Here is a 115,343-nt window from a genome sequence, read left to right as displayed (position 1 = left end):
TATTTGTTTTTTTTCATAGTATAGAGGTTGAATGCGAAAAAGTAAAATTAAATTTTATCATTAAAATTATTATTGAATTTTTATTTCATAGCTCATATAATGAATTCAATCAACAAATTTGGAAGGATTCAATACGATTGATGTTATTTAAATTAACGTCAACGTTGCATTTAACAAGATTAGACTTTGACGAGCGAACAGGTCGATCTTCGAGGGGGTGCAAGTCACGGGTTTCGTGCTTAACTGAATCATTAGAGAGAGTTATTTTTGAGGAATCGCTATGAGAGGCATGGAAAGAAGACGACACGCAAAGGAGATGAAGGGTATGAAGAGGAAGGGTCTTGTTTTGGCAATGGTGTTAATGATGGTTTGGATCACAGCTTGCGGTAACAAAGGCGGGGCCGCAACGAATGATCCTGATGCCAATGACACAGTAACGGTGTGGACATACCCGGTTCATGGAACATACGAGGATGATCTGAAGGACTTGATCGCCGACTTCAACAAGGAACACCCCAATATTACTGTGAAAACGGAAATGCTCTCCTGGGCTGAAGGCCCCAAAAAATTCGATGTCGCTTTGAACGCGGGTAATCCACCCGATCTCTACTTCCATAGTGTGGACGGTACCTATGTGAATACAGGGCTGGCACTGGAGCTGGACAGTTATCTGACCCCTGAGATCAAGGATGACTACATGCCTGGCACGCTGGAGCTTGGACAGATTCAAGGCAAACAGTACGGTCTGCCTCTCTATCAGTTCCAATGGGCCTGGGGCGGTAACAAACGTATTCTTGAGGAAGCGGGCATCGACTGGCAGGCGATTCAGAAAAATGGCTGGACCTGGTCTGAATTTAATGAAGCAGCTGCCAAGCTGACCAAAACGCTGGATAACGGAAGTAAACAGTATGCACTGGTGACAGACGGTACTTCCCTGGATTTTATTGAAATGTTATCCCGTAACAATGGCATGATTGATGTGCTGGACGATAGTGGAAAGTTCCAGTGGAATGATGGACGCATTCTGGACACGCTCTCTTTTATCAAAAACCTGATGGATCAAGGTTACATGCCGAAGGAAACGGCGGCTCTTGCACCAGCCAAACGTACAGACATGTTCTACGCAGGTGAAACGGCAATCATTTCGAAGGCCATTCCTTATTACGATGTCATGATTCAGAACCGCAACAAAGATATCGATGCAGGCAAGGTGCAGGGAGAGAAGATTGATTTTGTACTGCTGCCTGTGCCGCACAATGACAATCAGCCTGCGGCAACCACGATGGGCGGCGAAGGTTATGTAGCCTTCAAGCAGAAGAAGGATAAGGGCGAGCAGCATGCCAAAAATACGTTTCTCGTCATGGAGGCGCTGAGCGGAGCCAAAGCGGGTAACTCGGCTAACGAGCTGGCACTTCCTTTTGTAAGACAATCGCAAGCCGATCTGTTCAAAGGCAAGGAGCTGGGGCAACAGTTCAATCTGGATGCAGCCAAAGAGATGGCGAAGCACATTGCCATGCCGGTGGTGCTCAAGCTGGACATCGACAAGGCTTCACAGCAGAAGCAGTTCAAGGAGCAAGTGGTGAAACCTAACATTCAGGCACTGTTCTCAGGTGAGAAGACACCGGAGCAGATTGCAGAAGACTTCAAAAGCAAAGGTCAGCAAATGTTTGGGCAATAATTAACTTCGCAGTGACACATCGATTCGGAGAGGAGGATTCGCCATGCAGACCGCCCTTGCGCCGGAGCCTGCACCCCGGCATTCCCGGGTTGTCCGGTTCTGGCGAGATTACGGGTGGGCGTATTTGTTTATTTTGGCGCCTGTCCTGCTGTTTCTCATTTTTACACTGTATCCCGTATTGACGGCTCTGGTTATGAGCTTTCAGAAATACAACATTATGAATTCCACCTGGGTGGGACTCGATAACTACCAACGACTGGTGAAGGACGAAACCTTCTGGAAGTCGATCAAAAATACAGTCATTTTCACGGTTGGAACGGTACCTGTCAACATCCTGATTACATTTGTGCTCTCGTATTTCATCTTCCAGATGAAAAGCAAGTGGCAAACGTTCTTCAAAGCCACCCTGTATCTGCCCGCGGTAGCGTCGGGTGTAACCATCTCCATCGTATGGCTCGCGATCTTTGATCCTACGGATTCGGGCCTGCTTAACCGTTTCCTCGGTTTCTTCGGACTTGATCCGGTGATCTGGCTAGGTCAGTCGGGTACTGCCCTCTTTTCACTCATTCTGATGAACTGGCTTGGATCGCACGGTGCGGGCATTATTCTGTATCTTGCTGCGATGGGAGGCATACCGAAGTCGCTGTATGAGGCCGCGGATATCGACCATGCAAGCGGATGGACACAGTTCAGCAAAATTACGTGGCCTCTTCTGAAGCCAACTACACTCTATTTGCTTGTAACCGGAGTGATTACGTCCTTTCAGGTGTTTATCTCCGTATATCTGATGACCCAGGGCGGGCCGAACTTTGCAACGACAACCATTGCGTATCTGATCTATGAGACAGCCTTCAAGTTCTATGAATTCGGACTGGCTTCGGCACAATCCTTTGTGCTCGCGGTCATTATTATTGTCATCTCCGTTATTCAATTCAAGTATTTCTCCAGTGATATCGAGTATTAAAGATGAAGTAAAAAGTATTACCTGTTAAATATGGCTTTCATTAGGCATCCGGGGGTGAATTCAACGTATGAAATCAACACGAAAAACGATGCTGCTCGTGATTGCATCCGTTCTGCTGGCCATTTGGGCACTGATCACCATTATTCCGATGTACTGGATGCTGGTCGGGTCCGTTCAGGACACAACGATGTCGGCTTCGTTTAAACCACAGATGATTCCAGAGCAGCTCTCCATGTCGCCATATGAACGTTTTTTTGCCAAAACGGATGCATGGCGCTGGCTCTATAACTCACTGCTGATCTCGGTTATTTTGACAGTGACCAATGTATTCTTTGCTTCGCTGGCAGGATATGCATTCGCCAAATTGAAATTTCCGGGCAGTCAGGCCGTATTCTGGGTGCTGCTGGGTACGATGATGATTCCTGCACAGGTCACGCTGATTCCGTTATACATTCTGATGGTCAACGTATTTGACCTTGGCGACACGTATATTGCGATTATTTTGCCGGCAGCGGTCAGTGTAGGCAATATCTTTCTGATGAAACAGTTCATGTCCACCCTGCCGACTTCGCTCATTCACGCGGCCCGAATCGATGCGTGCAGTGAGTTCGGCATCTTCTGGAAAGTGATTCTGCCGATGGCGAAGCCAGGCATTGCGGTGCTGGCGATTTTCACTTTTGTCGCCTCGTGGAACGAATTTTTCTGGCCTTTCCTGATTACCAATTCAAATGAGATGCGCACGGTGCAGGTTGGTCTGGCCTCGTTTGTCTTTGCCGAATCCACCGACTTCGGTGCGATGATGGCAGGAGCAACGATCGGCGCGCTGCCGATGATTATTCTGTTTTTCTCACTTCAGCGTTACTTCCTGCAAGGGATTACGATTGGTGCGGTAAAGGGGTAATTGGATATGCGAATGTGGAACGTGGAAAAAGGCCTGCCGATCGTACATTAGACGTACATCTATATCCGTTGAACTATTCATTTACACGTGAACGGAGAGGACAGAAAAAACCTGAAAAAGCGGAGCGGTCGCCTTTATCACCGGATTTTTCCCTTTGGAAAGGGGAATCCAAAAAATCTGGGATAACAGCGATTGGAAGGTTGTTCTGTCATCGGAGTGGATGGTGTAAAATCTTTAGTTTAACTTTATAGCGCAGGCTGTTCAGGGACATTGACAATGTAAAAGGGGGATCAACCTATGGCACGCGTGGAGTTTCGCCAAGTGCGCAAAGAGTTCAAAGACGACCATAAAGGAACGTTCACGGCAGTCGCCGGTTCGGACTTCGTTATAGAGGACAAGGAATTTGTTGTGTTTGTCGGCCCTTCGGGCTGTGGTAAAACGACCTCACTGCGCATGATCGCAGGGCTTGAAAAGCAAACCAGTGGTGATATCGTCATCGGGGATCGCATTGTGAATGATCTGCATCCCAAGGATCGGGATATCGCCATGGTCTTTCAGGATTATGCGTTGTATCCGCATATGACCATTCGGGAAAATCTGTCCTTTGGACTGAAAAATCTGAAGAAACCGAAGTCGTATATTGATGAGCAGGTAAGAAATGCGGCATCGATTCTGGGTCTGGAGGCCATGCTGGAACGCAAGCCGCGTGAATTATCCGGGGGGCAGCGCCAGCGTGTCGCTGTAGGCCGGGCCATTGTTCGTGATCCGCAGGTATTCCTGTTCGACGAGCCGCTCTCGAACCTCGATGCCAAGCTGCGTGTACAGATGCGGGTAGAGCTGGGCGAACTGCATAAGAGGCTGGGCGCAACGATTGTGTATGTTACACATGATCAGGTCGAGGCGATGACGCTCGGGGAGCGGATTGTGGTGATGAATCATGGGGACATTCAGCAGGTTGCATCACCAAAGGAGCTGTATGCCAGCCCGCGTAATATGTTTGTAGCCGGATTCATCGGCTCGCCTGCCATGAACTTTATTGATGCACATATTGAAGGAGCCCAAGTCAAGGTTGAGGGTGCATCCTTCACGCTGTCAGAGGATGTCTTGCAGCGGTTAAGCGCATATCAGGGCAAACGGGTTATTCTCGGACTGCGTCCTGAACATATTTTCGGCGATGATGTAGCACCTAATATTCCGCAGAACCATATGCTTCAGGCACGAGTGCAGGTCGTGGAGCATCTTGGGTCAGAGAATCTGATTTACTTCCATCTGGGAAGCCGGACGGTAACAGCGAAGGTTCACCCGGAGACACATGCTTACGTGGGCATGGACAAAACGTTTGTGCTGGATATGCGCAAAGCCCACTTTTTTGACCCGGAGACCGAGATGGCGATTGGACGAGAGGAGAATACCCATGCGCAAACTGAGTGAAGTGCTGGTCAAATCGGGGGTGGAGATCTATCGAGATATTATTCCGGTGGCATTGTACAGCGTGGGCAGCTCCGTGCTGCTTGTTCCCATTCTTATGTTTGCTCCGATTCCGGTGGCTGTGCTGCTGCTGGCTGTCATCTACATGCCGCTCCTGTTTGGTGTCTGTTATGCGGTGCATCATCGGCTGGAGCGGAAAGAGCGCCGGAACGGACTGCGCGATATGTGGGAAGGTACGCTCAAGGGGCTGCTGCCTGGTGGTGTGACGGGTCTTCTGTTTGCACTGCTTGGTTTCATCCTCTGGTCAACCTGGTGGTACTACGGCGGGCGAGGCAGCATGGCGGGCATAGCCGTAGTCATGTTCCAGACGTTCTTTGTCATTCTTGCGTTGATCTCACAGTTCTATACCTGGCAGCTTGTTCTGCAAAAAGGGATGGGCACTCTTCAGGCTATGGGAGAAAGTGTGAAGCTGTTCTTTCGGTATCCGGGGTATACAATTGCAGCCTGCTTCCAGGCAGCGTGCCTTACGGCACTGCTTATGCTGACGGTAGTGGGGTTCGGAGCTTTATTTGCCGGCATGTTTGCCATCTATCAGCATAAGGTCACCCTCAATCTGATTGAGCCGGAGGAGGAGCCCGTTTCCTCCAGAGGTAACGATCATCAGCAAGCAGGCTGGTTAAATGAAGGTCATGTTTCATGAGGGTGAAAACAGGCGTAGATGTGCTTGCTGAGGGAGGCGCGCATCCCTGGCTATCCGGTGGTGCCCGAATCGGCCTGGTGACCAATCCGACAGGCATCACGGCCAATTTTATCTCTACAGTGGATGTATGTGCAGGACTTGCGGATGCCAGACTGACGGCCTTGTTTGCATGTGAGCATGGGCTGGCCGGAGAGCTGCAGGCAGGTGTACCTTTTGCAGATTCAGAGCACCCGCGTTATGGTATTCCGGTCTACAGCCTGTACGGTACACACAAAAAGCCGCTACCCTTCATGCTGGCCGATGTAGATACCGTTTTATTTGATATCCAGGATGTGGGTGTGCGGTATTATACGTATGCCTCAACGTTATTTCAGATGATGGAGGCGTGCAGCGAGGCGGGGAAACGATTGCTGGTGCTGGATCGCCCCAATCCGCTTGGCGGAATAGAGGTGGAAGGCGGTGTACTGGAGCAGGGATATGAATCCTTCGTAGGTGCATGGACAACTTCCATACGTACCGGCATGACGATTGGTGAACTGGCTTTGCTTGTCAATGCCGAGCATCCTGAGCCATGCTCGTTACAGGTTCTGGCTATGGAGGGGTGGCGGCGCAGGATGACTTTTGCAGAAACGGGTCTGCCCTGGATGATGCCTTCACCCAATATGCCCACGGTAGATACGGTGCGTGCGTATGCCGGAACATGTCTGTTCGAAGGCACCAACGTATCGGAAGGCCGGGGTACGACAAGGCCCTTTGAATGGATTGGTGCTCCGTGGATCAACGGTGAGCAGCTGGCAGAAGCGATGCAGTCCCATGGATTGCAGGGTGTTCATTTTCACCCGATGTATATGACTCCGGCTTTCTCCAAGCATGCAGGAAAGCTGTGCGGGGGTGTGCGAATATTTGTTACGGATGAGAAGCAATTTCGTTCAGTCGAGACGGGTCTGCTGCTTTTACACGAGATAGCAGCGGGTTATGCTGAGCAATTTGAATGGCTTGAACCCCCGCGTAAGGGCTCCAGATATTTTATTGATTTGCTTACCGGGAGTGCAGAGGTTCGGGAGGTCATTGGTGATCCTGACCGCTTATCCCGTTTGATGAAAGTATGGCGTGAGCAGGAGCAGATATGGCGGGAACGCCGGAGGCCTTTTTTGATATACGATTAGAGGGGCAGGGGTAGGTATGGATCAGTAAAGAAGGGGATAGGGAAGCACAGGAGAGTATATACAGGTGGAGCAGATCGTGTAGATGGACAGATAGATAGGAAAGGTATAACCCGCTTGGGGTGAAGGATTGATGTTGATGTTCATGGGAGGAGGGCATGTATGCGCAGCTTGAAAGATACGGTGAAGCAGAGACTTGGGCAGATGAGCCTGCGTGACAAGATTGGACAGATGCTGTTATGCGGATTTCACGGAACAGAGCCGGAGGGCGAGGTAGAAGAGCTGCTTCGGGGTTATCCGATTGGAGGCATCGTTTATTTTGCAAGGAATGTCGTTTCACCTGAGCAGGTCGAGCGGCTATCAAGCGGGCTCCAAGATATTGCACAGGCCAGTGGCAATGTGCCGCTATGGATAGCCATTGATCAGGAGGGCGGCATGGTGGCCCGGATTACACAGGGCATCGCATTGATGCCGGGACAAATGGCGATTGCTGCTGCCGGATCAACGCAGGATGCCTATGAGGCGGCGCGTATCAGTGGAATGGAACTGAAATCCATGGGCATTAACATGAATTTTGCACCTGTGCTTGATGTGAATAATAACGCGAACAACCCGGTCATCGGTGTGCGTTCCTTCGGAGAGTCGCCGGAAGCTGTTGCGGAATTCGGTGCAGCGACAATTGCGGGCTTTCAGAATGCGGGCATGGCTGCTACAGCGAAGCATTTTCCAGGCCATGGTGATACGGATACAGACTCCCATCTTGATCTTCCCGTCATTACTCATGACAAGGCGCGGGTTAATCGGGTGGAGCTTGCACCGTTTCGTGCAGCAATCGTCGAAGGTGTAGATGCAATGATGTCTGCTCATATTTATTTTCCGGCACTGGAGCCAGAGCGTCTGCCCGTTACGTTGTCCCATTCGGTACTAACCGGGCTGCTGCGGAAGGAGCTTGGTTATGAAGGTATGATTGTGACCGATTGTATGGAGATGAATGCGATTGCGGTTCACTATGGCACAGTCGATGCAGCGGTACTGGCGGTTGAAGCGGGCGCAGATATGGTGCTGATCAGTCATACGGCACAGCTGCAGATGGAGGCTTTTGCCGCTTTGGAGAATGCAGTGAGCAGCGGGAGAATCAGTGAGCGCAGAATCAATGAGTCGGTGAAACGACTGCTGACATATAAAGCGAAGCGCGGGCTTCTGGAGATGGAAAGCAGCACAGCGATAGAGGCATTCATGGCTAAGACTAACAATGTGAGCGGGAAGCAGGAACCAGAAGAGCAGCAACGGATGAACGGGGAGAGCGTTATGACTTCAATCACTGCTCCGGGCGATATGCCTATTAATCAGTCGATGAATGGAATGGAGCCAACGATCGATGACGAGCCATTATCTGATATGGAGCAAGTAACCGATATGAAGCAAGTGACTGATATGGAGCTAAAATCCGCTATGAAGCCTCAGAGTGCTTTGGCATCATCTCATGCATCGTTACGACGTAATGATCCACTGCATCATAAGGTAGCCCGGCGAATTAGTGAAAAGAGTATCACACGTGTCAGGGACACCCAGCATATGCTGCCGCTGCAAAAAGAGCGCACACTGGTGATCACCGTAGCGGCAGAGGTGACAAGTATTGCCGACGAACAGCTGGATGAAGCGGCAACCCTTGGAGCGGCGTTGTCTGCTCAAGGTCTGGATGTGGTGGACCTGATGGTGGCAGCGGATGAAATTGCGATCTCCTCGGCTCGGCTGCTTCAGGCCGCAGAAGCGGAGGATGTCAAGCAGATTGTGGTTGGCACGTATAATGCAGGCAGCCCTTCCGGGGACCCGCAATGTCGATTGATTGGTTGGATTGGCCAGCTTGGCAAACCACTGGCTGTGGTAGCGCTCCGCAGTCCGTACGATCTGCAGAAGCTTCCTGATGTGCAGACGTATATCGCGGCGTACGAGAGCCGCCCGCTTGCCATGAGCAGTGCAGCCAAAGCGATGATGGGACAGATTCCTTTTGAGGGGAGACTTCCCGTGTCTCTAGATTAACCAAGCCCTGCTCGTTCGATGCTGGCAGCTGACAAGTGAGCGAACAAGGGCATCGAAGAATGCAGACTGTACAGTAGGGCATAAGAGTAGAGTAGGGCGTGAAGAGCACAGAGTAGGGTGTGGAAAAACCATAGAGTAGGGTGTGGGAGCACATAGTAGGCAGTGGAGGAGTATATGGCAGGGAGCGCAGGAGCATATAGTCGGGTTATGTATCTCCATGATCTCGATTGTGCCTCATGTATACATCTGGAAAAAAAGTAACAAAGGGACGAGGCTCATTATGCCTCGTCCCTTTGCGTTGATGTATACTTGCAACGGTTATGCATGCTTCAATTCTAACGATTCCTAGAAACGCTATTCGGGTCATATCACAGACTTTTACTTTCTAACGATTCGAGGAAAGCCTATTTCGGGTGATCGAAGTGAAAATGGACGTTAATCCTGTGTTTTTAGCGAAATAAGGTTGCTGGGAATCGTTAAAGTTTCAGAAAGGGCAATATGGCTCAAATAAGCTCATCTGGATTCGTTAGAGCAAAAAAGTGTGAAAGGAAAGTTTGGGTTGAAGGTGTTAAAGCGACTGACCTTTCTCCCATTTTTGCACTGCGTGACTGCTCCCAGTACGCAGTGCCCTGCTTCATGACAAGGATGATCAGCCACAATCAACATGGGGAGCATAATTAAGCTCCAGTCCAATCCGTATTGAGAAGATGAGCCGAATCCTTCATGTAACGCAGGTTTTTTTCATGACAAGGTAGTCAGCCACATTTGCTATCAAGTATTCGGCAAGTCCTGAGCACTACAAGTCACGAACGAGCACCACAAGCACTGATCACTACAAGTCACGAGCATCAAAAGCTCTGAGTACTGCAAGCTAGGCGGGCATGACACAATCGGAACGTCCAATATCAGATCATTTCAGCTGCAAAGCCTTGGCGGTACGCACCTCTACTTCGTCCAGAAGGGAGGTCATATCCATGCCCGCATGATTGCCAAGCAGAATGATGGTGATATCGTCAGACAGATTCCGTGAAAATGCTGTGGAGAAACCGCCGCCGCTTCCATTGTGGAAGACGGTGCGTTTGGGTCCATTTTCCTTGAGAATCCAGGCGTAGCCGTAATTTTTATCGGAATAGGGCTGGTACATCGTTTCAATTGTATCCTGACTCAGAATCTCGTCAGTGTACAAGGCGCGATCCCATTGGAGCAGATCATCTACAGTGGAATATATGGTTCCCGATCCCGACTGGGATACATAATAGGGCGCGGTAACCCAGGCATTATCCTGCTGAACAAAACCGCTGTTCGTATGCACCTTGCGGGAGGCTTCACCCGAATTTTTCATGCCAAGCGGGCTGAAAATAGTCTTCTGCACATAATCGGCATAGCTCATGCCAGATACCTGTTCCACAACGTACGCTAGTAAAACGTATCCACTGTTGCTGTATAAATACGCACTGCCAGGTTCGAACTTCAACGTTTTGTGACGAATTTCCTCCACGGTCTCCTCAAGCGTAACATCCTCACCACGGCCAAATGCAGACGGCAGCCCTGAAGTCTGCGATAGCAGCATATGCAATGTAATCTGATCACCCTTAGGAATGCCTGAAATATAGGTGGAGATTGGATCTTGTACATCCAGTTTTCCTGCTTCAGCCAAGCTCAGGATGGAAGCCGCAGTGAATGATTTACTCAAAGAGGCAATACGGGTTTTCTGATCCGGGCGATTCAGCGTTTGCGCATCAGCAAGCCCGTAGCCTTGTTTGAGCAGTATTTCCCCGTTTTGTGCAATCAGAGCCATACCAGGATAGTTGATCTCGCGTAGATACGTGTCCACGCTGACAACGTCTGGCTGGAGCTGGCTGACTTGATCCGTCACAATATTAACGCTCATCTGACCAGATGCAATCCGCTGGACCTTGATATCCGCCTTGAGCGCGTTTGCCATAGCACGTACCGGGACCATCAACGTACCGTTAACGTTACGCACACTGACCGGAGCAGTAAGGGAAACCTGGTTTACGTGAATGGACGTGCTGCCGGTCTGAAGTACAAGCTTGTCCCTTCCGACCATTATTGTTGCTGTTTGAGTATGTGAATCCCACTTCAGCGTACCATTGACCGATTGAACGACATCCCGTAAAGGAACGAACGTTGTACCCTGAATGATAAGAGGTGCATTTCTCCAAAATTGCTGTTCGCCATTCACTTCAATGTGCACGGCTTGTGTACTCTGTGCTGCGGATGCCGTACCTCCAGCCTGCCCGAGCACCGGAGCAGCGCATAGAATAAGTGCGAATAATACACGAATCATAGATGAATAGATGCCGGATACCGATTGCTGTGTGTGTAACTTGCGTAAAATGTAAATCCTCTCCTTCCAAGTGTTTCATGTAAAACCAGCATATGTGCATTGTAAACGATCTCTACAAGGGGGTCAAAACGAGGTGTTTTCATAAAGAAGAGCAAATGTTAAAAATGTGAATATTTATTTTTGATACATAATGTTTCGAGATGTACTTTCCGATAAAGAGAGTTGAACATAAACATGGAGGATTAGTAGAAATGAAGAATAGGTTTAAAACACAATTCGCGAAGAAGAAAAAGCTTCGAACATGGTTCACATTAACAGTAAAGAAACGACTGATCACCGTATTGCTGTTGTTCCTGATTGTGCCCAGTCTAAGCGTGGGCTGGCTGGCATATATGAAGGCTGCAGATCAGGTCAAGATGGAGATTGTTCGATCTGCACAGGCCAAGACAGAAATGCTGAGTCTGCAGATCGATCAGATGTTAAGTATGCAGAAGGATAATGCGATGCAGATCGCATCAGGCATTACTTCGGAGGACGTTATTAATAAATCACCTGCACTTCAAGCGCAGATGGACCGAATGTCGGAGAACCATAAAGAACTCGGTGTGCTTACAGCCGGAGCAGAGGATGGGAGCTGGATGAAATCTCCTGATCCCGGAAGTCAAATTTATGATCCTCGTGAACGCACATGGTACAAAATGGCGATGTCACAATCTGAACCAGTTATTTCTGATACCTTCCAGTCTGTAACGACAGGGGAATGGGTAGTGACGGCGGCAGCCAAGCTGGCAGATGGCAAGGGTGTATTTGGCGCTAATGTAAGTCTGAATCATCTGAAGGAGACGGTTGACCAGATTCATATCGGCAAAGCCGGGAAGCTGTATATGCTCGATAACGGAGGGAAGTTCTTATTCCATTACAAAATTGAATCTGGCACGCAGTCTGATCAAAGCTACATTAACGAGATGTATACCAAGGATCGGGGAACCGTGAAATATACATATGACGGTCAAGCGATGGAAGCTGTATTTTACACCAATCCTGAAACGGGGTGGAAAATTGTTGGCGAGATGATTCCCTCTGAAGCAGCAGAGGCAGTGCAGCCCATCTTGATCCGTACAATTACCTTGGTGGGATCGGCGGTTATTGTGGGCCTCATACTGCTTATCTTCATTATCCGCAGCATTCACCGTCCGTTACAGCAGATAACACAAGCTGCAGCTCAGGTAAGTGCGGGTGATTTGACAGTGCGGATAGGTTTGCGGCGCAAGGATGAATTTGGGCAGCTTGGCGAGAGTTTTGATAAAATGACAACCTCCCTGCGCAATGTGCTTGGCGAGGTGCATGATACCTCAAGTCAGCTGGCGGCATCCTCGGAAGAGCTGATGGCAAGCTCGGAGCAGACCTCCAAAGCTACCGAGCAGGTAGCCGAGTTGATGCAGGATGCAGCCGCAGGAACGACAATGCAGAATGAAAGTCTCGCTGCCACCGAGCAGCTGGTTGGCGAGATGTCCCTGGGAGTTAAGGAGATCGCAGCAAAATCAGAACAAACCGAGCGCATAGCGGCAGAGACCTCCACTAAATCGGAAACGGGCATGGTAACTGTACAGGAGGCCATCTCTCATATGGAGCAGGTTAACGATGAGAGCAAAGCGATGGAGGCTGTCATTCACGATCTGCGGGCGAAAAATGATGAAATACTTGAGATTGTGGCCGAGATTACGGCAATTGCCAAGCAGACAAACATTCTGGCACTGAATGCTTCCATTGAAGCTTCGAGAGCCGGGGAGCATGGACGCGGCTTCGCCGTGGTGGCAAACGAGGTGAAATTGCTGGCGAACAGTTCGGGTGCTTCCGCAGAGCGGATTAATGAGCTTATGCGGGAGATGTATGAGAAAACAAATGCTGTTCAAGCCGCTTTTGAGCGTACAGGAGAAGGCATGGTGAAGAGCTCGCAGATGATTGAGGATGCAGGAGAGGCTTTCCGGACAATTCGTGATGCGGTGCAGGTGGTAGCGGTACAGGCCGAAGAGGCGGCAGCGGCTTCTCGTCAGATCGATCAAGGCATGGGGCATGTGAACAAAGCTGTACACGATACGATGGTTCTGTCGAACCGAATCGCTGGGGGAACCGAGGATGGCTCGGCAGCAGCTCAGGAGCAGCTTGCTACGATGGAAGAGGTTGCCGCATCGTCAGCGGCTTTGTCACGTATGGCAGAGGATCTGCAAAGTGTAATTGATCGGTTCAAGCTGTAGCAGCAGTTCCCTTGAGACAGAATGGCATTGTAGTTGTGTAAAATAATAAAAGGAAAGACAGCGATCTGTCTTTCCGTGCACCTAAAGACTGCCGGGATTCGTACCTCGAACCCGCAGTCTTTTTTTTTTGCCGAGAGATATGGGTACTTGTGATTAGTCGCCAAGTCAGCTTGTGTTTGACAATAAACAAACAAAATAATAATATATCTATAAATGAGCAAACGATAGAATGAAAAAGTAAGAGAATGAGGGGCGAATGATGAAATCATCCGATTCCAGATTGCAGACAGCTTCGTTAGAGGAGATTAAACGCGGTTATGTGGAGGAAGCTGAGGTCTATACATGTGTTTGCTGCGGGTACGAGACGGAGGCTGGAATTATTTATCCCGAAGAGGGTGTGCTTTATGAAGCAGAGCGGTACATGCGTGTTCATATTGAAAAGGCTCACGGGTCGGTATTCGAATATTTGCTGGCGCTGGATAAGAGCGTAACAGGACTGTCCGATGTACAGCGGGGCCTGCTGGCTCAGTTTTATGAAGGGAAAAAAGATGCAGAGGTGCAGCAGGCACTGGGCATCGGGAGTGCATCTACGATTCGGAATCATCGGTTTGTTCTGAAGGAGAAGGAGAGACAGGCCAAGATTTTGCTGGCGTTGATGGAGCTGCTCAAAAATAAGGATCTTCATGCACCGGCAGCATGGGTATCCCCTGTCATGAAACAAGGGCATATGATCGATCAGCAGGCATTTGATATATCAGAAGCTGAACGGGAAAAGGTGCTGCAGAGTTATTTCCCGGAGGGCACAAAAGGTCCTTTAACGACGTTTCAGATGAAGCAGAAGCATAAGTATATCGTGCTTTTGGAAATAGCCAAGCGATTCGAACCACAGCGCACCTATACGGAAAAGCAGGTCAATGCACTTTTGCAGCAAGTTCATGATGATGTTGTAGAGATTCGAAGGTATCTGGTGGATTACGGACTGCTAGAGCGGGAGCCGGATGGCAGTCAGTATTGGCTGGGCAGTGCTGCGGAGCAGCAAGGCGAAGGCCAGAGACCAGCGACATGAGCGGAAGAAGCAGAGGCCAGGAATACCGAGCAGCAGGCGAAAAGGCATGACTCGGAAATGAAAGCAGGTAAAGGAGAGAAGGATATGAATCGGCGCAAGGAGCTACAGGAGCAGGCCAAAGAGGTCAAAACAGAAGCAGGAGTGTATCAGATCCGAAATGAACGAAATGGTAAGGTGTATATCGACAGCACCCTTAATCTGAAAACGGTGAATGGGCAGCGGTTTATGCTTCAGATGGGAAGCCATCTGAACCGTCGTTTGCAGGCAGAATGGAATGAATATGGCGAGAGTGCTTTCGTTATTGAGGTGCTGGAGGTGTTGAAAAAAGATGATAACCCCTTCGCCGATCCGAAGGATGCGCTCGCTAAATGTCTGAATAGCTGGTTGGAGAAGCTTGAACCCTATGGAGAACGCGGCTATCATGGTGATCCCAAACCATCCGCTGAATAGAGCATAAAGGAAGAGTTGGCATTCAGGCTGAAGAAACGTTTGATGAAGAATGTTACCTGGAGAAACGTTTATACGAAGATACGAAACTTTCCCTAACGGAGCCCCCCCAATATAAAAGCCCCTTTGCCGACGCTACGGCAAAGGGGCTTTGTACTGATGTGCCCGGCAGGGGCATGTCCATATGAGCTGGACGTCAGCTAGAGCTTGAACTGTTCAACCAGCTTCTGAAGCTTGTGAGCCAGATGGGCAAGTGAATCGGCAGAGGAGGATATTTCCTGCATGGAGGCTACTTGCTCCTCCGTAGCGGCCGAAATATTTTCCGTCCCGTCTGCATTGGTTTCCGATATGTTATGAATCTGATCAATGGACTGTACTACTTCTGCTGTGCTGGCAGACATCTGTTCCGAAGCTGCCGCGATGTTCTCCAGCTGCTGGTTAACCGTTCCAACTGCTTCACTGATGCGAACAAAAGCTTCATCGGCAAATTGCACTGCCTGTATGCCGCTATCAACGTCTTTTAACCCCAGCTGCACATTTTCATTGGCTCTGGAGATTTCCTGCTGGATGGACGCGACCATGCCGACAATTTTCTGACCGGATAGACTGGATTGCTCCGCCAGCTTGCGGACCTCGCTAGCAACAACGGCGAAGCCGCGTCCATGCTCGCCTGCACGGGCTGCTTCAATAGAAGCATTAAGTGCGAGCAGGTTGGTCTGGGCTGCGATATCGGTAATAACCGATACCATCTCACCGATTGAACTGGAGTGCTGATCCAGTCGTGTTGCTGTTTCGGCGACACCCTGGACAAAATGCTGGATGGAGTCCATCTCGGACACAACCGTTTTGATCGTTGCATTACCTTGCTGTGCGAGTTCACTAGCCTGCAGTGCGGCCTCGGATACTTGCTGTGTACTGTTCGTAACTTGGCCAACCCCTCCAGCAAGCTCGTTCATCTGCTGGGCGGTATGCTTCAGGCTGCTGGCTTGCTTCTCAATTCCAGCTGCGGACTGCTCTGTGATCAGGGCCACCTGCTCTGTAGCTTTGGTTGTCTCGGATGAATTGATGGCGAGCTGTGCGGAAGAGGTGCTCAGTTCGTCTGCGGTGTGGCGCACATCCTGAATAACTGCCCGTAGAGATTGACTCATTTTGTTAAAGCTGTTGCTGAGTTTACCGAACTCATCCTGTCCTTGGACGGCTACTTCGATGGTCAGATTACCGTCACTGATTTCATTCGAGGCATTCACAAGCCGGTTGAGCGGACGGGTAATGGATTGTACAATCCAGAAAATAATGATGGAGCTGATCACAATAGCCCCAGCGATAACGACAAGTGTAGTGTACAGAATAGGACGAACGGTTTCTGTCACTTCGTCATTATCAATAACGCCGACAACGGTCCAGCCTGTTGTTTCATTAGTGGCAAAGAAGGCATGCTCGTTTTTGCCGTTCTGTGTGTATTGAAGCTCGCCGTTTTTCTGTTCAAAAATTTGTTTGTATGGCTCCATCGTACCCTCTGTACCCGGCTTTTCAGTCGGATGTACGATGATTTTATTCGCATTATCAATAATGTAGATGTATCCTCTTTTCCCGATCTTCGTTGAATTAACCGTCTTGGAAAGAGCTTCAAGGGATAGACTGACCGAAACGACACCGTGACCATCTTTGGTCGTCTGGGCAACCGAGGCGACAACGTTACCCGTATTGCTAGAGATGTAAGGTGTGATTACAGTGGGGTTATCTTTGTTCTGTGTAGCAGCCTGGTACCAGGGACGTTCGCGCGGATCATATCCTGGTTTGTTCACAGCAGTCACCGGGGAATTGATGTACACGCCTTTATCTGTGCCGACAGAGGCAAGCTCCACATCAGAGTGGGTATCTTTGTATGCATCAAGTAAAGTGCGTATCGTCTTGGTTTCATCCCCCTGAACAGGGCCGACATTGCCCGCATCAAGCTGACTTGCCAGAAAATCGACATTTTTACGAGTGGCACCAATAATCTGGTCAATAGTCTGGTTGAGTACACTAACGCTGCTGCTCGCATTTTCAAACATTTTTTCCTCAACCTTGGCATCCGCTGTCCGGAATGAAATAATACCCAAACTGATGGTCGGGATCAGCAGCACGATGGCAAAAGACAGCATCAGCTTCTCTCTCATCTGCATCGTTCGCTTTCCTTTTGACTGCTTCATTTTCTTCATACCCATTCTCCCCTGTCTCTCCCAAACTTACATAATATGTGGTATATTTCTAAGTTAATGCGATACGATTCTGAATCCTAAGATTCTGTATTCCTAATCAGAAATCTTTGAATTTGAACGGTATGTATCGTTATATATCGGCTGGTCTTGATTGAAATTAGAGAGGAGTTGCCCCGAAATTGAATCAAAATGCGTTAACTTCATCTGGACATAAACCTCATGTCGAAACCCAGGATGATGCAACATTTATGCAGGGAGTAAGGGACTGTGTCCCTACACTGCTCGGATATTTAAGTATTGGCTTCGCAGCTGGAGTTATCGAGATGACGGCCGGTTTGAGTTTTGCGGAAACGGCACTGTTAAGTCTTGTGTTATATGCAGGGTCGGCCCAGTTTATTGCAGCAGGCATGCTTGCTTCGAATGGGTCTGCGGTAGCGATCATCTTCACGATCTTTTTTGTAAATCTTCGTCATCTGCTGCTCAGTGCAGCTGTGTCTCCTTATTTCAGGCATCTGACACCGCTTAAAAATATGTGGATCGGCTCGCTGCTTACAGATGAGTCCTTCGGCGTAGCCATGACACGTGCAATTGGCAGAAAGACGCTTAGTGAACGCTGGATGCATGGATTGAACATTACGGCATACTTGAACTGGTTTGCTGCCAATATGGCAGGTGCTTATTTTGGACGCTGGATAACGGACCCGGACAGGCTTGGTCTGGATTATGCGCTGCCAGCTATGTTTATAGGTTTGATTGTGCTTCAACTGGTTCACCGCAAAAGTAAAAAAATACATATCAATGTAGCGATCATTGCGGTGGTTTCTGTCATCCTGGCAAGCATGGCCTCGCTTGGCAGCATGAGTATTATACTGGCAGCAGTTGTTGCAGCAACGATGGGAGTGTTCATGGAACGATGGAAGTAAGATGGGATGTATTCTGGATTATTATGGGCTCGGCCTTGTTGACGTTTATTCCGCGGGTATTGCCGCTTATGCTGTTTAGCAAAATACAGATTCCGGTGTGGCTGTTGCGCTGGCTCGAATATGTGCCCGTAGCGGTTATGGCATCACTCATTGGTCAGGAGCTGTTTATGAACGGGAGCGAATTGGTTCCCATTACTGAAAATGCTGCTTTGTGGGCAGCACTGCCCACCGTCGCCGTTGCCATCTGGACTCGAAGCTTGCTAGGAACGGTTCTGGTTGGCATTGTTTGCATGATGATTCTGCGTTACTGGATGGGCTAGGTATTTTATATGAAAACGCTATTTTCTAATGTGACTGAAAGGGATAAGATGGAGACAGCAGTGTGGAAAGTTCATTTTACATACGAAGGGAACGATGGCCAAGATGCAGTCAAGTCCATCTACGATTTTGTTTCAAGGCGATTCCATTACAGACGGAGGAAGGTCACGCAATGAGGATCTGAATCATGTTCTGGGCCACGGGTATGCGTATCTCATCTCAAGCAGGCTGGGAATGGATCTGGCAAACAGACACAAAACGTTCTACAACAGAGGCATCAGCGGAGATCGGGCTTCCGATCTGTATGCGCGCTGGAATGAAGATGCTATCAGTCTTGAGCCGGACCTGATCAGCATTCTGATTGGGGTTAACGATGCCTGGCGTTCAATGAATGGTGAAGCTAAAGGGTATACGGACCGTTTTGGCCGAGCTTACCGTCATCTGCTGGAGGAAACACGGGAAGTGATGCCAGATACCGGGCTTGTGCTGATGGAACCCTTTATTCTGAAGACGGGAGCAACCGTTGATCAATGGCCGCCTTGGCAGGAGCGGATCAGCGAATACCAGGAGCAGGTTCAACAGCTGGCATCACAATATGGGGCGGTCTATGTTCCGCTGCAGCAAACGTTTAATGAAGCTTTGCAGCAGGCGGATGCGTCTTACTGGTTATGGGACGGTGTTCACCCGACGGCGGCTGGACATGAGTTAATTGCTCGCCAGTGGTTGTCTGTGGTTCAGGATTCTCCATTAGCCGTTGTGTAACGGGGAGGAAGCAAGTTCCAGCACATGTTGTCAGAGTTCTGTATTACATTCCATAAGTAAGCGTGGTGAATGCTGTGCAAGGCTCCAATCACGAAATCAAAAATGAACAGGAATACAGGCATGTCGATACAAGCTGTGCCGGGAATGGAGCCGAAGTGAACGGCTGGCCCGATAAAGAGAGGCTTCAGCAGATAATACATCCGAAGCGAAATTACCGTCAGAAGAATCGCATTTTGATGGCGGACCGTATCGGAGAAAGGCTGCGACAGCCTGAGCTGGTTAAAGTGTTCACCGACCTGAAGACCTATGGAGAGCTGGCGCTAAACGAACCACTGCCGCCGCTGACGTTTGCACTGTTTCGGCAGTTCAGCCAGACAGGAGAGCGCAAAGCTTACGAGAACGCATATTTTGATCGGCGCGGCAGATTAGCTGCTGTGGCGATGCTTGCTCTCGTTTCGGATGAACCTCGTGTGCTGCAGACCCTTGAAGAGATGTTGTGGGCGGTATGTGATGAGTATACATGGTGTCTTACAGCACATCTCGGAAACGGTGAAGCGAGGCAGGTTGAAGGCAACATCGATCTTTTTGCCGCAGAGACCGTTCATATGCTCGCCGAGATAGCGGTTATTCACGGCAGACATCTGAACCCTCTGGTGCTTGAGCGAATCCGTGTCGAGGCTGAACGTAGAATTTTCACCCCGCTGTACAGAGAAAAACGCGAGTATCACTGGCAGACGGCAGAGCACAACTGGTCAGCAGTCTGTGGAGGGTGCTGCGGGATGGCTGCTATGCTGCTGCTTGAGGATGAGGTGATGGTGCGAGAGTCCATCCGGCAGACGCTCGGCTGTATGAAGGCATTCCTGAGCGGCTATGGCGAGGATGGCGGCTGTGCGGAAGGCATCGGATACTGGGTCTACGGCTTCGGTTATTTTGTCTATTATGCCGAGATGTTACAGGACTACAGCGATGGAGCGTTGAATCTGCTGACAGGCTTGAAGATCGCCGCAATTGCGGCTTTTCCACTACGCATTCATCTGTCGGAAGGTATATTTGTCAATTATTCGGATAGTGCGGAGCGCGAAGAGATTCCAGCGGGGCTCCTGTCACTCCTGGTCGCAAAATTTGAGCTGCCAGCGAATCTGCCCCTGTTCATCCCGCGGCTGACAGATGATCCTTGCCGCCGCTGGGCTCATCTGCTGCGGAACGTGATGTGGAGTGATCCGGCAGTGTATGCAGGTGTACAAGAAGGAGCCGGTGCGCATGCTCAGGCGAACGAAGGGTTTATTTTACATCAGCTGGGGTGGATGGTTGCCAAGAGTGTACTTCCTGTACCAAAGGTATCCCATGAAGCTGACAAGCTGCACGCAGAAGAAAAGCAGGTTCAAGCGGCATGTTCCTTCAAGGGCGGGCATAATGACGAGCCGCACAATCATAATGATCTGGGACAATTCATTATTCATTGTGGCGGCGAAAATATAATATGTGACCCGGGAGCAGGATTGTATACTCAGGCATACTTTGCCCCCGGACGTGAGCAGCTGTTTCATATCTCTTCCTCCGGGCATAATGTGCCGCTTATTGATGGATGCGAGCAAAGCTCTGGAAGGCAGGCTGAAGCTTATATGCTGGGGTTCAGGCTTGAGCCGGATGGAAGTGAACTTGAGGCAGCGCTGGACCTGACACTCGCTTATCCAGAGGCAGCGTCGCTCCAGCGATATACACGGGAACTGTGCTGGAGGATTGAGAAGCACGACGACTGGATTGGCGATATTACCCGAAATGCCAGCAGAAGCAGTCGGGATGGGAACATGGACGAGCACATCGAGGTGGCGGTTTTACGGCTAACAGACACATTTCAATGGAAAGCGGGCACAGTGTTGGATGATGCACAATATTCGGTTGATGAGTGCTCCCCCCGTCCTTCCCGAGTAGTTGAGCGCTGGATCAGCCGCATAAATCCTGTTCTTGAAGAAGAGGGCCAGCTTCTATGGCAAGCGGCGCAAGCTAATGTATATATGGTCTATGATGCAGCCCGGTGGCATGTTGATACCGAACCTGTATATACCTTGGATCACGATCATAACCCGGTTACATTTTATCGTACATCGCTGGTATGCAAAGGGACAGCAGAAGCAGCAGGGGGAACCGGGAGAGTTACGGATCAGAGAAACAAGATGCAGGTTATGGTTGCCATGGAGAACAGAGAGCCGACAGAACCTATGAAATCTTTTGGTTTCTTTGAAGCTGTAGAGACTCCAGCCAAAGAGGAAAGCAAAGAAACAGGTGAAGGAGCTGGAGAAGCTGCCAATATAATAGATACAGATACAGATACAGGTGCAGGTGATATAGCTGATATAGCTTCGCTGGAGATTGTTTGTCAGGTGCATTTTGTCATTGAGCCGCATAAGGCAGAAACCGAGGTGAGTGAAGGTGAGTAATTATACAGCTGCATCAGCTTATCCGTGGAAAACAGCATTAAAGCAGTACCGTATGTTGGCAGCTGAAGCGGGCCCTGCACCTGCTGATGGCTGGAATCGGGAACGCAAGCTGGCCCTTGTACAACAAATTGTGCACGCTTACAAAAAAGTTCAAGATCATGATGGAGCTATTATTGATCCGTACTCGGGAGCAGAGAGGTACTATTCTACGCCTGCCTATGCGATGGCAGCAGCAGTTCTGGTGGATGCGGGGCAGCTCGAACTACTTGATTCCGCAGCGGCAGCTCTGTCACATAGCATTGATGCGGTGGTGAAAGGCAGTGCGCCCGACCATCACCCGGATTTCTATCCCGTGCTGATGATGCGGGCGTATATGCTGCTCAAGTCTCATCGGCCTGAGCAGGCGGCCATCTGGGCTGAGGCTCTGAGGACGATTGATCCCGAAGAAGATTATGTATTTACGATGACCAAAATGAACAATGCCAATCGCATGATTAACTGGAATGCGATTATGATCTCGGGAGAATATTTAAGGTGGCGTGAACAGCTTGCGAGTGTCAATACAGCCTGGATGGATCGTTATCTGGAGGCCTATCACCTGCCGCGGTTTACTGCGCTCGGTTTGTATCAGGATGGTCCACTGGATCGACCCAATAGTCCTTTTTCCTATGATATCGCTACCCGCTATCACCTTGGAGTAATGCTCGATGCCGGATATGAAGGAGCTGTTGCAGATGCCTTGCGAGATCGGCTGCGTGACGGTGCGTTCAGCTCCCTGCTCATGCTGTCTCCGCTTGGAGAGATTCCGCCGCGGGGACGCAGCTCGCAGCATCAATGGAATGAAGCGGCTGCAGCCTATGTCTGCTCGCTGCATGCTGCCCTGGCGAGTGAAGCTGGCGATTCAGTTATGGCAGGAGCGTTTGCCCGGGCGGCCAATCGCTGTTTTGAAGCGGTTGAGCGCTGGCTCATGCCGGACGGGCGCCTGAAAATCGTACGCAATGAATATGCGCCAGAGCAGCGACACGGATACGAGATTTATACGAATCATACCTGCTACAACCTGTGGACGGCGGCGGCACTGGCTCATGCTTGTCTGCGTGATCCGGGTGAAAGCATTATTCCCGCGTATCTTCCTTCCGAGATCGGGGACAGGGTACTGCAGACGGATGGCTGGTTTGAAACCGTGCTGGCTTCCGTGCCCGGGCAGCAGATCGTATTGCATACCGCTCTGAATGATCCGTATACCATCCCTGGAATGGTACGAATACAACAGGCAGGTTTACCCGGGTTAATCGGTCCGTCAGCAGCCGGTCATGCACAGGCAGGGTTTACGGAGTTTGCCGAGGGTGTTGTTCAGCCTTTGAGCTACTGCCCTGCATGGATGACACCCGATGGGGTCTGGCATAGCCTGGCCCAAGGCATACCGTCCGGCAGCGACTATGACCGCGATGCAGGAATAGATCCTGCCTGCGGCGGCGGTTCAATTGTATATGAGGCGGAAGCTCCAATCGCAGCAGCGGAGAATGAATCCGGGAACAAGCTGAATAAAGCAATGGCGGGAAGCGGTGTGAAGGCAGTGGAGAGCGCCGGGCAGAACGCTTTTCAGATCACCTGGAAGGGGCATTTCTCTGGAATAAGCGCTGTACGTGGCCGCTATGTCCAGCGAGCGGATGAGCTGATCGTGACGTATGAGTTTGAAGGCAGGATTGAAGCGGCAGGAGCGCTCATTCCGCTAATGTACAGCGATGGGCAGGAGCAGGCTGTCGTCACGCACACCGAGCGAAGCGTACGTACTGCGTACCGCGGCGCATACGTTGAATCTGAAGCGTGTAATCCGGGAGTGAACGTCAAGCTCGACCCGCAGGCCGTTGCTTCACGCAACGGGCTGTTGAAACAGGCGCGGATGGAGGCTTATGGTGCGCAGCAGCTGACTTTTACTGTTCGATTGGGAAGTATGTAAGACATGAAGAGTTTGCCGAGATACAGAGTGCGGGGAAAGTGACAAAAAGGCGACATGTCACTGATAGCGCTTGATATGAAGCGGAGCACTGCGTGCTGGAGGTTGTTCTATGTAAACTTTAAAGGAGCAGGCAGAAGAAAACAGGGAACATGGGGTCCAAAGCTTTCTGGAAGAAGGCTGGGGATAACAGCAACTGGAAGTGTGAATTGGTCATACTCAGAAGCGGGAGGGGCAGTAATATGGACACATCAACATCGGAATCATGGGTAGAAGCAGCATGGAGACAGGCAGCTGACAAAACGATTCGCAACGCCAAGCGAATTCAGGATACGTTTCCCCATACTTCACTGCAGGGGATGTACGATCAGAATGATCCTGATTGGTGGACAGCCGGTTTCTGGCCCGGCTTGTTATGGCTGGTGTACAGGGATGCTCCGCAGCATGAGTCGGCTACAGAGCTGCGGCGCATTACCGAGAGCTGTGAGCAGCAGCTCGAAGGCTGTCTGCGTGATCCTGACCTGGTGGATCACGATCTGGGTTTTATCTGGCTGCTTAGCGGCGTAGCCAGCTATCGCGAGACAGGCAGTGCGGAGGGGCGACGCCGCGGCTTGCTTGCCGCGAATTTGCTCGCCGCCCGTTTTCATGTGCGCGGTGAGTTCATCCGCGCCTGGAACTTCAGCTCGTCAACGATGGATACGCGCGGCGTAGCCATCATTGACAGCATGATGAACCTGCCGCTGCTCTACTGGGCCTCCGAGCAGAGCGGCGATCCTCGCTTCCGATGGCTGGCGGAAGCGCATGCGGACACCGTCGCGCGTGAATTCGTGCGCGCCGACGGGTCCATCTGCCACGTGGTGGAGTTTGATCCACACACGGGGCAGAAGCTGCGGGAGCATGGCGGCCAAGGCCATGCTCCCGGGTCGGCCTGGGCGCGGGGCACCGCCTGGGCGCTGCACGGGTTTGCGCTGTCTTTCCGGTATACGGGCGAAGCCCGATATCTGGAGACAGCGGAGCGAGCGGCCGATTTCTTCCTCGCCATGCTTGGCGAAGACATCGTGCCGGTGTGGGATTTCCGCGCGCCAGCGGAGCACCGGGCGGCGTGGGATTCGTCCGCAGCGGCTATTGCCGCGAGCGGACTGCTTGAGCTCGCGAAGCTGTCGCCGCGCGGGCAAACCTACGCTGCCGCGGGAGAACGCATCGTCCGCGGCTTGTATGAGCACCATAGCTCCGCCGAATTGGCGGCGGAGGAAGGGCTGATCCTCCGGGGTACGGTGCATTACCCCGAAGGACGGGGCATCAATGTGCCGATTATTTACGGCGATTATTTCTATATGGAGGCGCTGGCGAAGCTGCGTGGAGACAAGGGTTTATTTTAAGGGGAATGATATAGTTAGATGTTCATCTTTCATCTTGAATGTGTGATTAACCGCCCTTGGCAGGGCGGTTATATTTTTGCCGTATTTTTTGGCTGAAATCACTTCTTCGCACATGTCCGTTTCAGAATGACAAAGTCTGCCGAGGACTGCTGGGGATAGCGCTGACGTATAATCTCATGCACCTTGAACTCGGGATAATCAAACAGATAATGGAACAGGTTACGGTCCTGAATCGTTCGTACTCCTGAATCACCCTGTTCCCTCAGTCTCGTATAGAGTACAACCCAGCGGGTAGAGGCATGGAGCACATCATGCAGCGTATGGCGAAAATCTGTCTCATCCGTAATGTGATAGAGCACATCCAGACAAACGGTGAGATCCGCTTGCAGAAAACCACGGTTGACCCATAGACCTGGTCTATATACCATGAAGCTCTTCGAAGGATCATCAGCGTACATGGAGGCACAGTGCTCTACCGAGGCTGAAGCCACATCCATACCGAGATATTCGCCATAGTCCATATATTTCAATTGGTTCCCATCACCGCAGCCAAACTCGATAATGCGACGAATGCCCTCACGCTGGATTAATGCATTGACAACCTCGGCTTTGAACTCAGCCAGCACTCCGTATGAACCTCTGCCGGATGTTTCACCTTTGCGATAAGTCCGCTCCCAATAGTCGATGTAATCAAAGGATTGATTCAATCGGTATCCTCCTTTTCTATAAAAATGTACTCCAGTCGCTCTAAACTCAGATTATGCCTTGAGGATACGGTGGTGAATGAAACCGGTGCAATGCTGCATATATTCGCTCTGATTGCAGCTTCCCTTATGCATGGTTAGATGATCGAGTAACATGAATTCCCATATAATTACCTGAAAATTTCCTGAAAGTCTAAACATCTGGAAAGCCTTTGCCGACATTATATAGTAGGAATAAAATGACGAATATCGGAGGGAAATGATGTTAAAGCCAAGATTGACCAAGTATATGGTAATGATGCTGGTGTTGATGCTCACTATTTCCAACGTAGGCTTGGCCGCTGCGGCAGAGAAGGAACTGTCCAAAATTGTAGTTTCCAAAAATGAAATGTCGCTCGAAGTCGGCGATTCCGGTTCGGTGACGGTAACGGGGGTATATTCGGATAATACCTCAGCGAACGTTACGATCAGCTCATCCTGGACGAGCAGTGATACTTCGGTAGCAACTGCATATAATGGCTCGATTACAGCCAAAAAAGAAGGCACAGCAACAATTACAGTGGCGTATCAGGGCCAAACTCAGCCTGTTCAAATTAAAGTAACGAAGAAGGTTAAAGCCCTTTCGAAAAGCGTGCAAAATCTTGAGCTCCGCACAGGGGAAAGCAAAGACATCGTCTTGACTGCGACGTACAGCGATAATACAACGAACAGTGATGCAGCGAGCAGTGCAGAATGGTCGACAAGTGACGAGAAGGTTGCCACCGTTGTTAACGGCAAGGTTACTGGGCAAAGCGCGGGAACAGCTGTCATTACTGCCAAACTGGGAAGCCAGAGCGTAACCTTGGACGTCAGCGTAGAAGTGGTTAAACGTGTAGACGTAGACAAGAAGCAGGTGAATCTGCTGCTCAACAAAAGCGAAGTTGTGAAATTGACGGCTACTTATCCAGACGGGACAACGAAAGATGTAACCGACCTGGCGGAATGGACGTCGAGTAATGAGAAGGTTGCAGATGTGCTGAAGGGCAATATTACAGGTTACTCGGCAGGCTCTGCTGTTATTACAGGGAAATATGGTACCAAGTCCGTATCAGTAGATGTGGATGTAGATCAGACGAGCAAGCTGAGCGTAGAGAAACAGAGTATTTTCTTCCGCTTGAGCGAGAGCAATAAAACAGCCAATGTTGTTGTGACGGCTTCATATCCAAACAGCAGTGATGTGAATGTAACCGATCAGGCGACATGGACATCCAGCAACGAGAAGGTTGCGACGGTGTTCAAAGGTCAAATTACGGCAGTGAGCGCCGGATCAACGACGATCAAGGCAACCTATAGCGGTAAAACGGTGGAAGTCGCCGTGGATGTGGATACCGCGAGATATCTGGATATCAAAGATGTGAATGATAAGCTTGCCATGAGTGTTACGGGTGACAACAGAACGAAAAAACTGACGGCGAATGCAGAATACATTGATGCGAGCAAGGAGGATGTTACGTCCAAGGCGACATGGACCTCCAGCGATGCTGAAATCGTATATGTATCGGGTGGCGAACTGATTGCTTATAAATCAGGTACGGCTACGATTACAGCAGCATATGGCGGTAAAACGGTGAAATTCACAGTCAGCGTAGACGTTCCAGACAAATATGAGATGGACAAAAAGAAAGCAACCGTGGCTGTAGGCGGAACCACTTCTGCCAAAGTGCTTGCACTGTACGGTGAGACCTCCAAGGATGTTTCCGAGGATGCAACCTGGAGCAGCAGCAGCGAGAAAATCGCTGAGGTAGACAGCAAAGGGGTTATTACAGGTGTAGCGACAGGGAAAGCGACGATTACGGCTAAAATTGAAGGCAAAACGTTGACACTCCCGGTTGAAGTGGGTATGGCAAGCGGACTGGAGGCAGATGTAAACTTTGTTGTGCTTTCGGCAAAAGAAACCCAAACCGTTATTCTGACAGGTACAGATGGTGACGGTAATACAAAGGATGTCACAGCAGATGCGACCTGGAAATCCAGCAATGCCCGCGTAGCAGATGTAAAAAAGGGTGTAATCACAGGGAACAGCAGTGGTAAAGCCAACATTACTGCTGAATACGGCTCGCAAAAAGTTACGATTCAGGTTGAAGTCGATGTAATCTCACGAATCACAGCTTCGGAACCTGCACTTTCCCTCAAATCAGGCGATACGGTTGATCTGACAGTAACGGCTACCCTGAGTGATGGCAGTGAACGTGATATTACGGACAAGGCTGAATGGAAAACGAACAGTTACAAGGTTGCTCAAGTGACCAAAGGTAAAGTAAAAGCATTAAATTCAGGTAAAGCCAAGATTACAGCGAAGTATGGCGGCAAAACGGTGACGATTGCGCTGGATGTAGATACACTGAAATATTTGCAGACCGACAAAGTCACATTGACGATGAAGGCTGGCGATAAAGCGACAGTTGTGGCTACAGCAACGTACGTGGATGGAAGTGAGGCTAATGTATCCAAGCCAGCACTTTGGACATCCTCCCGTATAGCGACTGCTTCCGTTAAAGATGGTGTGATTCAGGCGAATGGGAAAGGGAAAGCAACGATTACGGTTTCCTATGCAGGGGTAAAAACAAAGGTTACCGTAGTGGTTGAAGCGAAGTAACTTTGCCTTACAAATGTTATTATGTAAAGTACAAAAAGGTGATATCCGCATTCGAGCGGATATCACCTTTTTGGTATGATACGGCTGCATGTGACCTGTCTTTTTCAAAATTAAATGAAGTGATGTATCCCTGTTACATCGTATGCGACAGCACCAAAGCACCATAGGCAAAAGCAATAAGAATAAGAATCGCAGGATGCAACTTGGTTTTGGTCATGACCCAAAGCGAGATGCCTGCAATAATTAGTGTTTGCCAGATCCCAATGGAGTCTGTAGATACTTGGCCGAATTCCCAGGTGAGCAGAATCATAAGCACGGCAATGACGGGCTGTACAAGCAATGTCATGCCTTTGACTTTAGGCGAGGTGCGATGTTTGTTTAATAAACGCAATAATAAAATAAGTGCAGCTGCCGACGGTACAATCGTAGCAAAGCTGGCGATGAAGGCACCGAACCAGCCTGCGACATGGTATCCGACAAATGCAGCGATTTTGGTTGCAATCGGCCCGGGAAGTGCATTGCCGATCGCGAGGACGTCCCCGAACTGTTCCGTGGTCATCCAGTGGTAGTGATTCACAATCTCTTCCTGCATCAACGGAATGGAAGCGGGGCCACCGCCATATCCCAGAATGTTCGCTACGAAAAATCCCCAAAATAGTTCCCACCACGTCTGAAGCATCCTACGATACCTCCTTGTCAGAGTTACCTTTGGATTTCAAACGCTGAACGAGACCAAAATGGAAGAAGCCATAGACCAGGAAAGCTGTAATGACCAATCCAGGGTGCACATTCAGCAACTGCAGCGCCGCAAAGGCAATTATGCCGAATGCAATAGCAAACCATTTGCCAAGCCCTTTCCAGGCTTTCATTGCAAATTCATAGGCCATCATACCGAGCATCACAAAAATAACAGGTCGGACTGCGGCGACCATGCCCGCTACAATTTTGGATTCGCGCAGCGCGTACATCGAACCCAGCAGGGCAATAATCGCAATGCTTGTCGGCAAGATGTGAGCAAGTACGGCGACAATAGCGCCCAGCACACCTTTGGTTTTATACCCAAGATAAGCAGCCATCTTGGTAGCAATGGGGCCCGGCAGTGCGTTGGCAATCGCCAGAATCTCGCCGAATTCATCATCGCTGACCCATTCATAGCGGGTAACGGCTTCATAACGGATGAGTGGAATAACTGAAGGGCCACCGCCATATCCCAAAATTCCGGTTCGCATCATGCCTGCCACGAGACCGTTGTAATCTTTCCAACTCATGCTGATATCCTCCTAGAGTCTCATGCCCATTCGGCTTTTGTACCGTTTCAAGAGCAGCTGTGATTCAACTTTGACGATGCCGGGCATCTGATAGAGCTTCTCCAGCAGGAACTGCTCCATCTCTTCCATATTTGCGAAAATACCGTGCATATGCAGAGTGCTTGGGCCTGTCATATGATAGAGGCTGGTGACGGCCGGCTCTTCATCCAGCATCTCCGCAACCTCGTCCAGAAAGCGCGGCTCTACATCCACATTAAAGAAGGCAGACACCTGAAGTCCGACTTTGCCAGGATTGATGACAACAGTGAAGCGTTCAATGATGCCTTTTTCCGACAATGCATTGATACGTGCCTGTACTGCGACGCGGGATAGACCGATCTGTGTACCGAGGTCGGTGTAGGAGATTCGGCTATTCTCATGCAGGGCGGCGATGATTTTACGATCCATCTCGTCCAGATTATACATCTGCGGAATTTCTCCGCCTTTGGAGGAACGTCGTTGTGACATATTTATGGAACCACCTTTTATATTTTCCTGTATGCAATAGCATTGCAGCATTCATAGTGTAATGACGAAACGTAATCGTAGTCAACCAATTTTATTGAAATTGTTGAAGATGCACGATATATTCCCTTCATTTTGTCGTGAGTGTGCTTGTTACTGCGAATTCAGGATTTTAGGTGATTCCATTTTACAAACAGCTTTTCGCAATAAGTACAGTTAGAACCGGTTGTTTGGACATGATTTTTAATTAAGGATCTGTTTTTAAATCTTTAATTAAATCAATCAATTCCTTTAATGTTCGATCTAAGATATCAAACTTCTCTTTGATACTGTCCATAAGATATTTTAGCAACATAAAAGTAATGACAATTGGAAATCCAAAATTGGGGATGAGTTGAATAAATGTATCGATATCCATATGTAATTCCTCCTCTCTTCTCATAAATATAGGAAAAAAACACGGGGATTTTACAACTTTTAACTGGAAGAAAAACGGAGTTTTTCATATAATTATATAAGAACAAATGTTCCTGTTTTTTGTTTTTTTGGTAGTAGAAGTGCTCTTCTTTTTACCTATATAGTGAGGTGATGTCTTTGGAGATAACGAAAGAAAGATGTAGATCTGAACTTCAGAAAATGGCCTGGAGAATGCAGTACAGATCAAAAGTGACTAGAAATAGAGAATTTGGAATGGTTTATGATTCAAGCACCATTAATTCATTTGAGGACGATGCAGTATCCAGAATGTATGTCGAAGAGATATGCTCACTTATTCCATCAGATGTAGGGAAGAGAATCATTCATGATGTCTATCTTTCTGGTAAGTCAGAAAAAGAGATTTCAGCAGACCTACAAATTTCTCAACAAGGAGTAAATAAATGGAAAAGAAAAACATTAAAAATTCTATCGAAGAAATTGAGTTCATGAATCTTGTAGAACAATTTAGAAATGGGGACGATTCATCTTTTATAGCTATACTGGGTCTTTTTGAAGAAGAGATGGAGCAAATGGCTAAATATATACGCATGCCAAAAGAGGACGTTATGCAATCTTTACGACTAGGTTTGTTAGAAATGTTAATTAGCCATGCAGCAGATAGTAAGTTATAGGGTGAGTGAAGGGAGGGTATGGTCGGTTTAAATTGTTTTACATAGGTATAGTTATTATTCATAATGTTTTCTTTTTTAGTGACAAAAGTAGCCTCTCTAGTCTTGCATTTCTACTTTTTATACATTAGACACATTCATAAATCTCCCCATATGGTGGAGATTATTTTTGTTTGGATTGGTTTTATTGTCTTCTCTCTTCTGCTTCATAGCATAAAGCAAAAAATAAAAAGTTAAAGGTGTAACTTATTTGGGTATTTAGCGTTTATAATGATGAATGGGAGGGATTTCAAACATATGAAAAAAAAGATTGTTTTTTCAGTATTAACTACTGTTGCGGTGATGTCAGGAGTGCTAGGTTCAGCATACGCAGCAGGAATGATTAAATTGAATGTGAACGGAACCCAGTTGCAAACGGATGTAGCTCCGAAAATGGTGAACAACCGTGTCATGGTTCCGATCAGTTTTGTGTCGAAAGCGCTGGGTGCATCGGTCTCATGGAACGATAAAACGCAGACTGTTTCTATTCATACCACAGGTATCCCTTACGAAAATGTGTGGGATGAAGACATGAAGGATATTGGAGCATTTCGATTAGCAGGTATTAATAATACAGTGCAAGTTTTCATGGCTGGAATGGATACGGGCATTGAAGATCTCTTAAAGGAATCAACACTCAATATGGATCTAGATCGTTTGAAGCAGGAGCACTTCTCTATGGGACCAACGATGTTATCCACCAAGATTTTGGATATGAAAACTCTTAAAAAAAATAACCAGATACCAGAGTATTTAGTTAGAGTAGGCATTCAGGCAGGTGGAGATGAACTGAAAGTAGAATATTGGGATCTAACTGTCACACTGGCCCCAAGAGTTGACGATGGAAAAACCATCTCAACTGGTGAAAAAATGGATTACGTAGTCACCAAACGGGAAGTTGTGAAAACTGTTCCAGTAAGTGTTCAACGTGTTTTTCCTGGTTTCACGCTAGAAGAGTCTAAATAGTGAACAACAAAGAAACAGAGGCGCTGGTTCAGATAGCGCCCCTGTTTCTTTGAGTTACATTATTTGGTTTGGAATGCAACCACAGCTGGAGTGGATAATCCTCCCGCAGACGCTGCAGTAATGGTCCGTGTGATGCTTTGTCCTGCCGATAATTTCACCTCAGCTACCAGAATCCCCTCCTGATATTGAGTAGTACCTGAAACCAGAGTGGGGGGACTTGCAAGATTAGGAACTTTGTAGGTTACGTTATCTCCGCTCCATTTGACAGCCCCGCCGTATGGTTTTACCCGGGAGCCCATGTAAATGCTAATGGTTTTTTCAGCTGAAGTTGGATTCGTGAGATTAACCGTCAGTGTATATTTAACACCATAGTGACCTTTGTTACTATCTGCTGCATTCCCGTTGTCGTAAGATGCTGCTTTGGTCATCAAGTTATCACTTTGTCCGTTACTCATATTATAATATTTCCATCCACTTCCCGCAGAATAATTTACACTACTTGCAATTTCCGCAAAGTCCCATGATCCACGAGGATGGATAGAACCATCTTTCCCTGTAAAAAAGGAAATGACAGGAGTCTGATTAAGTCTCAGATCTGCTGTTGCACTTGCAGCAGCAACCGAACGCAATCGGTATGACATTGCTGTAGATGCTGTATTGGTGACCGTAAATTCTATCAGACCACCAATTAGTTGTCCGTTAGGTACGGTCCATTCTTTAACTACTCCAAGTTTACCTGCAGGAATTGAGCTATCTGTCGGTGTGATTGTATCCATTGTATCGCCGACTAAAGCCGCAGCAGTACATCTGCCTTGTTCAACGAATGATGTAATAGGCGCAATTGTACTCTTTACATTATGGATGGAGTAAGCAGAAGTGTTATTGTTACCGATGGTGATGCCATACTTCATGCTGGCCCCTCTGTTATTCAGGTGCCATACGAACATACGGTATTTAACAGAAGTTTTACCGGAAGCAGTATCTGACCAAAGTGTACAATAACCATTTGTGAATATTGTCGTTTCATCAATTGTCTCATGGTTGTCCGAGATTACAAATCGAGTATCGGTTTTGGCTTTAGTTCCAACCAATTGACTTGGTGCAGTCGCTGGTGTTACAAATGACACTTTAGTTTTTGAATTTTGATTACAAGCCATAGAAATATCCCCTTTATATCATGTAGTTTCACAGTGGTATAACTCCGTCATTCCATGGGATAGAACTGTCCAGTGTATCCCTCACTGGTGCAGCTGCTATGATTAGAAGTTATTCATTTTGTGAGAATAATTTTCCTTCTTCACTATGTAGGTAATTATTCAAGAAACATTACAACCTCAATGACACTATTTTTTAAATTTTTTTGGTATAGCATTTTGTTGAGGAATATAGGCGAAGGTTTGCCTTGGCAAACAGAGATTTTTTCACATGTATGCAGAATAAATAGCTTAAAGGTGTAACTTATTCAATTGTTACGTGTTTTTATTGTTGAATAGGAGAGGGAAAATGATATGAAGAAAAAGATTATATTATCCGTTTTAACTACGGTTGCTGTAATGTCATATGTGCTGTGTTCAGCATATGCAGCAGGAATGATCAAATTGGATGTGAACGGAACCCAGTTGCAAACGGATGTAGCTCCGAAAATGGTGAACAACCGTGTCATGGTGCCGCTCAGTTCTGTGTCGAAAGAGCTGGGTACATCTGTTTCATGGAATGATAAAACTCAAACGGTTTCAATTCATACAGCAGGTATCCTTTACGAAAATGTGTGGGATGAAAACATGAAAGACGTCGGTCCTTTTGGAATAGCTGGTATAAATAATACAATCCAAGTTTTCATGGCTGGAATGGATACGGGCATTGAAGATCTTCTAGAGAAATCGACGCTCAATATGGATATGGATCGTTTGAAGCAAGATCACTTCTCTATGGGGCCAACGATGTTATCCACCAGGATTCTGGATATGAAAACTCTTAAAAAAAATGGTCAGACTCCGGAGTATTTAGTTAGAGTAGGTATTCAAGCAGGAGGAGATGAACTAAGAGTTGAGTATTGGGATCTAACTGTCAAACTGGCTCCATACGTGGATAATGGAACAACCGTCTCGACTGGAGGAAAGATGGAGTATGTAGTTACCAAACGGGAAGTTGTGAAATCTGTTCCAGTAAGTGTTCAACGTGTTTTTCCTGGTTTCACGCTAGAAGAGTCAAACTAGATGCATCCCTTAATTCGATGAAAAGAAGATGTAAAGAAACAGAGGCGATGGTTAACCCATCGCCTTATGTCTATAAGCTGAGCCCGTAACGTTTGCGCTTACAGTTGCAGATTTGCATAAAGAAGCCCAAGATTTTGTAAGCCCTATGCACGCACTGTTTTAGGCAGTAAAAGTGTTACCGTTGTGCCTTCACCGGGTTCAGAAGTAATGCGTAACGTTCCGCCTGCTCCGCGTGCACGTTCCTCCATACTGAACAACCCAACACCATGGCCTGCCGAGTCCTCATTGAATCCGGCACCTTGATCTTCAATAATAACGAGAGTAAGGTCTTCTGTATCCTCAACGGTGACACGTGCTTCCGATACATCAGCGTACTTGGCTATGTTCGTTAACGCTTCCTGAATAATACGGTAGATGGCAATTTCCTTGTTCATGTCCAGACGTTTGCGCAAGCTGCATTCAAGCTCAACCTCAATACCGTAATGTCGGGTATAGTTCTCAATATAGGTTCGGATAGCAGGAACAACGCCCAGATCATCGAGTACAGATGGTCGCAGCTCCCAAGCCATGCCGCGCACATCCTCCATAATGCGCGTGACCTGCTGTCTTAATGCCTCCACCCCTGAATTGGCCTGATCGGCCAGCAGACGATCCATCTGAATGACAAGGGAGAACAGGCTTTGCCCGATCCCGTCGTGAAGCTCCCGTGAGATGCGGCGGCGTTCTTCTTCCTGAATGTTCATGACCTGAGACATCATCTGCTGCAGCTCGGCCTCGACCTGTTTCAGCTTGGTGACCTCACTGCGCACAGCCAGATACTGATAAGGCTCGCCATCATTATCAATGAAAGGCACAATCGTCGTGTTTACCCAGTAGAAGCTGCCATCTCTCGCCTTGTTTCGAATCTCGCCATGCCAGACCTTGCCCGAAGAGATGGTATCCCATAGTGTTTTCATGAAGGTTTTGCCGTGATACCCCGAGTTAATAATGCGGTGATCCTGACCAATCAATTCCTCGCGGGTATACTGTGAAATCTCGCAAAATTTATCATTTACATACTGGATTTTACCTTTACGGTCGGTCAGCGCGACGATGGAGGACTCATCCAGTGCAAATTTCAGGTCACTCAGCTGATGCAGCGAACCTTTTAATTTACTGCGAAATTCATTATCGGAGATGTGCTCGTCAATTTCGCCAAGCAGCAGCCTCACCGGCTGGTCGGCCAGTCCGCTGAGTCTGTTTTTGCGCGGTTTATTCAAAATTTAACAGCCCCTTTTTCATCGCAAACTTCACAAGCTCTGGTCTTGTGCGCAGGCCGAGCTTTTCCATTAGATTGCTCTTGTGGGATTCAACGGTTTTGACACTAATCACCAGATGCTCGGCAATTTCTTTGTTGGCATACCCCTTGGCAATCCAGGCTAAAATTTCTTTCTCCCGATCCGAAAGGGTGTCGTACGGCCCGGCGTTTTCCTGTTTGGCTTTGTCCAGGTACTCACTCATCAGCCGTTTGGTCGCGCTCGGGTACAAGTAGGCACTTCCGTCTGCTACAGAACGAATGGCAGCGAGCAATTCTTCGTGGGGCGCACTCTTGAGAATATATCCCGAAGCTCCTGCATGAATTGCACGGAACAGATACTCCTCATCATCATGCATCGTTAGAATAAGAATGGCGATATCCGGCATTAATTTTTTTAACTCGGCTGTCGCGGTCAAGCCATCCTTGCCCGGGGGCATGCTGAAATCCATCAGGACAACATCCGGATTCAGCTCCTGTGCTTTGGCAATGGCTTCGTCACCATCCGCGGCGTCTCCAACAATATGTATATCGTTCTTGCCTTCAAGCAGGGCAATCAGCCCGGAGCGTACCACGACATGGTCATCTACAACTAATAGTCGAATCACAACTGTTTCCCCCTGTCCGCTTCCTTCATCTACATCTATCATACCAAAAAAAAGAGACGCTTCAGAGGTTAATCTCCGAAAAGTCTCCGCGTAATGTGTAATACATGTCATGTCATCGGGTAATACAGGTTCTGTCATGGTGTAATACGGTTCATGTAATGTTGATATAGAGGTATTAATGGGGGGCCTGATCTTAGCCGTGGTCTCTATGTCGGACAGGAAGCTTATATGTTAGAGCTCACACATACTGCTCCATTTGTCTGGCAGCCTGCTCTGTCTGCATAACCATCTCGGGGGAAAAGGTACATGGCGTTCTGCTTCCAACAAGCAGTACACCGCTGGGCAGGAGGCCTTCCCGGAACAGAGGCACGGCTATAGCACATACCAATCGTTCAGCAAGCATAAGCGGGCACCGATCCGGGGTGAATTCACCACGGGACCGCTCATCCAGCATCACCGTACGCCCGGTTCTGAGCGCCGTGCCCACCAGATCTTGTCCAGGGCGCATCGTCATACGTTTCACACGTTCATTGGTTGCCCCGAACGTATATTTCCAGCGCAGCATGGACCCTGACACGCAGGCCATTCCGCAAAAATCACCGGCGGTGTTCTGACACAGGCCGCTCATCATCTCCTGAACGGCAGATGAGACTTCATCATGCATGAGGGACACTTCCTTTTTCGGATCAAATTGAGGGTCTTTACGTCACTCATCTTTTTCAAGTGTATTATGATGTTCGTTCATCGTTCTGACTACATATAAGTAACCTTATATCAAGGCTCGTTTGATCAAAGAAAAGCATACAATCAGGTTATTACGATGTTAGTTCTATTGTAGTCGGTTTCGTTAACCTTGTAATTCAGGGAAAACCCCTATTTACGTTCTGAAAAATGCTGAACCTGGGCTTTGCATTTGTATGACCTCCGGGGGAGGTGAGGATGAGGGATAAACGTGGGAGCAGGTTTCGAACACAAAAAAAGCCGGCATCATCAGCCAGCTGTTCCTGTATGAGAGTTCGTTTAGATATGCCAGACTGTGTCTCATGACCTTCTGCTCGAGCATTAGCAAATTAGCAATGTGTCAAAGTTCGCCTCACCAGATGCTCCACATGTGGAACAGTCGTGACCATCTGCGGCTAACGATTCGAGGAGAGCTTATTTGGTGGTTTTTAGCACATGTGAAAATGTAAAGATTCTGAGAAACGTTATTTCCCCGATTTCCCTCAAAAAGGTGGCTGTATCAGGTTTTTTTAGTGAAATAGCGTCTCTGGAAATCGTTAGAATTCTAAACTGCTGAAATATCGCTAAATAGGGCTTCTGGGAATCGTTAAAATTTCGACTGCTGCTTCAGTGACTTTATGGCGGACTGTATTACTATACGAGGCCCCAGTCGCACCGCGAGCATACCAGTAATCCAGCGTTTCTTCTCTACATAGAAGGAACTCCCTCTATACCGTAAAGGTGTCCAGTAGAGCAGGCCATATCGGGAAGGCTTCACGACAAGCCGGACATGTCGTTGTGCCAGCCAGATAAGGAAGATGTGCCGCCAGCGTTTGATCTCCGATCCGAGACGTTTGCTTAGCTAATGCTTTGGTTTCTGGATCATCCTCCAATGATGATGCCGGAGTGATGGCATAAGGCTGCTGCTCGGGGTTAAATACAGGGTCATGTTCGTAGGCCTGAAGGGGTGCGGTCTTGTCTTTCTGTGGCCATATATACACATCCTCTCCACAGGCCGGACACACTGTGACATATTCCTCGCCTTCAATAAACGTTAATAGCATATTAGCTACATTACAGGATTGGCGAAATGCTGCATCCGCAATGAGGAGGTAACGTTTCTCTATAGCATCTGCGGATGACTGAGCAGCATAGTTCAGAATCTCATCTGTCAGCGATTTGATCTGATCAATCGCCTTCAGATATTCATTGTACATCCGGGTACAGCTGGCGTTGCCCACCACATCAGCCAGTTCCTCCCACGATTCGGGGAATGGGTCCTGGTGCTGCTCATCACGGCTTGCTTCGATGATGCCGCAGTGGATAAACAGGTTTGTGCGTACCTCGATATCTGTGACTGAGCTAGCGAGCTGTGCAAGAAACGGCATCACAGCGTAGGTCGCTGTATAGATTGAGTTTTGATGAAATAAAAATTCCTGAAACAGCTCGTCAAAAACCTCCTGGCTGTATTCCTGCTCTAGCTGCTGTAACAGCTTAGGTACGTTTTCTGCGGAGCCGTAAGGGCCTGACAGCTTGCCCCAAACATCACTATCCCATCTTAACACATGATTTCCTCCTTTCTGAGAGTATACAAGCCTCGGATGATTGCTCAAGATATACAAGCGTTTACATGTATGCTATCACCGTATCTCAAGATTGACAATTACAGGTTGGAATCAGCTGATTGGCGGTTACAGTGTGGAGGTTTGGAGGTGGATGCTTATATGAAGGCAGCATGCATTTTGCCGTTATGGGGCAAGTTGTGACTTTTCTCACAGCGAATTCGGGGAGTTTCCCGGCAAAGATCAGGTAATCCCCCGATAACCTTTTGCAGTCTTTCACGGTATGATGGAATCATAAGGAATCACCGAGGGGGACGAAAATAATGGGTACAGTATTTGTGGAAAGAGCAACCCGGAAGGCAGAACAGACACATGCGGAGGCGGACAAAATGATTCAAAAAACAGGCGGCATCCTGTCGTTCGTTACACCAGAGCAATGGAATATGATTGAAGAGAAAATGCAGCCTAAACGGGTAAAATCGGGATACAGTCTCTTTCTGGAAGGCGATGAAGCCGGGTATTTGTACTACATTTGTTCGGGACGGGTGAAGCTGACCAAATCGACGGAGGATGGGAAAGAGATCATTCTGTCGATTCAGCAAAGCGGTGATCTGATTGGTGAGTTTGGCGGCATAGGTGGACTGAATCACAGCTATAGTGCGGAGATGGCGGAAAAAGGAGAACTGGCCATCATCTCGCTGACAGACCTTGAGAGTGTGCTGAGCAAAAACGGAGAGCTGGCGCTTAAATTTCTACAATGGATGGCACTCGCACAGCGCATTACACAGTCGAGATTCCGCGACCTGCTGCTGTATGGCAAAGCAGGGGCGCTTGCTTCGACCCTCATTCGAGCCAGTAACACATACGGCAAAATTACGCCAGATGGCATCGTGCTGGAGATGAAGCTGAACCATACAGAGCTGGCTGAGATGATCGGAGCAACTCGGGAGAGTGTTACACGTATGCTGGGTGCCTGGAAGGAGCAGGGGACTCTGGATATGCTGGACGGCAAATTAATGATTCGGGACATGGCTGCGCTCCGCTGCATGTGCGGATGTCCTTCGTTCCCAAGTTGCCCGAAAGAGCTATGCCGACTGTAGTGGGAAGCCTAAGCTAGGACGAAGCCTAAGTTAGATAAGTCGAGGGTAGCTGGGATAGGTCGAGGGTAGCTGGGTAACGTGAAGAAAGCGGCAGTAGAGAGAATGTAAGATGAGCAGATAGAATGAGCGTCAGATGGGCTTATAGAGCGGATAGATGAGTAGAGAAAATGCGGATGGATAAATAGAGAGACGGCAGGATAATAGATAGATTACCGGTCGATAGAAAAAATGCGGGTTGATCGAAAGAACCCGGGCAGGATGGATATAGAGAGTGCGGGTAGACAAAAGAGTGCGAATAGAGCAAAAGAATGTGGGTGGATACAAAGAATGCAAAGGCTCGGCACAGAGGGAACGTGGGGCACTAAAGAGAAGTAAGATGGACAGCGTCCAGAGTTCGGTGCAGATCAAGTAGATAACTTTAGATACTCAGAACTCAAGGACCGCAGGAGATAGAAGGGGAGAAACCGGAGCGGAATGGTAAAGGATGAGGCAGCTTGCGCTGTTTTGTCCTTTTTTTTCTGTATGCTTGGGTATGATCTAACATTTCAAACGTTTCAAGACACAACAGCCCCGTAACTTGGATGTATAGCAGCTAAAATGTGTCGAAACTCGAGCATACCAGTAATCCAATGTGTCAAAGTTGCCCCCCATCAAATGCTCCACGTGTAGAACATCGTGACCATCTGCGGCTAACGAATCGAGGAGAGCTTATTTGGTGGTTTTTAGCGCATGAGAAAATGTAACGAATCTGAGAAACGCTATTTCTCCGATTTCCCTCAAAAATGTGGATTTATTAGGTTTTGTTAGTGAAATAGCGTCGCTGGAAATCGTTAGAATTCTAAACTGTTGAAATATCGCTAAATAAGGCTTCTGGGATTCGTTAGAGTTTCAACTGCTGCTTCAGTAACTTGATGGCGGACTGTCATTACCTGTAAGAGCCCCACATCATCACCACACCGCGAGCCCATCGCAGTAATCACATTACATCAAGCCGCATCCCGTTGAAAAGCCAGTTACTGTACGGGCACCACATCCCACCAGCTGCGAACCATCGCAGTAATCACATTACATCAAGCCACATCCCGTTGAAAAGCCAGTTACTGTACGGGCACCACGTCGCACCAGCCGCGAGCCATCACAGTAATCACATCACATCGAGCCACACTCCAACAGCATACCTGGTGCACAGGCCGCATAAGCGCTCATTCAGGTAGCATCAGTTCACGCTGCGTTAAGTTTATTCCAGTTCCCGATCCAGCATGGAGTAGAGTACAGAGTTATGGTACGAGCCTTTGTAGAACCAGTGCTCGCGCAGCAGACCTTCACGCTGCATGCCAAGGCGAAGCATTACCCGCTCGGATGCAGGATTCTCCGGGCGGCATTTGGCATAGATTCGGTGCACGCCAAGCTGCCTGAAGCCAAAGTGAAGCAATGCGCGGCAAGCTTCAGTCACATAACCTTTTCCTTGATAGGCGGGATGTAAGACATAGCCAATCTCTGCATTGCTTTGTTCCACAAGGTGCAGCCCTGCACCACCGATGAGCAAGCCTTCCTTTTTCAAAACAATCGCCAGTTCATATGCTTCCCTCGGCTCGGCATGCTGCATGCGAATTACGTCCTGGACGTAGGCTTGTGTGTCCTCTTCGGTATTTGGTCCCCACGCGGTATGCGCTGTCACTTCGGGCATGGACGTATACGTATGTATGGATTGCCAGTCACTTTCTACAATTTCACGGATGAGCAGTCTCTCGGTTTCCAGCTGCATTTTTACACGCTCCTTTAGCTCAATATTGGTCCTTGTTCTTCACTTTTATTCTATTTTATCGCACCCGATCCACGCAAAAAAGCCCATGATAGAATTCAAAGAGTGAATTCCTCATGGGTATCCAGATTAAGGTTAAGCCTTATATTGGAGTGCGCTTACCAATCTCTGCGCAGCGGTATGTTTATTGTGGTTGTTTGCACGTTGCTGCAGGATATGTGTAGGAAAGCTTGCGAATGATCTCCTTTTGCCATCTGGTATCACCCAGATTGGTTGCCAGGTTCAGAAGATCCAAATAATCGTCGAGCTGCAGATTAGCCTTTTGCAGAGTTGTATTCATTCGATGTTCGTTCCCCTTTATCTATAAAGTCGTAAGCATGATCGCGGTCATTAGAACTGACAATGTAACGATAAACAAGCTCAATAATGATAATCATTATCACATATGTATTGTTTATTATGCATCGAACGTTGGTAAAATGCAATGCCTAACTGCCTCCGAATTCAACTTTTTTCGTTAAAAAGACTCATCCACAGCACGTATGGAATATATACACCCAGGTAAGCAGCCGGGACTAGAAACCAGCCGTTCAGCAAAAAGTGGTGAATCTCCGTTGTGAATGTGGTCATATGAGCATTTGTTGCATATACGTCGCTGGCGAGTACAGTGGCTGCACTGTAGAAGCATAGAATGGCAAGCAGATGGAACAGCCGGGCTGCAGGCTTGTATCGAAGTGCAATATAGGACATGACCAGTGGAACGATAATCAGAAGTAACAGAAAAAACAGTTTCATATGGCATTCTCCTTTGAAATGAGAGGTTGTTCCAATCGTTGAACTACAGATTTTACACAATCCACTCCGATGACAGTATAGTCAGTATCGACGAAGGAGAGCGGACTCAAACTTTTTTTCAAAAATTTTACATAAACATAGAGGAATTCATCATGTGAAGCATTAAATTAAAAAAGGGACAAGCACAGGCTTGATCCATTGAATGCCGGAACGTAGCAGGTCGATGAAGTAACACGTCAACAAACGGACGCTAAGTCCAAATAATCACCAAGTCAAACTAGACACATCACATCATGTACAGGCATCAAATGATACGGAGGAGGAGAATGGGTATATGAAAAAGGCATTTAGGCAGCATTGGATGGGGGCATTTCTGGTTTTTATCCTTATGGCAACAACGTTACTGGCTCCGGGTATTCAGGCTCCGGTTCAGGCGGCAGCACCACTTACCGTATCACAGGCCATTGCTGCTCAGAGCGGCGGAGGCACGGCAACTGTCGAAGGTTATGTGGTGGGACATGCAACCGGGTCGCTTACAGCCAAATTCACCTCTCCGTATGCCAATGATTTTAATGTGCTGATTGCGGATTCCGCTTCCGAGCGCTCGAACGCCAAGCTGCTGGATGTGCAGGTATCCTCTGCGTTCCGCGCGCAATACGGACTGGCCTCGAACCCGAGTCTGGTAGGCAAAAAAATTACCGTGACCGGAACACTTGGCGCTTACAACAGCTATGCCGGGGTCAAAAACCCAACATCCATCACCCTGTCTTCAGGAACAACCAATCCTGATCCGGAGCCGAACCCGGGCACAACCCTGCCGGATGGCACAGGCAAAAAAGTGCTGTTTGATAACACTCACGCCCAAACCGCAGGTGCAGCGGACTGGATTATTGACGGGGCCTTTTCAGACTTTGCAAATGGTTTGCGAAACGCAGGCTTTACCGTGGATCAGCTGGAACGCAGCATCCCGTATACATTTGGTGAGCAAGCGTACACCTATAATAAATTGAAAGACTATGACGTGTTTGTCATTGGCGAAGCCAACGTGCCATTCAAAGCGACAGAGCAGGCTGCGCTTCTGCAATATGTGCAGAACGGCGGAAGCATTTTCTTCATCTCGGATCACTACAACGCCGACCGTAACAAAAATCGCTGGGATTCCTCTGAAGTGTTCAACGGATATCGCCGCGGGGCTTACCAGAATCCAGCAAAAGGCATGTCCTCTGCCGAGGCCGAATCACCAGCCATGCAGGGTGTGATCAGCTCGGACTGGCTCGGGACAAACTTTGGAGTCCGTTTCCGCTATAACGCTTTGGGAGATGTCAATGCAACGGATATCGTAGCACCATCCCAATCTTTTGGCATTACGACAGGTGTACAAGCTGTAGCGATGCATGCCGGATCAACGATTGCAATCATGGACCCGAACAAGGCGAAAGGATTAGTGTACGTGCCAAGCGGTGTGTCCAAATGGAATAACGCCGTGGATCAAGGAGTATATAATGGCGGCGGACGAGCTGAAGGGGCTTATGCGGCGATTGCCAAGGTAGGCGCAGGCAAAGCTGCATTTATCGGTGATTCCTCACCCGTGGAGGACGCAACGCCAAAGTATTTGCGTGAAGAGACTGGAGCAACGAAGAAAACTTATGACGGTTTCAAAGAAGTGAATGATGCAACCTTCCTTGTAAACACCGTGAAATGGCTGGCGGTTAAAGAGAGCTATACAAGCCTATCCCAAGTATCAGGATTGACACTGGATACAGCGACAAGCTTGCTCCCCATGGAGACACCGGCAAACTCCACCGAACCGCAGCTTGAGCCTTGGGCCGCTCCGGCAGCAGGGTACAAGTGGTATGATCCAACGACATTTAAAGCAGGCTCGTATGGTAAAGCGCAATAAAAAAGTAGCTCGATGAATCCAGTTGAAAATAGACAAATCGCAACATGCATGTACAAGCTGTTGTAGTCCAGATTAGATTAAATTCGAATAAGGTGTTTATATTTAAAAAAGTGTTGCCAGAAAGCCGGGGGAAGTCGTCCGGTTTTTTGGCTTTTTTCATCACATTTTCGAGGAACGGAAAGCATTATAACTATGATTTCAGTATTAATCACTGGGTTATCTGGACTCTCTTTTTCATGCGGAACATCACGGTGCAGCTTTGCATAAATTCTTGCTTTTGCGGGGAAGGTATGGATACTAATCATGGAATTCGAGAGTACGGGCAAGCTCATCCGAGCGTGGTGGAGTGCATGTAGAGACAAAGTTCATCAGAAGAGGGAGGCGGCACAAGATGAATCAGCTTACAGGACGAGCAGACTGTGACAGTTCCGTGATGCGGCAGAAGCTGAAGGCAGACCTGCATCGTGTAGCAGAACGAATGAATCTGACGTTATCCCGTTTTGACAATGACAGTGTCTGTTTGCTGGCACAGTTCGCAGAGATCCGAGCCGAGATCAAGCACATTGAAGTGCTGGCTTCTTCATTTTATCTCGATTGTTACCTGTCTCCGTTTACGGAGAAATTTGCCGAGCTGACATCCAGTGTGCAGCATCTGTCAGACCGAAAATATGGAGCGCTTATTGTCATTGAACGGGAGGTTCCATTGGATACCATGATTCATTCGGGTGTAGCCGTGGATGCCAAAGTAACTCATGCCTTGCTGGAGTCGCTCTTTATTCCCGGCGCGCCATTACATGACGGGGCCGTGCTCATTCGAGGCAATCAGATCGTATCGGCCGGCAATGTGCTGCCTGTATCCCAGGCTGACGCGCATGAACGAAAGCTGGGTACAAGGCACCGGGCGGCACTCGGATTAACCGAACTGACGGACGCGGTGGTGCTGGTGGTGTCGGAGGAAACGGGACAGGCTTCTTTTGCGGTGGATGGGGCGTTACATCCCATTAATGTGGTCGAAACATTGCCTTAACCTGTGGTTGGGCCAAATTGGCCAGAGTTGAGTTGAGCGCAGTTGAGCGAGATATCATCAAATGCTGGGAGGAGGCTCAGTCCGGTCACGGAGTGACAGGAGGGGCCTCTTTTTGCTATGGTGAGTTTCATTGAAGCGAACATAGTAATGTCATTTTGCACAAACTGGGTGGATATGGGTACAATAGAGAGTGGAGCGTTCATAGGAAGTCCGCGATTTATCGCAAAAATGGTTTAGAGGAGACGGTTATCACATGAGTTGGTTTGAAGCAATGGAGCAATACGATTATGAGGAAATGGTACTCTGCCAGGATCGGAATTCAGGCTTGAAGGCCATTATTGCCATACACGATACAACCCTTGGACCTGCGCTGGGGGGTACACGGATGTGGACATACGCTTCAGAGGAAGCAGCCATTGAAGATGCACTGCGTTTGGCTCGGGGCATGACATATAAAAATGCAGTATCCGGCCTGAATCTGGGCGGCGGCAAGACGGTAATCATCGGAGATCCGCGTAAGGACAAAAATGAAGCGATGTTCCGCGCCTTCGGTCGCTACATTCAAGGGTTAAACGGCCGTTACATCACCGCCGAGGATGTGGGAACGACAGAAGAGGACATGAATCTGATCTATCAGGAGACAGATTATGTGACAGGCATCTCAGCAAGCTATGGTTCATCAGGCAACCCATCTCCGGCTACCGCCTATGGTGTGTATCGCGGTATCAAGGCAGCTGCGAAGGAAGCATTTGGCACCGACCTGCTGGAGGGCAAAACGATTGCCGTGCAAGGTGTGGGCAACGTAGCGATGCATCTGTGTAAATATCTGCATGAGGAAGGTGCGCAGCTGATCGTCACGGATATTCATCAGGAGTCGGTGAAGCTGGCAGTGGAACGTTTCAGCGCCAAGGCCGTTGATCCGGCAGACATTACAAGTGTGGAATGTGATATCTATGCACCATGTGCGCTCGGCGGCACGATTAATGATGCTACGCTCAAGACACTCAAGGCCAAAGTTGTGGCGGGCTGTGCGAACAATCAGCTGCTTGAGCCGCGGCATGGAGATGAGCTGTATCAGCGAGGCATCGTGTACGCACCGGATTATGTCATTAATGCCGGCGGTGTGATCAACATTGCCGATGAATTGAACGGATATCACGCGGAGCGAGCTTGGGCGAAGATCGGTGAGATTTACAACACGCTGGAGAAAATATTCGAAAGCTCCCGTACCGAGGGCATCGCGACCTACATTGCTGCGGATCGGCTTGCGGAGCAGCGGATCGAGATGATGAAGAACACGCGCAGCACTTTTTTACAAAATGGTCATCACGCACTAAGTGCACGCAGACTGCGCAAATAGGTCTGGTTCACCTAGGCATCAAGGGACAATCCTGACCGTTTGGTTAAGCGAAAGAGACACCCGAAAAAAACTTTTTTCGGGTGCCTTTTGTGTATACGAAATTCATACACTTTTCGATAATTCAGATGATTGCATTCCACGTTTGTTCGCAGCGTTTTTATCCATATACCAGAGAAGCACCATACACAGTGCATAGAACAGGCTGATGCCCAGAATAATGATCCATACACTCTCCATATCGAGACTTCGTATGAAAAGACCCGTCAGATAGGGGCTAAGCGTGTAACCCAGACAACCTACGAATAAGAGAAATCCGTTAAATCTCCCCTGGTGGGTATCCGGTACACGTGAAGCGATATACAGATTGATATTGGTCTGCACCAAAATTTCTCCAATCGTCCACAGCACCGTAGATACCACGACGATCGCGAAATGTGGCCAATCCCCTAGCAGGTAGAGCGTACCAAAGCCGATTCCATAGAAGAGAGCGCCCGCCGCGATAGAGTTCAGAGCGGTGAAGCTGCGCGTAGCGGACAGCACCAGCGTGGTGAGAAGGATAACACTGATTGCGTTGATGGTCATCACAGAGCCATAATAAGCTGCACCATGCTCGCCAAAGGTCTGATTCATCTGCAGCGGCAGGCTGAACGAATACTGCATATAGATAAAGTAATTAAGAAATGACACCACGATAAAAAATACGACAAGCGGATTTTTCAGCAGCATAGGGAACAACGGTGAAGGCAAGGACTTGAATTCTTGCTGCTGTTGAGGCTGCTGTGTATGATGTACCCGATTCTCAGCTGCCGTCTGCGCTGCTGGGTCACCCGCACCAACATGAACCTTCTTCCAGATCATGAAGGTGGAGATCAGAAATACGGTGCCAATGCTCAGAAAGACGATATGCACGTAATCTTTGATAAAAAAACCGGCAATAAGCGGCCCGAGCGCAATCCCCAGATTGGCTCCCAGATACATCAGGGAAAAGGCTGATTTTCGCTGCTTCTCTTCAGGGCACAGCTGAATAATTAAAGCGTTATATGCAGGACGTGTAATGCTGATGAAGAACATCACTGCAATCAGAAGATAACCGATGGTTATCGTACCTGAGTAGAAGGAGCAGCTAATGATGATGAGGGCCGAGAGCACTTGCCCGGAGATAATAATCGTCTTTTTGCCCATCAGATCACTTAAATACCCGCCAAGCAGTACACCGGGACCGCTGATCAAAGCTGCCATGGATACAAAGATGCCCGCACTGACCACACTCATACCCATCTGCAGAGTAAGCACCAAGGTAATGAGAGAGAAGATAAAATCTCCCATGCTGTTAATGGTTCGTGCCAGGCAGAGATAATAGATGTCGCGGCTGAGTCCCGCGTATGTTTTGAATAAAGACAATCGTTTCATTCCTCCTCAACAAAACCCCGATTCCATAAACAAACAAACGATAAGAGAGGGTCGCTCCCCGTATCTGTCCGTTATGTTATACGTTCTCGGGAACGGCGACCTCAATGACGAACCGATCATACATATCCACCAGCGTCTGGCGTAATTCCTCGAACGAATCTCCTTCCACAATGGCAAATCCCGAGCGAGTCATCGTATCGGTGACATCCCCTGCGTGCTGCCCGACTTCATAGGACACTTGAAAGTCAATGATGCCCGGTACATCCTGATAATCTTCTCTCCCGGAGATATGCTGGATTACCCCTGCGCGTGAGGGGAAGCAGATCATACCCGTAAATTTGTTGCTGGTTTCCTGCTGGGTGAATGTATACGTGCCAAGCTCCAGGTCCGTAACCGCTTCAAAAAGATCTACACCGTGGGTGTTCTTGATACAAGGCGGCATGACATGCGAACCCCCGATTCTTGCCCCGATCTCTCCGAAGACCACTTCTCCTTCCGGTGTGACGAACAACTCGGCATGGGTTACAGATTGATTGATACCAAGCGCGCTAATGACTTGTCTATTGACGTCCTGGATACGGAGGATCACATCGGTTTCTGCCCCTTTGGGGAATGCAATGCTGGCTGGAGGCTTCTGCTGCGTCGCAATGTCCAGACAGTTGAAGAGGTACTGGGAAACGGAAGCAAAAACCACTTCTCCCTGGCACACAATGGAGTCACAATGGAATTCTGTACCCTGAATGAACTCTTCCAGCAGATCTCGCTGCTGCTCTTTTCTTGTATGTTGCAGATAATGTAACAATTCTTCCATGCTGGACAATTTAAACGTATTGATGCTTCCGTACCCGCTGAGCGGCTTCACAATGATAGGAAACCCATATGTAGCGGAGAAACGAAGATAGTCCTGCTGCTGGAGCGCAATGGCTGTTCTGGACGTGCGAATTCCGCGTTGATGCAGCATTTGCTTCATAATCCATTTGTTGCGGACTGCCTCGGCCTGATTGCGCTGCATCCCCGGAATGCCGAACTCGGAACGGAGCTGTCCGCCAATCTCTATGGCATTCTCCCCCGGCGTTAACAAAGCAACGATGGAGTGCGATTGCAGGATTTGCAGGATATGCTCCCGGATGGCGCCCACGGATTCGAGATAATCGACGTATCTAATTTCGTCAAAATAAGGTTCGAGCCGCTCGGGATGATGTAATTGATGCCGTTCAATAATGAGAATTTTGTAGCAGTCTGTAAACTTGAGTAAGGGTTTCACGAAGTTTAAACCAGATGGAAGCCTGAAATCAGATATGTATACAATCGTTCTCATAAGTCCTCCCCGGATTGAATTTGAAAATGAAAAATGGATTTCATAACATTATAGCTCATTATTTTCCATATACAATACATTTTTTGTAAAAATATATGCACAAGAATACATATTTTTGTTACGTTAAAGTGTTAATTGACAGCAGGAATTTTTTGGTATAATATCGTACCGAATTGGAAAATGGATGGGAGGAAATAGAATAAAATGGAGATAACCAGAGACAAATATGCCATACTGGGCACATTGGGTGACGATGAAGGATTTCTGACCTGCAGCATGCATATTGCGAAAAAAATGGATAATTCTGATATGATTAAACCATACCCCGAGTTCGAAGCAGCTGCAGAAGGCCTGAAGTCAGGTGAGATTTCCTGTCTGCTGGTCCCTGGAGCGTATCCCAAGCTGAACAGCTTCATTATGGATTCCGATCTGGTGGTGTCCGAGAGCTTTGTAGAGAAAATTCCTGCTTTGGTGCTGTCGGGCTTTCATGCCATATGTCCAGAGCAGATTGATACCATTTTTCATCATCCGGCGACTACATACTTATTATCTGAACTTGATATCAACTATAGAGAGAACATCCCGGTATCCTCGAACCCTGAGGCTTGCAGGAAGGTGATGCTGAATACAGAAACCTCCATTGCGCTCACGAACCAGCTCTGTGCAGATCATTATGGGCTGGTGACGTACAAAGTGCTGCGTGAAGGAATTCAAATGCCATGGGTATGTTTTACGAAAAAACCACAGAGGGTGAATGCACTCGTATGAAGAGAATCGCAATTATACTGGAAAAAAATCTGGAGCAGGGAGCCGCAGCCAACGTGGCAGCCCTGCTCATGGGACAAGCTGCCCTGAATGAACCGGGGTTATATTCAGATCAGCCTGTCCTGGATCAGAGCGGTGTTCAGCACGCAGGTATTCGATACAGCACCGTAATTCTGAAGGCGGGAGAGAATCAACTGATCAATCTGGTCAATGCCTGTTCTGAGGATAACGACAGTTTGGGACATCTTGTTTTTACACAGACGGGGCAATCCCTTAATAATGCCTTTGAACAATATGCAAGTGAGATTGCAGCGATGGCATTGGAGGCCACCAAGGTTGTTGGCGTCATTGTGTGGGGAGAAGATGAGCTGGTTCGGGCCAAGACCAAGAAATTCAGTGTGATGAAATAAAGAAGGTCCGGGGATACGCTTCAAAGTGGGTACAACAGACAGGATGTTGCGGCTGGCTAGAACGGAAGAGAGCAGATCAGAACAGAACAGATCGGAACAGATCGGAACAGATCAGTGCGGCTTGACCGTGCGGGGTACAAATATAGCGAGAAGGGCAGAAGCTATCCTATGGATAGGCCTCTGCCCTTGCTTTGTATAAGGGGAATTTTGTAGATGAATGCTCTGTATATAGGTTATGTGCTGCTGACAGTCGTTATCTTGGTCTCCGTGAAGTAGTATAGCAGAGCGAGCAGCGGCATGAGCAGACCAATCAGCGCAGTGAGGCTCCAGCCGCCATGTGCATAAGACCAGCTTCCGAGTGAAGAGCCGATGGCACCTCCAATGAAGAAGATGGACATGAACAGACCATTCACCCGGCCCCTTGCTTCGTTAGCCAGAGAATAGATCACCCGCTGACCGAGCACCAGATTGCCCGAAACAGCCATATCCAGGGTGATAGCGACCACAACCAGCAGAATTAATGAAGCTGTGGAATGGCTTTGGAACAGATAGGCTAGGCCAAAGGAAGCTATAGCAATAACCATTGCGGCTCCGGTGAGTACTCGGGTAAAACCGCGGTCTGCCCATCTTCCGGCAATCGGAGCGGCGATGGCACCGCCTACCCCGGCCAGAGCAAACCAGGCGATCCCTTGCTGAGACAAGCCAAAGTCGTTTGCCAGCCGGAGAGGTACTGTTGTCCAGAACAGGCTGAATGCGCCGAACAGGCTGGCCTGATAGAACGCGCGACGCCGCAGCATCGGCAGGGTACGAAGCAGTGTGCCAAGGGAAATCATCAACTGTCCATAGGTCAGGTTTGGATCAGGCTGACGGGCTGGAAGTGCCCGTGACAAGAGCAGCATGAGCAAGGCGATCACAACCGCGGAGAAAGCAAACACCGCCTGCCAGCCCATAGCACTGGTGATAAAGCTGGCGACAGGACGTGCGAGCATAATGCCGAGCAGCAGTCCGCTCATAACATTGCCGACGACCTGCCCACGCTGTTCTTCGGAAGTCAGATAGGTAGCATAGGGTACGAGAATCTGTGCCACAACGGACCCGATGCCGATGAGCAGTGAAGCCGTCAGGAAGAGGAAGGCACTGGTGGAGAAGGTGGCGGTGATCAGCGCTAGTACAAGGACAATGAGAAACAGTACCATCAAACGGCGATTCTCAATAATGTCGCTGAGCGGCACGATGAACAGTAGACCAATGACATATCCGATCTGTGTCAGCGTCACGATTAATCCGGCTGCAGCAGAAGAGAGACCTGTGGCGGTGCTGATTGGCCCGAGAACCGTCTGGGCATAATACAGGTTGGCTACAATCAAACCGCAGGAAGCGGCGAGCAGGAAAATAATCCAGGCAGGCACGGTAGTCTGAGTCTGGCGTGCACCTTGTTTCTGTTTCGTGTTCATAGGATCGACCTCCAATAAAAGTTTATGATGATTCAGTTGACATTTGTATCGCGAATTGCGGATGAGATGAAATAATGAACGTTCCGTTTACTAATTACACCTAAATAATATACGATACGTTTAGTATTGTAAATAGGCAGTTACAAAACAAAGCAAACTTACATAAAGATGACGGAAATATAATGACATTACAGGCAGCCTGGAAATGTATATTGACGCTGCATTTTAGTATAATGAACGTATCGTATTTTTTATTGGGGATAACAGCGATTGGAAGGTTATTCTGTCATTGAAGTGGTTGTATAAATTTTTCGTTGAGCTTACATAGATGATGACAATGGAGGGGTCTGCATTGACTGCAAAAAGAGGACGTCCCCGCAACATGGAAACCCAGAATGCCATTCTTGCGGCGGCCTATGAACTGCTGCTTGAGGATGGGTTCGCTGCGGTGACAATCGAGAAGATTGCCGAACGTGCACAGGTAAGCAAAGCAACGATCTACAAATGGTGGCCAAGCAAAGGCGCTGTTATGCTGGACGGGTATATGTCGGCGTTAACGGCCAGGTTGCCTGTGCCGGATACGGGGTCAGTATATGAGGATGTGCTTGCTCATGCAGGGAACCTGGTTCAATTTTTGACAAGTGCCGAAGGGAAAGTCATTACACAGATTATCGGAGAGGGGCAGTCTGATCCCGTCCTAGCGGAAGAATACCGAAGCAGATATATTCAGCCGCGCCGCCGCGAGGCATGGGGCATTCTGGAGAAAGGTGTGGCACGTGGCGAGTTGAAGCAGGGACTGGATATTGGACTGTATATCGACATGATCTATGGGCCTGTGTTCTACCGGATGCTGGTCACGGGTGAGCCGATGGATGATACGTTTGTGGAGCTGCTGCTAGGCGCGGTATTCAAAGGCATTGGGTCTGAGGCATAGCAGCAAGTGCAGCAGCATGTGATAAGTGAAGGAAGAGAAGAAAAGGAAAGGAAAAGGAAAAGGAAAAGGAAGAGGGCAATACGGAGGGATTCCGAATTACCCGGGAAGCGGTTATGTGTGGCAGGGCGAAGTTATTATACCTGAAAGATCGGGGAGATGGCAGAGGGCCATATGTCCGTTGGTTTGGGGACGAAGGGACCTTCGTGCTCGGTCAACAGGGGAGGATCATTCCACACTGAACTTGGCAGTTCGCGTCGTAATACAGGGACCACTTCTGTGGCAAAACGTTCCACTTGCTCCAACTGCTCGCTATGCGTGAGTCCGTCAACGCTTATACTTAGCACCTGGTGCCCGTAAGCGGCATGATAATCCAGAATCTTCGAGATCACCTGCTCCGGGCTGCCGATCAAAACCGGGCCGCGGGCAATGTTGTCCTCCAGGTCCGTAAAAGGAGACTGGTTATGCTGTGCCGCCGCGGTGGCATGAAATGCTTCATAGTACGGCTTGTAGCGGCGAATGGCTTCTTCGCCCGTGCTCGCAAGATAGAGGCTGCCAGCACCAGAACCAATCACAGCTTGTTGTGCATCATGACCATAATAAGTGAGGCGCTCGCGGTAATGGTCGATCAAAGCTTTGTATTTGGCCTGAGGGTGGAAGGAATTCGAGGTAAAGAGCGGCTCACCATATTTGGCAGCCAGTTCTGTAGATAATGTGCTCGACGCACTGCCATGCCAGATCGGAATGGACTTCTGAAGGGGCCTCGGCCAAGTTGTCACTCCATCAAGTGGAGGGCGGTATGTCCCTTCCCAGGTGACATTTTCTTCCGACCATAGCCGCTTTAGCAGATGGTAGCGCTCATCCAGAGAGTCCCACTGTTGCTCTTCACGAATGCCAAACAGCGGATAATGACGCGGGTCATTGCCTTTGCCGATAATCAGCTCCAGCCGTCCACCCGACAACTGATCCAACGTAGCATAATCCTCGGCAACCCGAACCGGATCAAGGATGCTGAGAACCGTAACCGTGGTCAGCAGACGAATCCGTGAGGTGGCCGCAGCAATCGCTGTTAACACAACGGGCGGCGATGATGACAGAAAGGGTGCGCCGTGTCGCTCACCGATGCCGTAGGCATCGAATCCCAGTCGCTCAGCGAGCTGAGCTTGCTGCAGGATGTTATGGAATTTCTGCTGAGTTGTCAAAACTTCCCCTGTGACGGCATTGGGTAGATTCATCATGAGGCTAAACAAGGCAAATTTCATTGAATGTGCTCCCTTGCTTGTATAAAAGTGTCTGTCCGTGTTGTATAATCCTATTGAAATAGTAGGATATTGAAGTTGGAATAACTGTATCATGTTCCTTCTCATTCTTCTAATGGATTTTTTCTATAAGCAATTGGGGACTAAGCCAAACCAGAAATGGAGAAGGATCTTTTTCTGGGAGAAAATTGTAAAATAATTGCCACGATTTTTATTGACCACTGTAAAATTTAGGATTAAAATTGGTGTAATCATATAAATTCAAATTTCTGGATTTTAATTGTGGAGGTGGGATACATGGAACCTGCAACTACGATACGCTCAACGATTGAGGATTACATCAGGAAACAGGGATATACCCTTCAATATTTTGCAGATATATCGGGAGTGAACGCCGGGACGCTAAGTGCAATCATTAAGGGAACTCGTCCCATCGCCATGGCGCAGCTTGATCTGATTACCCAGGGCATGAATCTGGAGGAAGGTTATTTCTACGAGACGTACGGTGCGGAGTGCTTCGTGGAATCGGCTCCCCACTGGCGAAGGCTTGAGCCTTTCCTGCAGCGCTGTGCAGAATTGGACAAGCTGGACTGCATCCAGCGGGTGATTCAGCAGGTAACGGACGATCGCTCCTATATCTCGGAACTGTTCGAAATGGCCGAAGGCATGCTGGAGCGCGGTCAACAAAAAGCAGCCCGCATGTTATACGAATGCGTAGCCGAGTGCGAGAAATACCAGCATTCCGAGCGCCTGGCCCTCTGCCAGTATCGCATCTTCACCCTCTCGCTTGGTCAGAATCAACATGATAACCTCCGTGCCGCTGTGCACTTTGAGCCATATATTAATCGGCTTGATGAGGAAAGGCAGCTGGATGCGATTAAGGATTTGGCGAATACGTACTCCGCACTTCGCTATTGGGACAAGTTGTTCGCGCTTGCAGATGAATTGGGACATAAAGCGGAAATTATTCAATCGTATACAAAGAAAAAAGTTATTAAAGAAAATAGGATTACAGCGTACCCTTTATTTGTATACAGAGCTTATTCGAATTTGCTTAAAAGCAGTGCATGTGAGTGGAGAGAGATGTATAACGATGCACTGGAATATACAAATAATTATGCTTCTTTGGTTAAGATACCCAATCCTGATGATGAAGACATGATATATATCAATATGTTCAACAGATGGGCAGAGGTTAATACTCAATTGTATAAACTTATGATGGGAAAGACAGAGGTTCTACCGGAATATTTAGCTTGGATTGAGCAAAATGAAGAGGAAACACTTACTGGTCTTGTTAAAATTATAGAAGCAGCAAATAAATACGACTTGGATATAGATTACGTTATTTCTAAATTTGATAATTCCATTAATTCTATGTTGAATGATAGAACTTTATCAGAAGGATACAATGAACAAATGAAAAACAATCTGTACTCAAAACTTTTATTTGAGTTGGCAATGTATTATTTTAAAAGAGAACGATACATGGAAGGAATACAGAAGCTTGTCACTTGTTTGAGTTCAGCCATCAAGATTAATAATTCTAATGACATAATACAATGTGTTGCTCTCTTTGAAAGGTATAGGTCTTTTGCATCTAAAGAAATAGAAGATATCTATTATAATCTAATGGAGGAGGTTTACGGCTATTATGAAATCAAAAAAAATCATAGCTATACTTTTGTTTAGTGTTGTTATTGTTAGTTTTCCTACTATACTAATTAATGTACAAGATACAATCTATAGTTTGCTAGCACATGGTGATGGAATGTTGTAAGGATCAAAAACTTAAACAACACTAATTAATAGCGGTTTATTTCCGAATGCGGAAGTAAGCCTTTTTGTATTTTCATAGATTGACCGATGTAAAATACAGGATTAAAATAACATTTATTATATGTTATTGAATTATAAGTGATTTAGGTGATGGAGGTGTGATGGAATTGGTACCTACAATAAGAGCACATATTGAGAAATATATGAGAGAACAAAATCTCAAATTGCAGCATTTTTCCGATATTACAGGAATTAATGTTGGGACATTAAGTGCTATTCTTAAGGGGAGCAGACCAATGTCTATGAACCAACTGAATCAGATCACTTCAGCAATGGGATTAGAGAAGGGGCATTTCTATGAGAGTTATGGGGTAGAGTCCTTCATTGAATCATCGCCTCACTGGAGACGTTTGGAACCATACCTATACGAGTGTGCTGAAATAGGTAAATTGGATTGTATACAACAAGTTATTACTCATGTGACGGACGATCGATCTTATATAGAAGAGTTATTCGAAGTAGCTGAAGGTTTCTTTGCTAGACGATTAAATGGAGCAGCTCTTATTTTATATGAGTGTGTTGCAGACAGTGAGAAATATCAACACTCGGAGCGGCTGGCCCTTTGTCAGTACCGTATTTTCCTGCTTCATAAGACACTGAGCAAATTTGATAATCTTAAAGCGGCAATAAAGTTTGAACCATATATTGATAAATTGAATGAGGAAGTACAGTTGGACGCCATTAAAGATTTAGCTAACATATATGCTTCAATTAGCTTATGGGATAAGGTTCTAGAATTGGCTCAAGAACTGGAAAAGAGAGTTAACTTTCAGATTAAATTTCAAAATAAAAAGCATAAAACTAAAGGTAGGAAATCTTTTTATCCTCTATTTGTTTATAATGCTTATGCTAATCTGCTACAGGCTAATGTCTCTGAAGATCGAAAACAATATGTACAGGCATTAAAGTACATAGATATATATGAAAATATTCTATATGAAATTAAAAATCCAACTAAAGAAGAACAAGATTTAATAATGCTATTTATGGGGTGGGCTAAGGGTAATCGATATTTATATACATTATTTTTAGGCGATTTCGAAGTTCTAGATGTTTATTTAGATTATCTGGATGCCAATCCTAAAGAAATCCTAACAGCATTCGTATATATTGTGAAGTGTGCTAATCAGTATTCATACAATATTAATTACGCATTGGATAGATTCCATAATTTTCTCGATAAGAACAGGCTAGTTAACTACGTACTAGGGACGAACAATTTGCATGATTTGAATTTTAGTTATACTCACTTATTCTACGAACTAGCAAAATACAGATTAAGTCAAAACCAAATCCAGCAGGGGATCGAACATTTAATTACTAGTTTCGAACGATCTGTCTCAAGTAATGATGACATGATGTGTATTAAATGCATTGATTTGTACGGAAAATACAGACATTTCGCCAGTACGACCCAGGAAGAGCAGTATACAAAACTAATAGACAAGTTAAGTGTACCAACTTTTCAATAGTAAAACATCTGGGGAGGACGATGAAGACATGTCCAATATACGTACCTATATTGAAGATTACTTGAAAAATGAGGGATATAAGCTACAGCAATTTTCAGAAATGGCTGACATTAATGTTGGCACATTAAGTGCGATCATCAAAGGAACCAGACTTATGTCAATGAATCAACTAGACCAAATCACATCAGCAATGGGTTTGGAACAGGGGTACTTTTATGAAATGTATGGAGTTGAATGTTTTATTGAATCTGTGCCCCATTGGAGGCGATTAGAACCGTTCTTATATCGTTGCGCTGAGCTTGGTAAGCTAGATATTATTCAAAAAGTCATTACTCATGTGACAGATGACCAATCCTATATTGATGAGTTATTTGATGTGGCAGAGAGTCTCTATAATAAAAGCATGAATGAATCGGCACTCATTTTATATGAATGTGTGGCCGACAGTGAGAAGTATCAACATTCGGAGCGGTTGGCCCTCTGCCAGTACCGCATTTTCTTGCTTCATAAAACAATGAGTAAATTTGATAATCTCAATGCAGCAGTAAAGTTCGAACCGTATATTGATAAATTAAATGAAGAAGTGCAATTAGATGCAATTAAAGACTTGGCTAACGTGTATATGACAATAGATTTGTGGGACAAGGTTGATGCATGGGCACGGGAACTGGAACGGAGAACTGAATTTCAATTAGAAATGCAATCCCGTAGGCGAAAAAATAAAAGAAGGCTAACAGCCTATCCTCTTTTTACATATGCAGCCTATGCAAACTTATTAATATCAAGCGTTTATGGTACCCGCAAGGAATACGATAAGGCCATAAATTATCTGCAAAAATACATGAAGATAATTGAGATTGAGAATCCTACAGAAGAGGATCAAAATATAATAGATCTATTTAAGAAATGGGGAGAGGGAATCAATATGTATTCCGAATAATGGTAGGTCAGGAGAGTATGATTTTCCCTTATTTAGGATATTTAGAAAAAAACCCGGAAGAGATATTAACTGGTTTGCTAAATATATTGGAAGCAGCTAATCAGTATGGATATAATATTGATCATGTTTTGAAAAAGTTTGAACATCCAATTAATTTGTTTAATACCGACTTTCATAATAAAGATAATTATAACTATCAAATGATAGACCGCGGGTATAGAGTTTTTTATTATGAAATGGCAAAATATCAAATAAATCAATGTAATTATTCACTTGGAATTGATGCCTTACTTATGTGTTTAGATCTCTCTTCTTCAAGTAAAGATGATCTGATGTGCGTTAAATGTTTAGACTTGTACGGAGAGTATCGGAGCGAAGCCAATGAAACACAGATGAAAAAGTACAAAAATGTAGTAGAAAAGTTAAGTTTGCCGACTTTTTGATACAGTAAAATGCGTTGATTTATATGGAACTTACAGACAGCAAGCTAGCCGACAAATATTAAATAAAACAAACAGCCTATCTGCTTTTGAGGTAGGCTGTTTTGTGTTTAGAGAAAGGATAAGGTAGAGCGCAATGCCTTTTCTAAAGTTTTATTTTTACAATATTATGCAAAACATAATATGTTCTAAAAAGCACCTGTAGTCATTAGTAAAAGTAGATAGCTTACTCATATTAAATGTTTTTCTAGAATGTCCTAGAGGGGTACATGCCATGAGAGAACTAAGTATCTTGAAAGACCAAATCGAGCAAGGTCGGCAAGAGTTGAGTCGCTTGGTAGATCAATATGGAATCCCGAATGTGAAAGTGCTTGAGCAGTCTATGGCGTTGGATGAGCTAATTAATGAGTATAATCGATTTACTCTAGGAATGGACGTGAATAAAAAGATTCGTGAAGTTCACAAAAATATAAGTTTCTAAATAATAGTTAAACTCTAAAATTAGATTATTATTCATAAAAAGTATATTTTAGTTTATTTTGAAAACGATTATATAATTCTTTTGGGCCTATTTTATTTATAAAAATGGAGGTGGTCTTATCGTTCCTAAACAGGACAATTTATGATCTATGTGGATACACAGCAATTCTAGATTTCAAAGATAGTTATAAACTTAATGGGAGGACTTAATAATGAAAAAAGCTTCAACTATTCTAATGGCATTCTTACTCTGTTTTTCTTCATTAACTCTTAGTAAGGTTTATGGTGAAGATACTGATTCAAATTTAAACGCTGAACTTTTGAGTAAAATAGGATATTCACAAGAAAACTCTTTAACTACCATTACTACAGATATCACAAAATATGCTCAGTTGGGATTTTCGTCAGAAGAAGTAGAAGAGCTTACAAACGAAACGATTGATTATCTTGATAATATAGACGGAGAATTAATCGGTGCTGATCGGAAATATATGGAATTTAGACCCAATGGAACTGTTGAAGAGATATCAGAGCAGGATTTTGAAAAACATGAAGTTGAAAAAAAATTACAACAACAGGTAGAGAATTATTTTTCAACTAATAGCATATGTACTATTACTCAATCAGGTTGTCGTGATAATGAAATCACGAGCAATTGGATGCAATTAACAACAACTATTTCCAAAATAAATAATACTAACCCACAAGAATATTTAATCAAACATGATTTTAAGTGGTTAAAAACTCCTTTTTATAAATATAAGGATGCAGTTGGAGTAGCTCATCATACTAGCTTGACACCAATCCAGAATAGTGAATATTTGACTTATTCATTGGACTCGTATTACTCTAGAAATATAATTATTGGCGCTGGGCCATGGACAAGTGAAGGAATTAAAAATATTCACTATGGTTCAGCCAATGATAAGACTGGTGGCATTGGATTTGAGTTTCCTTTACAAAACGATTCTGCTAGTCTCGTTAATGGTAAACAGCATAGATATGAAAATCATAGAGGCACAGTTCTTTATCGAGCGATAAGAAACAACAGTTCATTTACACATGGCGATCTTTCAGGACACTATATTCATACAGAGTCTGGGATTTCTGGATCTTTAGGAGTTGATGCTAAAGGCACTGGTTCGTTTTCAATAACACCAACTGTTAAACAGGATGCTGCAATTCAGACTGGAGTTTCTTTTAAATATTAGAGGGGTGAGATTTAATTGCAAATAGTCATTATTGCTCTCCTAATAGTAATTATCATCTTTTTATTTGTCATCAATGAAAAACTTCCACCACGCAATTATTTAGAGGAAGCTATTCGAAGAGACGAACAGGCTAAAAAGAAACATAATTAATAAATATTTAACGCTAAAGACCTAAAGTCCATATATGTGATTTTAGGTCTCTTTGTAGTTGGAAATTATCTAACAGAATAAGTTCTATACTAAGACGCTATAGCTTTTGTGATGGCTTGTTCTTCAGTACATCCCTGTGATAATCATTTCCTTTGGGAACACCTGTTAAAGAAATTGTGAAACGGTCACCTGCAGCGGATGTATAGTTACCGTAAACAGAGTCGGAAGGAGCTATTATGAACAGAATTCTGAAAGTAGATAACTTGAAGATCAAATTTAAAAATGATCTGATACTAAATAATATTTCACTTTCACTCAATGCTGGTGATGTTTATGCATTAGTAGGAATCAATGGTTCTGGCAAAACTACTTTGTTATCCAGCTTAGCTGGACTTCTCTCACCAACCTCAGGAAATATCTATATTGAAGAGAAATTAAAACAATTTAACCAAACGAGTATGTCATTCCAACCCACTTCTTCCTACTCCCATTTAACGGGTAACGATAATGTACGATTATTATCCCCTGATCCCCAAAGAGCATTGAAAATATTAAAAAAACTAGATCTGACTACACCACAAATAATGAAAAAGAAAGTGAAGACGCTGTCTTTTGGTCAGAAACAACGACTAGGAATAGCTATTGCTCTTTCGAAGAATGCGAAAGTTTATCTTTTGGATGAACCAACAAATGGACTCGATCATTACTCCTATAATAGGTTGGTCGAAGTAATTCAAGATATGTCAAATCAAGATTGTTGTTTTGTTATAGCGAGTCATGAGTGGGATGTAATAGAACATTGCTGTAATAGACTTGGGATGATAATTCATGGACGAATTGAGAAAGAATTGGATATATCTGATTATAATGATGGTGTGCAACCAAAATTAATTCAAATAAAAGTAAATGCAGAGCTTAGCACGAATGAACTTTTGGAACTGGATGGACTACTGAATGCAAACAGGTTAGATCGTTTTTCTTGGAAAATTACGCTTGATAAAAATTGTACATTTGAGTCTTTTCAAGATGCATTACGCCAAAAAAATATTTCGATTAACGAATGGATTACTTTGAATCATGTACAAGAATGGGAATCTATTTACAATCAGCTTGTAGAGGGGGGAAATCATGATTAAATCCTATACGAATGAATGCATTAAGCTTTTGAAACACCCGTTCAGTATATGGTCAACTGTGATCTTCCTGGTATTTGTTGTATACACATATTTAAGTGTCGGATCAAATTTTCAAAACTCATTCCAAACGTTTATGGATAATAGTGGATATTCTTTGTAACAAACATATGAGTTTATCCGCGGTTCAGAACCACAGCAGTTCTTTATCCGCGATGTTATTTATCTTGAGTCCTACAATGGCAATAGCCTATTCACTTGCTTCTGTAAATGCCCTGGGACCAATCATAATCTCTATCATTGGTGCGCTGATATTTGGAATAGAATACCGCAGCTATACGCTCAGACAATTATGGGTTAAAGGCTTGACGCGTTTAGAAGTGCTGCTTGCAAAAGTTATGGCTATATTTACATTTATACTTTTGTTTATGTTGCTGACAATCCTTGTTGGAATGATGTTCAGCTATGTCACTCCAGCTGTTTTTAATCTTCCGATGGATTTAGTAAACACGAAAATAATAACGATTAAAGATTATTCTCTACAAATGCTAGGTTCTATTATAAGTCTATTATTGTGGGGGATGTTTGCAGGTTGCATCACCGTTTTGAGCAAAAGTTTAATGGCGGGCATCATTGTTGGTTTTATCTACCCAACCATTGAATCATCCGTGTTCCATAGCTGGTCTGTAGGACAGTATTTACCTTTATTCATTCAAAAATCAATGCTCCCTATTTTATTTAGAGATACGGCTTATGGAGGAATTGTATCATTCTACGATATGCCTAACATTTATTCCTTAACTAAAAGCATGCTGTTTACCTTAGCGTATACATTGTTTTTCCTGTTAATAACATGGATTGCTTTAAAGAAACAAAGGACTCTCATGCCATAGAGGTCTTTTAGACGGCGATATTCTTTGCTTATACCATTTCTCTTCTACTCAAAATTGAGCCAAGGATGCGCTAATATCCCTACTCTTTACAACAGCCGCTTCTAAGGGCGGTGGCTGTGCATAGGTAGCTGAAATAGACCATTACCTTAGCTGGGGCGGTCTATTTCTTTTTGTTTTGATTATCATACAATAGGAAGATTTGAATTAATTTAAATTTTATGAAACTACCTTGCAAACAATCATTTGACTTTGCAAAGGAATAAAATATGAATTTTTTGGCAATGTATCCTAAAATGATGTAGAAAGAAAGAGGGGGGTGCATGCTGTGAGTGAACCGATGCAGATCAAAGATCGAATTGAGCGAAATAGACAGGAGTTACGTCGCTTGGCGGAGAATCATGGCATGCAGGATAATAAAGTCCTCGAGCAGTCCATGGTTTTGGATGAATTGATCAATGAATATTACCGATTTCAATATAAAAAGCGTTATATGAAGAGACAGCCGACTGCGTAATGCAGTCGGTTTTTTGATGTTACAACTCGTTTTAGAAGATTCAAGAGATTCATCTTAGAGTTTTGCAGAAAAACAACACAATAAGACATGCCCGATTAGCATATGTAATGAAGGAAGTCGGCTGCAATTTTGCAGTCGGCTTTTTAGTGTTGTCTCCAACAGTATACTAATCTCTCCCCAAACTCCTCACGCGTCTGCCTCAATCCGTATCTTTTCTTGAAAACTCGTACCAAATCCAGAGCTTACAGGATAGTGAGCAGGACTCTACACTGGATATGATGACCTCAATTCGTTCTGGAATAAAGCTATTTAAATGAAGCGTTTGAACGATCTCATGGAATCACAGCGAGGTCACATACAATAACTCAGCGAGGAGGGATACATGAACATGATAAAAAGGCTGCGGGACTACGTCAGGAGGCTTTGTTCTATCTGTTTCGAGCATGCTTTCAGCTCCAAATGCGCATTGCGATCTATCCGAGGTTTCATTGATTTCAGCTCTATGCGAAAAAGCATGAATCTGCGCTCCAGGCTGCTGTTTCTCTTTCTGGCACTGACGCTGCTGCCGCTAAGCTTGCAGGGGGCGATGAGCTACGCGCATTTTTCGCAGACGCTGGATCGAAAGACGGAGCAGTTCACCATCGATATGGTGCGCCAGATCAACACCAATCTGAACCGGATGCTCAAGGATTTCGAGCGTTTGTCGCTCTTGCCGCTCTATGACCAGACGGTGCTTGATATCTTACGAGAGTACGATGGCCCGATGGGTTCGGGGACGTGGGCGAAGTCGGATAATTATCTGAAAATGAAGCTGTACACGTCAGCTCAAGCCTATGACCGCCCGGAGATTCGGGGCATTCATCTGCTGAGCAACAGCGGTATTCTGTTCTCCAATCTGGACTCGCTCGCGGTGAAACCGGTCTGGGACGGGAGCCGGGAGAGCTGGTTTGCCGAGCTCAGGGATACGGAAGGGAAGTGGCGCTTGCTTCCTCCGCATGTCCCCGGCTATTACGCAGGTGAGCAGGAAGTGCAATACATCACTGTAGGTAGAGAGCTGCGTGATCCGGGCACGCTTCGGCGGCTGGGTTATATTTTGATTGATATTCGCCCGGAGGCCTTTGGGCAGCTGCTGTCCAATCTGAATTTTGAGCAAAAGGCAAGCCTGATGATTGTGGACAGCCAGCAGCGTCTTATTTTCGAGCGAGCTTCTACAGAAGGGCTGTTTGCTTACGGGCCTTTATTATCTCAGGGGAAATTTAAGAATGATGCAGACCAAAAGGTAGAACTGGATGGACAGTCCTATCTCCATGTAAGGCATGTTTCTGGGTATTCCGGGTTGTCGGTGATCAGCCTGACGCCCATAGCTGTTATACAGAAGGAATCCAGGGAGATGCTTACCTTCACCATGGGACTGGCGCTGTTATGTATGGCGGCTGTAGCGACCCTTGCTGTGCTGATATCTTACAGGGTTACCCGTCCGCTCATTCGCTTGAAGCATCACATGATCCGTGTGGAGCAGGGTGATTTCAGCCAGCGGGTTGCCCATTACAGCAATGACGAGCTTGGTCAGATCAGCCGAGGGTTTAACCGTATGATGGAGGAGATTCATCGCCTGTTCCGTGAAGTGTATTTACTCGAAATTCAGGAACGGGAGGCCGAGCTGTCGGCACTGCAGAGCCAGATTAACCCTCATTTTATATACAACACGTTGGAGTCTATTAACATGATGGCTATCCGTGAGAGACATGCCGAGGTATCTGCAATGGTGACGGCGCTTGGCAAGCTGCTGCGATACACCATAGATAAGGCGGATCGCATGGTGCCCCTTCGGGAAGAGCTGGCATTTGTCGATGCCTATGTGCGAATTCAACAGGTGCGTTACAACGGTGAACTGGAGATCATCTATGACATTGAAGAGGAGGTTCATGACTGTCCGATCCCCAAGCTGCTGCTGCAACCGCTGGTGGAAAATGCAATCTGCCACGGGATTGAAGGAAAGTCAACTAGCGGTAGCGAGAGCGGCATCATCTGGGTTTCTGCGGTGTTATTTGATCAGGAGCTGCTGATTAGTGTGCGGGATAACGGCAAAGGCATGGAGCAGGACGAGCTGGATCGCTTGAATGCTTCTGTCTCTGGACAGGTCATGGAGCAACCCCAACCCAGCAATCCTATTTTGCATCGCCACGCCGGGGATAGTCTGGGGCTGCATAATATCGCTCAAAGGCTTCGTTTGATCTATGGGGAAGACAGCGGACTAAGTGTTGATGGAAGCCCTGGACAAGGGCTGGTTGTGACATTATCCATTCACCTTCAACCGAAAGGGGATTAGAACAGATGTATAAAGTGCTGCTTGTCGAAGATGAGACGATGATCCGTCAGGGATTGCGGGAGCTGATAGTACAGGCCTCACCTCAGTTTGAGGTGGTGGGGGAAGCGGCAAGCGGGGCCGAGGCGCTGCAGGTGCTGCGCTGCGAAGTGCCCGATGTATTAATCACCGATATCCGCATGCGCGAGATGGATGGATTGACGCTGGTTTCGCTGGCAAGAGAGATGTACCCTGATCTGCTGATACTTATCATCAGTGGGTACGGGGAGTTTGAATATGCACGCAAAGCGATGGAGCACGGGGTATTAAGTTATCTGCTGAAGCCAATCGAACGTCATGAGCTGGTAAAATGTGTGCAAAAAATGCAATCGCTGCTCGACCGTAAATACGGCCGCTCTACACTTCCCATACCAGAATCCTCTGGCACAGCAGAGCCGGATCACGGGGAACCTCGCAAAATTATTCGCAGCGTGAAGGAGCATATCCATCAGCACCCCGATGGTGATCTGCGGCTCCAGACGATGGCTGCGCTGGTCAACCTGAACCCGACCTATCTGAGCCAGCTGTTTAAAACCGAGACAGGCATCAACTACTCGGAATATATTGCGGAGGCAAGAATGGAGCGAGCCAAATGGCTGCTGGTCAACACCGGGCTCAAAATCTATGACGTTGCCCGGTTATCCGGATACCAGAGTCCAAAGCATTTCATGCTCGTGTTCAAGCAGCAGATGGGGTGTACGGCAGGGGAGTATCGTGATGGATACAGCACGAAAAAACCTCTTTAAATTCCGTACCATTTCTGCAACTGACGTGATTTAGGAGCAAGCAGCGCTTTCGATATACTGGGGTGGCACAGGAATACTATAACGCCATAAGGGGGATTTCCATGAAAAAAGCAGGACTGACGCTGATTCTCTTACTTATGATTACCGCGCTGATCGGGTGCACAAGCGGCGAAAAGGCGGGTAACTCTAACGCCTCTGGCGGAGAGAGCGACAAGGTAGAGCTGAAGTTCATGATGTGGGGCAACCAGGCACACATTGATGTGTACAACAAGCTGATCGATGGTTTTACAAAAGAAAACCCGGGCATCAAGGTGACGATGGAATCTGTACCCTTTGCCGATTATCAGCAGAAAATCTCAGTGCTTGCCGCCGGGGGTTCGCTTCCCGATCTGGCCTGGGTATCGGAACGCATGATACCACAGTTCAAGGCCAATCACATCCTGGCCGACGTGTCGGCATTCAAGGATGATGCACAATTTAAGCTGGACGATTATATTCCCAGCACGCTGGATCTCTTCCGTGAGGGAGATCAACTGTTAGGCTTGCCGTTTTCCACACCGCCGGTGGTGATGTTTTATAATAAAACGCTGTTTGACAAGGCCGGGCTGACCGATCCGAACACGCTGGCTGCCAAAGGAGAGTGGACGTGGGAGCAGTTTGAGGCATCTGCCAAAGCGATTACCAGCAAGGATGCGGCGAATCGCATCTATGGGGCTAACTTTTTTCGGGACTGGAAGACTTGGGCAGTGCTTTCCTCTTATTCCTGGTCGAATGGAAGCGGGCCATTTAATGAGGATATGACAGCGTTTACCTGGAATGATGAGTACGGTGTACAGACCTTTGCCATGCTGGAGCGTATGATGTTTACCGACGAATCCCACCCGAAAGCGGGAGAGCAGGTGAGCTTTGATGCTGGTAATGTGGGCATGTTCTTCGATAACTACAGTTATGTGTCCAAAGCAAGGGAGATCAAGGATTTCGAATGGAGCATTGCACCTATGCCGTCCGGCTCACAGGGCAGTGTACCGATGCTGGGGCAGGCGGGGTATGCGATGTTTAACGATAGCAAACACCCGGAGGAGACGAAGAAGCTGCTGAAGTATTTTGCCAGTGAACAGGGCACTCAGGCCACCGCGACGTATTTTGTGCCTGCGCGTACTTCGGTGCTGAACTCCGACGCCTTCATCCAGCAGCCAAACAATCCGAGCAAGGAGCATATCGTGCAGGCTGTTATTGATGAGATGCCAAAAGCGCGGCTGATTCCGGGGCATATTCGCTGGCAGGATATTGATAATGCGGTACTGCAGGGATTTGATCGGTTGTTTGCTCGGACAGCGGCTCCCGAGGATAATCTCAAGCAGATGCAAGCAGAAGTACAGCAAATACTACAGCCCTGAAAAGGCCAAGAAAGCAGTGATAAGTCATAGATGTAACGACACATTACCCGGACAAAACCAACAACCAACCAAACAACAACCAACCAAACCAACAACCGTAACAGGGGATAACAAGCAGGATATCGTGGAGAGATGAACAGATCGTAACAGACCGTAGAAGTCGTAACAGATCGTAACAGATCGTAAAAGGAAAGTGAAGAGCGGCCCGAGCGGACAAAGCCCGGCGCCTGTTATGCAAAAGATACAGCTGCCGCAGAGGACGGAACAGACACTGAAGATGAGACAGACACAGAAAACGAGACAGACACAGGAGATGAAACAGGCATAGGAGGTGCAAGGTTATGCAGGATTCGCAGAAGGCAGGTCATCTCTGGGATAGAGAGGATATTTCAAAGACGGCGCGATTACAGACGATGCTGGATGAAAAAACGCTGTCGCTCATCGTCAGTCTGCCCGGGAATGATCTCACACTGGCGCGGGCAGCATTGGAGGAAGGCGCGGATGCACTGAAGGTGCACTATAATGTGGGACATCGCGCCAGTGGAAACTATTTTGGTCCGTTGGATGAATACACTGACATATTTCGTGCAATCCGTTCAGAGTTCGGAGGGCCGTTCGGCGTTGTGCCATCAGGAAGCATTGAAGGAACACGCAGGGAGGATGTGGAGCGCCTGGCCGGTTTGGGTTTTGACTTTTATTCGATCTATGCGCATCATCTGCCGTCCTTTATGCTGCATGATCCGGGGCTGGAAGCTACGTTTGCCATTAACGATGCTTATGATGTGTCTCTGGTGGAATCGGCTGCGCACTTCGGTTTCACTGCGCTGGAAGCCTCGATTGTACCGGGAAAAGAATACGGCACGCCGCTAAGCTTCGCGGATGTGCTTCACTATCGGCAGCTTGTCCTGAAGGCTGGGGTTCCGGTATTGGTTCCTTCCCAGCGCAAGCTGGTATCGGAGGATGTGCCCGTGCTTCATCATAGCGGCATCAAGGCTATTATGCTCGGGGCCATTGTCACAGGTAAGACGGAGGATCAGCTGCGCAGAGCCGTGAGCAGCTTCCGCAATGCGATAGATCGTCTGGGGCAAAAGGGACCTTCGGGATCGGAACAGTCTGTTTCTGAATCGTTGGCTGCTGGCCATTCTGGCCCAAAATCATCTTTTACTGGACATATGGACCCTTCTGATCCTACGGAGCTTTCTTCTGATCGTGTGGAATTTTCGGACAGATCAGGTTCAGGGAGGGACGGGACGTGAGCCGCTCTAACAAGCTGAGGCGCGGAGGGCCGCTTGCCAGAGAGGCGCAGATTGCCGGCTGGCTGTTTATTTCACCGATGGTGCTGGGCTTTACCCTGCTGCTCTTGTTTCCGATGGGGCTTGCTTTTTATATGAGCCTGACGGATTGGCCGCTGCTCGGGGATCATCATTTTATCGGACTGGACAATTACCGGGCTATTATGACAGACGCCATGTTCTGGGAAGTGCTTGGCAATACGGTTTACTTTACGGCAGGTCTGGTGCCGCTGAATATCGTACTCGCTTTGCTGCTCGCCCTGCTCTTATCCAAAAGCATTCGAGGGATCGGCCTGTTCAGAACGGCCATTTTCGTCCCGGTGATGACGTCATTAATTGTCTGGGCCATCGTGTGGAAGCTGATGTACGCGACAGAATCGGGGCTAATCAATCAGCTATTGCTGATGATGGGCATTAAAGGCCCTGCTTGGCTGTACAATCCGAACCTGGCGATGCCTGCGGTCATTGTGACGAGTGTGCTAAAAAATGTCGGTCTGAACATGGTGCTGTTTATTGCAGCCCTTCAGCAAGTCCCACGTTCTCTGTATGAAGCGGCGACACTGGATGGCGCGGGCAGAAGGGCTTCCTTTTTCAACGTCACCCTGCCTATGATTACGCCGACCGTATTTCTGACCGTGGTGATGACTGTCATTGGGTCGCTCAAGGTATTTGGACAGATCTATGTGATGACCCAAGGCGGGCCAAGCAACAGCACGAAGGTTCTGGTCTATTACATCTGGGAAAAAGCGTTCAAGCTGTTTCAATTCGGTTATGCCTCGTCCCTTGCATATGTGCTGTTCCTGATTGTCCTGATTCTGACGCTGCTGCAATGGCAGCTCCGAAAGAGGTGGGTATTTGGTGAAGGCGATGCCTAGTTTGACAGGCCGGAGGTTGGGGGCTGCTGTTGGCACCTATTTGATACTGACGGCAGTTTCGCTGATCATGATTGTTCCATTGATCTGGATGATCTCGACATCCCTCAAGGAACCGCAAAACATATTTACCTATCCGCCGCAGTGGATACCGGACAGTTTGCAATTTCAGAATTATACCGATGTGTTTCGATTGATTCCATTTCACCGTTTTTACGGGAACAGCGTGTATATCTCTGCCTTAGTGGTACTTGGGACGGTGTTTTTTGCCTCCCTTGCGGGTTATGCCTTTGCCAAGATTCCGTTTAAGGGACGGAATGTGGTCTTTCTCATCCTGCTGAGTGCAATGATGATTCCGCATGAGGTAACGGCGATTCCGATGTTTCTGTTTATGCGGCAGCTGGGGTGGATTGATACACATCTTCCGCTGATTTTACTGCCGATCTTTGGCGCTGGGGGTGTATTTGGCATCTTTGTGATGCGGCAGTTCTTCATAACGGTACCTACCGAGCTGGAGGAAGCGGCCATGATTGACGGCTGCAGTCGGTACCGGATTTACGCGCAGATTATGCTGCCCCTGGCCAAGCCGGGGATGGCGACGCTGACTATTTTTACATTTGTGACGAGCTGGAATGAATTCTTTGATCCGTTGATTTTTATCAATTCGAGAGAGCTGATGACGCTGCCGCTGGGGTTGTCCCTGTTTACGGATGAGGTGGGCACAGCCTGGCAGTATTTGATGAGTGCTACGGTGATGGCGACCGTGCCGCTATTGATCGTATTTTTCCTGGCGCAGCGGCGTTTCATTGAGGGTGTGGCGATGACGGGGCTGAAGGAATAGGTGAGATGACAGAATTGATGAAAGTGGATTGGAAGAAGTGGAAGTAGGAATTGGAGAGTGGGGATTAGGGGAAGAAGAAAGTAAAAATTGAGAAGTAAGAGTAGAAATAGAAGTAGAAGTAGAAGCGGAAAGGGGAGATAACATATGGGTGAGCATAAGCATTTAAAAAGGGAGACAGCGGATGTCGTCGTCGTTGGCGGAGGTCCAGCAGGAATAGCGGCGGCGATTGCCGCAGGAAGGCAGGGGGCTCGCGTTGTGCTGGTAGAACGCTACGGCTTCGTAGGCGGGATGTCAACGGCCGCTATGGTTTATCCATGGATGACGTTTCATACCGAGCAGGGTGAGCAGGTCATTCGGGGGATTGCCCAGGAGATTGTAGACCGCTTGCAGGCATGCGGAGGTTCGCCGGGGCATCTGCGGGATACGGTTGGTTTTGTGCATACTGTGACACCCTATGATCCGGCAGTCTATCAGGTGGTTGCGGCAGAGATGCTGAAGGAAGCGGGTGTGCGGCTGTTGCTGCACAGCTTCGTGGATGGCGTTGCTGTGGCAGATGACCGTATAGAAGCTGTGCGAGTGACGAGTAAATCGGGTCAGCTGGAGCTTCAGGCAAATGTATTTGTTGATGCGAGTGGTGATGCGGATGTGGCCTACCTGGCTGGAGCTGCGGTCGCACAGGGACGGGATACGGACAGTCAGTCTCAGCCGATGACCATGAAATTTCGCATGCGCGGTGTAAATCTTGAGCGTGTGAAGCAGTACATGCAGGAGCATCCTGAGGATTTTTATGAGAAAACGCCCTTTGCCGAGCTGGACACGATCCCGTTAACGGGTGTGAGCGGCTTCTACTCGCATTGGAAGAAAGCAGCGGTGCCGATCCAACGCGATCAGGTGTTGTTTTTTACCGGCCCAGCTGAAGATGAGGTATTAATTAACTGCACCCGGGTGCAGGGGCTGAACGCAACAGATGTTATGGATTTGACATTGGCAGAGCAGGAAGGACGAAAGCAGGTGTTACTGATTGCCGAGTTTCTGCGCCGTGACGTTCCGGGGTTTGAGCGGGCTTCCATCTCTGCTGTTGCACCACAGATTGGTATTCGGGAATCCAGGCGTGTGATCGGGCATTATTCGCTGACGCAGGAGGATGTAGTTACAGGGCGGAAGTTCAACGATGTAATCGCCAGAAGTGGCTATCCTGTTGATATTCATGATCCATCCGGGCAAGGTGTGACAGCGGCGTTTATCCAGAGTGACGGAGCGTATGACATTCCATATCGCTGTCTCCTCTCGCAAAATATAAGTAATCTGCTGGCTGCAGGACGCTGTATCTCTACGACACATGAGGCCCATGCGACCACCAGACTGACCCCAAGCTGCATGGCAACAGGAGAGGCCGCGGGCACAGCGGCTGCTTTGGCAGTAAAGCTGAAGCTTGCTCCTGCAATGCTGCCCATATCGTTGTTGCAGACGGAGCTGCGACGAAGTGGTGCAGCGATCTGAGTTATAGCGATGCGAGTTATAGCGATGCGAGTTGTAGTGATCCGAGGTAAGAACGAGATGAGAGCGGGATGAAAACGGGATAAACATGAGGAGTGGTGTGGAATGGTGAGAGGCGGGAGGAACTGAGGGAGGACGAGGTAAAGAATCAAGGAATGAAGGAATGAAGGAATGAAGGAATGAAGGAATGAAGGAATGAAGGAATGAAGGAATGGATCAAGGAAGGAACGAACGAAGGAATGAATGAGCAAAGAAGAAAGAATGAATGAAGCAGAAAACGAAGGGAGGAAGAAGCAGAGAACGAAGGAATGAAAGAAACAAAGAGAGAAGGAATGAAAGAAACAAAGAACGAGACAACCAGTGGCAACCAGTGGGAGTAGCGGAACGCTAACGATTCCCAGAAGCCTTATTTGGGCAAAAAAATGGGCATAAAAAATCTAACGATTCCTAGCAACGTTATTTCGCTGAAAAGTGGCCGAAACTCCTGTGAAATGGGGATAATCAGCAAAATAAGCTTTGTACGAATCGTTAGATTTCAAAACACCTGCAAACGGGCTAAATAAGGTCATCTCGAATCGTTAGAATTCCAGCCTGCCAGCCATATGCCATCATCGAGCTAACAAGTTTCACTTTTCGCCGCATCCACTTTCACATATTTCGCTTCCCTGTTCACACATTCCGTTTCTCACATATCCGCCCTCACTTCCACATATCCCTATTTACTTTGCCTTATCACCCTCTCCTTTCTCACTAGTTCATACGTGCTTCAAGCCTTCTTGCAACGATGGAGAGGGAGTAGTTGATGATGAAATAAAGCACTGCTGCCAGCAGCAACGCCGGGATAATGTAATCGAAGCTTTGACCACCAAGGATCTGCACATTGCGCATCAACTCCGGCAAGGAGATAATGATGGCCAGTGACGTATCCTTGAGCAGTGAGATGAACTGGCTGACCATTGGCGGAGACATGCGGCGCAGAGCCTGTGGCATAATGATAGCGCTGAGTGTCTGCATGTAGCTCAGTCCGGAGGAACGGGCAGCTTCCACTTGACCGCGCTCTACTGACTTGAGTCCGCTTCGCACAATTTCTGCGATCATGGCGCCTTCAAACAGACTTAGTCCCACGACTGTGGACCAGAAAGCTGGCATTTTGATACCAAGCTGAGGCAGTACGATATGGATAAAAAAGATGATTAGCAGCAATGGCAGGTTCCGAATGGTGTCCACGATGACAGCGACAATCTGTGAGAGGACGGGAATACGTGTGTAACGCAGCGTTCCGAGCAGTGTACCCAGTATAAAGCTGAACACAATGGATAACCCCGCGACTTGCAGGGTCACCCAAAATCCTTGCAGCAGGAAACGAAGGTTAGGCCATTCATAGGCCCCGCTGAAATCCATACATCAGATGCCTCCTTCGGTGAGCGATATCAATTTCAATGAGTGCCAAAGCGAAAGTCCCAATGGCGAAACGTAATTCAACAGATTGCAGCGGATGAACGGTATATAGAGACATTCACTTGGATGAGTCAAAGATGGGTCAAAGATGGGTCAAAGATGAGCCAAAGATAGGCCTAAGATGAGTCAAAGATGATTCGAAACATGCTGTTCAGTGATGGAGTTGATAAACGATGTCCAATGATTGATCACCCTTGTTATGAAACAGGACAGTGCATGCCGGAAGCTGCACGCTGTGCGATAAATCGTAGCAACCTAAGATCGGAAGCAGGCGCCAGCCTAAAGACCCACAATCATCCTCGATTTAGCCTCATCGCCTTATTCATCATCGACCCATTCATCCTACATCGTAACCTGCCCGGCGGGTTTATTCTTGCCAGGCTTGCCTTTGGGTTTGCGTGCCTCTGCATCACTCTGTCCAAATCTGCGTTCCATATAATGCACCAGAAAGCTGAGCGGTAAGGTCAGCGTTAGATAGAATAAGGCAACAATGGTATATACACTTAACGGCTGGAACGTATCCGAGTTCACAATGTCGGCAAAATACATCAGGTCCATACCGGCTACAACCGCCAGGATGGAAGAGTTTTTGACCAGATTGATAAATTGATTGCCGATGGAGGGCAGTACAATTTTGATGGCCTGCGGCAGAATGACCAGGTTCATGGCCTGGATATAGGACAGCCCGGAGGAGCGTGCCGCTTCCATCTGCCCCCTCGGCACCGTCTGAATACCTGCCCGAATCGCTTCCGCGATGAAAACAGCTGTGTAGATCGTTAACCCCAGTGTGCCTGCCACAAATCCATCCAGAGATATACCCAGCGAAGGCAGCCCAAGATAGAAGAAAAACACAACCAGCAGCAAAGGAATGTTGCGGATAAACTCAACAAAGGCAGTACCAAACCAGTTCAAAGGTTTGACTGGCGAGATGCGAAAGATCGCTAGAATGGCTCCCAGCACAAAGCTGCCAATCAGGGCCATCACACTTACTTGAATCGTATTCAGAAATCCTTCAATAAACCGGTCGGAGTGCCTGAACAGTACGCTAAAATCCAATGTGCCCATAACAAGAGCCCCCGTTCTTCCAGTTTAAAAACGTTACTCAGGCTTGCTGCCGAGCCACTTCTCATGCAGCGTGTCATACTCGCCGCTGTCCTTCAGTTCTTTCAGCATTTTGTTAACCTCTTCGACAAAGGCCGTGTCTCCTTTACGGATTGCCATGCCATACGGTTCACTGGTAAAATTGCCGCCAACCAGCTTGTAATTGTTGTCTGACTGCTGCATACCGATCAGAATGATATTGTCGGTTGTCAGGGCTTCGCCTTTACCTGCTTTCAGTGCGGTGAAGGCATCCTGGTAGTTGTCGTACTCCAGCACCTCGGCCTTCGGTGCCTTTTCACGAATGTTTTGTGCCGACGTGGAACCTTTCACGGCAAGCACCTTTACGCCATCCAGGCTCTCCAGCCCGACGATGTCACTGTCGTTTTTCACCAGCAAAGATTGTCCTGCCTCAAAATATACATCACTGAAATCGACCTGCTCCTTACGCTCATCCGTGATGGTCATCGTAGCAATGATAATGTCGATATCTCCGTTCTGCAGCATCGGAATACGTGTTTTGGATGTGACCTCCTTCAGCTCCACCTTCGTTTCATCTCCGAGGATCTGCTTGGCCAGCGCCTTCGCTATATCAATATCGAAGCCTTCCACATTCCCGCTCGCCGGATCTTTGAGCCCGAACAATTTGGTGTCGTATTTTACACCTGCAATGAGCTTGCCTCGTTCCTTGATCTGTTCGATCGTTCCTTTCGCTTGTGCATCGTCCCCGCCGCTTGCAGAAGGTGTATCTGTGCCAGAGTTACAGCCTGACAGAATAAGGGAGAGCATCAGAAGCATCATCAACGTCAAAGACGGCCATTTCAATATATTTTTCAGTTTCATCCGTATAAGACCCCTTTCGAAATTAGATTAAAATCTGTGAAACAAGATTGAAATTCTGATGAACAGAAAATTAATGATGGATCAGACGACTAAGGAACTGCTGTGCTCTTTCTTCTCTGGGATTGTCAAAAAACTCCGCCGCGGAGGCTTCTTCCACAATCCGGCCCTCGTCCATGAAAATAACCCGGTCGGCTACCTCACGGGCAAAGCCCATCTCGTGTGTAACCACAACCATCGTCATACCGTTATGGGCAAGGGAACGCATGACATCAAGCACCTCCCCGATCATCTCGGGATCAAGGGCTGACGTGGGTTCGTCAAAAAGCATAATTTTGGGCTCCATCGCGAGCCCTCTCGCAATGGCTACACGCTGCTGCTGTCCACCGGACAACTGGGAAGGGTAGCTGTCTGCTTTATCGGCAATGCCGACACGCTCCAGATATTTCATGGCTGTTGCTGCTGCCTGGGCTTTGGGTTGTTTGCGTACTTTGATGGGTGCAAGAGTAATGTTGTCGATGACTTTTTTGTGGGGATATAGATTGAAATGTTGAAACACCATGCCGATGTCGCGGCGGAAGAGGTTGATATCCACCTTTTTCTGATGTAAGGGAATGCCGCTGACGATGAGCTCGCCGTCGCTAATGGTTTCCAGTCGGTTGATACAGCGGAGCAGTGTGCTTTTGCCAGAGCCTGAGGGTCCGATAATGACCACGACCTCCCCTTCTTCGATGCGAAGATGAATATCTTTGAGGACGTGGAAATGGCCAAAATGCTTTTGGACACTTTTGAATTCAATCAAGAACACACACCCTTTCTACAACGGATAGTAAAAGGAATAAACAGGAAATATTGCAAAGTAGTTATTTAATCATACATAGTCATCCTGCCAATAGCAATTAGTCTGTGATAAAACATGACATAAGTAATGGTTTTTATAGGGCTATAGCCATTAATTACGTTATATATGTGTTAGGTAAACAGAAGACTTGTGACGAATCTTGGCAGAAAAATGAATCAATAGTTCTAAATGAATTACAAACATTGGAATTTGAGTATATTGTATACTTTAGTTGGTGTCCCTTTTCTTAATCAGAAAGGAAGATATATAACAAATAACATCAAGTTCACCCTGTACATGGCAAAAAAGCTCAACCTTGCACCAGCATGCCGTTGATATGATGGAACGAGATAACCACAGTAGAGAGGATGATTATGCACCATGAACATATATCAATCCCCAAAGTCAGCAGGATCAGGCAGCGTGTCTGATATTCAGGCTTATGAAGTGACACTGCCTGTTATTCCTGAACGTGAGTATCACATTACGGAGTATGGTGCTGTTGGAGATGGCGTTACGGATAATACAGAGGCATTTCGCCTCGTTATAGCTGCATGTGCCGATGCGGGTGGAGGCCGAGTTATCATTCCTGCTGGAGTGTGGCTTACCGGTCCTATTGTGCTTCGCAGCCGGATTGAACTGCACGTAGAGGCCGGGGCACTGGTCACCTTCAGTCGGAATTTTGACCAATATCCGCTGATTGCATCAAGCTTTGAGGGCTGGCAGGCTGTACGCTGTCAATCTCCCATTGATGCCGACGGACTCGAAGATATTGCGATTACCGGGGAAGGCGTATGGGATGGGGGCGGTGAAGCCTGGCGTCCGGTTAAACGCTCCAAAATGACGGCTTCCCAGTGGAAGAGATTGCTTGCTTCAGGCGGGGTTGTAGAACAGGCTGGTGAAGACGAACAGATCTGGTGGCCTTCACAATCTGCGCTTGATGGTACAGCGCTTGCCGAGAGGCTGCACAGGGAGAAGGTTCTTGATGTCGCTGCATATCAAGGCATTCGGGATTTTCTGCGTCCAAACATGGTCAGTTTGCGCCGTTGCACACGGGTCCTGCTGGACGGGCCAACGTTCCAGAACTCACCTGCCTGGAATCTGCATCCTTGGGCTTGTGAGCATGTAACGATTCGAAATGTGAGTGTAAGAAATCCATGGTTTTCCCAGAACGGGGATGGGCTTGATATTGAATCCTGCCGTCATGTTCTGGTAGAGCAAAGTGTATTTGATGTTGGTGATGATGCAATCTGCATGAAGTCAGGCAAGGATGCAGAGGGGCGTGAGCTTGGACTGCCGTCGGAATACGTCACAATTCGCGATTGCACGGTGTACCATGGTCATGGCGGTTTTGTTATTGGAAGTGAGATGTCGGGCGGGGTCCGGCATGTACGGGTGATGGATTGTACGTTTATCGGTACAGATATCGGTCTGCGTTTCAAGAGCGCACGTGGGCGCGGCGGGATTGTGGAAGATATTCAGATCGAGCGTATTTATATGAAGGATATCATTATGGAAGCGATCTCGTTTTCCTTTTTCTATGCCAATCAGGAAGGGTCTGCACGGGGTGGTGATCTGGCACAGGAGGTTAGTGAGGAGACACCGGTCTTTAGAGACATTCGAATCTCGGAAGTGGTCTGTGCTGGTGCCGATACAGCTCTGTTTGTCAGCGGTCTGCCTGAGATGCCTCTGGACAGTGTGAGCATTGAAGGTTATAGCGTTGAAGCTCGCACCGGTGTCCAGTGTGCTCAGGCGAAACATTTGCAGATTACGAATCTTCAGGCACGTATTACGGAAGGCCCGCTCATTCATCTGCATAATTGCAAGGGTGCGGCATTGGAGGGCATTCGCGGAATGGGAGCTGATGGCAAGCTGCTGCTGGTTACCGGGCTGGATTCTGCAGGTATTGTATGCCGGGAAGCGGATGCAGATACTGATGGCCGGCAGATCTCGGTGGGGCCGGAAGTACGAAATGGCGTTATCATTCGCAGATAAATGCTTCATCGTTATAAATAAACAGCCGCAGCTCCAGAAGTGGGATCGCTTCTCCGATAGTGGAAAGCGGGGCCAGCTGGAGCGCGGCTGTCCTTTTGATTTGTTCTTTAGATGATGTGCCGTTCATCGATGTTCCTTGCGATAACGAAGCGGCGTTGTTCCGGTGACTTGTTTGAATGTTTTGTTAAAATGGGCTGTATGCTCGAAGCCAACCTTCTCGGCTATGAATTGTACACGTTCTTGTGTTGAAAGCAGTCTTCGCTGTGCCTCACGCACGCGCACAATCCGCAGGTATTCACTGAATCGAAACCCCGTAAGACGGCTGAACATTCGGCTCAGATATGAAGGGCTGATATAGAAGCGGGCTGCCGTACCTTCCAGGGTAAGGGGTTCCGTATAGTGTTGGTTTACATAGGTTACAATCTCACTGATCTTGTCCTGCATCGGGTGCAGGGAGCCTGGATTAGCTTCTCGTATAACGGCTTGAACTCGGTGGATCAGAATAAGCAGCTGAGCCAGCAGGCTTCGGACAGCAATCTCGTAGTGCGGCCGCCGTTCCTTACACTCCTGCAGCATCTTCCACAGAATACGTTCAATTTCAGGCTGATCGGACTCGGGAAGGCGCAGCAGACTGGAGCATTCGAATGGCAGCAGACCGCAGATTCCCAGCTCCATGCCTGTGGCAAAAGCAGGAGAAAATCCGACGAGTATCCGCTCGAAGCCAGGCTTGTTACCTTTGGAGGTGGTATGTACATCATGCGGGTTGATAAGCACAAGATCACCTTTGCGTGCAGGCAGAATCTGTCCATTCATGGAGTAGACCCGTTCTCCTTCAAGCAGATAATATAATTCGTAAAAAGGATGGGCATGAGGCTGCGGCATTGCGCTGCCGTCATGTCTTCGCATATGTTCAATGGTAAAAGCGTATTCACCGATTCGATATTTGGGTCCAATCCGATCTTCGATGAGACTCATTATGCAGCTCCTCTCTACTTCAGGGTTCAAGTCGCTTCTTAGGTGGATATCCATATCATAACGGAAAATTCATATTTTTGTAAACGCTATCATTGGAAGATGCATGAATTTTGTGATACGAAAATAAAATGGTGAGTAGGTGAAGCCTGACAGCTTATGGATAAGGGCTGCGAGTGTAAGGAAGCTGGTTGTCAAGGTGACAAATCGGGAATGTTGTTTTAGAGTAAGGAGAACGAGGTCAGACTCCAGATCGGGAGCCCCTCGAAAATGAGTTGGAAGGAAGGAAAGACGTTATGACAACACATGAATTATCACCGCTCGTCGCTGCACTTGATATGCAGCCGCACGTTGAAGGTGGTTGGTATAAGGAAGTTTGGAAGGCATCATATCAAATTCCGCAATCCGTTCTGCCAGATGCATATTCGGGTCCGCGATTCTCAGCAAGTTCAACGTATTTCCTGCTGCATGCTCATGAAATCTCCGAGTGGCACACCGTGCTGTCGGACGAGCTGTGGTTATGGCATAGCGGCAGTCCAATTGAGTTGAAATTGGGCGGCAGCGGTGAGAACCCTGAGAATGAGGAAGTGCTTGTTCTCGGTATGGATATCGCGGCAGGACAATCTCCGCAGGTGCTTGTTCCTGCGGGAGTATGGCAGACCGCACGTCCGCTAGGTGATGAACCGGTACTGGTCACTTGTGTCGTTGCACCAGGTTTTCACTTTGATGATTTCAAGCTGGTGTCCAAAGGGTAAGTATATTCCGCACTCTAAATAAAAATCCCGATTCCAGATGTTCGACATCTGAATCGGGATTTTTGAGCGAGGAGCGCGTTATTTACTTTATAGATGCGAAGAACTGTGGGATGGTGAAGAACTAAGAGAATATTGGTGCTATGGTAAGGAATTTAGTAGCGCTGTTGACCCAATAGAGGGGCTAATGTGGGCTAGAATTTTATATGATGTAAATGAACCAGCGGATTATGGTATTAATGAAGATGAAGGACGTATTTGGGAATACACGCATTTAATAGAGATAAGCTAAATATGTTCGGATATTCAATTTCATCAAGACAAAATTAGGGACACGAAGACAATTATGTCATCAGGCCCCCCTTTTTCGACTGTGAAAATAGCCAGTTGTTTACGATATAGTTAGCACATGGCTCTCCAAATTAAATCGAAACAATTGAGTACAAACCATTCTGTAACGAAATGCTCCCAGTCCGCCCCGTTGCAACCTTTACCTCAGTGGCAAAAACACCAGGCATACGCCCGTCGGGGAACCAGGCCTTCTCTTTGTCGATGATAATAAACATGCCTTCTTCGTCACCAATCGGGGCAAATTGTTTTCCGTCCCCGGCAAAGGGTTCAAGGTGATACTGTCCCTTCATTTGGCTTATGGTGTCAGGAACGTCATCCACAGGCAGACCAATCTCGCTAATGCATAGCAGCTGCCTGGAATCAAAGGCATCTTCGACTGCATTTTCCAACGAATGGTGAGCGATCAACTCCATCAAATTACCGCTTGGGTCATAAAAATAGCAAGCTGTTGCATCCCAGTAGGGAAAATAGAAATCATCCTTATCGTCCTTGGAAAGCAAAGAGATGTTTCGAGCTTGAATCCACTTCTTGGCTTCAGCGAGTTTATTTGTTGGAATCGTGAAAGCGACATGATAGAAGGGCTTTTCCTGACCAGAAGCCTCCTGTAATCCAAGGATGGAATCTCCTACGCGGAACGATACCGACGATGTACTCTCCTCCAGCAGCGCCAACTCCAATAACGTACCGTAAAACTCCTTCATGTCCTCAATTTGATCTGTGAACAAGTTAACCTCTTTTATACGCATTCAAGTCACTCTCCTTCTAAGCTTATTTTTGATTAAAATATTCAATGGTTTTCAAAAAGCCGATGCCTTCATATCTCATCTCTGGATTACGAGGTTTAATACCGAGCAGTGGTTCAATTTTGCCGTAGAGTAGGGGTTCGTTAGACTGATGAGCGGACGAAATTGTTCTATTCTGACAAAAAAATAAAATCTCGAATCAGATGAAGGCACATCATCTTTTGAAGAGTTCTGCTATATTCTGCTATGACAGGGCAGATAACATACAAAAAACACCCGCTCTTACAGAAAGGAAGGCGGGTGTAATTAACATCTGAGATTATAAAATCTATCACATCATTATAATTTAGAAATTAAAATTGTCGGGATCGGCACCAAAACGTTTATTCTCGTTCAGGCTGTTGATTTGTTCGATGTCCTCAGCAGTTAACTCGAAGTCATACAGCTCGGTATTGGCACGTATACGCTCAGGCGTTACCGATTTCGGAATAGTCACGATGCCGTTCTGAAGATCCCAACGCAGAATGACTTGTGCCGGAGACTTGCCATGCTTGGCAGCAATGTCCTGAAGTAAAGGATGCTCCATCAGATGGCCTTGTCCGAGCGGAGACCAGGCTTCAATCTGGATTTCGTGTTTGCTGCAGTACTCACGCAGCTCTGTCTGGGTGAGCAGCGGATGAAGCTCAACCTGATTGACAGCAGGTTTTACGGTTGCATCCATCAAGAGATCCTCCAGATGATGAATCTGGAAGTTGCTCACGCCGATGGCGCGTACACGTCCTTCTTTATATAACTTCTCCAATGCTCTCCAGGTATCTTTATACTTGCCTTTGACAGGCCAGTGAATCAGGTAGAGATCAAGATAATCAAGCTCCAGACGTTTCATGCTGTCTTCGAAGGCAGCGAGCGTGCTTTCATACCCCTGGTCACTGTTCCATACCTTGGTTGTAATAAACAGATCCTCACGGGCAACACCGGTTTCACGAATACCCTGCGCGACACCGGCTTCGTTATTGTATACTTTGGCGGTATCAATGCTGCGATATCCAGCCTCTATCGCTGTTCTTACAGCGTTTACGACCTCGTCTCCATCCTTCACCTTGAATACGCCAAACCCAAGCCAAGGCATTTTGACCCCGTTATTAAGTGTTGTTGTGTCCTGAACGTGTTTCATGATCTGTCATTCCTCCTTTGATTCTTTGGTTCAACATAATGTTATTACCCTGCAATCGGGAAGTTATTACCCTGTAGCCTGGCAGCCAATCGTATGTATACCGGCCTGTCCTCCCTTATTATACTAAAGTTTACCTGCACTTGAAAAAGCATAGTAAGGCCACAGGGGAAAAGACTCCTGTTTTATCCTTTTTCGGCAGCCGCAGGTTTGGTTTTAGCGCTTCCGGGTGATAAGATGAAGTATATGAGAAAAAGAATGAAGCGTACTCGGTACAACGGCTCTTCATGAATCGAGATCTGTCCAGTCGAGCGGCAGGAAGCTTTTACATAATCCTAACTGACAAGATGCGGTTATTTCGGTGACAACCCGTGCCGCAAGATGAATGATAAAGGAGCAAGATGAATGATGGCTAAACCTAAAAAAACCAAAACAGCAGCAGCCTGGTCTCTCGTTATTATGGGTGCCGGCTTCGCGGCATCCTTGCCATTTCAGGGGGTTCCCGTAGGTAAACTTCTGGTAGGGTCTTTTGAGGCGGGGCTAGTAGGAGGACTTGCTGACTGGTTTGCAGTAACGGCACTATTCCGCCATCCGCTTGGTATTCCAATTCCCCATACGGCACTGCTGCCTAAAAACCGGGACAAGATGACAGAGGGTCTGGTCTCTGCTGTTGAGAATAATCTGCTGAACAAGGACAGCATCACAGAGAAAATTGCTGGCTTCAAAGCAGCTGAGATTGTACTGGACACACTAGGTCGGGAGCTGCACAGTGACGGCATCAAAACGATGATCGATACGCTGTGCAAACGCATTTTGGCAGGACTGCCGCTGGAGCAGATTGCTCCGATGGTTGCCAAAGAGATCAAGTCACAGGCCGGGGCGTTTGACTTGGGGCCTATTCTGGAACGGGCCGCAGTACAGGTCACGGAGCGAGGATATGATGCTCAGGCTCTGGATTATGCGCTCAAGCAGGCGGAAGAGTGGCTCGTACAGCCGGAAACCGTTATGTTCCTCGGTGAAAGCGGCATGAAAGCGATCAGTGGTATCCAGATGAACGGACTCATGCAGTTTGCGATGAACGCGTTTATGGGTTATTTGAATGAAGACCGTCTGGGCAGCATTATTCAAGGATATCTTTTTGACCGGGTAGAGGATATGAAACGGGAAGGCAGTGCGCTGCGCTACAAAGTGCTGAATATGCTGCGTACGCAGGCGATGCGTCTTGCGGTGAGTGAAGCTGTGCAGGATGGCCTTAACGGCTGGAAGAACAATCTGCTGGATGGCTGGAATGCCGAGGAAACCGTGCTGAACAAACTCACTGAGATGCGGGATAAAGCGTTGGTGGCGATGGAGGATGGTCGTTACGTAGATACGTATGCACTGACTGCGATTGAGAAAGTTCTGGCTGATCTGCGTGCGGATGAAGCGTTAATGACAGGTATGAATACGAAGATTGTAGAAGGCGTCACCACGCTGCTGGAGAAAAACCATTCCAAAATCGGGAATCTCGTTCGTGAAAATGTAGATAAAATGGACAATGCTTCGCTCATCTCGCTAATTGAAGACAAGGTGGGGCAGGATCTGCAGTGGATTCGGATCAACGGCGCAGTGACCGGATTTATTATCGGGGTTGTGCTGACCGCGCTGCGGATGGTGCTGGAATAACAGGAAAGGCCGAGCCGATCTGGCTGGCAGATGAAAAGAGCTGCTTGTTTGTAGAGCAGGCTCTTTTTAGAACATTCGAGCTTCAGTGGAGCATAGCAAACAAAGAAGGCTTTCTTTTGACACCGAACGGTGTTCAAAAGAAAGTTTTTTGTTTTTTATATGGAAAAAGTTAGGGTTATGTTGGTACAACAGTCTTAGAACCGGGTAATATACACCCAAATATAGGCATGAATCATCTATATAAGTTGAACTATTTATTTACACGTGAACGGAGAGGACAGAAAAAACCTGAAAAAGCGGAGCGGTCGCCTTTATCACCGGATTTTTCCCTTTGGAAAAGGGAATCCAAAAAATCTGGGGATAACAGCGATTGGAAGGTTGTTCTGTCATCGGAGTGGATTGTGTAAATTCTTTAGTTCAACTTATATAGGAGAAAAGTTTCAGGAAAACGCTCCTGTGAGCGGATGTGTCTTATGTTGATTTTGTACTATGATGCATGTAACAGGTGGAGGGGGCGCTCTTTACTTACATAGGTTTGAGCCAAAAGGGGGAATTGCTATTCCGCGCACAACATGGATGAGAAGTTTATTCGCACTGATGATGGTGTTCACTATATTGCTGGGAGGGTGTCAGAAGATGACCGAAAGTGAGAAACAGGCGTTGTACCAGGAGGCTGAGAAAGTTGTGGTGCAGCACTTTAAAGAAAAGTTTGAACTGGATGTGGTAGTTACAAGCAAGGAACTGCTGCCAGAGATGGCGATGTCGCAGATCGGACTTAAAGGGCATGTGAAGGATCATGAGGATCAGAACTTTGGCATATCGTACGACTATAAGAAAAAAATCACCAAAAATCTTGTAATCAGTCCTGAGCTGGAAGAAGTCATTAAAGCTAATGGTCATGATCCATACGCCAAATAAAAGGGGAGGTGCAGTGATTGAGTAACGGCAGGAACATCGATGATGAAACGTACAAAACTTTATCGGAGTTAGCCTATCAGGATCAAAAGGCAGGTGACCGCCTGACCGAGCTTCCCGGGTGGCAAGTGCTGGAGGGCACAGAAAGCAATAAATTTTCCGGGTTCGATGCCGTGACCTTCTATAATCCGGAGACCAAGGAAGCGGTCATTGCCTACCGGGGAACCGAGGGGAGTGCCTCTTTGGACCGGTCGGTGCCTGACTTTATCATGGATGGACGCATCGGGGGCGGAGAGTTGATCCGCAAAGGTCAACAAGATGCGGCACAATTTGTAGACAGCCTGACACCGGATTGGCTCGATAGAGGCGTTCAAAATATCAAAGACTCCACAGGGATTTCCAAAGTGGAGAACTGGGCGGGCGACCGGGTAAGAGACGTACAAAACTGGACGGGCGATCGCGTAAAGGATATTGAAAAGACCTATTCGCCTACGGGCTGGGCGAACCAGATGTACCAGTCGGAAGATTACGCGAACCATATGAAAGAAAAGTATAGCGATCTGAATTTCTCTCTGACAGGACACTCTCTTGGCGGTGGGGATGCACAGTATGCCTCTGCTTATACAGGCCTTCCTGCGGTTACATTCAGCGCACCTTCGGTTATGGGCAATCTGACGCCCGAAATGCGTCGCAGGGTCGAAGCGGGCGAGCTGGATGGACAAGTGGTGAACTATGCGAGTCCGGGCGATCTGGTCGCCAGCGGAACGTTAGGCGGATATGATCGTCATGTGGGTTCCACGTATTATATCGATTCGAATTACGCAGATGCCAATAATGGTGTAAGTCTAATTGATAAAATTAAGAATACCTTTGGGGGGGGAAACTACCACAGCCTGGATCAGTATAACTTCAAGAATGGATATATTTCCAACGAATTGTATGATCCGATCACGGGTGAGCGTGTTCGTTATTCGCCAAGGCTTATGGAGAATCTCGGACCGCTCAGCAAAGCGGTAGGCCCGATGGGACTAAGAGGCGGTGCGGGCAGAGGTATGGCAGCAGCGCTGGGGTCTGGCCTAATTCAGGTTACGCCGGAAGAACTGAAAAGTGTGGCTTCCCGCTGGAAACAAAATGCCCAGCAATGCAATGCCGAGCTGAATCAGGTGCGGACACGTATGGCTCAATATTTACATTCAAGTCGCAGCCGCAGGCTGGAGCCTATTGTGACTCAGTTAGACGCATCCATTCAGGAGTTGAGCACGTGGCATATGAAGCATACAAGCCAGTTCCTGAACTTTATTGAGGAAAAGGCGGAGGCTTTCCGGCAGGCGGATGAGAGCCCGGTACATTTTAACTAATTATATATGGCAGGCTGGAGATGAGCATTCAAGGTAAGAACGTGCACTGAGGGGGAGGGAACCACGGATGAGCGGACAATTGCTGGTGGAACTGAATGATCTGCGGATTGCGGAGAAAGAGCTGTCACAGCTGCTGATTCGCATGCAAGCGGATGAGCAGGAGGCCAGAGCGCTGTACAGCCGTCTGAACGATTGGAAAGGACAATCTGCCGATCATACGAGGCAGCAGATTGAAGAGTTTTTCGCAGGCCTGGCTAAGCGTATTCAAGCCATAGAAATGCAGAAGCGGAGCTTGAATCAGTACATTGAAGTGATGATTCAAACGGATCAGCAGCGTTAAAAACCAGCGTGTATTGCCATATTGCGGGTGGCATACATCGAATCATCATTCTATGTTAAAAAGGAGTCTTGCACCAAAGGGATGTTCCCTTATGGCGCAGACTCCTTTTTACATGAGAGTTAGCTGTTCATTCCATGATGAAGCTGCTTATTCAATAGTGAATTAACGCTTTTTGCGACGTGTTGCGAGTGCGATGCCCAGGAAGGACATGATCAGAGCCAGAATGGAGACAATCAGCGTTGCTTGCTGCAGCTTCAGTGTTCCCGTATCCGTATCCGTGTTGTTAGGTTGACCTGTTACCGTATCGGAGAGCGCATCTCCGAGAGTGGTGTCGTCATTTGCTTTTTTGCCATCCGTTACAGTGTCGGAGGCTGTATCGTTCGATGCGCTACCTGACGTGCTGCCTGCGGTACCTGCGCTGTCATGCCCGTCACTTGCTGCGGCATTACCCGCAACTGCAGGGTCTTCACTAATCGTGGTGATGCTGTGCGGATTGTTGTCGTCAGGCTGGCCTGTCCATTCTACAATGCTTCCGTCGCTGTAGTATTGAAAAGCATCCCAGGCCACTTCTGCTTCATTCTTCGGGTTTTGTGCAACAAAGTTGAACTGCTGGAATTGTCCAGCCAGAATGCCCTGGTTATCTCCGTCAACCTCCCACGTAATGGAGGTCACTTCTTTCGAGTCGTTTTTTTCGGTAGAAATTTTCCAGCCCGTCAGCGGCTGATATTGCTTGAACGTAACCTCTTTCGGGACTTTCAGTGTAATTTTGGTGGTTGGCAGTTCTTTCTCGGATGGCACCTTAATGGTGTACATCTGCCATGCACCTGTCTGTGCATTGGATGGATTTACGGTGACGTGAGCACTCGCAAAGCTTGCAAACAGCATAAAAGCTGCTGCACCTGCCGCTACGGTCGATGTTAGTTTGGATAACCATGATGTTTTCTTCAAAGATAAAACCCCTCTCAATTCGGTGTGGAAAATATATCTTGTGCTGCTTAAATGCCGAATACATGACTTCATGGCTTTGCTGCTTTGATGCTGAACTCGGCATCGAGCGCATCGAGCGATCGTGTCAACGCATGCACTTTAATGCTCCAGTTTCCCGGCATGGAGATGTAGTCATCTGCCTTGTAGATGCCGGTCTCATTCTTAGGAATGGTGATCTCGTAGATGCCCATATCCATATCTAGATGTGTCAGGGACAATGTGACCTGTTCAAGGTCCTTGACCACACTGCCATCTGCTCTCTTGATGCTGACTTCAAACTGATTCTCTCCCGTTACGTTTGGGCTGACCTGAAGTGTAATTACCGAGCCATCTTCTGTTGTCTCTGTCCCTTGGTAAGGTCCCGCTGACGCTGGCTGGCCTGGAGAGAGATGTGTCAGGATTGCCGCCAGTGCAAGTATTATGGCACCTGCAGCAAGTTCAGCCTTGAGGCTGCGGGATAAACGTTCTCCTGTGGCTGCTTTTGCCCTCTTGGTATGATACCCTGCAAATACAAGCATCACCACAAGCAGCGCGATCTTGCCAATCAGCACAAGACCGTAGGCTGTCGTAAAGAGAGAGGTTAGCACTGGTGCAGGCAGGATGACCAGACTGCCATAGATGCCGGTAGCAACCAGAACGGCGACGGCACCCATTCCCCAAGCCATAAATCTGCGCAGCGTAACCCAGTAAATCTCGCCACGTACTTTGGCAGGAAGCCGATTTGTAAGCAGCGGCAAGCATACAGCCATGGCGGTGAGAGCCCCGATCCAGAATGCAGCGGCCACCAGATGTACGAAGTTCATAGTCACTGCAAGCACACGCTGCTCCGCAGCTGCAGGATGCCCTGTCATGGCGTGTGTGAGCAGCCAGCCCAGTACAAGCAGCAGTGTTCCGTATGAGGACCAGATGCGTACACGGATGGTTCGGTCCAGATCATAGCCGGATAAAAGCGTTACGGCGATTAGCAGGGCGATCAGCATCTGCAACATCCAGATCTGCCCGAAGGATGTGAGCTTGAGTGCACTGCCGATCAGAGCCCAGCTGAATTGATTCAGATCGACACCAGACTCGTACAGCGTGTTCAGTGGAAGGCTTACCAGTGCGGCGAAGGATGCAGCACCATAGCTGATCCACAGCAGCTTGTAACTGCCTGGCACATCCATCGGTTCACGCTGCAGCGATGCGGGGGCAATTCGCAGCAGTAGAAAGGCCAGAATGCCCAGCATAACGGATAATCCAAGATATTGAATCCAGTCCGTAAACGAAACGATCCATTTCAGGGGTCCGCCAGCAGCACCCGAACCGGATGCAAGGTCCTTCAAACCCGCAGGTGAGCCGGATGGTTCTCCGATATGGAACACATACGCTCCAGAGATCGGATGGCCATCGGCAGATACCGCTTTCCAGCTGACAGTGTAGGTGCCATCGCCTAGCCCGGAGCGTAGACCGGTTTCCAGAATATGCGGGCGCTGCGGGTCGATCTGTACATTGCCGTCGTCCGCCTGATTGCCATCCGGATCGGTAATTTTAATATTATAAAAGGCGGTCTGCAGTGATTCATTAAACTCCAGCGTCAAGCGCTGTGGTGCGGTGACGAGCAGTTCATTTTCCTCCGGCGACGCCTTTACCACGTAAGCATGAGCAGAGGCCCATTGCGGCATCACAAGGCAGAGCACCAGCAGCAGGCTGGTGAGCAGTACCCAATGACGCTTGTTCCATCGCAGGGTCAAGCTCTTCGTATTCAAAAAAATCATCACCCTCAGGTTATAGATTTACGGGTTATTCCCATGATTGTTCATTCGCGCACAATCTATACCATTATAACTTTGTCCAAAATGAAGGCGTATGACTACATTGGGCTATAAAAAATCATGGTTTTCCGCATAATTGTGACAAATGCATGAAATGACATGTGTGCTGCTGCTGCGCTATTACATAGCGCACAGCATAACCTGCTGAACGCATGTTATCATCCATTGTTCGTGTATTCAGATCTTTCCGTCGTCTGGACAATTCGGAGCCTTACTTACGCGGCTTGCGTCCGGCAAGCCCGCTCTCCAGCGCATAACGGGTAAGCTGGACCCGGTTATCAAGCTGCAGCTTTTGCAGAATGTTCTTCAGATGATTCTTCACGGTCTGATCGGAGATACCTAACTGCTCGGCAATTTCGCGATTGGTATAGCCGGCTGATACCCACTGTAAAATCTCCAGCTCACGCGCGGTTAACGGGTTTTCCTGTACATCCTCCTGACGAGGGGCCGGAAACTCCTGCAAAATGCGATATGCCAGCTCCTTGCTGAGCGGTGCATCGTCACTGACAATTGCCCGGAGGTATTCCAGCCAGGTGGAGGGAGACAGATTTTTGCGCAGATAACCTTGGGCGCCTTGCTTCAATGCTTCAAAAAGATACGTGACATCATCGGATACCGTCACCATCACAATGATAACGTATGGGAAACGAAGCTTGATCTGTCTGGTTGCTTCCAGTCCATCCATATCAGGCATCTGTACATCCATAAGGATAAGATCAGGCATCCATTGCTCCGTCAGCTCCAGTGCCTCCTGTCCGTTCCTCGCGGTGCCAATGACTTCAAACAGGCTATCCTCGGATAAAATGCTGCAGATCGCTTCACGTGCATGCGCGTGATCGTCCACGACAAGTACACGAACCAGTTCCATATTATGTGTGCCCCTTTCCGATGATCATTCGCGTATCGCCGGGCCTGGATTCCAGCCGGAATATCCAGCCCATCTGCTCGGCTCGCTCCTTTGTAATTCGCAGGCCGTAGCGGTCTTTGAGCAGCATTGGGTCTCCCTGAAGACCTATGCCATTGTCTTGTATGTGAACAGACCAGTCAGAGATGCTGCCCTCTGCATGAACTTGCACCTTGGTAGCCTTCGCATGCTTGTGTACGTTCAGCAGCGCTTCCCGAATACAGGCCAGCAGCTCCACTTGTTCCTTGGGGGAGAGAGAAATTTCAGTCCAATGCCATTGCACGTCTGCTTCAGGCAAAGTATCGCTGACGATGGATTCAACCTGCGCTAGCAGGGCAACCGCTTCAGGATCAGCAATGGGAGAAGGTACATATCGTAACTGAGCAATTGCCTGTCTTACATATGTATTGACTTCGTGTACCGTTTTCTGAATCTCGCGTATTTCCTGCTCGTGACTTGTGCCGCTGAGGCTCCGTCCTGCCTTGTCGGCTTTGACAGAGAGCAGGAACAAGGATTGTGAGATGCCATCATGCAGTTCACGCGCCAGCTGATCACGGGCTGCAAGAGCAGTCTTGGATGCTCGTTCCTGCTCCAGAGCGGCCCTTGCACTTTCCAGCATGCGGAACAAACGGCTTAGCAGCGTTACACTGACCAGGTAAACGATGACAGGTGTCAGCCAGTTTCCGGCATCCATCGACAGATAAGGCATCAGAAACTGGTGGCGAATATACTCCCATAATCCCACAGTGATCGTGGGAATCAGCAGAATCATCCATTTAATCTGTTTGTAGGACATATATACTTAACTCCTTTTAAGGGCTGGATACATCATACTGCAGCAGGCTGTAACTTTTTCATACAGATCATTATAACGCAACCTTGTCCAAGACCCTAGTCCAGGCCATTGGCAGGAAAGCGGGCAGGATCATGGAGTATATAGTAGCATATCTAAGAATGACACAGGGTGAAATGTTGTCAGGCTAGGTGAGGCTTGATGTGCTCTTCTCAGGAGGGCTCTGCCTGTTTTCGCTATGAAGGAAGCTCCTCTATACTTATATAGAACGAGAAATCATTACAAAACATGTTAAGGAGTGACGCAACAACATGAGTCAAGAAGTATTGGAACGTCGCAGTGAATTGCTCAAGAAAAACATTCACCAGATGCTTATTCAAGACAATCAGCACGGGATCAGTCGCCAGGACAACATGTTTTTGCAGCAGATGATCAAAGAGCTGCATCAGACCTCACATGAACTCAATACGATGAGCAGCGAAGAAACATCACAGGACTGAATTCAGCATGCATTCCATGCATCTGATATGAGATTTCCATCACGACGAAAATGAAAATGGCGCTATCCCTGTATATATGGGATAGCGCTTTGACGTTTCTTGAGCGGGGTGTCTACGGAGATCGCTGATGAGCGGTACGTTTCTCGATATAACCGATAAACAACTCCGCAAGCTCCGGGTCAAATTGTGTGCCAGAGCAGGCCCGAAGCTCCTCAATGGCTTCTTCTATATTTTTCGTCTCCTGATATGGGCGCTCGGTTGTCATGGCATCAAAGGAATCAATGACGGTCAGCATCCGGCACAGCTTCGGAATCTCTTGCCCCTTCAGACCGTAAGGATATCCTTGACCATCGTAGCGCTCATGATGCAGTTCGATATACGGAATCAGATCGGCGAAGCGATCGTTCGTCATCACCATTTTTTTGCCCCAGGTCACATGGCCTTTAATCGTATCCCATTCTTCTGCGGTCAGCTTTTCCTTTTTGTTCAGAATGGACCACGGAATTTCCAGCTTCCCGATATCATGAATCAAGGCCCCGAGCACAAAACGCCGCTTCTCCACATTGTCCAGCTTGAGCACCTCGCTTATATCCAGCGCGTACTTATAGACCCTCTTGGAATGTTTGAACGTATCCATGTCTTTATATTGAAACAGGTTAAGCTGCTGCTCGATGTCACGGACGTCCTGAACCAGATCGATCTCGTGCTCCATGCCGTCATTGCTTCCATAGCGATGCACATTGTTTTTGCCCTGCTTTTTGGCATAGTAGAGCGCTTTGTCGGCTTGATCAACAAGTTGAGACTTGTTATACATATCCACTTGATATGCGGCAACTCCCCCGGAGAAGGATAGACATCCATGTGGCAGCACCTCGACCCCCTCAAATGGCGTATCATTCAGCTGCTTCCGCAGCTTGTTCATGAATCGGTAGGACTCATCGATATCCATGCCTGGCATCAGCAGAGTGAACTCCTCGCCTCCATAGCGAAAAGCGGTAACGGGAGTACCCGCAGTTTTGCGAAGCAGGAAATCTCCGAGCAAGGCCAGCAGGCTGTCACCCTGAAGGTGACCAAACTGATCGTTGTATTTTTTGAAATCATCAATATCCAGCAGTCCGAGACAAAGCGGTGTTCCCTGTGTGCGTGCTGTATTCAGCTCGATCTCCAGCATGTTTTCGAAATAACTATGATTGAACAGACCTGTTCGCTGATCCGAATTTGCCTTTTCTTCAATAGACTGGTACATGATGAACAGCTGTTTGAAGGCGTGGGATAACAGAATGCTGAGACTCAGATATAAAAGCAGACCGAGCACGCCGTTATGTACAACCAGAATAGTAAGAACCAGCGCCAAAATAAGCGTACACAGATACACCAGAAGGGATTCGGTTACAAATACCCGTTTCATCTGCTGCAATGCATCCTTGGTTGAAAAAAGAAAGAACAGTCCCAGTGTAATGGTATTAATCATAAAATAAGCCGCTAGGGCTGCAAAATAAGGAAACAGGTTATACCCGTCAATAGCTCCGATTTGTCCGCCTGTCCACTCGAACACGGCAGAAGCTCCCGTAATCATGAGACTGTAAATACTGAAGTTGACAACATGCTTCCACCATGTGAGCTTGCGGTCCTTGATTAACAGTATGATGGAGATTGGCAGCAGCACCGAGAGACTGAAGGCCCCGCCGAACATAAATATACAGGCAAGATACACTGAGGAATCCATGGATTGCTGATTGCCCTTCGGGGGAATCTGGAATGTAAAATAGTCGAGGATGAGCGCAGCTCCCAGCATGGTATAGACCATGACCCATTCAGCTGTAGTCAGGTGGAAATAGGACCACTGGTTCGTATAGATAAAAACGCCAATCCCGGTACAGCTGAGCAAAAAAACATACATTTTGCTTCGATCTGCTTTGCGGATAAGATTACGAATAAAGTTCATAAAAAATCTCCTGCTTGGGTTTAGTCATCTCGTGATGTTAAGTATAAATGAACGCTGCAGCACAACGAGTGACTCGTGGCATTTATATTGATTATTGTTGTACAGCTTTATACTATACGTTGTTTAACATAACAAGATCGCTCGCGAAAATCCAGCAAGAAAAAACAGGCCGCTCGCAGCCTGTTTGTCTGGTTGGCAGTAGAACCTAGCCGCCAAGCTTGTATCCCGAGGTTAATGCCACAACGACAGAAGCTACGATGATGGCGTTGATAACAATGCGGGAATATTTAATATCCTCGAATTTTTTCATGGAAAGACCTCCCTTCCTTGGAGTCTGTCTGGTCTGTCTAATGCTCATTGAGGTTGGTATGTTTCTGATGTTTCTGTCTTTGCGGATGGCACCGCTTTCGTTCCCCGATCCACCATCATGTATTGGATAAACAGGAATATGCCCACATTCATCACAACATCACCGATGCTGATGACCTGTGTTCGGGGATACGGATTGGACAGTGGAATGATATCACCGAGAAATGCCAGGTGAGTTGAGGCATCCATCATGTAATGTTTGGATACAGCTCCACCTTCCTGAAGTAAATCGACATAATAGGGACCAAGCACTGCGGAAGCTTCCAAAGATACAGGCATTCGGCCTCCATTAACAGCCATCACGATAAAATTGAGAAACACCCCGATCCAGATTAGTGTGAATCCCCGATGGTGCCGGTTAAGCCAGAGAAAAATAAGACCGGTAAAATATACAGCAGCGAACAGATAACCATTAATAGATGCAATCCAGCTCCATCGTTCCTGAAGGTAGAAAATGAAAAATTGAAAGAGCAGCAGCAGAGGGAAGATCCAGCCGCCGCGCAGCCGGAGTGAAGCGAGCTGGTGGAGTCCGTAACGGACACCGCCTCTGAACAGGCCAACAATCAAGCCGATCAGTATACCGTCATATACCATGATTAACTCCTGTTCTTGCGGAGATGCGCAACGATGATTGCGTGTTTGTGTACCTAAGAAATTCGACCTGTTTTTGGCAATTCCTGCATTGATCATCCGATTTCGAGAAAGAATTTTGTAAAACCATATACAAAAACCGTGCTCCCGAAAACATAGGTCGAAACCTGAATGCCATTCGGTGAGCACGGTTCTTGTTTTTTGCTATAAACAGAGCAGTTCAGACATAAAAATAGGAAAGCTGGTTATTCAGAGCCACCATTCAAATAATTGAAGAAAGGCTGATCCACCCAGAAGTTATATGAGGTGATCTTTGCTTCAGGGGCCAGCTTGCGGAAGCCGTCCTGAATCGCTTTGGCATTTTCTTTCAGTGAGAAAGATTGAGCGTAATAATGTCCAAGCGTAATTTTGTTATTGGTAATCACCGGGAAGTTCGCCAGTGCAGTTGGTGAATAATACAGCGGCTGCCACCAGGAGTTGATAATCAGCGGCGAGGTGCTGTTGCTGTTCTTTTTGGCGTAGTTCAGTACGATGTCGTTAAAACGGGCTTTGTCTGCTGTGTTATTGAACTCGAACTGAATATCATATTCCTTCGCGTAGGCAATGTAGTTGCCATTTTCGATCTGCGTAACTTTGTAGTCCGGTGTTTCTTTGGGCTCGCCCCATTCTTTCAAATAAATGAAGGCAGAGGTTTTCGGTTGGAACTGCACATCCGCGTCAATGCCTTCACTGCGAAGCAGTCCGATCAGCTGCACGGCATGGTTGATGCTGTCATGACCATATGTCAACGTCAGCTCATCAATAAAATTGGAGTCGAAGCGGCTGTCTTTGAGGTTGTACCCTGTAACCAGATCCTCGCGGAGCGCCTGATCCACAATCTTTCTCAGCTCGGGAGCTTCAATCAGATCTGCTGTGCGATAGGCAGCATACAACTTGGAGTAGATATCTGCATCATTGGAGCGTCCAATTTCATTTTTATATTTACCTTGGCTTATCAGAACACGTCCAAGCAGAATGTTCGCTGCATCTTTGCTTGCAGCGCCGCCCTTAACAAGAGCGGGATACAAGCTCTCCGGAACCAGTCCTGTATCAATTGCTGCAGCTAGTTCCTGCCCGGCTTGTCCTTGCAAACGGTTAGGCTTGATGCCAGCCTTTGCAAGTGCTTTGGCTGTTTTGTCAGCAGGATAAGTGTATGCGAGTTCTTTAAATCCCGCTGCTTTTACGGCAAGGAACACTGCTGTGTAAATGCTCAGTTGATCCTGGGCATGCACCTCGGTTCCGGTCAATACTCCGTTATGGAACAGGCCAACAGCTGCATCGTAGGCTGCATCACCCGGTTTAAGATCGCTAAAGGCAGGTGCCTGTGCTGCATCCTTATCTGAAGTGTCGGCTGTGCTGCTGGCTTCTGTAATGGCAGCAATCGCTTGAATAAAGTCACCTTTGGTCGTTTGCTTTGGCAACTGAATGCCATATTTGGCTTGCAGGAATTGAGCAAAATCTGCTGCGCTTTCGGTGTAGACAGCGGCTGGTTTGGCTGCTGGTGTTTGCACAGTCAGGGTAGCCTTAGGGGCCGCCGGAACCGGAGTTGACGTGGCAGCAGAAGCAGGCAGACTAAAGCTGAGGCTGCCGAGTGTTACCGGAGCTGCCAGCAGGGCTGCCAGCGTAATTTGCGTGAACTTTTTCAAATGAGAGGCCTCCTTAAAAATGGGTTGAATAGAATAGAGGATTATGGCATAATTCTGACAAAACCTATCAGAAATATAATAATTGGATTGACTTTAGCACGGAGTCGCGCCAGATGTCAACGAAAAAAAAGCCAATCACGGCAAGGCTTCCAGAGGCTGGAAAACTACATTTTACAACGATGTTCCATATGAGTGTAAACGCTGAAAGTTGTATTGACAAGGATCGACATTATCCGCTAGGATATAAAAAAAGAATGTTGAAAAGGGGAATTTTCGAAAATGAAAAGAGGTTTATCGTTCGTCTTATCAATTGTAATGCTCGCTATTTTGCTGGCTGCTTGTGGGAATTCGGCTTCTAAAGACGAACAATCCGCTCAAGGCGGCGATTCTGGAAAATCCCTGCGCATGGCACTTGTACTTCCTGAAAAAATCGGGGTTAACCCTTTCTTTGTACAAATGGATGAAGGCTTCAAAAAAGCAGGCAAGGAGTTCAATGTGGATACCAAAACGATTGAATCCACTGACCCTGCTGCATTTGAGCAAAATCTTCGTGCAGCGGTTGCCGAGAACTATGACCTGATCATTACAGCAACATTCCAGGCAGAAGATGCGCTGAAAAAGGTTGCTGCCGAGAATCCGAACAAGTCGTTTGCGATTGTAGATACAACGGTTGATCTGCCTAACGTTCGCAGCGTTGGTTTCCGTGAGTATGAAGGCGCATATCTGCTGGGTGCAGCAGCTGGCCTTTCTACCAAAACAGACAAAGTGGGCATGATCGCTGCAATGGACGTGCCGTTGATCAAAAAATATACAGAAGGTTTCAGAGCGGGTCTGGAATCGGTTAATCCAAAAGCAGAATTCCTGGTGAACTATGTTGGTGGATTCAATGACCCGGCCAAAGCTAAAGAACTGGCGCTGGTGCAATTCGGTAAAGGGGCTGACTTCATTGCGGGTGCATCTGCTGTAGGCGACCTCGGCGTGTTCGAAGCTGCCAAAGAAAAAGGCTTCTACACTTCGGGTCAAGATACAGATCGTACAGTGGAAGATCCGGAGCATATCGTGCTTTCCCAGTTGAAATCAACCGATACCGTTGCTTATGAGACGGTGAAGGATTTTGCAGAAGGCAATTTCAAAGCAGGTGCAGTGAACTACGGCCTGAAGGAAGATGGCGTAGGTTTGACATACGTTACACGTGATAGTCAGTCTCCGCTGAATGCTTTTGTTGGACAAGAGGTTATCGACAAAGTAAAAGCGATCAAAGATGACATCGTATCCGGTAAAATTGTAGTGAAAGATCCACTGCAACAGTAGTTTATAATTGTCCCTTCATGGGTGAAAAAGAAGTTTATAGCCGGCTGCCCAACCAGGCAGCCGGTTTTGCTACTGTTTACAGTGACCATATATGTTGAACTTAACGTTTACACGATAACGGAGAGGACAGAAGAAACCTAAAGAAGCGAAGCGTTCGCCTTTATCCCCGGATTTTCTCCTATATAAATGGAGTTCTAAAAAATCCGGGGATAACAGCGATCGAAAGGTTGTTCTGTCATCGGAGTGCCCAGTGTAACCATTTCACGTTGAACTGATATCAACCGAGAGGAGCGAACGCAAGATATGCTGTTGGAGATGGAGCAGATTACGAAGAAATATGGCAGCTTCACGGCGAACCGGGAGATCCACTTCAATCTGCGCGAGGGAGAGATTCATGCGCTGGTTGGGGAGAACGGAGCGGGCAAAACAACCTTGATGCGTATGCTGTACGGGATGGAGCAGCCAACATCAGGCACGATCAAGGTTCGTGGACGCGAGGTTAGCTTTGCAACGCCTTCTCAGGCGATGGCCAGCGGGATTGGAATGGTGCATCAGCATTTCATGCTGTTTCCATCCTTTACGGTAGCCGAGAATATTGTGATTGGGCGTGAGCCTGCGGCAGCAGGGGTATTTGATCGAAAGAAAGCTGCTACTCAGGTTGACGAATTAGGCAGACAATACGGCATGCCAGTTGATCCATGGAAAAAAGTAGCTGAATGCCCCCTGGGTATGCAGCAGCGCGTAGAGATTCTCAAGGTGCTGCATCAGGGTGCAGACATCATTATATTGGACGAGCCGTCTGCAGTGCTTACTCCGCTGGAGGTAAAAGAGCTGCTGGCAAATATGAAGTCTTTGGCAAAGCTGGGCAAAACCTTTGTGCTCATTACACACAAGCTGCAAGAGGTTATGGATGTGGCAGACCGGATTACCGTGCTGCGGGATGGTCAAGTCACGGGTACATTGCAAGCTCAGGATACCAATGTTGAGGAACTGTCCCGCCTGATGGTAGGGCGCGAATTGGTGCGTATGGACAAGCAACCGTCTGTTCCAGGTGAAGCTGTGCTTCAGGTGGAGGGTGTTCAGCTGTCAGGAGCAAAGGATCGGTCAGCACTCAAGGATATCCATATGCATGTTCGAAAAGGTGAAGTGGTTGGGATTGCTGGCATTTCGGGCAATGGCCAATCTGAATTAATTCAGGTGATTGCAGGGCTGAGGAAGCCGGATGGCGGGCGAGTGCTCTTATCGGGACAAGATACGACAAATTGGCCGGTTCGCAAAATTCGGGAGCAGGGCCTTGCCCATATTCCTGAGGACAGATATATGTGGGGAGCAGCAAAAGATGCCAGCGTGAAGGAGAACGGACTGATGGGGCACCATCACCGCTTGCAGAGACGGGGCATCATTAAGGCCAAAGCAGCCAGACTTCTGGTGGAGAGCTGGATTAAACAGTTCAGCATCAAGACAGGCTCTGCGGAGACGAAGGCTCAATTTCTATCAGGCGGTAATTTACAGAAGCTAATTGCAGCACGTGAATTCGCTCAGGATACGCCGTTTTTAATTGCGGCTGAACCGACACGCGGAGTGGATATCGGTGCGATGGAAACGATTCATGCCGAATTGCTTCGCAAACGTAATGAAGGGGCGGGCATTCTGCTCATTTCATCCGAGTTGTCCGAAATTTTGCAATTGTCGGATCGCATTATTGTGATGTACGAAGGTGAGATTGCCGGAGAACTTGCGGCAGCGGAAGCGACAGAAGAACAGATCAGCTTGCTGATGGCAGGAGGGAAAGAGCGGGTATGAATCGGGTAAAGGAAACACTTCGCGGACTTGTACAGCCGCTGCTTGCCGTACTCATTGGCTTGCTCGCCGGGGCGATTGCCATTCTGGTCGTGGGCGGCAACGTTATAGATACGTACGCAGAGATGTGGAAGGGAGCCTTCGGCAACTTCTACTTCTTCACGAATACACTGGCTCGTGCAACGCCGATTATTCTGGCCGGGCTTGGCGTAGCGCTGGCATTCCGTGCCGGATTTTTCAATATGGGTGCGGAAGGCCAGATGATTCTGGGCGGACTCAGTGCGGCACTCACGGCACTTTATCTGCCGGGGCCGGGCTGGTTCGTCTGTATTGCTGCCATCCTGGCGGGAATTATCGCTGGTGGTGTGTGGTCTCTTTTTGCAGGCTGGCTGGATGCGCGCTTCGGGATGAATCTGTTAATTACGACATTGCTGCTTAACTATATCGCAACTTATTTTGGCGGGTACATGGTTTCGTATCCATTTAAAGACCGGACAGGCTCGGCAGCGATGGCACAGACACCGATGATCGATCAGAGCATCTGGCTGCCGAAGCTGTTTCAGGGCATGGGACTGCATGCCGGTTTTATTATCGCGGTTGCTGCGGCAATACTGATCTATTGGTTTACACACAAAACAGTGACCGGTTATGAGATTCGTATGCTGGGCAGCAATCCGTCCTTTGCGGCATATGGGGGTGTACGCCGTATTCGCATGATGATGTTGTCGATGGTCATCAGCGGTGGTCTGGCGGGTCTGGCAGGAGCCGGAGAAGTGCTCGGTACACAGTACCGTTTTCTGGACGGATCGTTATCCTCGGCCAGCTATGCATGGAGCGGTATTATGGCTACGCTGCTCGCTCGTTCTCATCCGCTCGGCACAGCTCTTGCGGCGATTCTGCTGGCAGCACTGCAGACTGGTGCGATGGGCATGGAGCGGAACACGGATGTACCGCTGGAGGTTGGCAGCGTCATTCAGGCTGTCTTGACGTTATTTGTATCGGCACAGATCGGTTATTCTTTCCTGAAGCGGAGAAAGGAGAAAAAGTCCAATGCAACAACTGTTTGATGCGGCCATGTTTGGCTCAACCTTGCGCATCATGACGCCGATTCTGCTGGCAGCGCTTGGCGGAGCTTTATGCTCGCGTGTCGGTCTGTTCAACGTAGGTCTGGAGGGACTTGTGCTGATTGGTGCGTTCTCTGCTATTGTTGGTAACTACCTGTTTGGCAACGTACTGCTGGCAGTATTGTTCTCGATTGTCATTGTGATGTTATTCTCGGCGCTCTTCGCGTTTATAAGTATTAACTTGAAGGCCAATGCCATTGTGGTCGGTATATCGCTGAACTTTCTGGCGGCGGGACTCACTACGTTTGCCTTGCGAGCAATCTTTGATGTTAAAGGTGCATACTACGACAAGGATATGGTCGGACTGCCGAAATGGGATATTCCGCTGATTAAGGATATTCCTTGGGTGGGTACAGTGTTCTCGGGTCACAGCCCGCTCGTTTATCTCGGCATCATTATTGTCATTGCGCTGCAGTTCTATCTATTTAAAAGTGTGTCCGGCTTCCGCCTGCGCTCCGTAGGTGAGAATCCGATTGCAGCCCAGAGCATCGGCATCAAGGTGCGTGGCATTCAATATGGCGCGGTTCTGATGTGCGGTGTGCTGTGTGCACTCGCGGGAGCGCAGCTGTCACTCGGTCAGGTAACGATGTTTACAGAAGGCATGACAGCGGGCCGCGGCTTTATCGCTCTGGTTGCTACGATGCTGGGACAAGCCAATCCGCTCGGCGTGATGGGGTCTAGTGTGCTGTTTGGTTTCATGGAAGCACTCAGTATTCGTCTGCAGGGTTTCTCCCTGCCAACTCATTTCACGATGATGCTGCCGTATATTGTAACCTTGGTTGCGATGTTCTTTTTCAAAGACCGGACGTATGCGCAGGATGCGTTGAAAGCGGGCGGAAGCTCCCGTTAATAAGGAGGAATTACGAGACATGCATAACAAGGCCGAACGTTTGAAAAAAACGAAAACACCTCCGCCGAAGGCAGGCGTCGATTACGGAGATCGGCTGCCGCCGGGCCAGGTGCTGACGGAAAAATTCCCGATCCTGCACGAAGGGGAAGTGCCGGAGTATGACCTCGCCACATGGGACTTGAGGGTTTTTGGCGAAGTGCAAGAAGAGAAGGTATTTTCTCTGGCAGAGCTTCAGGCGATGCCGCAGGTGAACACAGTCAGTGATATTCACTGCGTTACACGCTGGTCGAAGTTTGATACACCGTGGGAGGGTATCCGATTCTCTGAATTTGTGAAGCTGCTTGGGGTTAAACCGGAAGCAAAGTATGTCATGATCCACGCTGATCATGATTACGAGACCAATGTACCGCTCGAAGAGCTGATGCATGATGATGTGCTGCTTGCGTTCAAATATAATGGTGAGCCGCTCACGCCCAAGCACGGCTTCCCGCTGAGACTAGTTGTGCCGCAGCTGTACTTCTGGAAAAGCGCAAAGTGGGTACGTGGCCTGGAATTTATGACAGAGGATCGCAACGGCTTCTGGGAAAGCAATGGCTTCCACCATTTTGCCGACCCGTTCAAGGAGCAGCGCTTCTCAGGCGAAGATCTGCCGATTCCTGAGGATGAGTGGACGAAGAAGGAGTTTGATTAACATGTTGATGCCGATATTGCAGATTCATTCGGAAGATATGCCGGCTTATGCCATTGTGTGTGGTGATCCTGCCCGGGCAGAGAAGATCTCCCGCAAGCTTGAGGATGCCAGAGAGCTGGCATTCAGTCGCGAATATCGTACATTTGTCGGAACGTTTGAAGGTGCTCTGCTTGCTGTTGTCAGTCATGGTGTAGGATCACCGGGGGCAGCCGTCTGCTTCGAGGAACTGATTCGTGCCGGGGTGACAACGCTGATTCGTGTAGGCACAGCAGGTTCATATACTGCCGATTATCCGGCAGGCAGCGTAATTGTCAGCACGGCAGCGGTCCGCTCGGACGGGCTGACACGTCAGCTTGTACCAGACGGGTTCCCCGCAGTTGCAAATATCGACGTGACCAGTGCACTGGTTGCGGCCGCTCGTGAAGTGGGCAGCGGGAAAGTTGCTTCGCAGGACGAGGCTTCTTCCGTGGATGCTCATGCACCCAAGGTTGGCACAGGAATTACAGTTACGCTGGATGCATTTTTTACAGGTGTGGAGGACATTCCACATCGCAAGTACAAGCAGGCTGGAGCGCTCGCTGCCGAGATGGAGATTGCAGCGCTCTACATCGTAAGCACCTTGCGCGGTGCACGGGCTGGAGCGATCGTGGCGATTGACGGCTTCGCAGACAGTGATCTTGCAGCCGAGTATGATCCGCATACAGATGCGGTTGCCAAGGCCGTAGAGCATGAGATCGAAGCTGCGCTTCGTGCGCTCGCTGCGCTTGCTCGTCAGGATCAGGCGCAACAATAATAATAGAGCAGAGCATGCTGATTAGCGTCCCTACGGTTATGAACCGGAAGGGACGCTATTTTTATTTTGTACCTTTTACGAGCAGAGATGTTTGTTAGTTGTATACGATACGGATGGAATAGAAGACACCATCGGAATTGAAGTTGCCTTCCACGGTAGGAGCGCCTTCTTTTGTGAAAATGGCAACATCCGAAGGGAAAGCTTTCTTTTCCACCATATGGCCATTCAGATCAATGCCGAGCAGCAGCTCTGCCTGTGCCACACCTGTTTCCTGTAATTGTCTGGCGGTGATGGCCTTCATTTTTCGATGATACTCATCTACGACCTCCTGCCCCTTGTTATAAATATCATCCATGAGACCAATGGCGTTCACAGCAACAACCTGATGCGAGGATTTATCTACTCCGATCCAGGTGCCATATTTATCATTTGTATACATAAACTCGTAAATTTCTTTGCTCCCCTTGTGTTGCAGCACTACACCGTTCAACTCATCCACAGGTAAATCGAGCTTGCCAAACACCTCTTCGGCTGCTTCGATGTCCTCTTTGGCTACATCCTTGATCGATACGTCCACTTGGGTGTAGCTGAGTTTGTTGTTGTCAAAATAAAAGGAGATTTCATTCTCCTGAATGAATCCCGAGTGAATATTGCCTTTCAGATCAACCAGCAGTTGGCTTGGGAAAGGTGTGCCAAGGACATTGAAATCCCAACCGAGGCCGTCGAGATAGCTGCCTTTATCCAGCTTGTACGTTTTTTGAGTCAGCTTTTTGAGCGTTTGTTCTACTTTTTTAATAATTGCTGCCGGTGCTTCGGTTTTTTTGCTGGATGCTGCTGGTGTGGTAACTGTGGTAGCTGCTTCAGCTTTTGCTTTTGCAGCGCTTGCCGAGGGGGAGCATGGAACGATGGATATTGTGCCGATGATTCCTGCTAACGCCATGGTACTGAATACTTTGTAGATTGGCTTCACAATAAATACCTCCAAGTATAATAATTTGTCTATCCATCTATATAACACTTATAGGCAGTGATTTTGTGACACATCACATCAATTTCATCAAAAAAAAGTTAAAATTTTGCTCTGTTGAACGCGGAGAATGGCGGGTACATTTTGGCGTATTTCGAATGATATTGAAATCATTGGGTAATTATATACAGGAACAGAATCCAACATGAAATTGCAAAAGGAGGACTCACCCGATGACACAGAACAATCAACCTCAGGATGAAGCAGCGATTCGCAACAAGCTGGACGAAGACGGCGATTCCTTGATGGAGAAAAAGAAAATTTTGAACGGTGTGGATATTGAGCCGCAGGCAGATGATTGGGCAGCCAAGCCGTCACCGGTTGCTTTTAATGAAGGGAACCAGACGTCTTCCAAAAAATAAGGTCTATTCGAATATCAGATCGACAGAGCAGGTACCCCAGGGTGGTATCTGCTTTTTCATCCTTGTATAATGTTGTATAAACATCATTGGAAGGGTGGAGAAGAGGAAAATGGATAATGCGGTACGGATTCGAAGCGCGCAATTGGCGGATTACACCGGAGTGTCAAGGCTGCTGGATGATCTGCATGAGATGCATGTACAGGCAAGGCCGGACATATATAAACCTTTGCAGCCCAGGCTGGGGGAGCAGGAATATGCAGATTGGCTTGCTATGGAGCAGCGCTATTATTATGTCGCGGAGCTTGTGGAGACAAAGCAGTTGATCGGATTCAGCAGCGCACAGCTGAGCGTGATTCGGGAGCATCCCCTTTTTACCGATCGCAAGATGCTCTACATTCATGAACTGGTGGTGGATTCTACCCATAGGGGGTATGGCACGGGTAAACGCTTGATGCAAACGATGCTGGATCTGGGCCGAGAGCTGCAGGCAGACCACCTGGAGTTAACCGTGTCCACGTTTAACTCACATGCGCAGAGCTTCTATGAACAGATGGGGCTGAAGGTGCGCAGCAGCAGAATGGAATATGAGTTGTAGATACATGATGATACATACACAGAACATTCAATTATAAAAAAATAAAAAAACCTTGAATACCCCATGGGGGTATGTTAAGCTGAGGAAAGAATGAATGAAAAGGGGTGTTATGATGGAACATCAAAGCCATCCCGAAGAGCCTGTATTCAATACTGGGGAAGGTTCTGCCAAAGTTATGCAAGCAGCGGATACATGCCACGCGGTGAAGCTTGATCAGAATGGCAAGCCTGTTCGTCAAAGCCATCATTCCCAGGAGATGAAGAGCAATCTGATCTCTCGTTTGAACCGGGTCGAGGGCCAGATTCGCGGCATCAAAGGTTTGATTGAGAAGGACACATATTGTGATGATGTGTTAACCCAGATCGCCGCAGCACAGTCTGCGCTGAATTCGGTAGGCAAGCTTTTGCTGGAAGGTCATATGAAGAGCTGCATTGTGGAACGTATCCAGGCTGGTGAGCACGAGGTTGTGGATGAATTGCTGGTTACTGTCAGGAAGCTGATGAAGTAAGTCGCAGGTGATACCAGTTGATAGAGCTGTAAAATCAAATACAAAATACAAACATATCCAAGGAGGAATTAGAATATGTCTAATGTTACGTTGAATGTCAAAGGAATGTCTTGCAATCACTGCGTGAAATCTGTAGAAGAAGCAGTGAAAGGCGCTGGGGCAAGTGGTCATGTGGATCTGGCAGCCGGAACGGTAGCTGTAGAATATAATGAGCAGACCGTTACAGTAGATCAGATCAAAGCTGCAATTGAAGACCAGGGATATGACGTGGTGTAAGATGGTCCAAAGGATCATTTTAAGATGAGATAAATAGGTATAGCTGTTATAGCAGTGAAAGGCTTAAGCCATATGAATTAAGGCGGTTTAAGCCTGATTTTCCGTCTGAAATATACCCCTACAGGGTATATGGAGTTTGGTGTTATTGAAAGGAGATGACATGATGACAAACGCATCTGAACAAGCAGAGTCTGCTCACACTCCGGCGGCCCAGCCGGGTCTGAAGACAACGCTGCACATCACGGGCATGACCTGTGCAGCATGCTCAACGCGTGTGGAGAAGGGGCTTTCCCGCATGGAAGGTGTGCATGAAGCTAACGTGAACCTGGCCATCGAACAGGCGACAATCTCATACGATCCCAAAACAACAAACGTCAACGCTCTGCGAGACAAGGTTGCGGCGCTGGGGTACGGTACGGTGACCGAATCCGTGGATCTGGATATTACGGGCATGACCTGTGCCGCCTGCTCTGCACGAATCGAGAAGGGGCTGTCCAGACTGCCGGGCGTGACACAGGCTAACGTCAATCTAGCACTGGAGACAGGGCATATCGAATATGCCGCCGGAACGCTCAAACCTTCCGATATCACGGCCAAAATCAAACAGCTCGGCTATGGTGCACAATTACAGTTAACACAGGAGGAGTCGACCTCTGTTCGCGAGCAGGAGCTGCAGCGCAAGAAGTGGAAGTGGATCATCTCTGCAATTTTGTCCGTTCCGTTATTGTGGGCCATGGTAGGGCATTTCTCGTTTACTTCGGGAATATATGTGCCAGAGCTGTTTCTGAATCCGTGGTTCCAGCTGCTGCTCGCTGCCCCGGTGCAGTTTGTAATCGGATGGCAGTTCTATGTGGGTGCGTACAAGGCGCTCCGCAACGGCAGTGCAAATATGGATGTGCTTGTTGCACTCGGGACCAGCGCCGCATTTTTCTACAGTCTTTACCTGACATTAACGAGCGGATATCTGCCTGCTCTCGGTACAGGTCAAGGAATGGATCATGGTGCGATGGGCAGTGATATGGGCGTTGCTGGTGCTGCCGCTCCAATGCCTATGGTGGAGCTGTATTATGAGACCAGTGCCATTCTGATTACATTGATTTTGCTTGGAAAATGGTTCGAGGCTGTGGCGAAGGGCCGCTCTTCACAGGCCATCAAAAGTCTGATCGAATTGACCCCGCGTGAAGCACACGTTATTCGTGACGGAGAGGAAGTGCTGGTTCCTGCCGCTTATGTAGCTGTGGGCGAGCTGGTTCTGGTCAAACCGGGAGACAGCATCCCGGTAGACGGGATTGTAGAAGAAGGGCAATCGTCTGTAGATGAGTCCATGCTGAGTGGTGAAAGCCTGCCTGTAGATAAAAAGCCTGGTGACCCCGTCACCGGCGCGACACTGAATAAAAACGGTGTTCTTCGCATCCGGGCAACCCGGGTAGGCTCGGACACGGCTCTGTCCCAGATTATTAAAGTAGTTGAGCAGGCTCAAGGCTCGAAAGCGCCAATTCAGCGGATTGCCGATGTAATCTCGGGGATATTTGTACCCATTGTTGTGGGGATTGCAGCACTGACCTTTGTGATCTGGTATCTGTTTGCAAGCCCGGGTGACTTTGCTGGTTCGCTCGAGAAGGCGATCGCTGTGCTCGTTATCGCTTGTCCTTGTGCGCTTGGGCTTGCAACACCAACCTCTGTCATGGCTGGATCGGGCCGGGCGGCGGAATACGGCATCCTGTTCAAGGGTGGTGAGCATCTGGAATCTGCGCAGCAGATTCAAACGGTCGTGCTCGACAAGACGGGAACCGTTACCCAGGGCAAGCCTGTGTTAACCGATGTGATCACCGCACCGGGCTGGACGGAAGCGGAGCTGCTTCAACGTGTCGGAGCGGCGGAGTATAGCTCGGAGCACCCGTTAGCCGAGGCGATTGTAAGCGGCATTCGGGAGAAAGGTTTGCTTTTGAATGCAGCAGAATCGTTTGAGAACATGCCTGGATATGGCGTACGTGCTATGGTTTCCGATGAGGAAATTCTGGTGGGAACCCGCCGCTTGCTTGCCAATGCACATGTGGAAGTGCCGGAGGGAATGCTGCAGCAGATGAATCAGCTGGAGGAGCAGGGACGTACAGCAATGCTCGTTGCTGCTCAGGGGCAATGGGCGGGTATCGTTGCTGTAGCGGATACGATCAAGGATACTTCCCGGGAAGCCATTGCACGACTTCAGGCTATGGGAATAGATGTCATCATGATTACAGGAGACAATGAACGAACAGCCAGAGCTGTAGCGGAACAAGCGGGCATTGGGCGCGTTCTGACAGAAGTGCTGCCAGAGGGCAAAGCGGCAGAAGTGAAGAAGTTACAGGAGAGCGGCCGCAAGGTAGCGATGGTCGGAGATGGTATCAATGATGCTCCTGCGCTGGCTACTGCGGATATCGGCATGGCGATTGGAACCGGAACGGACGTAGCGATGGAAGCGGCAGATATTACGCTGATGCGCGGTGACCTGAACAGCATTGCAGATGCGATTGAGATGAGCCGCCGCACGATGGGCAATATCAAGCAAAACCTGTTCTGGGCGCTTGGTTACAATGTCATTGGCATACCGATTGCAGCAGCAGGGTTCCTGGCTCCTTGGTTAGCCGGTGCTGCAATGGCGTTCAGCTCGGTGTCGGTTGTACTGAATGCGCTGCGTTTGCAGCGGTTGAAGCTGAATCGGGAAAAACTTTAAACGCAAAGAAAACAGTGTGTGAAACAAGCCGGATAACAGCTTGATAGAAATGCGCGGTTGGCTTCACGGCGGACCGTGCATTTTTTTTCACTCCATATGGAGAATAAGATAGAAGATACGGAATCGGAACCGGGGTTAAGGAGAATATTGTTTGGAATAAACATGTTATTTCCTGAAAATGACGATGAGTTTTCTGAATTTCATGAAAGTGTATTGACAATATAGACATATGCCTTTAAAATTTAAACGATTGTTTGATTCAAACGAGTGTTTAAATCAAATTAGAACTATTTTGAAGATGGAGGAACCTATTATATGCTGCAAGCTTTACGTGCATTATTTAAAAAACCGCCAGTGATTGTAGGCATAGCTACTGCACTGATGTTTCAGGTTATCTTTAGCGTGATCTGGATGACTGCATATTCCGGTGTCAATGACCGAACCAAGGAATTGACCGTAGCCATTGTAAACGAGGATGGTGAATTATCCAAAGGTGTTGCCGATCGGTTGGCAGAGACGCTGCCATTCCACACGGTTGCCAATCTGAGTGCAGCTGAGGCGCTGGATCAGTTGGAGCATCATCAAGTGCACATGGTATTGGACATTCCGGCTGGATTCAATGAGTCCCTTCAGACGGCTGGCTCCACTGCCGAGATCAAATACACCATTAACGAAGCCAACCCGGTGACGATTAAAAGCATGATGCAAGGTGTGTCGCAGAGCGTAACCAACACAATGAACAAACAAGCTTCTGCCCAAGGAGTGCAGACCGTTCTGACCGCTTCGGGTGCTCCTGCGGATCAGGCCGCTCAGGCAGCGGCGAATCTGACAAACCGTGTAGAAGGCAAAACAACATCCATCAACCCGGTGAACGGCATGAACAATCAGATGGTACCTATGATGATGGTGCTTGCATCTTATGTCGGTGCGATGATCATGGGCATGAATCTGCAGATAGCCATGGGAATGTTGTCTTCGATGTTTTCCCGTCTAACGCTGTTCGGTGCCCGGGCAGTAATCAATGTGGGTTCTGCACTGGTGGTATCCTTGCTCGGATCTTCACTTATTGTGGCTCTCGGTGGACAGATTGAACAAGGGTTTGTTGCATTCTGGTTATTCCAGGCATTGTTCCTGTGTACCTTTATGTTCTTCTCCCAGTTCTTCCTGATTTGCTTTGGTCCGGCAGGCAGCCTGTTTAACATCATCGCATTGTCCCTGCAGCTGGTATCATCGGGTGCTATGGTACCACGCGAACTGCTGAACAGCTTCTATAGTGGAATAGGTCATTACTTGCCTGCGACTTATGCGGTTCAGGGCATTCTAAGCGTTCAGCTCGGAGGTCCTGGCGTGCAATCTGCAGCAGGGTCCATCGTGATTGTACTGCTCGTTGCTGTGGCGTTGTCTCTGGCTGTGACATTGTTGAAAAAAGGACGTAAGCCGGCGGTTGCACCAAGCCCGGCTCCAGCAAACAGCTAAGCTGCGCAGATGCTGTAGCAATCGCACTATATACACACTAAGCACCCCGGTGATTTTCATCGGGGTGCTTGGTGTAATATAATAGATAGAATGAAGTGAGGGCTTGCAGCCGGAGGGATGGGCTGAAGCAGCTGACATTGAACGGATAAGAGGAGAGAAACAAATGACGGAACCGGAATTGGATATTAAAACAAGGATATTGCTTGCAGCCAAAAAACTTTTTGCCCTGCAGGGGTATGACGGGACGAGTGTTCGTCAAATCTGTGATGAGGCGGGAGCGAATGTGTCGCTGGTATCTTATCACTTTGGCGGCAAAGAAAAGGTGTTTGACGCGTTATTTGAGCATTTTTTCCCCGAGCATATTCTGAGTATGCTGGCTGCAGAATCGATGTCTCCAATTGAAGGTATCCGCCGAATTGTCGGTGAGGTCGTGAGGTTTACGATGACGGATCGCGAAATGAGTGACATTGTGCAGCTGGAAATTACGCTTCGCACTCACCGGACTACAACCGTATTTCAGTACCTTGACCCGGTCTGGAATAAAGTGAAGGAATACCTGCAGCAAGGCAAAGATCAGGGATTGTTTAAAATTGAATCCGCTTCGTACGCCATGCTTCAGGTTATGGGAGCGGCGCTCGCACACAAGCGAGCCAAGCACTCGCGTTTTGGTTTTGATTATGAGGACATGAACACAGAGGAGCTTGCCGAACAGACGGTGGAGTTCGTACTTCGAGGATTGGGAGTGAACAGCCATGAATGAAACGATTGAATTAATGATGAAACACCGCTCCGTGCGCAAATTCAAGCCGGACCCGGTTAGTGAAGAGCAGCTCGCTGCCATTGTTGCAGCAGGACAGATGGCATCCTCATCAAGCAACGTACAGGCGTATTCGGTTATTGCTGTAACGGATCAAGAGCAGAAGGCCAAACTGGCCGTGCTTGCAGGGAATCAGGCGTATATCAATGAATGCCCGGTGTTTCTAGTATGGTGTGCTGACTTGTACCGTCTGCAGGATTCAGCGAAACGATACCTTCCCGAGAAGGAAACGTATGCGGATTCAACCGAGAATTTTATGGTGGCTACGATTGATGCTGCATTGGCCTCCCAGAATGCCGCGCTTGCAGCGGAATCCCTTGGCTTCGGCATCGTATACATCGGCGGACTTCGCACCCGTATTGAAGAAGTGGCTGAGCTGCTCGAATTGCCAGACGGTGTATACCCTGTATATGGCATGTGCATCGGAGTTGCGGATCAGGAGACGGGCATTCGTCCACGTCTGCCGCTCAAGGCTGTACTCCATCATAACCGCTACCAGCCTGAACAGAGCTTGCAAGGGGTTCAGGAGTACGATGTTATAACGACGGAATATTTGAAGGAGCGGACGAACGGGGAACGCACAACCCCATGGTCTGAATTGATGGCAAAGCGTCTGACCGAACCGGCACGTATGCAAGTAAGAGCATTTCTGGAGCGCAGAGGTTTCCTGAAGAGGTAATGCGAGGTTGTCTTTAAGATGAAAAAGAGCCAGTTGGTCATGACTGAATGCTATTCCCTTCGTTCGTTGGATTCTGGCAACGGTTAACTTAGGCGAGAGAGTTCAGCATGAATTCTACTGGCTATTTGCTTTGATGTACGATAGCGCTGCAATCACTGTATAAGTTGAACTATTCGTTTACACGTTAACGGAGAGGACAGAAAAAAACTGAAAAAGCGAAGCGATCGCCTGAAAGCTTTCTGCAAGAAAGCTGCATCGGAAGCATACGCTTATCACCGGATTTTCTTTTGTTATTCCGGCAGACGGTAGAAGCGTTTCGTATTTCGGTAAAACAGACGTGCTGCTCGCTCGGTACCCATCCCCGTAATCTCACTCCAGGCCTGAATCACCTGACGAGTCATGACGGGATGTGTCATACGTCCCTGAAACGGTCCTTCAAAGGGCCATGGCCCATCCGTCTCTGCCATCACTTGCTCCGCAGGGTACTGCCGTGCCAGCTCGCGAATCTCGGTTTCATACTGAATATCCGGTGTGAAGGAGATAAAATATCCGTTGTTTGCCATACGCCGGATGGTCTGCCTGGCTCCTTTGAACCAGTGAAAGTGTGCTCGCGTAAACTGATGTTTCTCGAGCAGATCACAGGCTATCTCAGCATCCTCATACACAGCATGCAGAACAATCGGTTTATTGTGCTTTTTGGCTAACAGAATGAACTGCTCCAGCAGATCAACGTAACCACTCTGATCAAAGTCCAGGCCAGCTCGGCGTGCTTCTTCACGACTATAATAGGGCAAGCCTATCTCTCCAATGGCTGCGGCATGTTTAATGTGTTCTTCGATCCAGCGAAAGAGCTGCTCTTGTTGGTATGCGGATGGCAGCGGCTGCTCGGGATGATATCCGAAGGCTGGAAAAATGGATCGTGCGTACTGCTTGGCAAGCTCCAGGTTCGTCTGAGCAGAAGCTAAATCCATAGAAACGGCTATCACGGCTTCGACCTGATGATTCGGCAAGCTGAGCAGCAGGTCAATTCGTTCCTCTGGAGTATACTTATCCAAATGAATATGAGCGTCGATTAACGGTGCGAATGCTTGAGGGTGCATGAGGGAATCCTCCTTGTATCGGTTTACATAGTATATAACGCCAATTCCCATCACATGGATCACCTAAACGAGGGAAAATTAACTAAAAAACCCGCGCTATCCAAATATCAAGATAGGCGGGCTTTCTGCTGTTCTTCTTTCATCCACTGGGCAATTTGCCGTTTGCGTTCGAGAAAAGCAGGGTCCTCGGTCATTTCCTCTCGTCTCGGACGGTCAAAAGGAACCTGAACCTCGTGCAGCACAGCTGCGGGTCGATTGGATAACACATACACCCGATCTGCCAGCAGCAGCGCCTCCTCGATATTATGCGTGATGAACAGCACCGAGCGGCGGTTCTGTTCCCAGATATCCAGCAGCCAGCGCTGCATGTCGCTTCGGGTGAGGGCATCGAGCGCACTGAATGGTTCATCCAGCAGCATCAGCTCCTGCGGGCTGAGCAATGCACGCAGGAAAGCCACACGCTGCTGCATCCCGCCCGACAGCTGATGAGGATATGAGCGCTCGAATCCGGCAAGACCGACGCTGCCCAGCCAATGCCTGGCCTCGGCAAGTGCCTCGGGACGCGGAGCCGGTAGAGGATTGGAGGCAGTGAAAGCTGCGGCAGAGGCCACCTCGCCCGCGAGCAGCACATTGTCCTCAATCGTCCGCCAAGGGAAGAGGGCAGGCTGCTGCGGCATATAACTGATATGCCCGCGCTGCCCCGTAACCGGCTTGCCGTTCATCCGCACCTCGCCCGCCTGCGGATTCAACAAACCGCCAATGATGTGGAACAAGGTGCTTTTACCGCAGCCGGACGGGCCAACGATGGCGACAAATTCTCCCTTTTCCACCGTGAGGGACAGTCCGTTTAGCACAGGCAGCTTACGCCGCCGTTCCTTGAAGGAAACATGCACATCTACAATATCCAGCGCAGGTGGGACAGGTGCAGCTGCCGAATTATACGTGCGTACAGTATCGGTTGGACCAGCAACCTGAGTAGCGACAGAAGCAAGCCGAACATCATGAACATTGGATATGCCTGCTCCAGTCAACGCTGTGTGACGGTGCTTGGTCGCTTCTCTGCCTGTATCTGGTTTATCCTGTAGCTTTTTCATATGGTGATCACTTCCTAAGTACAGACTCGTGGTACAGGTTTAACGTTTTTGCGGGCGCCAGCGCACAAGCAGCTTTTCCAGCAAGGCAATGAGCAGGAACAGCAGCAGGCTGAGCGCCACAATAATCATGATCGCTACAAAGAGACGATCTGTACGGTACGCTGACTTTTGCAGCATCATATAATAACCGATGCCTTTGTCTGCACCGATCCATTCGGCAATGATTGCACCCATCACGCTGTAGGTGGCGGCGATTTTGATGCCGGAAAATACCGATGGCAGGGCATGAGGAAGCTCCAGCTTCCAGAAGATATGATGGCGCTTCGCACCAGCCATACGCATGTAGTTCATCATCGCAGCATCGGTGCGTGTGAGTCCGTCCATAGCGGCGACCGCTACCGGGAAAAAGCAGACCAGAATAATCGTAATCAGCTTGGGCAGCAGGCCAAAGCCAAACCAGATCAGCAGGAGCGGTGCCAGCGCGATGGTCGGAATATTTTGACTAAGAATAAGTAAAGGATACAAGGCTGATTTGAGAAAAGGAATGAGATGCAGCACCATCGCAATGACCAGGCCAACGGCAGTTCCGGCCGCGAAGCCAATCAGCGTTAACTGTATCGTTGCAGAGGCGTGCATGCCGAGACGATCGGCCTGTGAAGCTGCTTCACGAGCGATGTCGGACGGCGCAGGCAGCATCCATTTCTCAATATGGAACAGGGAAACGGCTCCCTGCCATATCGCAATAAAGAGAATAACCGCCACAAGGGGCGGCCATACACTTTTGAAATAGGCAGACATTAGCGGTATTTCTCCGTCAGTGCATCCATGCTGAACCCGTCTGGACTGTGTGCGATTTTGATCTGGGAGATGATGCTTGGACTACCCGCTTCCACAAGCACCTCGTGCATTTTACGGACTACTTCAAGTAGTTCCTCCAGTTCGCCCTCCATCGTGGTGTCGAGTGCATTGACCTGATATTTCAAGCCGGACTGCTGGATCACTTCAATCGCGCGGTCTACATAAGGGTATGAATTCTCGCCGTTTGGCGTTTTCGGTATCACTTGAATGCTAAGTAACGTGCTTGCCATGAGAGATCAAGACTCCTTTCGTGTGTGGGAGATAAGTTGTTGCGATTGTACACGTTGCCACTCCGATTGCAGTCCCCTCGTACGATCGCTGTTATCCCCAGATTTTTTTTGATTCCCTTTTCAAAGGGAAAAATCCGGTGATAAAGGCGACCGCTTCGCTTCTTCTGAGGGGTCTGCACTCTCCGTTCTTGTGTACAAAAAATCAACTTATCCATTGTGTTATAGCAAATAAATCAAGAGAAAGCGCAAGCTTCCGATATAGCTTTCTGTAAGAAAGCTATAGGCGATCCCTTCGCTTCTACAAGTTATTTCTGTCCTCTACGTTTCTGTGTAAATATCAAATTTCGTTTTTACATGAAGTGATAATATTACCTAGGTAGTAATGGTAATAGCAAATTTTACTGTGGTAAAAATTCGTTTGTATACGCCTTGGATACGTCAATTTCTTTGTCCAATAGCTTCTTGCTGAACATCCAGTCGGTGTAGTTCTTCCACACATCTTCCTTCTGCTCGCCCCAGCGCGGTGCGTCATCCTTGTATTTCGGGCTGAGCCATTTCTGGCTTGCCAGCACCAATTCCTTATCCAGATCAGGTACAGCCTTGATCAGAATGTTCGCAGCCTCTTCAGGATGGTCAATCGCATACTGATACCCTTCGGTAGTGGCCTTCAGGAAAGCTTTCACCAATTCAGGGTCCTTCTGAATCGTCTGCTCGTTAGTCACAAGCACAGGTGTGTAATAGTCCAGCGCTTTGGCGTAATCTTTTACATATAACATGTCGATGGGTTCGCCGCGGAGTTCTGCTTCGATCCCGGTCCAGGCATAGAAAA

At 48.0% G+C, this 115,343-nt stretch carries 103 protein-coding genes (1 of these 103 cut by a window edge); 64 read left to right on the top strand and 39 right to left on the bottom strand.

What is annotated here, in order from left to right; all coding sequences use genetic code 11:
- The first annotated feature begins 325 nt into the window (after window positions 1-325).
- From IEW26_RS20640 to nagZ, 7 genes are all read left to right on the top strand, one after another.
- A complete protein-coding gene (locus IEW26_RS20640) occupies window positions 326-1,678 on the top strand; it encodes an ABC transporter substrate-binding protein (RefSeq protein ID WP_145406371.1) in 1,353 nt (450 codons plus the stop codon).
- A gap of 43 nt (window positions 1,679-1,721) precedes the next feature.
- Window positions 1,722-2,642 carry a carbohydrate ABC transporter permease gene (locus IEW26_RS20635; RefSeq protein WP_111271865.1) on the top strand — a complete coding sequence of 307 codons (921 nt, stop codon included), beginning with the start codon at window positions 1,722-1,724 and terminating at the stop codon, window positions 2,640-2,642.
- 67 nt (window positions 2,643-2,709) lie between these two features.
- Window positions 2,710-3,543, top strand: coding sequence for a carbohydrate ABC transporter permease (locus IEW26_RS20630; protein ID WP_111271866.1), 834 nt, complete (start codon window positions 2,710-2,712; stop codon window positions 3,541-3,543).
- Between the two features lie 297 nt (window positions 3,544-3,840).
- Window positions 3,841-4,974: an ABC transporter ATP-binding protein gene (locus tag IEW26_RS20625; protein ID WP_188593694.1), complete on the top strand. Its 1,134-nt coding sequence runs from the start codon at window positions 3,841-3,843 to the stop codon at window positions 4,972-4,974.
- Window positions 4,958-5,671 carry a hypothetical protein gene (locus IEW26_RS20620; protein ID WP_188593693.1) on the top strand — a complete coding sequence of 238 codons (714 nt, stop codon included), beginning with the start codon at window positions 4,958-4,960 and terminating at the stop codon, window positions 5,669-5,671. The genes IEW26_RS20625 and IEW26_RS20620 overlap by 17 nt, the downstream gene beginning before the upstream one ends.
- Window positions 5,668-6,837: an exo-beta-N-acetylmuramidase NamZ family protein gene (locus IEW26_RS20615; protein ID WP_188593692.1), complete on the top strand. Its 1,170-nt coding sequence runs from the start codon at window positions 5,668-5,670 to the stop codon at window positions 6,835-6,837. Before IEW26_RS20620 ends, IEW26_RS20615 begins: the two co-directional genes overlap by 4 nt.
- A gap of 159 nt (window positions 6,838-6,996) precedes the next feature.
- Window positions 6,997-8,874: a beta-N-acetylhexosaminidase gene (gene nagZ / locus IEW26_RS30420; RefSeq protein WP_229729951.1), complete on the top strand. Its 1,878-nt coding sequence runs from the start codon at window positions 6,997-6,999 to the stop codon at window positions 8,872-8,874.
- Between the two features lie 910 nt (window positions 8,875-9,784).
- Here nagZ and IEW26_RS20605 read toward each other — a convergent pair.
- A complete protein-coding gene (locus IEW26_RS20605; protein WP_188593691.1) occupies window positions 9,785-11,185 on the bottom strand; it encodes a serine hydrolase domain-containing protein in 1,401 nt (466 codons plus the stop codon).
- A gap of 251 nt (window positions 11,186-11,436) precedes the next feature.
- Here IEW26_RS20605 and IEW26_RS20600 point away from each other — a divergent pair, with 251 nt between their 5' ends.
- From IEW26_RS20600 to IEW26_RS20590, 3 genes are all read left to right on the top strand, one after another.
- Complete coding sequence (locus IEW26_RS20600) at window positions 11,437-13,440, top strand: methyl-accepting chemotaxis protein (RefSeq protein ID WP_188593690.1); 2,004 nt, start codon at window positions 11,437-11,439, stop codon at window positions 13,438-13,440.
- A gap of 256 nt (window positions 13,441-13,696) precedes the next feature.
- Window positions 13,697-14,506, top strand: coding sequence for a DUF2087 domain-containing protein (locus IEW26_RS20595; RefSeq protein WP_373288512.1), 810 nt, complete (start codon window positions 13,697-13,699; stop codon window positions 14,504-14,506).
- A gap of 84 nt (window positions 14,507-14,590) precedes the next feature.
- Entirely contained in the window at window positions 14,591-14,956 is a 366-nt protein-coding gene (locus IEW26_RS20590) for a GIY-YIG nuclease family protein (RefSeq protein ID WP_188593689.1), read from the top strand.
- Between the two features lie 197 nt (window positions 14,957-15,153).
- Here the strand turns inward: IEW26_RS20590 and IEW26_RS20585 are convergent, their stop codons facing one another.
- Window positions 15,154-17,154, bottom strand: coding sequence for a methyl-accepting chemotaxis protein (locus IEW26_RS20585; protein ID WP_188593688.1), 2,001 nt, complete (start codon window positions 17,152-17,154; stop codon window positions 15,154-15,156).
- Between the two features lie 248 nt (window positions 17,155-17,402).
- Between IEW26_RS20585 and IEW26_RS20580 the strand changes: the two genes are divergently transcribed.
- From IEW26_RS20580 to IEW26_RS20555, 6 genes are all read left to right on the top strand, one after another.
- Window positions 17,403-18,077: an AzlC family ABC transporter permease gene (locus IEW26_RS20580; RefSeq protein WP_188593719.1), complete on the top strand. Its 675-nt coding sequence runs from the start codon at window positions 17,403-17,405 to the stop codon at window positions 18,075-18,077.
- Entirely contained in the window at window positions 18,068-18,397 is a 330-nt protein-coding gene (locus IEW26_RS20575) for an AzlD domain-containing protein (protein WP_188593687.1), read from the top strand. Before IEW26_RS20580 ends, IEW26_RS20575 begins: the two co-directional genes overlap by 10 nt.
- A 103-nt stretch (window positions 18,398-18,500) precedes the next feature.
- Window positions 18,501-19,157 carry an SGNH/GDSL hydrolase family protein gene (locus tag IEW26_RS20570; protein ID WP_188593718.1) on the top strand — a complete coding sequence of 219 codons (657 nt, stop codon included), beginning with the start codon at window positions 18,501-18,503 and terminating at the stop codon, window positions 19,155-19,157.
- 65 nt (window positions 19,158-19,222) lie between these two features.
- Window positions 19,223-21,595, top strand: coding sequence for a heparinase II/III domain-containing protein (locus tag IEW26_RS20565; protein ID WP_188593686.1), 2,373 nt, complete (start codon window positions 19,223-19,225; stop codon window positions 21,593-21,595).
- The gene (locus IEW26_RS20560) at window positions 21,588-23,555 is read left to right on the top strand and encodes a glycosyl hydrolase (protein WP_188593685.1); all 1,968 of its coding nucleotides are present in this window, start codon (window positions 21,588-21,590) and stop codon (window positions 23,553-23,555) included. The genes IEW26_RS20565 and IEW26_RS20560 overlap by 8 nt, the downstream gene beginning before the upstream one ends.
- Before the next feature lie 239 nt (window positions 23,556-23,794).
- Window positions 23,795-24,931 (top strand): glycoside hydrolase family 88 protein, encoded by a 1,137-nt coding sequence (locus IEW26_RS20555; RefSeq protein ID WP_188593684.1) that lies wholly within the window; start codon window positions 23,795-23,797, stop codon window positions 24,929-24,931.
- Window positions 24,932-25,029: 98 nt separating this feature from the next.
- On the opposite strand, the gene IEW26_RS20550 is transcribed toward IEW26_RS20555, so the two are convergent.
- On the bottom strand, window positions 25,030-25,638 hold the full coding sequence (locus IEW26_RS20550; RefSeq protein ID WP_188593683.1) for a class I SAM-dependent methyltransferase: 609 nt from the start codon (window positions 25,636-25,638) through the stop codon (window positions 25,030-25,032).
- A 259-nt stretch (window positions 25,639-25,897) separates the two neighbouring features.
- On the opposite strand from IEW26_RS20550, the gene IEW26_RS20545 reads away from it, so the two are divergent.
- Window positions 25,898-28,270, top strand: coding sequence for an Ig-like domain-containing protein (locus IEW26_RS20545; protein ID WP_145406384.1), 2,373 nt, complete (start codon window positions 25,898-25,900; stop codon window positions 28,268-28,270).
- Between the two features lie 133 nt (window positions 28,271-28,403).
- Here IEW26_RS20545 and chrA read toward each other — a convergent pair whose 3' ends face one another.
- From chrA to IEW26_RS20525, 4 genes are all read right to left on the bottom strand, one after another.
- Window positions 28,404-28,949, bottom strand: a complete 546-nt coding sequence (chrA, locus tag IEW26_RS20540; RefSeq protein WP_188593682.1) for a chromate efflux transporter ChrA — start codon at window positions 28,947-28,949, stop codon at window positions 28,404-28,406.
- A gap of 1 nt (window position 28,950) precedes the next feature.
- Entirely contained in the window at window positions 28,951-29,538 is a 588-nt protein-coding gene (gene chrB, locus IEW26_RS20535; protein ID WP_188593681.1) for a chromate efflux transporter ChrB, read from the bottom strand.
- 12 nt (window positions 29,539-29,550) lie between these two features.
- The gene (gene chrS / locus IEW26_RS20530; protein ID WP_145406387.1) at window positions 29,551-30,045 is read right to left on the bottom strand and encodes a chromate efflux transcriptional regulator ChrS; all 495 of its coding nucleotides are present in this window, start codon (window positions 30,043-30,045) and stop codon (window positions 29,551-29,553) included.
- Between the two features lie 244 nt (window positions 30,046-30,289).
- Entirely contained in the window at window positions 30,290-30,460 is a 171-nt protein-coding gene (locus IEW26_RS20525; RefSeq protein ID WP_188593680.1) for a hypothetical protein, read from the bottom strand.
- 460 nt (window positions 30,461-30,920) lie between these two features.
- Here IEW26_RS20525 and IEW26_RS20520 point away from each other — a divergent pair, with 460 nt between their 5' ends.
- Both IEW26_RS20520 and IEW26_RS20515 read left to right on the top strand, forming a co-directional pair.
- A complete protein-coding gene (locus IEW26_RS20520; protein WP_229729950.1) occupies window positions 30,921-31,151 on the top strand; it encodes a hypothetical protein in 231 nt (76 codons plus the stop codon).
- A gap of 294 nt (window positions 31,152-31,445) precedes the next feature.
- Entirely contained in the window at window positions 31,446-32,153 is a 708-nt protein-coding gene (locus tag IEW26_RS20515; protein WP_188593679.1) for a copper amine oxidase N-terminal domain-containing protein, read from the top strand.
- Between the two features lie 59 nt (window positions 32,154-32,212).
- Here IEW26_RS20515 and IEW26_RS20510 read toward each other — a convergent pair whose 3' ends face one another.
- Window positions 32,213-33,310 carry a hypothetical protein gene (locus IEW26_RS20510; RefSeq protein ID WP_188593678.1) on the bottom strand — a complete coding sequence of 366 codons (1,098 nt, stop codon included), beginning with the start codon at window positions 33,308-33,310 and terminating at the stop codon, window positions 32,213-32,215.
- 351 nt (window positions 33,311-33,661) lie between these two features.
- Between IEW26_RS20510 and IEW26_RS20505 the strand changes: the two genes are divergently transcribed.
- The gene (locus IEW26_RS20505) at window positions 33,662-34,369 is read left to right on the top strand and encodes a stalk domain-containing protein (RefSeq protein ID WP_188593677.1); all 708 of its coding nucleotides are present in this window, start codon (window positions 33,662-33,664) and stop codon (window positions 34,367-34,369) included.
- Window positions 34,370-34,512: 143 nt separating this feature from the next.
- Here the strand turns inward: IEW26_RS20505 and IEW26_RS20500 are convergent, their stop codons facing one another.
- From IEW26_RS20500 to IEW26_RS20485, 4 genes are all read right to left on the bottom strand, one after another.
- Window positions 34,513-35,628 (bottom strand): PAS domain-containing sensor histidine kinase, encoded by a 1,116-nt coding sequence (locus IEW26_RS20500; protein ID WP_188593676.1) that lies wholly within the window; start codon window positions 35,626-35,628, stop codon window positions 34,513-34,515.
- Entirely contained in the window at window positions 35,621-36,271 is a 651-nt protein-coding gene (locus IEW26_RS20495) for a response regulator (protein WP_111272990.1), read from the bottom strand. The genes IEW26_RS20500 and IEW26_RS20495 overlap by 8 nt, the downstream gene beginning before the upstream one ends.
- A 238-nt stretch (window positions 36,272-36,509) precedes the next feature.
- Entirely contained in the window at window positions 36,510-36,935 is a 426-nt protein-coding gene (locus IEW26_RS20490; RefSeq protein WP_188593675.1) for a GAF domain-containing protein, read from the bottom strand.
- A 784-nt stretch (window positions 36,936-37,719) separates the two neighbouring features.
- The gene (locus tag IEW26_RS20485) at window positions 37,720-38,556 is read right to left on the bottom strand and encodes a hypothetical protein (RefSeq protein WP_188593674.1); all 837 of its coding nucleotides are present in this window, start codon (window positions 38,554-38,556) and stop codon (window positions 37,720-37,722) included.
- A gap of 320 nt (window positions 38,557-38,876) precedes the next feature.
- On the opposite strand from IEW26_RS20485, the gene IEW26_RS20480 reads away from it, so the two are divergent.
- Window positions 38,877-39,653, top strand: coding sequence for a Crp/Fnr family transcriptional regulator (locus tag IEW26_RS20480; protein ID WP_188593673.1), 777 nt, complete (start codon window positions 38,877-38,879; stop codon window positions 39,651-39,653).
- 1,237 nt (window positions 39,654-40,890) lie between these two features.
- Here IEW26_RS20480 and IEW26_RS20475 read toward each other — a convergent pair.
- The 3 genes from IEW26_RS20475 to IEW26_RS20465 all read right to left on the bottom strand — a co-directional run bounded on the left by IEW26_RS20475 (window position 40,891) and on the right by IEW26_RS20465 (window position 42,210).
- The gene (locus IEW26_RS20475) at window positions 40,891-41,418 is read right to left on the bottom strand and encodes a GNAT family N-acetyltransferase (RefSeq protein ID WP_188593672.1); all 528 of its coding nucleotides are present in this window, start codon (window positions 41,416-41,418) and stop codon (window positions 40,891-40,893) included.
- A 181-nt stretch (window positions 41,419-41,599) separates the two neighbouring features.
- Window positions 41,600-41,755, bottom strand: coding sequence for a hypothetical protein (locus tag IEW26_RS20470; RefSeq protein ID WP_167434170.1), 156 nt, complete (start codon window positions 41,753-41,755; stop codon window positions 41,600-41,602).
- Between the two features lie 164 nt (window positions 41,756-41,919).
- A complete protein-coding gene (locus IEW26_RS20465) occupies window positions 41,920-42,210 on the bottom strand; it encodes a hypothetical protein (protein WP_188593671.1) in 291 nt (96 codons plus the stop codon).
- Between the two features lie 334 nt (window positions 42,211-42,544).
- Between IEW26_RS20465 and IEW26_RS20460 the strand changes: the two genes are divergently transcribed.
- The 3 genes from IEW26_RS20460 (at window position 42,545) to IEW26_RS20450 (ending at window position 46,497) form a co-directional block, all read left to right on the top strand.
- Complete coding sequence (locus IEW26_RS20460) at window positions 42,545-44,110, top strand: DUF6359 domain-containing protein (protein WP_188593670.1); 1,566 nt, start codon at window positions 42,545-42,547, stop codon at window positions 44,108-44,110.
- Window positions 44,111-44,501: 391 nt separating this feature from the next.
- Window positions 44,502-45,137 (top strand): sporulation-specific diadenylate cyclase CdaS, encoded by a 636-nt coding sequence (gene cdaS / locus IEW26_RS20455; RefSeq protein WP_188593669.1) that lies wholly within the window; start codon window positions 44,502-44,504, stop codon window positions 45,135-45,137.
- A 253-nt stretch (window positions 45,138-45,390) separates the two neighbouring features.
- A complete protein-coding gene (locus IEW26_RS20450; RefSeq protein ID WP_188593668.1) occupies window positions 45,391-46,497 on the top strand; it encodes a Leu/Phe/Val dehydrogenase in 1,107 nt (368 codons plus the stop codon).
- Window positions 46,498-46,599: 102 nt separating this feature from the next.
- On the opposite strand, the gene IEW26_RS20445 is transcribed toward IEW26_RS20450, so the two are convergent.
- Both IEW26_RS20445 and IEW26_RS20440 read right to left on the bottom strand, forming a co-directional pair.
- On the bottom strand, window positions 46,600-47,898 hold the full coding sequence (locus tag IEW26_RS20445; protein WP_188593667.1) for an MFS transporter: 1,299 nt from the start codon (window positions 47,896-47,898) through the stop codon (window positions 46,600-46,602).
- An 85-nt stretch (window positions 47,899-47,983) separates the two neighbouring features.
- Window positions 47,984-49,225, bottom strand: a complete 1,242-nt coding sequence (locus tag IEW26_RS20440; RefSeq protein ID WP_188593666.1) for an ATP-grasp domain-containing protein — start codon at window positions 49,223-49,225, stop codon at window positions 47,984-47,986.
- A gap of 204 nt (window positions 49,226-49,429) precedes the next feature.
- Between IEW26_RS20440 and IEW26_RS20435 the strand changes: the two genes are divergently transcribed.
- Entirely contained in the window at window positions 49,430-49,993 is a 564-nt protein-coding gene (locus tag IEW26_RS20435) for a type 2 periplasmic-binding domain-containing protein (protein WP_188593665.1), read from the top strand.
- Complete coding sequence (locus IEW26_RS20430) at window positions 49,990-50,400, top strand: DUF2000 family protein (protein ID WP_188593664.1); 411 nt, start codon at window positions 49,990-49,992, stop codon at window positions 50,398-50,400. The genes IEW26_RS20435 and IEW26_RS20430 overlap by 4 nt, the downstream gene beginning before the upstream one ends.
- Before the next feature lie 233 nt (window positions 50,401-50,633).
- On the opposite strand, the gene IEW26_RS20425 is transcribed toward IEW26_RS20430, so the two are convergent.
- Window positions 50,634-51,854 carry an MFS transporter gene (locus tag IEW26_RS20425; protein ID WP_188593663.1) on the bottom strand — a complete coding sequence of 407 codons (1,221 nt, stop codon included), beginning with the start codon at window positions 51,852-51,854 and terminating at the stop codon, window positions 50,634-50,636.
- Between the two features lie 352 nt (window positions 51,855-52,206).
- On the opposite strand from IEW26_RS20425, the gene IEW26_RS20420 reads away from it, so the two are divergent.
- Window positions 52,207-52,788 (top strand): TetR/AcrR family transcriptional regulator, encoded by a 582-nt coding sequence (locus IEW26_RS20420; RefSeq protein ID WP_188593662.1) that lies wholly within the window; start codon window positions 52,207-52,209, stop codon window positions 52,786-52,788.
- Between the two features lie 134 nt (window positions 52,789-52,922).
- On the opposite strand, the gene IEW26_RS20415 is transcribed toward IEW26_RS20420, so the two are convergent.
- Window positions 52,923-54,047, bottom strand: a complete 1,125-nt coding sequence (locus tag IEW26_RS20415; protein WP_188593661.1) for an LLM class flavin-dependent oxidoreductase — start codon at window positions 54,045-54,047, stop codon at window positions 52,923-52,925.
- 294 nt (window positions 54,048-54,341) lie between these two features.
- Between IEW26_RS20415 and IEW26_RS20410 the strand changes: the two genes are divergently transcribed.
- From IEW26_RS20410 to IEW26_RS20335, 16 genes are all read left to right on the top strand, one after another.
- Entirely contained in the window at window positions 54,342-55,736 is a 1,395-nt protein-coding gene (locus IEW26_RS20410; protein ID WP_188593660.1) for a helix-turn-helix domain-containing protein, read from the top strand.
- A gap of 245 nt (window positions 55,737-55,981) precedes the next feature.
- The gene (locus tag IEW26_RS20405; RefSeq protein WP_188593659.1) at window positions 55,982-57,355 is read left to right on the top strand and encodes a helix-turn-helix domain-containing protein; all 1,374 of its coding nucleotides are present in this window, start codon (window positions 55,982-55,984) and stop codon (window positions 57,353-57,355) included.
- 28 nt (window positions 57,356-57,383) lie between these two features.
- Window positions 57,384-58,295, top strand: coding sequence for a helix-turn-helix domain-containing protein (locus IEW26_RS20400; protein WP_188593658.1), 912 nt, complete (start codon window positions 57,384-57,386; stop codon window positions 58,293-58,295).
- Between the two features lie 17 nt (window positions 58,296-58,312).
- On the top strand, window positions 58,313-58,738 hold the full coding sequence (locus IEW26_RS20395) for a hypothetical protein (RefSeq protein WP_229729949.1): 426 nt from the start codon (window positions 58,313-58,315) through the stop codon (window positions 58,736-58,738).
- Window positions 58,739-59,009: 271 nt separating this feature from the next.
- On the top strand, window positions 59,010-59,216 hold the full coding sequence (locus IEW26_RS20390) for an aspartyl-phosphate phosphatase Spo0E family protein (protein WP_188593656.1): 207 nt from the start codon (window positions 59,010-59,012) through the stop codon (window positions 59,214-59,216).
- A gap of 211 nt (window positions 59,217-59,427) precedes the next feature.
- Window positions 59,428-60,426: a hypothetical protein gene (locus IEW26_RS20385; protein ID WP_188593655.1), complete on the top strand. Its 999-nt coding sequence runs from the start codon at window positions 59,428-59,430 to the stop codon at window positions 60,424-60,426.
- Between the two features lie 386 nt (window positions 60,427-60,812).
- The gene (locus IEW26_RS20380) at window positions 60,813-61,712 is read left to right on the top strand and encodes an ATP-binding cassette domain-containing protein (RefSeq protein ID WP_229729948.1); all 900 of its coding nucleotides are present in this window, start codon (window positions 60,813-60,815) and stop codon (window positions 61,710-61,712) included.
- Between the two features lie 212 nt (window positions 61,713-61,924).
- Window positions 61,925-62,602, top strand: a complete 678-nt coding sequence (locus IEW26_RS20375; RefSeq protein WP_229729947.1) for an ABC transporter permease — start codon at window positions 61,925-61,927, stop codon at window positions 62,600-62,602.
- Between the two features lie 325 nt (window positions 62,603-62,927).
- A complete protein-coding gene (locus IEW26_RS20370) occupies window positions 62,928-63,116 on the top strand; it encodes an aspartyl-phosphate phosphatase Spo0E family protein (RefSeq protein WP_229729946.1) in 189 nt (62 codons plus the stop codon).
- 382 nt (window positions 63,117-63,498) lie between these two features.
- The gene (locus tag IEW26_RS20365) at window positions 63,499-65,445 is read left to right on the top strand and encodes a sensor histidine kinase (protein WP_229729945.1); all 1,947 of its coding nucleotides are present in this window, start codon (window positions 63,499-63,501) and stop codon (window positions 65,443-65,445) included.
- Window positions 65,446-65,450: 5 nt separating this feature from the next.
- Window positions 65,451-66,227 (top strand): response regulator transcription factor, encoded by a 777-nt coding sequence (locus IEW26_RS20360; protein WP_188593653.1) that lies wholly within the window; start codon window positions 65,451-65,453, stop codon window positions 66,225-66,227.
- 101 nt (window positions 66,228-66,328) lie between these two features.
- Window positions 66,329-67,624 carry an ABC transporter substrate-binding protein gene (locus IEW26_RS20355; protein ID WP_188593652.1) on the top strand — a complete coding sequence of 432 codons (1,296 nt, stop codon included), beginning with the start codon at window positions 66,329-66,331 and terminating at the stop codon, window positions 67,622-67,624.
- A gap of 341 nt (window positions 67,625-67,965) precedes the next feature.
- The gene (locus IEW26_RS20350; RefSeq protein WP_229729944.1) at window positions 67,966-68,880 is read left to right on the top strand and encodes a beta/alpha barrel domain-containing protein; all 915 of its coding nucleotides are present in this window, start codon (window positions 67,966-67,968) and stop codon (window positions 68,878-68,880) included.
- Between the two features lie 77 nt (window positions 68,881-68,957).
- Entirely contained in the window at window positions 68,958-69,791 is an 834-nt protein-coding gene (locus IEW26_RS20345; RefSeq protein ID WP_229729960.1) for a carbohydrate ABC transporter permease, read from the top strand.
- Window positions 69,784-70,629: a carbohydrate ABC transporter permease gene (locus IEW26_RS20340; RefSeq protein WP_188593715.1), complete on the top strand. Its 846-nt coding sequence runs from the start codon at window positions 69,784-69,786 to the stop codon at window positions 70,627-70,629. The genes IEW26_RS20345 and IEW26_RS20340 overlap by 8 nt, the downstream gene beginning before the upstream one ends.
- A gap of 144 nt (window positions 70,630-70,773) precedes the next feature.
- Entirely contained in the window at window positions 70,774-72,129 is a 1,356-nt protein-coding gene (locus IEW26_RS20335; protein WP_188593650.1) for an FAD-dependent oxidoreductase, read from the top strand.
- A gap of 747 nt (window positions 72,130-72,876) precedes the next feature.
- Here the strand turns inward: IEW26_RS20335 and IEW26_RS20330 are convergent.
- The 4 genes from IEW26_RS20330 to IEW26_RS20315 all read right to left on the bottom strand — a co-directional run bounded on the left by IEW26_RS20330 (window position 72,877) and on the right by IEW26_RS20315 (window position 76,324).
- Window positions 72,877-73,527 carry an amino acid ABC transporter permease gene (locus IEW26_RS20330; RefSeq protein ID WP_188593649.1) on the bottom strand — a complete coding sequence of 217 codons (651 nt, stop codon included), beginning with the start codon at window positions 73,525-73,527 and terminating at the stop codon, window positions 72,877-72,879.
- A 399-nt stretch (window positions 73,528-73,926) separates the two neighbouring features.
- Window positions 73,927-74,649 carry an amino acid ABC transporter permease gene (locus IEW26_RS20325; RefSeq protein WP_188593648.1) on the bottom strand — a complete coding sequence of 241 codons (723 nt, stop codon included), beginning with the start codon at window positions 74,647-74,649 and terminating at the stop codon, window positions 73,927-73,929.
- Window positions 74,650-74,682: 33 nt separating this feature from the next.
- A complete protein-coding gene (locus tag IEW26_RS20320) occupies window positions 74,683-75,519 on the bottom strand; it encodes a transporter substrate-binding domain-containing protein (RefSeq protein WP_308423546.1) in 837 nt (278 codons plus the stop codon).
- Window positions 75,520-75,595: 76 nt separating this feature from the next.
- Entirely contained in the window at window positions 75,596-76,324 is a 729-nt protein-coding gene (locus IEW26_RS20315) for an amino acid ABC transporter ATP-binding protein (protein WP_145405589.1), read from the bottom strand.
- A gap of 420 nt (window positions 76,325-76,744) precedes the next feature.
- Between IEW26_RS20315 and IEW26_RS20310 the strand changes: the two genes are divergently transcribed.
- Entirely contained in the window at window positions 76,745-78,358 is a 1,614-nt protein-coding gene (locus tag IEW26_RS20310) for a glycoside hydrolase family 28 protein (protein WP_188593646.1), read from the top strand.
- Between the two features lie 123 nt (window positions 78,359-78,481).
- On the opposite strand, the gene IEW26_RS20300 is transcribed toward IEW26_RS20310, so the two are convergent.
- On the bottom strand, window positions 78,482-79,333 hold the full coding sequence (locus IEW26_RS20300; protein WP_145405591.1) for a helix-turn-helix transcriptional regulator: 852 nt from the start codon (window positions 79,331-79,333) through the stop codon (window positions 78,482-78,484).
- Between the two features lie 293 nt (window positions 79,334-79,626).
- On the opposite strand from IEW26_RS20300, the gene IEW26_RS20295 reads away from it, so the two are divergent.
- Entirely contained in the window at window positions 79,627-80,085 is a 459-nt protein-coding gene (locus IEW26_RS20295) for a cupin domain-containing protein (protein WP_111269332.1), read from the top strand.
- 419 nt (window positions 80,086-80,504) lie between these two features.
- Here IEW26_RS20295 and IEW26_RS20290 read toward each other — a convergent pair whose 3' ends face one another.
- Both IEW26_RS20290 and IEW26_RS20285 read right to left on the bottom strand, forming a co-directional pair.
- On the bottom strand, window positions 80,505-81,179 hold the full coding sequence (locus IEW26_RS20290) for a VOC family protein (RefSeq protein WP_188593645.1): 675 nt from the start codon (window positions 81,177-81,179) through the stop codon (window positions 80,505-80,507).
- A 343-nt stretch (window positions 81,180-81,522) separates the two neighbouring features.
- Window positions 81,523-82,350, bottom strand: a complete 828-nt coding sequence (locus IEW26_RS20285; protein WP_308423541.1) for an aldo/keto reductase — start codon at window positions 82,348-82,350, stop codon at window positions 81,523-81,525.
- Window positions 82,351-82,752: 402 nt separating this feature from the next.
- Here IEW26_RS20285 and IEW26_RS20280 point away from each other — a divergent pair, with 402 nt between their 5' ends.
- The 4 genes from IEW26_RS20280 (at window position 82,753) to IEW26_RS20265 (ending at window position 86,625) form a co-directional block, all read left to right on the top strand.
- A complete protein-coding gene (locus IEW26_RS20280; protein WP_308423539.1) occupies window positions 82,753-84,012 on the top strand; it encodes a DUF445 domain-containing protein in 1,260 nt (419 codons plus the stop codon).
- Window positions 84,013-84,648: 636 nt separating this feature from the next.
- Window positions 84,649-84,930 (top strand): hypothetical protein, encoded by a 282-nt coding sequence (locus IEW26_RS20275; RefSeq protein ID WP_229729943.1) that lies wholly within the window; start codon window positions 84,649-84,651, stop codon window positions 84,928-84,930.
- Window positions 84,931-84,947: 17 nt separating this feature from the next.
- Complete coding sequence (locus IEW26_RS20270) at window positions 84,948-86,285, top strand: Tle-like phospholipase domain-containing protein (RefSeq protein WP_188593642.1); 1,338 nt, start codon at window positions 84,948-84,950, stop codon at window positions 86,283-86,285.
- Window positions 86,286-86,352: 67 nt separating this feature from the next.
- Window positions 86,353-86,625, top strand: a complete 273-nt coding sequence (locus tag IEW26_RS20265; protein ID WP_188593641.1) for a hypothetical protein — start codon at window positions 86,353-86,355, stop codon at window positions 86,623-86,625.
- 162 nt (window positions 86,626-86,787) lie between these two features.
- Here the strand turns inward: IEW26_RS20265 and IEW26_RS20260 are convergent, their stop codons facing one another.
- The 4 genes from IEW26_RS20260 to IEW26_RS20245 all read right to left on the bottom strand — a co-directional run bounded on the left by IEW26_RS20260 (window position 86,788) and on the right by IEW26_RS20245 (window position 91,123).
- A complete protein-coding gene (locus IEW26_RS20260; protein WP_229729942.1) occupies window positions 86,788-87,573 on the bottom strand; it encodes a YcnI family copper-binding membrane protein in 786 nt (261 codons plus the stop codon).
- 68 nt (window positions 87,574-87,641) lie between these two features.
- Window positions 87,642-89,357, bottom strand: a complete 1,716-nt coding sequence (locus IEW26_RS20255) for a copper resistance protein CopC (RefSeq protein ID WP_188593639.1) — start codon at window positions 89,355-89,357, stop codon at window positions 87,642-87,644.
- A 277-nt stretch (window positions 89,358-89,634) separates the two neighbouring features.
- Window positions 89,635-90,291 carry a response regulator gene (locus IEW26_RS20250; RefSeq protein WP_188593638.1) on the bottom strand — a complete coding sequence of 219 codons (657 nt, stop codon included), beginning with the start codon at window positions 90,289-90,291 and terminating at the stop codon, window positions 89,635-89,637.
- 1 nt (window position 90,292) lies between these two features.
- Window positions 90,293-91,123 carry a sensor histidine kinase gene (locus IEW26_RS20245; RefSeq protein WP_188593637.1) on the bottom strand — a complete coding sequence of 277 codons (831 nt, stop codon included), beginning with the start codon at window positions 91,121-91,123 and terminating at the stop codon, window positions 90,293-90,295.
- Between the two features lie 308 nt (window positions 91,124-91,431).
- On the opposite strand from IEW26_RS20245, the gene IEW26_RS20240 reads away from it, so the two are divergent.
- Window positions 91,432-91,620: a hypothetical protein gene (locus tag IEW26_RS20240; protein ID WP_111269325.1), complete on the top strand. Its 189-nt coding sequence runs from the start codon at window positions 91,432-91,434 to the stop codon at window positions 91,618-91,620.
- 112 nt (window positions 91,621-91,732) lie between these two features.
- Here IEW26_RS20240 and IEW26_RS20235 read toward each other — a convergent pair whose 3' ends face one another.
- The 3 genes from IEW26_RS20235 to IEW26_RS20225 all read right to left on the bottom strand — a co-directional run bounded on the left by IEW26_RS20235 (window position 91,733) and on the right by IEW26_RS20225 (window position 96,210).
- Window positions 91,733-93,565 carry a bifunctional diguanylate cyclase/phosphohydrolase gene (locus tag IEW26_RS20235; protein WP_188593636.1) on the bottom strand — a complete coding sequence of 611 codons (1,833 nt, stop codon included), beginning with the start codon at window positions 93,563-93,565 and terminating at the stop codon, window positions 91,733-91,735.
- A gap of 354 nt (window positions 93,566-93,919) precedes the next feature.
- Window positions 93,920-94,528, bottom strand: a complete 609-nt coding sequence (locus IEW26_RS20230) for a DUF5317 domain-containing protein (RefSeq protein WP_188593635.1) — start codon at window positions 94,526-94,528, stop codon at window positions 93,920-93,922.
- Window positions 94,529-94,770: 242 nt separating this feature from the next.
- On the bottom strand, window positions 94,771-96,210 hold the full coding sequence (locus IEW26_RS20225) for a hypothetical protein (protein WP_188593634.1): 1,440 nt from the start codon (window positions 96,208-96,210) through the stop codon (window positions 94,771-94,773).
- Window positions 96,211-96,489: 279 nt separating this feature from the next.
- Between IEW26_RS20225 and IEW26_RS20220 the strand changes: the two genes are divergently transcribed.
- The 6 genes from IEW26_RS20220 to IEW26_RS20195 all read left to right on the top strand — a co-directional run bounded on the left by IEW26_RS20220 (window position 96,490) and on the right by IEW26_RS20195 (window position 102,779).
- Entirely contained in the window at window positions 96,490-97,521 is a 1,032-nt protein-coding gene (locus IEW26_RS20220; RefSeq protein WP_111269321.1) for a BMP family lipoprotein, read from the top strand.
- Between the two features lie 303 nt (window positions 97,522-97,824).
- Complete coding sequence (locus IEW26_RS20215; protein WP_188593633.1) at window positions 97,825-99,324, top strand: ABC transporter ATP-binding protein; 1,500 nt, start codon at window positions 97,825-97,827, stop codon at window positions 99,322-99,324.
- Window positions 99,321-100,388, top strand: a complete 1,068-nt coding sequence (locus tag IEW26_RS20210; RefSeq protein ID WP_111269319.1) for an ABC transporter permease — start codon at window positions 99,321-99,323, stop codon at window positions 100,386-100,388. The genes IEW26_RS20215 and IEW26_RS20210 overlap by 4 nt, the downstream gene beginning before the upstream one ends.
- Window positions 100,372-101,295 carry an ABC transporter permease gene (locus tag IEW26_RS20205; RefSeq protein ID WP_110898143.1) on the top strand — a complete coding sequence of 308 codons (924 nt, stop codon included), beginning with the start codon at window positions 100,372-100,374 and terminating at the stop codon, window positions 101,293-101,295. The genes IEW26_RS20210 and IEW26_RS20205 overlap by 17 nt, the downstream gene beginning before the upstream one ends.
- Before the next feature lie 19 nt (window positions 101,296-101,314).
- Window positions 101,315-101,986, top strand: a complete 672-nt coding sequence (locus IEW26_RS20200; RefSeq protein WP_188593632.1) for a sulfite oxidase-like oxidoreductase — start codon at window positions 101,315-101,317, stop codon at window positions 101,984-101,986.
- Window position 101,987: 1 nt separating this feature from the next.
- Window positions 101,988-102,779 (top strand): nucleoside phosphorylase, encoded by a 792-nt coding sequence (locus tag IEW26_RS20195; protein WP_188593631.1) that lies wholly within the window; start codon window positions 101,988-101,990, stop codon window positions 102,777-102,779.
- Between the two features lie 94 nt (window positions 102,780-102,873).
- Here IEW26_RS20195 and IEW26_RS20190 read toward each other — a convergent pair whose 3' ends face one another.
- On the bottom strand, window positions 102,874-103,749 hold the full coding sequence (locus IEW26_RS20190; protein ID WP_188593630.1) for a hypothetical protein: 876 nt from the start codon (window positions 103,747-103,749) through the stop codon (window positions 102,874-102,876).
- A 230-nt stretch (window positions 103,750-103,979) separates the two neighbouring features.
- Between IEW26_RS20190 and IEW26_RS20185 the strand changes: the two genes are divergently transcribed.
- The 8 genes from IEW26_RS20185 (at window position 103,980) to nfsA (ending at window position 111,232) form a co-directional block, all read left to right on the top strand.
- Window positions 103,980-104,168, top strand: a complete 189-nt coding sequence (locus tag IEW26_RS20185; protein ID WP_111269315.1) for a hypothetical protein — start codon at window positions 103,980-103,982, stop codon at window positions 104,166-104,168.
- 109 nt (window positions 104,169-104,277) lie between these two features.
- Window positions 104,278-104,763, top strand: coding sequence for a GNAT family N-acetyltransferase (locus IEW26_RS20180; protein WP_188593629.1), 486 nt, complete (start codon window positions 104,278-104,280; stop codon window positions 104,761-104,763).
- A 175-nt stretch (window positions 104,764-104,938) separates the two neighbouring features.
- Window positions 104,939-105,271, top strand: a complete 333-nt coding sequence (locus tag IEW26_RS20175; protein WP_229729959.1) for a metal-sensitive transcriptional regulator — start codon at window positions 104,939-104,941, stop codon at window positions 105,269-105,271.
- Between the two features lie 75 nt (window positions 105,272-105,346).
- Window positions 105,347-105,547: a copper ion binding protein gene (locus IEW26_RS20170; RefSeq protein ID WP_145405609.1), complete on the top strand. Its 201-nt coding sequence runs from the start codon at window positions 105,347-105,349 to the stop codon at window positions 105,545-105,547.
- A gap of 163 nt (window positions 105,548-105,710) precedes the next feature.
- Entirely contained in the window at window positions 105,711-108,260 is a 2,550-nt protein-coding gene (locus IEW26_RS20165; protein ID WP_188593628.1) for a heavy metal translocating P-type ATPase, read from the top strand.
- A gap of 315 nt (window positions 108,261-108,575) precedes the next feature.
- Window positions 108,576-109,736 (top strand): YhgE/Pip domain-containing protein, encoded by a 1,161-nt coding sequence (locus IEW26_RS20160; RefSeq protein ID WP_188593627.1) that lies wholly within the window; start codon window positions 108,576-108,578, stop codon window positions 109,734-109,736.
- A 163-nt stretch (window positions 109,737-109,899) separates the two neighbouring features.
- Window positions 109,900-110,496, top strand: coding sequence for a TetR family transcriptional regulator (locus tag IEW26_RS20155; RefSeq protein WP_111269311.1), 597 nt, complete (start codon window positions 109,900-109,902; stop codon window positions 110,494-110,496).
- Window positions 110,489-111,232 carry an oxygen-insensitive NADPH nitroreductase gene (nfsA, locus tag IEW26_RS20150; protein WP_188593626.1) on the top strand — a complete coding sequence of 248 codons (744 nt, stop codon included), beginning with the start codon at window positions 110,489-110,491 and terminating at the stop codon, window positions 111,230-111,232. Before IEW26_RS20155 ends, nfsA begins: the two co-directional genes overlap by 8 nt.
- A 290-nt stretch (window positions 111,233-111,522) precedes the next feature.
- Here the strand turns inward: nfsA and IEW26_RS20145 are convergent, their stop codons facing one another.
- The 5 genes from IEW26_RS20145 to IEW26_RS20125 all read right to left on the bottom strand — a co-directional run.
- The gene (locus IEW26_RS20145; protein ID WP_188593625.1) at window positions 111,523-112,332 is read right to left on the bottom strand and encodes a TatD family hydrolase; all 810 of its coding nucleotides are present in this window, start codon (window positions 112,330-112,332) and stop codon (window positions 111,523-111,525) included.
- Between the two features lie 107 nt (window positions 112,333-112,439).
- Window positions 112,440-113,426, bottom strand: coding sequence for an ABC transporter ATP-binding protein (locus IEW26_RS20140; protein ID WP_188593624.1), 987 nt, complete (start codon window positions 113,424-113,426; stop codon window positions 112,440-112,442).
- A gap of 39 nt (window positions 113,427-113,465) precedes the next feature.
- Window positions 113,466-114,224: an ABC transporter permease gene (locus tag IEW26_RS20135; RefSeq protein ID WP_111269307.1), complete on the bottom strand. Its 759-nt coding sequence runs from the start codon at window positions 114,222-114,224 to the stop codon at window positions 113,466-113,468.
- A complete protein-coding gene (locus tag IEW26_RS20130; protein WP_111269306.1) occupies window positions 114,224-114,514 on the bottom strand; it encodes an MTH1187 family thiamine-binding protein in 291 nt (96 codons plus the stop codon). The genes IEW26_RS20135 and IEW26_RS20130 overlap by 1 nt, the downstream gene beginning before the upstream one ends.
- 398 nt (window positions 114,515-114,912) lie before the next feature.
- Window positions 114,913-115,343 carry the 3' end of an ABC transporter substrate-binding protein gene (locus tag IEW26_RS20125; protein WP_188593623.1) on the bottom strand. 610 nt of this gene lie beyond the right edge of the window, so 431 of the gene's 1,041 nt are visible here — the last part of the coding sequence; its start codon lies off the right edge, out of view; the stop codon is at window positions 114,913-114,915.

The organism is Paenibacillus silvae, from assembly GCF_014639235.1.
GTDB lineage: Bacteria > Bacillota > Bacilli > Paenibacillales > Paenibacillaceae > Paenibacillus > Paenibacillus silvae.
Note: the sequence above shows the minus strand (reverse complement) of the source record. Positions and strands in the feature narration are given on the sequence as shown.

What these genes read in the sequence shown, in the direction of transcription:
- IEW26_RS20640 (WP_145406371.1), top strand. Translation starts at nt 326, where the DNA reads ATGAAGAGGAAGGGTCTTGTTTTGGCAATGGTGTTAATGATGGTTTGG.
- IEW26_RS20635 (WP_111271865.1), top strand. Translation starts at nt 1,722, where the DNA reads ATGCAGACCGCCCTTGCGCCGGAGCCTGCACCCCGGCATTCCCGGGTT.
- IEW26_RS20630 (WP_111271866.1), top strand. Translation starts at nt 2,710, where the DNA reads ATGAAATCAACACGAAAAACGATGCTGCTCGTGATTGCATCCGTTCTG.
- IEW26_RS20625 (WP_188593694.1), top strand. Translation starts at nt 3,841, where the DNA reads ATGGCACGCGTGGAGTTTCGCCAAGTGCGCAAAGAGTTCAAAGACGAC.
- IEW26_RS20620 (WP_188593693.1), top strand. Translation starts at nt 4,958, where the DNA reads ATGCGCAAACTGAGTGAAGTGCTGGTCAAATCGGGGGTGGAGATCTAT.
- IEW26_RS20615 (WP_188593692.1), top strand. Translation starts at nt 5,668, where the DNA reads ATGAGGGTGAAAACAGGCGTAGATGTGCTTGCTGAGGGAGGCGCGCAT.
- nagZ (WP_229729951.1), top strand. Translation starts at nt 6,997, where the DNA reads ATGCGCAGCTTGAAAGATACGGTGAAGCAGAGACTTGGGCAGATGAGC.
- IEW26_RS20605 (WP_188593691.1), bottom strand. Translation starts at nt 11,185, where the DNA reads ATGATTCGTGTATTATTCGCACTTATTCTATGCGCTGCTCCGGTGCTC.
- IEW26_RS20600 (WP_188593690.1), top strand. Translation starts at nt 11,437, where the DNA reads ATGAAGAATAGGTTTAAAACACAATTCGCGAAGAAGAAAAAGCTTCGA.
- IEW26_RS20595 (WP_373288512.1), top strand. Translation starts at nt 13,697, where the DNA reads ATGATGAAATCATCCGATTCCAGATTGCAGACAGCTTCGTTAGAGGAG.
- IEW26_RS20590 (WP_188593689.1), top strand. Translation starts at nt 14,591, where the DNA reads ATGAATCGGCGCAAGGAGCTACAGGAGCAGGCCAAAGAGGTCAAAACA.
- IEW26_RS20585 (WP_188593688.1), bottom strand. Translation starts at nt 17,154, where the DNA reads ATGAAGAAAATGAAGCAGTCAAAAGGAAAGCGAACGATGCAGATGAGA.
- IEW26_RS20580 (WP_188593719.1), top strand. Translation starts at nt 17,403, where the DNA reads ATGCAGGGAGTAAGGGACTGTGTCCCTACACTGCTCGGATATTTAAGT.
- IEW26_RS20575 (WP_188593687.1), top strand. Translation starts at nt 18,068, where the DNA reads ATGGAAGTAAGATGGGATGTATTCTGGATTATTATGGGCTCGGCCTTG.
- IEW26_RS20570 (WP_188593718.1), top strand. Translation starts at nt 18,501, where the DNA reads ATGCAGTCAAGTCCATCTACGATTTTGTTTCAAGGCGATTCCATTACA.
- IEW26_RS20555 (WP_188593684.1), top strand. Translation starts at nt 23,795, where the DNA reads ATGGACACATCAACATCGGAATCATGGGTAGAAGCAGCATGGAGACAG.
- IEW26_RS20545 (WP_145406384.1), top strand. Translation starts at nt 25,898, where the DNA reads ATGTTAAAGCCAAGATTGACCAAGTATATGGTAATGATGCTGGTGTTG.
- chrA (WP_188593682.1), bottom strand. Translation starts at nt 28,949, where the DNA reads ATGCTTCAGACGTGGTGGGAACTATTTTGGGGATTTTTCGTAGCGAAC.
- chrB (WP_188593681.1), bottom strand. Translation starts at nt 29,538, where the DNA reads ATGAGTTGGAAAGATTACAACGGTCTCGTGGCAGGCATGATGCGAACC.
- chrS (WP_145406387.1), bottom strand. Translation starts at nt 30,045, where the DNA reads ATGTCACAACGACGTTCCTCCAAAGGCGGAGAAATTCCGCAGATGTAT.
- IEW26_RS20525 (WP_188593680.1), bottom strand. Translation starts at nt 30,460, where the DNA reads ATGGATATCGATACATTTATTCAACTCATCCCCAATTTTGGATTTCCA.
- IEW26_RS20520 (WP_229729950.1), top strand. Translation starts at nt 30,921, where the DNA reads ATGGAAAAGAAAAACATTAAAAATTCTATCGAAGAAATTGAGTTCATG.
- IEW26_RS20515 (WP_188593679.1), top strand. Translation starts at nt 31,446, where the DNA reads ATGAAAAAAAAGATTGTTTTTTCAGTATTAACTACTGTTGCGGTGATG.
- IEW26_RS20510 (WP_188593678.1), bottom strand. Translation starts at nt 33,310, where the DNA reads ATGGCTTGTAATCAAAATTCAAAAACTAAAGTGTCATTTGTAACACCA.
- IEW26_RS20505 (WP_188593677.1), top strand. Translation starts at nt 33,662, where the DNA reads ATGAAGAAAAAGATTATATTATCCGTTTTAACTACGGTTGCTGTAATG.
- IEW26_RS20490 (WP_188593675.1), bottom strand. Translation starts at nt 36,935, where the DNA reads ATGCATGATGAAGTCTCATCTGCCGTTCAGGAGATGATGAGCGGCCTG.
- IEW26_RS20480 (WP_188593673.1), top strand. Translation starts at nt 38,877, where the DNA reads ATGGGTACAGTATTTGTGGAAAGAGCAACCCGGAAGGCAGAACAGACA.
- IEW26_RS20475 (WP_188593672.1), bottom strand. Translation starts at nt 41,418, where the DNA reads ATGCAGCTGGAAACCGAGAGACTGCTCATCCGTGAAATTGTAGAAAGT.
- IEW26_RS20470 (WP_167434170.1), bottom strand. Translation starts at nt 41,755, where the DNA reads ATGAATACAACTCTGCAAAAGGCTAATCTGCAGCTCGACGATTATTTG.
- IEW26_RS20465 (WP_188593671.1), bottom strand. Translation starts at nt 42,210, where the DNA reads ATGAAACTGTTTTTTCTGTTACTTCTGATTATCGTTCCACTGGTCATG.
- IEW26_RS20460 (WP_188593670.1), top strand. Translation starts at nt 42,545, where the DNA reads ATGAAAAAGGCATTTAGGCAGCATTGGATGGGGGCATTTCTGGTTTTT.
- cdaS (WP_188593669.1), top strand. Translation starts at nt 44,502, where the DNA reads ATGAATCAGCTTACAGGACGAGCAGACTGTGACAGTTCCGTGATGCGG.
- IEW26_RS20450 (WP_188593668.1), top strand. Translation starts at nt 45,391, where the DNA reads ATGAGTTGGTTTGAAGCAATGGAGCAATACGATTATGAGGAAATGGTA.
- IEW26_RS20440 (WP_188593666.1), bottom strand. Translation starts at nt 49,225, where the DNA reads ATGAGAACGATTGTATACATATCTGATTTCAGGCTTCCATCTGGTTTA.
- IEW26_RS20435 (WP_188593665.1), top strand. Translation starts at nt 49,430, where the DNA reads ATGGAGATAACCAGAGACAAATATGCCATACTGGGCACATTGGGTGAC.
- IEW26_RS20430 (WP_188593664.1), top strand. Translation starts at nt 49,990, where the DNA reads ATGAAGAGAATCGCAATTATACTGGAAAAAAATCTGGAGCAGGGAGCC.
- IEW26_RS20425 (WP_188593663.1), bottom strand. Translation starts at nt 51,854, where the DNA reads ATGAACACGAAACAGAAACAAGGTGCACGCCAGACTCAGACTACCGTG.
- IEW26_RS20415 (WP_188593661.1), bottom strand. Translation starts at nt 54,047, where the DNA reads ATGAAATTTGCCTTGTTTAGCCTCATGATGAATCTACCCAATGCCGTC.
- IEW26_RS20410 (WP_188593660.1), top strand. Translation starts at nt 54,342, where the DNA reads ATGGAACCTGCAACTACGATACGCTCAACGATTGAGGATTACATCAGG.
- IEW26_RS20400 (WP_188593658.1), top strand. Translation starts at nt 57,384, where the DNA reads ATGTCCAATATACGTACCTATATTGAAGATTACTTGAAAAATGAGGGA.
- IEW26_RS20395 (WP_229729949.1), top strand. Translation starts at nt 58,313, where the DNA reads ATGATTTTCCCTTATTTAGGATATTTAGAAAAAAACCCGGAAGAGATA.
- IEW26_RS20390 (WP_188593656.1), top strand. Translation starts at nt 59,010, where the DNA reads ATGAGAGAACTAAGTATCTTGAAAGACCAAATCGAGCAAGGTCGGCAA.
- IEW26_RS20385 (WP_188593655.1), top strand. Translation starts at nt 59,428, where the DNA reads ATGAAAAAAGCTTCAACTATTCTAATGGCATTCTTACTCTGTTTTTCT.
- IEW26_RS20380 (WP_229729948.1), top strand. Translation starts at nt 60,813, where the DNA reads ATGAACAGAATTCTGAAAGTAGATAACTTGAAGATCAAATTTAAAAAT.
- IEW26_RS20375 (WP_229729947.1), top strand. Translation starts at nt 61,925, where the DNA reads ATGTTATTTATCTTGAGTCCTACAATGGCAATAGCCTATTCACTTGCT.
- IEW26_RS20365 (WP_229729945.1), top strand. Translation starts at nt 63,499, where the DNA reads ATGAACATGATAAAAAGGCTGCGGGACTACGTCAGGAGGCTTTGTTCT.
- IEW26_RS20360 (WP_188593653.1), top strand. Translation starts at nt 65,451, where the DNA reads ATGTATAAAGTGCTGCTTGTCGAAGATGAGACGATGATCCGTCAGGGA.
- IEW26_RS20355 (WP_188593652.1), top strand. Translation starts at nt 66,329, where the DNA reads ATGAAAAAAGCAGGACTGACGCTGATTCTCTTACTTATGATTACCGCG.
- IEW26_RS20350 (WP_229729944.1), top strand. Translation starts at nt 67,966, where the DNA reads ATGCAGGATTCGCAGAAGGCAGGTCATCTCTGGGATAGAGAGGATATT.
- IEW26_RS20345 (WP_229729960.1), top strand. Translation starts at nt 68,958, where the DNA reads ATGGTGCTGGGCTTTACCCTGCTGCTCTTGTTTCCGATGGGGCTTGCT.
- IEW26_RS20340 (WP_188593715.1), top strand. Translation starts at nt 69,784, where the DNA reads ATGCCTAGTTTGACAGGCCGGAGGTTGGGGGCTGCTGTTGGCACCTAT.
- IEW26_RS20335 (WP_188593650.1), top strand. Translation starts at nt 70,774, where the DNA reads ATGGGTGAGCATAAGCATTTAAAAAGGGAGACAGCGGATGTCGTCGTC.
- IEW26_RS20330 (WP_188593649.1), bottom strand. Translation starts at nt 73,527, where the DNA reads ATGGATTTCAGCGGGGCCTATGAATGGCCTAACCTTCGTTTCCTGCTG.
- IEW26_RS20325 (WP_188593648.1), bottom strand. Translation starts at nt 74,649, where the DNA reads ATGGGCACATTGGATTTTAGCGTACTGTTCAGGCACTCCGACCGGTTT.
- IEW26_RS20310 (WP_188593646.1), top strand. Translation starts at nt 76,745, where the DNA reads ATGAACATATATCAATCCCCAAAGTCAGCAGGATCAGGCAGCGTGTCT.
- IEW26_RS20300 (WP_145405591.1), bottom strand. Translation starts at nt 79,333, where the DNA reads ATGAGTCTCATCGAAGATCGGATTGGACCCAAATATCGAATCGGTGAA.
- IEW26_RS20295 (WP_111269332.1), top strand. Translation starts at nt 79,627, where the DNA reads ATGACAACACATGAATTATCACCGCTCGTCGCTGCACTTGATATGCAG.
- IEW26_RS20290 (WP_188593645.1), bottom strand. Translation starts at nt 81,179, where the DNA reads ATGCGTATAAAAGAGGTTAACTTGTTCACAGATCAAATTGAGGACATG.
- IEW26_RS20285 (WP_308423541.1), bottom strand. Translation starts at nt 82,350, where the DNA reads ATGAAACACGTTCAGGACACAACAACACTTAATAACGGGGTCAAAATG.
- IEW26_RS20280 (WP_308423539.1), top strand. Translation starts at nt 82,753, where the DNA reads ATGATGGCTAAACCTAAAAAAACCAAAACAGCAGCAGCCTGGTCTCTC.
- IEW26_RS20275 (WP_229729943.1), top strand. Translation starts at nt 84,649, where the DNA reads ATGACCGAAAGTGAGAAACAGGCGTTGTACCAGGAGGCTGAGAAAGTT.
- IEW26_RS20265 (WP_188593641.1), top strand. Translation starts at nt 86,353, where the DNA reads ATGAGCGGACAATTGCTGGTGGAACTGAATGATCTGCGGATTGCGGAG.
- IEW26_RS20250 (WP_188593638.1), bottom strand. Translation starts at nt 90,291, where the DNA reads ATGGAACTGGTTCGTGTACTTGTCGTGGACGATCACGCGCATGCACGT.
- IEW26_RS20245 (WP_188593637.1), bottom strand. Translation starts at nt 91,123, where the DNA reads ATGTCCTACAAACAGATTAAATGGATGATTCTGCTGATTCCCACGATC.
- IEW26_RS20240 (WP_111269325.1), top strand. Translation starts at nt 91,432, where the DNA reads ATGAGTCAAGAAGTATTGGAACGTCGCAGTGAATTGCTCAAGAAAAAC.
- IEW26_RS20235 (WP_188593636.1), bottom strand. Translation starts at nt 93,565, where the DNA reads ATGAACTTTATTCGTAATCTTATCCGCAAAGCAGATCGAAGCAAAATG.
- IEW26_RS20230 (WP_188593635.1), bottom strand. Translation starts at nt 94,528, where the DNA reads ATGGTATATGACGGTATACTGATCGGCTTGATTGTTGGCCTGTTCAGA.
- IEW26_RS20220 (WP_111269321.1), top strand. Translation starts at nt 96,490, where the DNA reads ATGAAAAGAGGTTTATCGTTCGTCTTATCAATTGTAATGCTCGCTATT.
- IEW26_RS20215 (WP_188593633.1), top strand. Translation starts at nt 97,825, where the DNA reads ATGCTGTTGGAGATGGAGCAGATTACGAAGAAATATGGCAGCTTCACG.
- IEW26_RS20210 (WP_111269319.1), top strand. Translation starts at nt 99,321, where the DNA reads ATGAATCGGGTAAAGGAAACACTTCGCGGACTTGTACAGCCGCTGCTT.
- IEW26_RS20205 (WP_110898143.1), top strand. Translation starts at nt 100,372, where the DNA reads ATGCAACAACTGTTTGATGCGGCCATGTTTGGCTCAACCTTGCGCATC.
- IEW26_RS20200 (WP_188593632.1), top strand. Translation starts at nt 101,315, where the DNA reads ATGCATAACAAGGCCGAACGTTTGAAAAAAACGAAAACACCTCCGCCG.
- IEW26_RS20195 (WP_188593631.1), top strand. Translation starts at nt 101,988, where the DNA reads ATGTTGATGCCGATATTGCAGATTCATTCGGAAGATATGCCGGCTTAT.
- IEW26_RS20185 (WP_111269315.1), top strand. Translation starts at nt 103,980, where the DNA reads ATGACACAGAACAATCAACCTCAGGATGAAGCAGCGATTCGCAACAAG.
- IEW26_RS20180 (WP_188593629.1), top strand. Translation starts at nt 104,278, where the DNA reads ATGGATAATGCGGTACGGATTCGAAGCGCGCAATTGGCGGATTACACC.
- IEW26_RS20175 (WP_229729959.1), top strand. Translation starts at nt 104,939, where the DNA reads ATGCAAGCAGCGGATACATGCCACGCGGTGAAGCTTGATCAGAATGGC.
- IEW26_RS20170 (WP_145405609.1), top strand. Translation starts at nt 105,347, where the DNA reads ATGTCTAATGTTACGTTGAATGTCAAAGGAATGTCTTGCAATCACTGC.
- IEW26_RS20165 (WP_188593628.1), top strand. Translation starts at nt 105,711, where the DNA reads ATGACAAACGCATCTGAACAAGCAGAGTCTGCTCACACTCCGGCGGCC.
- IEW26_RS20160 (WP_188593627.1), top strand. Translation starts at nt 108,576, where the DNA reads ATGCTGCAAGCTTTACGTGCATTATTTAAAAAACCGCCAGTGATTGTA.
- IEW26_RS20155 (WP_111269311.1), top strand. Translation starts at nt 109,900, where the DNA reads ATGACGGAACCGGAATTGGATATTAAAACAAGGATATTGCTTGCAGCC.
- nfsA (WP_188593626.1), top strand. Translation starts at nt 110,489, where the DNA reads ATGAATGAAACGATTGAATTAATGATGAAACACCGCTCCGTGCGCAAA.
- IEW26_RS20145 (WP_188593625.1), bottom strand. Translation starts at nt 112,332, where the DNA reads ATGCACCCTCAAGCATTCGCACCGTTAATCGACGCTCATATTCATTTG.
- IEW26_RS20140 (WP_188593624.1), bottom strand. Translation starts at nt 113,426, where the DNA reads ATGAAAAAGCTACAGGATAAACCAGATACAGGCAGAGAAGCGACCAAG.
- IEW26_RS20135 (WP_111269307.1), bottom strand. Translation starts at nt 114,224, where the DNA reads ATGTCTGCCTATTTCAAAAGTGTATGGCCGCCCCTTGTGGCGGTTATT.
- IEW26_RS20130 (WP_111269306.1), bottom strand. Translation starts at nt 114,514, where the DNA reads ATGGCAAGCACGTTACTTAGCATTCAAGTGATACCGAAAACGCCAAAC.